General features: G+C 43.5%; 109 protein-coding genes (1 of these 109 running past the window's edge). 58 read left to right on the forward strand and 51 right to left on the reverse strand.

Annotated elements, in window-relative coordinates:
* Positions 1-156: 156 nt before the first annotated feature.
* Positions 157-1,383, reverse strand: coding sequence for an MFS transporter (locus IRQ95_RS07580; protein ID WP_194436369.1), 1,227 nt, complete (start codon positions 1,381-1,383; stop codon positions 157-159).
* A 109-nt stretch (positions 1,384-1,492) separates the two neighbouring features.
* Here IRQ95_RS07580 and soxR point away from each other — a divergent pair, with 109 nt between their 5' ends.
* Positions 1,493-1,936, forward strand: a complete 444-nt coding sequence (gene soxR / locus IRQ95_RS07585; protein WP_194436370.1) for a redox-sensitive transcriptional activator SoxR — start codon at positions 1,493-1,495, stop codon at positions 1,934-1,936.
* On the opposite strand, the gene IRQ95_RS07590 is transcribed toward soxR, so the two are convergent.
* Entirely contained in the window at positions 1,933-2,808 is an 876-nt protein-coding gene (locus tag IRQ95_RS07590; protein ID WP_194436371.1) for an AEC family transporter, read from the reverse strand. The two genes, soxR and IRQ95_RS07590, sit on opposite strands and share 4 nt — an antisense overlap.
* A 155-nt stretch (positions 2,809-2,963) precedes the next feature.
* On the opposite strand from IRQ95_RS07590, the gene IRQ95_RS07595 reads away from it, so the two are divergent.
* The gene (locus IRQ95_RS07595; RefSeq protein WP_228481334.1) at positions 2,964-3,821 is read left to right on the forward strand and encodes a patatin-like phospholipase family protein; all 858 of its coding nucleotides are present in this window, start codon (positions 2,964-2,966) and stop codon (positions 3,819-3,821) included.
* On the opposite strand, the gene IRQ95_RS07600 is transcribed toward IRQ95_RS07595, so the two are convergent.
* Complete coding sequence (locus tag IRQ95_RS07600) at positions 3,818-4,333, reverse strand: P-loop nucleotide/nucleoside kinase family protein (protein WP_194436372.1); 516 nt, start codon at positions 4,331-4,333, stop codon at positions 3,818-3,820. The two genes, IRQ95_RS07595 and IRQ95_RS07600, sit on opposite strands and share 4 nt — an antisense overlap.
* A 444-nt stretch (positions 4,334-4,777) precedes the next feature.
* Between IRQ95_RS07600 and IRQ95_RS07605 the strand changes: the two genes are divergently transcribed.
* Positions 4,778-5,257: a hypothetical protein gene (locus tag IRQ95_RS07605; protein ID WP_194436373.1), complete on the forward strand. Its 480-nt coding sequence runs from the start codon at positions 4,778-4,780 to the stop codon at positions 5,255-5,257.
* Between the two features lie 79 nt (positions 5,258-5,336).
* Here the strand turns inward: IRQ95_RS07605 and yqfB are convergent, their stop codons facing one another.
* The 4 genes from yqfB to IRQ95_RS07625 form a co-directional block, all read right to left on the reverse strand.
* Positions 5,337-5,654: a N(4)-acetylcytidine aminohydrolase gene (gene yqfB, locus IRQ95_RS07610; RefSeq protein WP_194436374.1), complete on the reverse strand. Its 318-nt coding sequence runs from the start codon at positions 5,652-5,654 to the stop codon at positions 5,337-5,339.
* 115 nt (positions 5,655-5,769) lie between these two features.
* Positions 5,770-6,984, reverse strand: a complete 1,215-nt coding sequence (locus IRQ95_RS07615) for an OmpP1/FadL family transporter (RefSeq protein ID WP_194436375.1) — start codon at positions 6,982-6,984, stop codon at positions 5,770-5,772.
* A 37-nt stretch (positions 6,985-7,021) separates the two neighbouring features.
* Positions 7,022-7,507, reverse strand: a complete 486-nt coding sequence (locus tag IRQ95_RS07620) for a hypothetical protein (protein ID WP_194436376.1) — start codon at positions 7,505-7,507, stop codon at positions 7,022-7,024.
* Between the two features lie 54 nt (positions 7,508-7,561).
* Positions 7,562-9,532 carry an alkyl sulfatase dimerization domain-containing protein gene (locus IRQ95_RS07625; protein ID WP_194436377.1) on the reverse strand — a complete coding sequence of 657 codons (1,971 nt, stop codon included), beginning with the start codon at positions 9,530-9,532 and terminating at the stop codon, positions 7,562-7,564.
* Between the two features lie 122 nt (positions 9,533-9,654).
* Between IRQ95_RS07625 and IRQ95_RS07630 the strand changes: the two genes are divergently transcribed.
* Complete coding sequence (locus IRQ95_RS07630; RefSeq protein WP_194436378.1) at positions 9,655-10,581, forward strand: LysR family transcriptional regulator; 927 nt, start codon at positions 9,655-9,657, stop codon at positions 10,579-10,581.
* A gap of 424 nt (positions 10,582-11,005) precedes the next feature.
* Here IRQ95_RS07630 and IRQ95_RS07635 read toward each other — a convergent pair whose 3' ends face one another.
* Positions 11,006-12,994 (reverse strand): U32 family peptidase, encoded by a 1,989-nt coding sequence (locus IRQ95_RS07635; protein ID WP_194436379.1) that lies wholly within the window; start codon positions 12,992-12,994, stop codon positions 11,006-11,008.
* 219 nt (positions 12,995-13,213) lie between these two features.
* Positions 13,214-14,146, reverse strand: a complete 933-nt coding sequence (locus IRQ95_RS07640) for a universal stress protein (RefSeq protein ID WP_194436380.1) — start codon at positions 14,144-14,146, stop codon at positions 13,214-13,216.
* A 269-nt stretch (positions 14,147-14,415) separates the two neighbouring features.
* Between IRQ95_RS07640 and IRQ95_RS07645 the strand changes: the two genes are divergently transcribed.
* Positions 14,416-14,976 carry a sugar O-acetyltransferase gene (locus tag IRQ95_RS07645; protein ID WP_194436381.1) on the forward strand — a complete coding sequence of 187 codons (561 nt, stop codon included), beginning with the start codon at positions 14,416-14,418 and terminating at the stop codon, positions 14,974-14,976.
* A gap of 61 nt (positions 14,977-15,037) precedes the next feature.
* Here IRQ95_RS07645 and IRQ95_RS07650 read toward each other — a convergent pair whose 3' ends face one another.
* From IRQ95_RS07650 to IRQ95_RS07670, 5 genes are all read right to left on the reverse strand, one after another.
* On the reverse strand, positions 15,038-17,197 hold the full coding sequence (locus IRQ95_RS07650) for a sensor domain-containing diguanylate cyclase (protein WP_194436382.1): 2,160 nt from the start codon (positions 17,195-17,197) through the stop codon (positions 15,038-15,040).
* Positions 17,198-17,330: 133 nt separating this feature from the next.
* Positions 17,331-19,010: an RluA family pseudouridine synthase gene (locus tag IRQ95_RS07655; protein WP_194436383.1), complete on the reverse strand. Its 1,680-nt coding sequence runs from the start codon at positions 19,008-19,010 to the stop codon at positions 17,331-17,333.
* Positions 19,011-19,113: 103 nt separating this feature from the next.
* Positions 19,114-19,515 (reverse strand): hypothetical protein, encoded by a 402-nt coding sequence (locus IRQ95_RS07660; protein ID WP_194436384.1) that lies wholly within the window; start codon positions 19,513-19,515, stop codon positions 19,114-19,116.
* A gap of 186 nt (positions 19,516-19,701) precedes the next feature.
* Positions 19,702-20,541, reverse strand: coding sequence for an S-formylglutathione hydrolase (gene fghA, locus IRQ95_RS07665; RefSeq protein ID WP_194436385.1), 840 nt, complete (start codon positions 20,539-20,541; stop codon positions 19,702-19,704).
* A gap of 104 nt (positions 20,542-20,645) precedes the next feature.
* On the reverse strand, positions 20,646-21,794 hold the full coding sequence (locus IRQ95_RS07670; RefSeq protein WP_075650601.1) for an S-(hydroxymethyl)glutathione dehydrogenase/class III alcohol dehydrogenase: 1,149 nt from the start codon (positions 21,792-21,794) through the stop codon (positions 20,646-20,648).
* 183 nt (positions 21,795-21,977) lie between these two features.
* On the opposite strand from IRQ95_RS07670, the gene IRQ95_RS07675 reads away from it, so the two are divergent.
* Positions 21,978-22,850, forward strand: a complete 873-nt coding sequence (locus IRQ95_RS07675; protein WP_075650599.1) for a LysR family transcriptional regulator — start codon at positions 21,978-21,980, stop codon at positions 22,848-22,850.
* Between the two features lie 127 nt (positions 22,851-22,977).
* On the opposite strand, the gene IRQ95_RS07680 is transcribed toward IRQ95_RS07675, so the two are convergent.
* Together IRQ95_RS07680 and IRQ95_RS07685 are read right to left on the reverse strand one after the other, a co-directional pair.
* Positions 22,978-23,745, reverse strand: a complete 768-nt coding sequence (locus IRQ95_RS07680) for a siderophore-interacting protein (protein WP_194436386.1) — start codon at positions 23,743-23,745, stop codon at positions 22,978-22,980.
* 121 nt (positions 23,746-23,866) lie between these two features.
* Positions 23,867-24,454 carry a LysE family translocator gene (locus IRQ95_RS07685; protein WP_194436387.1) on the reverse strand — a complete coding sequence of 196 codons (588 nt, stop codon included), beginning with the start codon at positions 24,452-24,454 and terminating at the stop codon, positions 23,867-23,869.
* A 120-nt stretch (positions 24,455-24,574) separates the two neighbouring features.
* Here IRQ95_RS07685 and IRQ95_RS07690 point away from each other — a divergent pair, with 120 nt between their 5' ends.
* From IRQ95_RS07690 to IRQ95_RS07745, 12 genes are all read left to right on the forward strand, one after another.
* Complete coding sequence (locus tag IRQ95_RS07690) at positions 24,575-25,015, forward strand: Lrp/AsnC family transcriptional regulator (RefSeq protein ID WP_194436388.1); 441 nt, start codon at positions 24,575-24,577, stop codon at positions 25,013-25,015.
* Between the two features lie 148 nt (positions 25,016-25,163).
* Positions 25,164-26,159 (forward strand): porin, encoded by a 996-nt coding sequence (locus IRQ95_RS07695; RefSeq protein ID WP_194436389.1) that lies wholly within the window; start codon positions 25,164-25,166, stop codon positions 26,157-26,159.
* Positions 26,160-26,409: 250 nt separating this feature from the next.
* Entirely contained in the window at positions 26,410-28,038 is a 1,629-nt protein-coding gene (locus IRQ95_RS07700; RefSeq protein WP_194436390.1) for a methyl-accepting chemotaxis protein, read from the forward strand.
* Positions 28,039-28,278: 240 nt separating this feature from the next.
* Positions 28,279-29,907: a methyl-accepting chemotaxis protein gene (locus IRQ95_RS07705; protein ID WP_194436391.1), complete on the forward strand. Its 1,629-nt coding sequence runs from the start codon at positions 28,279-28,281 to the stop codon at positions 29,905-29,907.
* A 317-nt stretch (positions 29,908-30,224) separates the two neighbouring features.
* The gene (gene thrS / locus IRQ95_RS07710; RefSeq protein WP_194436392.1) at positions 30,225-32,153 is read left to right on the forward strand and encodes a threonine--tRNA ligase; all 1,929 of its coding nucleotides are present in this window, start codon (positions 30,225-30,227) and stop codon (positions 32,151-32,153) included.
* Positions 32,154-32,156: 3 nt separating this feature from the next.
* Positions 32,157-32,708: a translation initiation factor IF-3 gene (infC, locus tag IRQ95_RS07715; protein WP_075650585.1), complete on the forward strand. Its 552-nt coding sequence runs from the start codon at positions 32,157-32,159 to the stop codon at positions 32,706-32,708.
* A gap of 118 nt (positions 32,709-32,826) precedes the next feature.
* Positions 32,827-33,021: a 50S ribosomal protein L35 gene (gene rpmI, locus IRQ95_RS07720; protein WP_194436393.1), complete on the forward strand. Its 195-nt coding sequence runs from the start codon at positions 32,827-32,829 to the stop codon at positions 33,019-33,021.
* A gap of 40 nt (positions 33,022-33,061) precedes the next feature.
* On the forward strand, positions 33,062-33,415 hold the full coding sequence (rplT, locus tag IRQ95_RS07725) for a 50S ribosomal protein L20 (protein WP_004401084.1): 354 nt from the start codon (positions 33,062-33,064) through the stop codon (positions 33,413-33,415).
* A 351-nt stretch (positions 33,416-33,766) separates the two neighbouring features.
* Entirely contained in the window at positions 33,767-35,671 is a 1,905-nt protein-coding gene (locus IRQ95_RS07730; protein ID WP_194436394.1) for a bifunctional metallophosphatase/5'-nucleotidase, read from the forward strand.
* A gap of 143 nt (positions 35,672-35,814) precedes the next feature.
* Positions 35,815-36,030, forward strand: coding sequence for a VF530 family protein (locus IRQ95_RS07735; RefSeq protein ID WP_194436395.1), 216 nt, complete (start codon positions 35,815-35,817; stop codon positions 36,028-36,030).
* Positions 36,031-36,149: 119 nt separating this feature from the next.
* Positions 36,150-36,731 carry an NAD(P)H-dependent oxidoreductase gene (locus IRQ95_RS07740; RefSeq protein WP_194436396.1) on the forward strand — a complete coding sequence of 194 codons (582 nt, stop codon included), beginning with the start codon at positions 36,150-36,152 and terminating at the stop codon, positions 36,729-36,731.
* Positions 36,732-37,060: 329 nt separating this feature from the next.
* Positions 37,061-38,050 carry an acyltransferase family protein gene (locus IRQ95_RS07745; protein ID WP_228481339.1) on the forward strand — a complete coding sequence of 330 codons (990 nt, stop codon included), beginning with the start codon at positions 37,061-37,063 and terminating at the stop codon, positions 38,048-38,050.
* A gap of 89 nt (positions 38,051-38,139) precedes the next feature.
* On the opposite strand, the gene IRQ95_RS07750 is transcribed toward IRQ95_RS07745, so the two are convergent.
* A complete protein-coding gene (locus IRQ95_RS07750; protein WP_194436398.1) occupies positions 38,140-38,751 on the reverse strand; it encodes a TetR/AcrR family transcriptional regulator in 612 nt (203 codons plus the stop codon).
* Positions 38,752-38,906: 155 nt separating this feature from the next.
* Between IRQ95_RS07750 and IRQ95_RS07755 the strand changes: the two genes are divergently transcribed.
* Both IRQ95_RS07755 and IRQ95_RS07760 read left to right on the forward strand, forming a co-directional pair.
* Positions 38,907-40,016 (forward strand): MBL fold metallo-hydrolase, encoded by a 1,110-nt coding sequence (locus tag IRQ95_RS07755; protein WP_228481340.1) that lies wholly within the window; start codon positions 38,907-38,909, stop codon positions 40,014-40,016.
* A gap of 129 nt (positions 40,017-40,145) precedes the next feature.
* Positions 40,146-41,408, forward strand: a complete 1,263-nt coding sequence (locus IRQ95_RS07760; RefSeq protein ID WP_194436400.1) for an MDR family MFS transporter — start codon at positions 40,146-40,148, stop codon at positions 41,406-41,408.
* 15 nt (positions 41,409-41,423) lie between these two features.
* On the opposite strand, the gene IRQ95_RS07765 is transcribed toward IRQ95_RS07760, so the two are convergent.
* The 3 genes from IRQ95_RS07765 to IRQ95_RS07775 form a co-directional block, all read right to left on the reverse strand.
* Positions 41,424-42,518, reverse strand: a complete 1,095-nt coding sequence (locus IRQ95_RS07765) for a mechanosensitive ion channel family protein (RefSeq protein WP_194436401.1) — start codon at positions 42,516-42,518, stop codon at positions 41,424-41,426.
* Between the two features lie 166 nt (positions 42,519-42,684).
* Positions 42,685-43,143 carry a DUF2850 domain-containing protein gene (locus tag IRQ95_RS07770; protein ID WP_348541588.1) on the reverse strand — a complete coding sequence of 153 codons (459 nt, stop codon included), beginning with the start codon at positions 43,141-43,143 and terminating at the stop codon, positions 42,685-42,687.
* 105 nt (positions 43,144-43,248) lie between these two features.
* Positions 43,249-44,562: an ABC1 kinase family protein gene (locus tag IRQ95_RS07775; RefSeq protein WP_194436402.1), complete on the reverse strand. Its 1,314-nt coding sequence runs from the start codon at positions 44,560-44,562 to the stop codon at positions 43,249-43,251.
* Between the two features lie 278 nt (positions 44,563-44,840).
* Here IRQ95_RS07775 and ppnP point away from each other — a divergent pair, with 278 nt between their 5' ends.
* Both ppnP and IRQ95_RS07785 read left to right on the forward strand, forming a co-directional pair.
* Positions 44,841-45,119: a pyrimidine/purine nucleoside phosphorylase gene (gene ppnP / locus IRQ95_RS07780; protein ID WP_194436403.1), complete on the forward strand. Its 279-nt coding sequence runs from the start codon at positions 44,841-44,843 to the stop codon at positions 45,117-45,119.
* Positions 45,120-45,424: 305 nt separating this feature from the next.
* The gene (locus IRQ95_RS07785; RefSeq protein ID WP_194436404.1) at positions 45,425-45,709 is read left to right on the forward strand and encodes a hypothetical protein; all 285 of its coding nucleotides are present in this window, start codon (positions 45,425-45,427) and stop codon (positions 45,707-45,709) included.
* Here the strand turns inward: IRQ95_RS07785 and IRQ95_RS07790 are convergent.
* Entirely contained in the window at positions 45,641-46,849 is a 1,209-nt protein-coding gene (locus IRQ95_RS07790; protein ID WP_194436405.1) for a GGDEF domain-containing protein, read from the reverse strand. The two genes, IRQ95_RS07785 and IRQ95_RS07790, sit on opposite strands and share 69 nt — an antisense overlap.
* Before the next feature lie 160 nt (positions 46,850-47,009).
* The gene (locus tag IRQ95_RS07795) at positions 47,010-47,903 is read right to left on the reverse strand and encodes a LysR substrate-binding domain-containing protein (RefSeq protein WP_194436406.1); all 894 of its coding nucleotides are present in this window, start codon (positions 47,901-47,903) and stop codon (positions 47,010-47,012) included.
* Between the two features lie 92 nt (positions 47,904-47,995).
* Here IRQ95_RS07795 and IRQ95_RS07800 point away from each other — a divergent pair, with 92 nt between their 5' ends.
* The gene (locus tag IRQ95_RS07800; protein ID WP_194436407.1) at positions 47,996-48,907 is read left to right on the forward strand and encodes a DMT family transporter; all 912 of its coding nucleotides are present in this window, start codon (positions 47,996-47,998) and stop codon (positions 48,905-48,907) included.
* Between the two features lie 56 nt (positions 48,908-48,963).
* Here IRQ95_RS07800 and IRQ95_RS07805 read toward each other — a convergent pair whose 3' ends face one another.
* Both IRQ95_RS07805 and IRQ95_RS07810 read right to left on the reverse strand, forming a co-directional pair.
* A complete protein-coding gene (locus tag IRQ95_RS07805; RefSeq protein WP_194436408.1) occupies positions 48,964-50,031 on the reverse strand; it encodes a DUF3541 domain-containing protein in 1,068 nt (355 codons plus the stop codon).
* A 139-nt stretch (positions 50,032-50,170) separates the two neighbouring features.
* Positions 50,171-50,755 (reverse strand): alpha-ketoglutarate-dependent dioxygenase AlkB family protein, encoded by a 585-nt coding sequence (locus tag IRQ95_RS07810; protein WP_194436409.1) that lies wholly within the window; start codon positions 50,753-50,755, stop codon positions 50,171-50,173.
* Positions 50,756-50,958: 203 nt separating this feature from the next.
* On the opposite strand from IRQ95_RS07810, the gene IRQ95_RS07815 reads away from it, so the two are divergent.
* The gene (locus IRQ95_RS07815; protein ID WP_194436410.1) at positions 50,959-52,317 is read left to right on the forward strand and encodes a sensor domain-containing diguanylate cyclase; all 1,359 of its coding nucleotides are present in this window, start codon (positions 50,959-50,961) and stop codon (positions 52,315-52,317) included.
* 310 nt (positions 52,318-52,627) lie between these two features.
* Here the strand turns inward: IRQ95_RS07815 and IRQ95_RS07820 are convergent, their stop codons facing one another.
* Positions 52,628-54,136, reverse strand: a complete 1,509-nt coding sequence (locus tag IRQ95_RS07820) for a DUF3612 domain-containing protein (RefSeq protein WP_194436411.1) — start codon at positions 54,134-54,136, stop codon at positions 52,628-52,630.
* Positions 54,137-54,297: 161 nt separating this feature from the next.
* On the opposite strand from IRQ95_RS07820, the gene IRQ95_RS07825 reads away from it, so the two are divergent.
* Positions 54,298-54,864 carry an aldolase/citrate lyase/malate synthase family protein gene (locus IRQ95_RS07825; RefSeq protein WP_194436412.1) on the forward strand — a complete coding sequence of 189 codons (567 nt, stop codon included), beginning with the start codon at positions 54,298-54,300 and terminating at the stop codon, positions 54,862-54,864.
* A gap of 50 nt (positions 54,865-54,914) precedes the next feature.
* On the opposite strand, the gene IRQ95_RS07830 is transcribed toward IRQ95_RS07825, so the two are convergent.
* The 4 genes from IRQ95_RS07830 to IRQ95_RS07845 are packed head-to-tail and all read right to left on the reverse strand — an operon-like array spanning position 54,915 to position 56,730.
* Positions 54,915-55,163 (reverse strand): Rho-binding antiterminator, encoded by a 249-nt coding sequence (locus IRQ95_RS07830; protein ID WP_194436413.1) that lies wholly within the window; start codon positions 55,161-55,163, stop codon positions 54,915-54,917.
* Positions 55,160-55,570: a VOC family protein gene (locus tag IRQ95_RS07835; protein ID WP_194436414.1), complete on the reverse strand. Its 411-nt coding sequence runs from the start codon at positions 55,568-55,570 to the stop codon at positions 55,160-55,162. The genes IRQ95_RS07830 and IRQ95_RS07835 overlap by 4 nt, the downstream gene beginning before the upstream one ends.
* Before the next feature lie 27 nt (positions 55,571-55,597).
* Positions 55,598-56,194: a LysE/ArgO family amino acid transporter gene (locus tag IRQ95_RS07840; RefSeq protein ID WP_194436415.1), complete on the reverse strand. Its 597-nt coding sequence runs from the start codon at positions 56,192-56,194 to the stop codon at positions 55,598-55,600.
* Positions 56,194-56,730, reverse strand: coding sequence for a DUF924 family protein (locus IRQ95_RS07845; RefSeq protein WP_194436416.1), 537 nt, complete (start codon positions 56,728-56,730; stop codon positions 56,194-56,196). The genes IRQ95_RS07840 and IRQ95_RS07845 overlap by 1 nt, the downstream gene beginning before the upstream one ends.
* 183 nt (positions 56,731-56,913) lie before the next feature.
* Here IRQ95_RS07845 and IRQ95_RS07850 point away from each other — a divergent pair, with 183 nt between their 5' ends.
* Complete coding sequence (locus IRQ95_RS07850; protein WP_228481335.1) at positions 56,914-57,207, forward strand: hypothetical protein; 294 nt, start codon at positions 56,914-56,916, stop codon at positions 57,205-57,207.
* 71 nt (positions 57,208-57,278) lie between these two features.
* On the opposite strand, the gene IRQ95_RS07855 is transcribed toward IRQ95_RS07850, so the two are convergent.
* Complete coding sequence (locus IRQ95_RS07855; protein ID WP_194436417.1) at positions 57,279-57,827, reverse strand: MSHA operon transcriptional regulator; 549 nt, start codon at positions 57,825-57,827, stop codon at positions 57,279-57,281.
* A 201-nt stretch (positions 57,828-58,028) separates the two neighbouring features.
* Positions 58,029-58,154, reverse strand: a complete 126-nt coding sequence (locus IRQ95_RS07860) for a DUF3012 domain-containing protein (protein WP_431358049.1) — start codon at positions 58,152-58,154, stop codon at positions 58,029-58,031.
* A 504-nt stretch (positions 58,155-58,658) separates the two neighbouring features.
* Between IRQ95_RS07860 and rbsD the strand changes: the two genes are divergently transcribed.
* The 9 genes from rbsD to IRQ95_RS07905 all read left to right on the forward strand — a co-directional run bounded on the left by rbsD (position 58,659) and on the right by IRQ95_RS07905 (position 69,526).
* Complete coding sequence (gene rbsD / locus IRQ95_RS07865; protein WP_194436419.1) at positions 58,659-59,078, forward strand: D-ribose pyranase; 420 nt, start codon at positions 58,659-58,661, stop codon at positions 59,076-59,078.
* 24 nt (positions 59,079-59,102) lie between these two features.
* A complete protein-coding gene (gene rbsA / locus IRQ95_RS07870) occupies positions 59,103-60,608 on the forward strand; it encodes a ribose ABC transporter ATP-binding protein RbsA (RefSeq protein ID WP_194436420.1) in 1,506 nt (501 codons plus the stop codon).
* Positions 60,605-61,588, forward strand: a complete 984-nt coding sequence (gene rbsC, locus IRQ95_RS07875; protein ID WP_194436421.1) for a ribose ABC transporter permease — start codon at positions 60,605-60,607, stop codon at positions 61,586-61,588. Before rbsA ends, rbsC begins: the two co-directional genes overlap by 4 nt.
* Positions 61,589-61,670: 82 nt before the next feature.
* Complete coding sequence (rbsB, locus tag IRQ95_RS07880; protein ID WP_194436422.1) at positions 61,671-62,549, forward strand: ribose ABC transporter substrate-binding protein RbsB; 879 nt, start codon at positions 61,671-61,673, stop codon at positions 62,547-62,549.
* Positions 62,550-62,706: 157 nt separating this feature from the next.
* Positions 62,707-63,624 (forward strand): ribokinase, encoded by a 918-nt coding sequence (rbsK, locus tag IRQ95_RS07885; RefSeq protein WP_194436423.1) that lies wholly within the window; start codon positions 62,707-62,709, stop codon positions 63,622-63,624.
* A 15-nt stretch (positions 63,625-63,639) separates the two neighbouring features.
* Positions 63,640-64,641, forward strand: a complete 1,002-nt coding sequence (locus IRQ95_RS07890; protein ID WP_194436424.1) for a substrate-binding domain-containing protein — start codon at positions 63,640-63,642, stop codon at positions 64,639-64,641.
* 257 nt (positions 64,642-64,898) lie between these two features.
* The gene (locus tag IRQ95_RS07895; RefSeq protein WP_194436425.1) at positions 64,899-66,068 is read left to right on the forward strand and encodes a conjugal transfer protein TraF; all 1,170 of its coding nucleotides are present in this window, start codon (positions 64,899-64,901) and stop codon (positions 66,066-66,068) included.
* A gap of 236 nt (positions 66,069-66,304) precedes the next feature.
* Positions 66,305-67,309 carry a TAXI family TRAP transporter solute-binding subunit gene (locus IRQ95_RS07900; protein ID WP_123780169.1) on the forward strand — a complete coding sequence of 335 codons (1,005 nt, stop codon included), beginning with the start codon at positions 66,305-66,307 and terminating at the stop codon, positions 67,307-67,309.
* A 102-nt stretch (positions 67,310-67,411) separates the two neighbouring features.
* Complete coding sequence (locus tag IRQ95_RS07905; protein ID WP_194436426.1) at positions 67,412-69,526, forward strand: TRAP transporter permease; 2,115 nt, start codon at positions 67,412-67,414, stop codon at positions 69,524-69,526.
* 40 nt (positions 69,527-69,566) lie between these two features.
* On the opposite strand, the gene IRQ95_RS22190 is transcribed toward IRQ95_RS07905, so the two are convergent.
* Both IRQ95_RS22190 and IRQ95_RS22195 read right to left on the reverse strand, forming a co-directional pair.
* The gene (locus IRQ95_RS22190; protein ID WP_228481336.1) at positions 69,567-70,724 is read right to left on the reverse strand and encodes an amidohydrolase; all 1,158 of its coding nucleotides are present in this window, start codon (positions 70,722-70,724) and stop codon (positions 69,567-69,569) included.
* A 26-nt stretch (positions 70,725-70,750) separates the two neighbouring features.
* The gene (locus IRQ95_RS22195; protein WP_228481337.1) at positions 70,751-71,485 is read right to left on the reverse strand and encodes an amidohydrolase family protein; all 735 of its coding nucleotides are present in this window, start codon (positions 71,483-71,485) and stop codon (positions 70,751-70,753) included.
* A 186-nt stretch (positions 71,486-71,671) separates the two neighbouring features.
* On the opposite strand from IRQ95_RS22195, the gene IRQ95_RS07915 reads away from it, so the two are divergent.
* Positions 71,672-72,556 (forward strand): LysR family transcriptional regulator, encoded by an 885-nt coding sequence (locus IRQ95_RS07915; protein ID WP_194436427.1) that lies wholly within the window; start codon positions 71,672-71,674, stop codon positions 72,554-72,556.
* Between the two features lie 45 nt (positions 72,557-72,601).
* Here IRQ95_RS07915 and IRQ95_RS07920 read toward each other — a convergent pair whose 3' ends face one another.
* The gene (locus IRQ95_RS07920; RefSeq protein ID WP_194436428.1) at positions 72,602-74,662 is read right to left on the reverse strand and encodes a DEAD/DEAH box helicase; all 2,061 of its coding nucleotides are present in this window, start codon (positions 74,660-74,662) and stop codon (positions 72,602-72,604) included.
* Between the two features lie 362 nt (positions 74,663-75,024).
* On the opposite strand from IRQ95_RS07920, the gene rnb reads away from it, so the two are divergent.
* Positions 75,025-77,040: an exoribonuclease II gene (rnb, locus tag IRQ95_RS07925; protein ID WP_194436429.1), complete on the forward strand. Its 2,016-nt coding sequence runs from the start codon at positions 75,025-75,027 to the stop codon at positions 77,038-77,040.
* 975 nt (positions 77,041-78,015) lie between these two features.
* On the opposite strand, the gene IRQ95_RS07930 is transcribed toward rnb, so the two are convergent.
* The 7 genes from IRQ95_RS07930 to codB all read right to left on the reverse strand — a co-directional run bounded on the left by IRQ95_RS07930 (position 78,016) and on the right by codB (position 85,069).
* The gene (locus tag IRQ95_RS07930) at positions 78,016-78,261 is read right to left on the reverse strand and encodes a hypothetical protein (RefSeq protein WP_194436430.1); all 246 of its coding nucleotides are present in this window, start codon (positions 78,259-78,261) and stop codon (positions 78,016-78,018) included.
* A 142-nt stretch (positions 78,262-78,403) separates the two neighbouring features.
* Positions 78,404-78,889, reverse strand: a complete 486-nt coding sequence (locus IRQ95_RS07935; RefSeq protein WP_194436431.1) for an acyl-CoA thioesterase — start codon at positions 78,887-78,889, stop codon at positions 78,404-78,406.
* Positions 78,890-79,039: 150 nt separating this feature from the next.
* Positions 79,040-79,252 carry a hypothetical protein gene (locus IRQ95_RS07940; RefSeq protein WP_194436432.1) on the reverse strand — a complete coding sequence of 71 codons (213 nt, stop codon included), beginning with the start codon at positions 79,250-79,252 and terminating at the stop codon, positions 79,040-79,042.
* Positions 79,253-79,487: 235 nt separating this feature from the next.
* Positions 79,488-80,918 carry a glyceraldehyde-3-phosphate dehydrogenase gene (locus IRQ95_RS07945; protein ID WP_194436433.1) on the reverse strand — a complete coding sequence of 477 codons (1,431 nt, stop codon included), beginning with the start codon at positions 80,916-80,918 and terminating at the stop codon, positions 79,488-79,490.
* A 530-nt stretch (positions 80,919-81,448) separates the two neighbouring features.
* Positions 81,449-81,904, reverse strand: a complete 456-nt coding sequence (locus IRQ95_RS07950; RefSeq protein WP_194436434.1) for a dCMP deaminase family protein — start codon at positions 81,902-81,904, stop codon at positions 81,449-81,451.
* A gap of 639 nt (positions 81,905-82,543) precedes the next feature.
* Positions 82,544-83,821: a cytosine deaminase gene (locus tag IRQ95_RS07955; RefSeq protein WP_194436435.1), complete on the reverse strand. Its 1,278-nt coding sequence runs from the start codon at positions 83,819-83,821 to the stop codon at positions 82,544-82,546.
* A gap of 9 nt (positions 83,822-83,830) precedes the next feature.
* On the reverse strand, positions 83,831-85,069 hold the full coding sequence (gene codB / locus IRQ95_RS07960) for a cytosine permease (RefSeq protein WP_194436436.1): 1,239 nt from the start codon (positions 85,067-85,069) through the stop codon (positions 83,831-83,833).
* A 741-nt stretch (positions 85,070-85,810) separates the two neighbouring features.
* Here codB and azu point away from each other — a divergent pair.
* Positions 85,811-86,263 carry an azurin gene (azu, locus tag IRQ95_RS07965; RefSeq protein ID WP_075650910.1) on the forward strand — a complete coding sequence of 151 codons (453 nt, stop codon included), beginning with the start codon at positions 85,811-85,813 and terminating at the stop codon, positions 86,261-86,263.
* A 44-nt stretch (positions 86,264-86,307) separates the two neighbouring features.
* Here the strand turns inward: azu and IRQ95_RS07970 are convergent, their stop codons facing one another.
* From IRQ95_RS07970 to IRQ95_RS07980, 3 genes are all read right to left on the reverse strand, one after another.
* Positions 86,308-86,844, reverse strand: coding sequence for a hypothetical protein (locus IRQ95_RS07970; RefSeq protein WP_194436437.1), 537 nt, complete (start codon positions 86,842-86,844; stop codon positions 86,308-86,310).
* On the reverse strand, positions 86,837-87,376 hold the full coding sequence (locus IRQ95_RS07975) for a YaeQ family protein (protein ID WP_194436438.1): 540 nt from the start codon (positions 87,374-87,376) through the stop codon (positions 86,837-86,839). Before IRQ95_RS07975 ends, IRQ95_RS07970 begins: the two co-directional genes overlap by 8 nt.
* Before the next feature lie 147 nt (positions 87,377-87,523).
* The gene (locus tag IRQ95_RS07980; protein ID WP_075650916.1) at positions 87,524-87,733 is read right to left on the reverse strand and encodes a cold-shock protein; all 210 of its coding nucleotides are present in this window, start codon (positions 87,731-87,733) and stop codon (positions 87,524-87,526) included.
* Between the two features lie 737 nt (positions 87,734-88,470).
* On the opposite strand from IRQ95_RS07980, the gene IRQ95_RS07985 reads away from it, so the two are divergent.
* The 3 genes from IRQ95_RS07985 to IRQ95_RS07995 all read left to right on the forward strand — a co-directional run bounded on the left by IRQ95_RS07985 (position 88,471) and on the right by IRQ95_RS07995 (position 90,792).
* Positions 88,471-88,821: an NADH:ubiquinone oxidoreductase gene (locus IRQ95_RS07985; RefSeq protein ID WP_194436439.1), complete on the forward strand. Its 351-nt coding sequence runs from the start codon at positions 88,471-88,473 to the stop codon at positions 88,819-88,821.
* 195 nt (positions 88,822-89,016) lie between these two features.
* Positions 89,017-90,183: a D-alanyl-D-alanine carboxypeptidase family protein gene (locus IRQ95_RS07990; RefSeq protein WP_194436440.1), complete on the forward strand. Its 1,167-nt coding sequence runs from the start codon at positions 89,017-89,019 to the stop codon at positions 90,181-90,183.
* 264 nt (positions 90,184-90,447) lie between these two features.
* On the forward strand, positions 90,448-90,792 hold the full coding sequence (locus tag IRQ95_RS07995; protein ID WP_194436480.1) for a helix-turn-helix domain-containing protein: 345 nt from the start codon (positions 90,448-90,450) through the stop codon (positions 90,790-90,792).
* Positions 90,793-91,006: 214 nt separating this feature from the next.
* On the opposite strand, the gene IRQ95_RS08000 is transcribed toward IRQ95_RS07995, so the two are convergent.
* Positions 91,007-92,782: a choice-of-anchor I family protein gene (locus tag IRQ95_RS08000; protein ID WP_194436441.1), complete on the reverse strand. Its 1,776-nt coding sequence runs from the start codon at positions 92,780-92,782 to the stop codon at positions 91,007-91,009.
* A 203-nt stretch (positions 92,783-92,985) separates the two neighbouring features.
* On the opposite strand from IRQ95_RS08000, the gene IRQ95_RS08005 reads away from it, so the two are divergent.
* Both IRQ95_RS08005 and IRQ95_RS08010 read left to right on the forward strand, forming a co-directional pair.
* The gene (locus tag IRQ95_RS08005) at positions 92,986-93,201 is read left to right on the forward strand and encodes a DUF3820 family protein (RefSeq protein ID WP_194436442.1); all 216 of its coding nucleotides are present in this window, start codon (positions 92,986-92,988) and stop codon (positions 93,199-93,201) included.
* A gap of 42 nt (positions 93,202-93,243) precedes the next feature.
* The gene (locus tag IRQ95_RS08010) at positions 93,244-93,489 is read left to right on the forward strand and encodes a hypothetical protein (RefSeq protein WP_194436443.1); all 246 of its coding nucleotides are present in this window, start codon (positions 93,244-93,246) and stop codon (positions 93,487-93,489) included.
* Between the two features lie 256 nt (positions 93,490-93,745).
* Here the strand turns inward: IRQ95_RS08010 and IRQ95_RS08015 are convergent, their stop codons facing one another.
* Positions 93,746-94,471, reverse strand: coding sequence for a tRNA (adenine(22)-N(1))-methyltransferase (locus IRQ95_RS08015; RefSeq protein WP_228481343.1), 726 nt, complete (start codon positions 94,469-94,471; stop codon positions 93,746-93,748).
* 696 nt (positions 94,472-95,167) lie between these two features.
* On the opposite strand from IRQ95_RS08015, the gene IRQ95_RS08020 reads away from it, so the two are divergent.
* The gene (locus IRQ95_RS08020) at positions 95,168-96,370 is read left to right on the forward strand and encodes an aromatic amino acid transport family protein (RefSeq protein WP_194436444.1); all 1,203 of its coding nucleotides are present in this window, start codon (positions 95,168-95,170) and stop codon (positions 96,368-96,370) included.
* Positions 96,371-96,477: 107 nt separating this feature from the next.
* On the opposite strand, the gene IRQ95_RS08025 is transcribed toward IRQ95_RS08020, so the two are convergent.
* The 3 genes from IRQ95_RS08025 to IRQ95_RS08035 all read right to left on the reverse strand — a co-directional run bounded on the left by IRQ95_RS08025 (position 96,478) and on the right by IRQ95_RS08035 (position 98,359).
* Positions 96,478-97,209, reverse strand: coding sequence for a helix-turn-helix transcriptional regulator (locus tag IRQ95_RS08025; RefSeq protein WP_194436445.1), 732 nt, complete (start codon positions 97,207-97,209; stop codon positions 96,478-96,480).
* Positions 97,210-97,280: 71 nt separating this feature from the next.
* Complete coding sequence (locus IRQ95_RS08030) at positions 97,281-97,808, reverse strand: antibiotic biosynthesis monooxygenase (RefSeq protein WP_194436446.1); 528 nt, start codon at positions 97,806-97,808, stop codon at positions 97,281-97,283.
* Between the two features lie 5 nt (positions 97,809-97,813).
* Positions 97,814-98,359, reverse strand: a complete 546-nt coding sequence (locus tag IRQ95_RS08035; protein ID WP_194436447.1) for an NADPH-dependent FMN reductase — start codon at positions 98,357-98,359, stop codon at positions 97,814-97,816.
* Between the two features lie 178 nt (positions 98,360-98,537).
* Here IRQ95_RS08035 and IRQ95_RS08040 point away from each other — a divergent pair, with 178 nt between their 5' ends.
* Entirely contained in the window at positions 98,538-99,203 is a 666-nt protein-coding gene (locus IRQ95_RS08040; protein WP_194436448.1) for a pirin family protein, read from the forward strand.
* Between the two features lie 84 nt (positions 99,204-99,287).
* Here the strand turns inward: IRQ95_RS08040 and IRQ95_RS08045 are convergent, their stop codons facing one another.
* Positions 99,288-100,535 carry an Nramp family divalent metal transporter gene (locus tag IRQ95_RS08045; RefSeq protein WP_194436449.1) on the reverse strand — a complete coding sequence of 416 codons (1,248 nt, stop codon included), beginning with the start codon at positions 100,533-100,535 and terminating at the stop codon, positions 99,288-99,290.
* Between the two features lie 332 nt (positions 100,536-100,867).
* On the opposite strand from IRQ95_RS08045, the gene IRQ95_RS08050 reads away from it, so the two are divergent.
* From IRQ95_RS08050 to IRQ95_RS08100, 11 genes are all read left to right on the forward strand, one after another.
* Positions 100,868-101,782 (forward strand): ROK family protein, encoded by a 915-nt coding sequence (locus tag IRQ95_RS08050; RefSeq protein WP_194436450.1) that lies wholly within the window; start codon positions 100,868-100,870, stop codon positions 101,780-101,782.
* A 294-nt stretch (positions 101,783-102,076) separates the two neighbouring features.
* Positions 102,077-102,955: an N-acetylneuraminate lyase gene (locus IRQ95_RS08055; RefSeq protein ID WP_194436451.1), complete on the forward strand. Its 879-nt coding sequence runs from the start codon at positions 102,077-102,079 to the stop codon at positions 102,953-102,955.
* Positions 102,949-103,860: an ROK family protein gene (locus IRQ95_RS08060; protein WP_194436452.1), complete on the forward strand. Its 912-nt coding sequence runs from the start codon at positions 102,949-102,951 to the stop codon at positions 103,858-103,860. The genes IRQ95_RS08055 and IRQ95_RS08060 overlap by 7 nt, the downstream gene beginning before the upstream one ends.
* On the forward strand, positions 103,860-105,077 hold the full coding sequence (locus IRQ95_RS08065) for an enolase C-terminal domain-like protein (protein ID WP_194436453.1): 1,218 nt from the start codon (positions 103,860-103,862) through the stop codon (positions 105,075-105,077). The genes IRQ95_RS08060 and IRQ95_RS08065 overlap by 1 nt, the downstream gene beginning before the upstream one ends.
* Positions 105,077-105,997: an NAD(P)-dependent oxidoreductase gene (locus IRQ95_RS08070; protein WP_194436454.1), complete on the forward strand. Its 921-nt coding sequence runs from the start codon at positions 105,077-105,079 to the stop codon at positions 105,995-105,997. Before IRQ95_RS08065 ends, IRQ95_RS08070 begins: the two co-directional genes overlap by 1 nt.
* Positions 105,998-106,013: 16 nt before the next feature.
* The gene (locus IRQ95_RS08075) at positions 106,014-106,985 is read left to right on the forward strand and encodes a sialic acid TRAP transporter substrate-binding protein SiaP (RefSeq protein WP_194436455.1); all 972 of its coding nucleotides are present in this window, start codon (positions 106,014-106,016) and stop codon (positions 106,983-106,985) included.
* Between the two features lie 53 nt (positions 106,986-107,038).
* Entirely contained in the window at positions 107,039-107,551 is a 513-nt protein-coding gene (locus IRQ95_RS08080) for a TRAP transporter small permease (protein ID WP_194436456.1), read from the forward strand.
* A 10-nt stretch (positions 107,552-107,561) separates the two neighbouring features.
* The gene (locus IRQ95_RS08085; RefSeq protein WP_194436457.1) at positions 107,562-108,827 is read left to right on the forward strand and encodes a TRAP transporter large permease; all 1,266 of its coding nucleotides are present in this window, start codon (positions 107,562-107,564) and stop codon (positions 108,825-108,827) included.
* A 34-nt stretch (positions 108,828-108,861) separates the two neighbouring features.
* Complete coding sequence (locus IRQ95_RS08090) at positions 108,862-109,326, forward strand: NanQ anomerase/TabA/YiaL family protein (protein WP_194436458.1); 465 nt, start codon at positions 108,862-108,864, stop codon at positions 109,324-109,326.
* Complete coding sequence (locus IRQ95_RS08095; protein ID WP_194436459.1) at positions 109,323-110,222, forward strand: dihydrodipicolinate synthase family protein; 900 nt, start codon at positions 109,323-109,325, stop codon at positions 110,220-110,222. Before IRQ95_RS08090 ends, IRQ95_RS08095 begins: the two co-directional genes overlap by 4 nt.
* 91 nt (positions 110,223-110,313) lie before the next feature.
* Entirely contained in the window at positions 110,314-111,018 is a 705-nt protein-coding gene (locus IRQ95_RS08100) for an FCD domain-containing protein (RefSeq protein ID WP_194436460.1), read from the forward strand.
* An 88-nt stretch (positions 111,019-111,106) separates the two neighbouring features.
* Here IRQ95_RS08100 and IRQ95_RS08105 read toward each other — a convergent pair whose 3' ends face one another.
* Positions 111,107-112,339, reverse strand: coding sequence for a DEAD/DEAH box helicase (locus IRQ95_RS08105; RefSeq protein ID WP_194436461.1), 1,233 nt, complete (start codon positions 112,337-112,339; stop codon positions 111,107-111,109).
* Positions 112,340-113,022: 683 nt separating this feature from the next.
* Here IRQ95_RS08105 and IRQ95_RS08110 point away from each other — a divergent pair.
* Together IRQ95_RS08110 and IRQ95_RS08115 are read left to right on the forward strand one after the other, a co-directional pair.
* Positions 113,023-114,084 (forward strand): anaerobic sulfatase maturase, encoded by a 1,062-nt coding sequence (locus IRQ95_RS08110; RefSeq protein ID WP_228481344.1) that lies wholly within the window; start codon positions 113,023-113,025, stop codon positions 114,082-114,084.
* Positions 114,085-114,206: 122 nt separating this feature from the next.
* Positions 114,207-115,343: the 5' portion of a sulfatase family protein gene (locus IRQ95_RS08115; RefSeq protein WP_194436463.1), read on the forward strand. The gene runs 363 nt beyond the window's last position; the window shows 1,137 of its 1,500 coding nt (coding positions 1-1,137); it begins with the start codon at positions 114,207-114,209; its stop codon lies beyond the right edge, outside the window.

A 115,343-nucleotide genomic window follows, 5' to 3' on the forward strand; every position in this document is an offset into this window, starting at 1 on the left:
TCCATCGTTACCATTTCCAGTTCGTATTGTTGCGGAGTCGGTTCTTGAAGCATATCGGAGTATCCATATTTCGATACCCCTATTAGATCAAAGGTCTAGCTCGAAAGCTAGACCTTTGTCAGCAGTCTGAGCCAACCTTTATTGGTTGGCTTTTTTTTAACTACTGTGGGCAATTGGAGTGACATTCTTAACGCCTTTTTGATAATGCTTTTGCAATATGGTGACCCCAATCGTAGCGCTTAATCCTACTGTCGCAGCGATGTAAAAGCCCATTTCCGTAGTTTGGTAGTGACTCAGGATCGCAACCATCATGTAGAATAAACTTTGCGCCACAGTGGTAAACATAGCAATCCCCCCATCTACTCGACCACGTTGTTCGATTAGAATTCTACGATGCATCCAGTTTGTTCTTGCAATGCGATTGAGCGCATTAAAAAAGCCAAATACTAAGGTAAACACTAATATCCATATCGGTTGGTTAAATAAACTAATTCCCAATAAGGCTAAACTCACCAGCAGCAAAGAAATACGAATGATATTTAGGTAACTCGCCAACTTAAGTAATTTGGTAAGCGCAATACCGGTTAGCAATGATCCCAAACCAAAGGCCATGTTATAGCCAGCATACCATTGTCCATCGATACCTCTTTCGCTGAATACTATGGGAATTAAATTTCCCAATAGAGTCAGTAGCGGATAGCTTAGACTCGAGAGCATGAGCATGGCGAAGAGTATTATATTGCTGCTAAATATAGATCTTATCTCTTTGACTTGCTTAGTAAAAGGTTCGTTTTTACGTGGTTTTCTTAACTGGCGTCGATAGGGGGTGTAGAGGTAGCAGAGTGCTGAAAGCGTCGATGCAAAGCCTGCAAAGAGCGCGAATTGGCTAACACTCCATATTTCTAGCAGAATGACACCTAAAGCGCCTGCTCCTAAGGTCGTTACCTGCATAATGATTTCTTGGTAACCAGATATTTTCGGGTACTCGTGCGGTTCGAAATGTTCTTGGGTGAAGGCATTATTGGTTAACCATGCAAGGTTAGAGGAAATCCAAAAGATAAACTTTGCTGCCGCTAGTAACCAAATTGACCCAACGCCCACTGCAAATAACAGCGCGACCAGTAGTGCGGTCGAGGCTTGTATTATTTGTACAACAAGCAAGATCTGTTTGCGTGAGTGTCGATCAATAAGCGTGGATATAAAAGGAGTTAATGAAAACGAAGTCGCGGTACTGGTGAGTGCAATAAGCGCGACAAAGCTACCCATGTTTTCGTTTTGTAAAATTAGCCATGGCAGCGCCATCATAAATAGACCAGAAGAAATCCCATCGAAAAAACGGGCACTGAGATAGGGAGCGTATTGGTATGGAAAAATTTTGAACATACTCGAACATCCTTGTGAGCAGTAATTAAGTCATGCCCTCATCCTAAAACCTCAAGTTAGGTTGAGGTAAAGTGCTTTAATAAAAATAATTTGTTGCTGGGAGGATGGTATGGAGATGTCGGTAGGGCAAGTTGCAGAACGGGCTGGTGTTAAGGTTTCGGCCTTGCACTTCTACGAACAGAAAGGTTTGATTAGCAGTTGGCGCAATCAAGGGAATCAGCGCCGTTATGACCGCAGTGTGATTCGTCGTGTCGCGGTGATCAAAGCAGCACAACAAGTTGGGATGAGCTTAGAAGAAATCGCTCAAGCATTTGCCGTTTTACCCAAGCATAAAGCGCCAACCAAAGCTCAGTGGGAAGCGATGGCGACGCAATGGCACGCTGATCTTGAGCATCGGATTTTGCAACTTAAAGCGCTACAGCGAGATCTTAATGGCTGCATTGGCTGTGGCTGTTTGTCTCTCGACAGCTGTAATTTGCGTAACCCAGAAGATACTCGCGCGGCTGAGCACACTGGAGAGTCACTGCTGACTGAACCAGAAGACAACTTCTAAAGCGACAAGGCAAATGAGAGCAGTAATGGCAACGTTAGTATACTAAAGAAGTTGCCGTAGAGTACCATTGATGCCACTTGCTCTGGCTGAATATCAAATCGCTCCGCAAACAAATAATTCATTACCGCTGGTGGCAGCATAGCGAACAGCACCATCATCTGTAATTGCATGGTTGGTAGCGGAATAAAGTAGTAAATTAAAGCAAACGCCACTGCACCGGTAAACAAAGACTGCGCTGTACACAATAATCCCACTTTGAGCCCTGATAGGCGCATATTACACATTTGTGCACCAAGAGAGAGCAGCATCACTGGCACAGCCGCTTGCCCTAACAAAGCGGTCGCTTCATAAAGTGGTATCCAAATTGAGAATCCGCCAAGGTTAATCGCTAGTGCGGCGGCGGCGGCAAGGAACACCGGCATACGAATCACTTGCTTGAATGGGTTACCATTGCTTAACACAGCTAAACCAAGGCTAATATGGGTACAGGCAGAGACAACAAATAATAATACCGCGGCCGCGAGTGCAGATTCACCGAACGTGTAAGTAAACAGTGGAATCGCAAGATTGCCACTATTGCGGAACATATGCGGCGGAGCCCAGGCACGAAATTCAAGTTTCATTAATTTACAGATTGGCACCATCACCAACCCAGGTACTAATACGGCAATTAACGCTGCACTAAGCAGCGGGATCTGCTCAGTATCGAGCGGCATGGCGACCAGCGATGAAAAGACCAGTGCAGGAGTAAAGGTGTCCATGTTAATGCGGTTGATGGCTTTAAAGTCGGGACGAATCCAACGCCCAACCGAATAACCAACGAGCACTAACGCAAAAACCGGAAACAGTATTCCTATGACTTGTTCGAACATTCCATTGCCGCAAAAAATCCAAGTAAGAGACAAACCTTAACAGCCTTGCAGGCTTAGGTCACTACCACCTATTTCGGATTGGACAATTTTTCCTGTTTAACAGCATAGCGTTTCTGGTAATGTGGAGTCGATCAGGAATAAGAATTGAAGGGTGTATGGATACGATAATGCAAGTGGGTGAGTCAGCATTAATTGTTGAAGGTGGCGCAATGCGCGGTGTGTTTTCTTGTGGCGTACTAGACCACTTTTTAGCGCAAGAATTTTCTCCTTTTGATAGTTTTTGGGGCGTATCAGCTGGCGCCAGCAACCTTGCTGCCTATTTGGCAAAAATGCCGGGTCGAAACCTTAAGATTTACCTCGATTATAGCCGTCGTAAAGAGTTCATTAACTTACGTCAGTATCTCGGTGGTGGCGATTTAATGGATTTGGATTGGATGTGGCGAATTACCCTCGAAGAGCTCGGTATTGATAAACGCGTATTGCGCGAAGATCCGAGGCCATTCTTCTTGGTCGTAGCACGTCAAGATTCAGGATACGCCGAGTACCATACGCCAGATGTCGACAGTCTGGCCGAAACCATGAAAGCGTCGAGTGCATTACCCATTATGTATCGGCATGGTGTTGAGTTAGGTGAGCATCGTTATGTGGATGGTGGTGTTGCCGATGCGATTCCCGTCGCAGAAGCTATTGCACGTGGGGCGCGCAAAATTATGGTGTTACGCAGTCGTCCTGCCAGTTATCGTAAGGGTGGTGAGAAATTTAAGCCTTTGCTTAAACGTTTGTTGCGCGATACGCCAGAGTTGATTGAACCCATGCTTACTCGCAGTGAGCGCTACAATCAAACGTTAGCGCTTATCGAGAATCCTCCGCCAGGCGTGCAAATCATGCAGGTGTGTCCGCCGGAAAGTTTCAAACTCAAGCGCCTAAGCCGCGATGCAAGTTCGTTACAAAGCGCGTATCAGTTAGGGCTTGAGTTAGGTCATTCAGCAATCAATGAGTGGCAAAAGCTTTAACGGGGTAACTGAGCGATCTGTGCAAACAATTCGTTTGCGCAGTCTTGAATCGATTTACCCGCAGTGTCGATACGAATCACCTGTGTTGACCATGGGGGATATTCTCGCTCAACCACTTGTTGCCAAGAAGGTTGTTTCAGTGAGGGGATAGTAGAGATACGCTCCTCAACACGCTTTTTATGCTCAAGTTGATCGCTGCAGAAGATTTCGATATTAATGTAGCGAGCATTGGCATCGAGGGCAACCTGCTGCCATTCTTTACGCGTTAGGGGAATCGGATTGCAGCTATCGGCAATGGCGCTGATACCCAGCTTAAGATTATCACTAATAATGCGATAACTTAGGCGATATCCTTCACCTTCTACTTTAAAGTTGCAGAGATCCCGCAGTCCTTGCTCGACAGTATCAATACGCAGAAACAGTGCACCTGTGTGTTTGGCTAACTCTTGAGCGAGGGTGGTTTTACCGCTGCCTGGAAGCCCGGAGAATATATAAAGAGTAGGTTGGGTCATTGTGATTCCTGCGAGATTTTTTCCAATAGAAAGTCAATCAAGACTCTGACTCGTTTAGCCTTTTGACTATTGCGCGACAGAGTCCCAAGCCTTTTTGAGTAGCATCGAGTTAGAGAACGGTATTGTTAATGGTTTTTTGCTTTAGAGCCACTAGATCTTTAAAGCATTGCTTTACGCGTAAGCCAAGTCATTCTCGCTGAACCAAGCACCTTGAGGTTACTTGAGTATGGGATAGCGATATGGCTTATGAACTTTTCTATTAAATTTCCGTAGCTTATCCGACAAGTTAGTATGAATTATTAGGAAAAACTGAGGTGTTGGTTAAGTTTTTCGTCAGAGTACTTGGGAAGGCCATCTTTATTATGTTATTCATCTGCTTGCGTATATAGGAGAAGATGACATTTGGGCGCTGTTTGGTTCGGCAAGTAAACTCTAGAGGAAAGCATGTATAAATTTCTGTGTGGTATTGGTGCCTTGATTTTAGGGTTAGTCACCATTAGCGGTTATGATTTTGTTTTCTCGAGTCATTGGTACAGCACCGTATCAGAACGAACCGTGTTGCTGGTGCTTGATGGTTTGTCACTCGTTTTCAAATGGGATAGTGGTATCAGTTCTTGGGCGTTAACCATGGCTCAAGCTTTGTTACTGAGTTTAATTTTTGCGTTACTCTTTAGCATGGTTCTTGATGTATTCAATGGCATTACTAAAGCCGCCCAGTACGCGATATTCGGAATTTGCGTAGGCATCTTATATATCGCCCTTCCTGTAATTATCTTGTTTGTTGAGCAACGTTATATCAATAATCAGCTTGTTGATTCATTGAAGGTAGTTGATCAATTACTGAATGTGTTAGTTGCTTACTTGCCCTTACTACTGTTGGTATTGTATGTGGCGCTTAGGCGTAAGAGCCAAAGTAAGTGGTGACGATCTGATATACCCAAGTAACCTCAAGGTACTTGGGTATAGAGGTAAAAAAAGAGGCAAGAGCCTCTTTTTTGTTTAGTTATATTAGCTCATAGCTAATGACATACAACTCATTCAAGTTTGGATAAATTTCCGCAATTAAACGTTTTAATTCATCGAGTGGCAAAGCTTCTTGCTGCGCGTGAAATTCATTGATTTCATCAAACTGCAAAGGCTCCACGGATAAAATTTTAATTTCACAAACTTTCTTATCGGCTTCCAAGGTAAACACTTCCACTTGCGTACCTGGGACATAATGGCTTTCAGCTTCATCACGAATGGTGATGGTTTTCATTCCAGAGGTGATAAGCGGGGTTAAAAATTCAAAAAAGGTAATTTTGGTTGGTGCTTGCGTCATGATTACTTTGCCTAATTGATACTAACCTCAATTGTAAACTATCTGTTTGATGCTGTATCTGTCTTTATGGCTCGAATTTCGACTGGTCTTGCAGACTTTATTTTAAGTTAGCAAGTTAGAACGAATAGTTCATTAGTACGCCAAAGAAATGAATATCTGCGTCATACTCACCATGTAATGTGCCGAGATTGTCGGTTGAGTATTCAATTTCCGGAGTGCCACCATAATAGTATTCATAGTAAAGCTGCATTCGCCACTGTGATGATAAGTTGTAGCTGGCGCCCATACCCAGTTTCCATATCTCACCAGTTGGCACATCTGGGTATTGAAACTGAGGATCATCTTGAGGTGATGTTTCGTAGTATAGTCCACTCTCTAAACGCCAATCTGAGGTAACTTGGTAATGCATACCAAGGCTTGCGGAGAAAGTATCTTGCCAATCACGAGCAATGTTTATCCCGCCTTGACGATCGGTAAGAGAAATAGCGGTATTTTCAATCTCACTAAAGTCGGTCCAGCCTAAGCTCCAAAGTAGGGCTGTTTTTTCATTCATCGTATGATAACCGCTAACAAAAGCAGTTGCTGGCATAACAATATTGACCGAAGAATTGATCTTATTACTGCGTACGGAAATATTACCCTCCATGTCATGGCTAATTTCAGAACGATACGCAAAGCCAATGCGATGACCTTCGGTCAGCTGATAAAGGGCGCTTAGTGTGTAACCGAGCTCAAAACTGTCTCCGTCAGCTTGAACGTTAGGCAAGCCTGATTGACTGCTGCCTGCGAGGTTTTGCTCTAGCATGCCATACTCTGCCACTAGCCCAACACCGATAGATAGATCTTGGTTGACCTTATAAGCCACGCTAGGGTTAAGTTGTGCGGTTAACAACTGCGCATCTTTAAGTAAAAGCACACCTTTGAAGTTGTCCCCGTAGTCGATAAGTGAGCCACCAGTTGAGGCAAAGGCCAAACCAGCCGACCATTTATCATTGAGCGGAGTGACCATATAAAAAGAGGCAACTGGCATTGCTGTCCCTGCTTGAGTGGTGTTCTCGCCTTGGGAAAATGCACCAGTAGAGCCGAAGTCGGTGTATTCAATGTCTGAAACCATGCGTTGAAGGTTGAATGCGATTTGGGTGCTGTCGAACTCTGTCATGGCGGCAGGGTTGGCAAACGAGGTTTCTGCGCCTTCAGCAACGGCTTGTGCTCCTGCGCCAGCTGTGCTGATGCTCATCATACCCAGTTCAGGAAACATATAGCCGCCAGCAAAACTGTGTGTGGCAAACATAATGGAAGAGAGTGTTAAAAGCTTAATTTTGTAAGTCATAGAGTGAGTTTTTAATCGCTTAATTATGTTGAAAGAGTTAGTAGAATAAGCTTGTCATCCAAGCATCTAATTGAACTACTTGATCTGGCGAACCATTGATGCGAACCAATTTTGACTCTTTGGCGATTTGCCAACTTAGCCCACCTGTAGCAAGTGCATCTAATACATCCAGTTCTGTAACTAACACTAAATCCTCATCATTAGGTAATGTATTGCGTCCCGTGATTTGATATGAGTTACTTGTTGTGACTTGGCTATAGTGGCCTTTTATCGCTTCAAAAATAGTGAAGTTTGGCGCGGTGATGGCTGCTTGGCTAAAGGCTTTCTTTATAGAAAATAGTTTAAATTGGTCAGGTTTGGCGGTGTTGGTTAAGTCGCCGGCTTTGCGGGCCGCGATGATCTCAGTAAAGACGTCTAGGGAGCCGGGCTTACTGGTGATGTGTAAGCCAAATGATTGGTGAAGCCCACAGCCCAACGCTAAACTTGGCAGTAAAAGGAAGAGAGTGAGGGCATACTTGAGCATAGCTGACTCCTAAAAGAGGAAGAAACCTGAGGCTCCCTCCTCCGTGACGTTGAATTAACGTAAGATAAGTTTTAGATCTTGCGGTGACGTTGGTTTATCAAAGTAGCTCATAAACTGCCCGAAGTTTGGTATATCACCCTTGGCAAAGTTGAGTTCCCCTGACTGTATTTTCTCCGCCAGAACTTGTTGCCCATTCGCACCGGCAAGCAAAATATCGTTCAATACCGCACGAGTCGTGTCGATCTCGATGTCACTGTTTGGGTAAGGCGTATCATGCAGTTGGACGATGCCATGACGAATCTCTAGCGTGAACGTTTCATTGGTATCAGCGAAGTTGTAAGTCAACGCCATTTCCGTATCTAATGTATTTTCCGCGATGAGAGTAGCGGTCATCATGTCGAAAATCTGCTTGCTTGGTAGAGCTGTCATCACATCAACAGAAGCAAAACTGATCAAGTTAGAGAAATCTTGCTTGTTTTCCAGTTCTGCGGCTGCATTCAATGCCCAATTTCGCCAGTTAATATTGACTTGGTCGGCTGCCCATTTTTTATACGCTGAAGCTTTTAGCTGACGCGCTTCCATATCGTCTTGATTGACGGTAATTGGGTAGGACAATATTTCAGCAGCAAAGGTGTAGTTTTCTGATTCGATCGCCGCCTTCGCTGTGTTGATAATGTTGTCTCGACCACCCATGAGTTCGACAAATGCGCGAGCACGTTGTTGATAAGCCATCGGCTCTAATTGCCAAGGATCCGCTTCATAAAAACCGACATAGCCAACATAAATCTGACGCACTGCGTGAGCAACGGTGCCATAGTGCTCGCCTAGCCATGGATGTGAGGCAAGGTGAGTAGGTAGTTTAACAACTTCCACTAACTCATCTGGCGTCAGCCCTTTGTTCATATGGCGGATAGTTTGATCATGGGTGTATTGAATCGCATCACGATAAGCAGTCAGCACGTTATCTACGGCGGCTTTGCCTTCAACAGGACGACCGTGCGAGTTGATCATCACTTCTGTGTCGAACTGACGCATTACATCGATGCCTTTAAACCACATCGTAGGATCACGGAACTTAGTGCCACGAATGGTGTGTAAGTTAGGGAAGTTCTCGCCTTGAAGCACTTCCGCCGCATGAAGGATTTTTTGCTTAGGTAGGTAAACCACTACCTCATCTTTGGTTTCAGATGGAACATTCACAATCTCCATCTCAACGCCAGCAATTGTGATATCCAAGCGATCTTTTAGTGTCACATTAGGCTCGATAAATGAGATATCCCCTTGCATGAAGCGTGGACCTAATCCGTCATTTACCGTTCCGTGCTCACCTTCTTCAACATGCTTTGCGCCAGTATAAGAGGTTCGTTGACCTAACAATGGACCAAGGTTTGAAGACCAGTTAGCCACTGCCTGAGTTAAGCCTTCTTGAGCGATGATCATTACTTCATCAGTTGCGATTTGCTCATCGTCTACCCATGCGCGCACACCGGAAATATGGTCGATATGATTGTGTGAGTAAATGATAGCTTTTACCGGTTTGCTGGTAATTTTGCGAAACTCTTGTTTAACGCTTTCTGCCATTTGTACCGACTCACCGGGATCGACGATGATAACGCCGTCATCGCCCTCTATCATTACTGGAGTGTCTAGCCCAAAACCGTATCCCAAATAAACGTTATCATCTACCTGAATAATTGCTTGATCCATTTTGCGGCTATGCTTAGTCAAGGAGTCATGCACGTGATCAGATTCTGCTGTGTATGCAAGTGTGCGGTCAAACGTGGTGTGTACCTTGATGCGTTCGCCAGGCCCCCAAAATAGATTGGAAGAGTGTTCGACCAAAACTCCATCGTCATAACGTTGATCTAAAACGATATTTTTATAATGAGGAGCTGAACTGGTTTGCAAGTTTTGTCCGTTAGTGGACGTTGCTTCGAGTGTCGGTGTTGATGCAGATAGTTGCGGGGTAATAAATGCGCTACTGATCGCCAAAGGTAGTAAAAGTGCTCTAAATTTTTTTGCCATTCTAGTCACCAATTTTTCATTATGTGCTGTGGTTACTAGCTAGGTTAATCGACAGTGGTTAATCTATCGACAGGCTAATACGATTTATAATTATCGAAATTACGATGGGTTGGTAAAGTGAGATGAACAACGATATCGCGAACTTGAATTTACTGGTGGCGCTAGTTGCTGTGATTGAACATGGCAGTTTAAGTAAAGCGGCTAAATCTTTGGATACGAACCAGTCCACGATCAGCACCATGTTGGGACGCTTAAAGCAGGAAGTAGGACAAGAGTTGTTCATTCGTAAAGGTCGAGGTGTGGTGCCGACCAGTTATGCGCTTGATTTATACAATCAAGTGCAAGGCTCGGTGCATCAATTGATTAGCGTATTCCAATCCTTCTCCCGATTTGACCCTAAGCAAAGTTCACGACGATTTATCACCACTGCACCAGAGCATTTGCAGTGGTTCTTACTTGATAAGTTTTCCGGTCTAGCTGGTGGTAATAGCTTGGAGGTGTACGATCAGCCGGATGATGATAGCCACCTTTACGACATGCTAATTCAACAGCAATATGACGTCATGATAGATATTGTGCCGCCTTCTAAACCAAGTATTGCAAGCCAGTTATTGCTGGAAACAGAGTTTGTTGTGATTTGTCGACAAGGTCACCCGAGATTGACGCAAGAGACTTTGTCATTAGAGCAATTCTTAAGTGAAGAACACGCGGTGCTAGAGCGTAAACGGAATGATCTTTACAGCTTAGAGCAGTTCACTCAAATTGATTTGTCTAAACGTAAAATTGCGTTTCATAGCCGCTCTTTGTTTAGTAATTTGATGATTACCAGTCAGATGGATTGCATCGCGACAGTGCCTTTGTCGATGGCAATGCATTTCAAAGATAAGTTGAACCTCAAGGTTTTTAGGCCGCCTTTTGAATACAACAAAGTTCAAAACTACCTGATTTGGCATAAGAACCTAACCAATGATCCTGCCAATATGTGGCTGCGCAGTATCTTAATCGAAATTGCTAATCGTGTGCGAATAGAGAAATCAGTTGTTGCCTAACCTTAGCTTTCAACACTCAATGACCCGCCATAAGACCTCAAAGACCGGCTGATCATTGGGTATGAGATTGGCTATGCAGATGCGGAGCGTTTTACCCAGCAATTAGCGTTGACTTGAGAGCCGACGGCGGCAATAAGCATAAGTGGACCGAGAACGCAGGACATGAAAGCGCATAACATGCGTTTGGTAGTGAAAGCTTGAGATGGCGAGAAAAATTGAATAGCTAAAAAGATAATTAAACCAGTAAGTGACCAAACTAACATACAACTTCCTTAATAATATGAGGCCAATCGCCCCGTTATTAAGATAGAGAGTTCCGCAAAAAGGTGATACGCCTAATTGCGGAAATTGTGACCTTGGTAGGTTTAATTCGACTATGCGAAAAAGGGAGTTAAAGGATAACCCCTTAAAAGGAATGGTAGCGTTACAACCCTTTGCGATACTGTGCATTGGTAGTTGGTTGAATAGCCTGTTTTAATTGTTCGATATGTTCATCGCTGGTTGAAGCAAGCAGCGCCAAGAATTGCTTAATGATCTGAATTTTGTCTGCGTTCACTTGCGTCTCGGTTTGGATATCGCGTAAATCAATCATGATGTCGGTGAACAGGTGCGGGAGATCGTGCAGTACATCAAGGTTCATCACATTGTGTTCACTGTAAATCGCATTGTGGCTACCACGCTGTTTTTGAATCACATATGGATTGTCTTTTAGGTTAATAATCGATGTGCGTTTGTTACAACGCTTCAAGCAGCCTTTATTCACCTTAATCTTTTTGCAGCCTTCTGTTTGTTGGAACAGACACTGACGGCTGGTTAGCAGCGTGTTTGGATGATAAATGCTATAGAAGCTGCGCATGTCTTGAGGGCGTTTGATATGACGCATCTGCTTCATATTTAGCTCATTAGAAATAAAGGCCCCACTAGCGTTAAACTCTTCATGTAAACATTTTAGTGCGTATGAGTTGGTGGTATTCATTTGCGGACCTGCAACCCAATTTAGCCCAAGTTGCTTGGCAAGCATACCAACGCCAGCATTATTAGTGATAAGTAGCTGTGGTTCTACTTGCGCTAAAAATTGCTGTGCGGCCAGATAATCATCACCAATTAGAATTGCGGGAAACCATGGTTTTAGGCGTGGGTTAGCGTCAAACAAAGCGATGAGGTTTTGCCACTCATCTGCAAGGCCCATTGGCATTTGGTAATAGACATCAATATTGTCTTGCTGAGCAAGTTGGCAATCTTCGTTGGAAGAAATCAGCACGGCAAGTTGCGCTGCGCCTTCACGATTCGGAGGCGTGGGAATAGATGGCAGGCTTGGTACATCAATCGCGCCTTTTAGACTGCTTTTGTTTGCAAAACCACTGATATCAAAGTCTTGAGTCTTTTTCGCGACGTTTTCAATGATGGCGGTTTTGTCATCATAAAGCTTCTTTTTTACTTGCTGAACATCATCAACACTTTGGCATTGATAGATGGTTGAGAAATGCTTTACGGCGTGGTCACGCGGGTTATCGATATACATCGACTTGCCATATTCGCCTTGTAAAAAGGCATTAGAAAAATCACGGTTGAAGACAGTGTAGAGTTCCGTGGTGTCCTGAGAGAGCTCTTTACCACCAACTAGACGATCGATTTGTTTACGCCAGTTATCGACCACGGTGTAGACATAGTGTGATTTTTTGATCCGCCCTTCCACTTTTAGTGAGTATACGCCCGCTTCCGCTAAGGCTTCTAAATCACCAAAAGCAGAATTATCTTTCATATTGAGCGGGTAACTGTTCCCGGTTTTGGTCGTTTCGTATTGCTCGCGGCAAGGTTGACTACAGCGACCGCGGTTACCTGATGCACCATTACGCGCAGAGCTGATGTAGCAAATACCGGAAAAGCCGATGCAGTATGAGCCATGAACGAACACTTCCATCTGCACATTGTGTTGCTTGCCAAATTGCGCGAGGTGCTTGATCTCATTGATATTCAATTCACGTGACAAATTCACTCGACTTGCCGTGAGTTGGTTTAAGAATTGAATCTGCCCTTCATTGTGAGTGTTGAGCTGAGTCGAAGCGTGCACGTCCAGTTGTGGAAAGTGGTGCTTAAGGATATATGCTAGACCTAAATCTTGAACGATCACCCCATCAATGGTTGTGGTATTCAATTGGCTAAGCAAACGAACTATCGCGGGAATCTCACTCTCTAAGATCAATACATTGAGTGTGAGGAATATTTTGCAGTTGTGCTGATGAGCAAGTTCTAACACACCATTTAAGTTATCAAGCGTTAGGTTGGCAGCACGGTTACGGGCATTAAAACGATCTAAGCCACAGTAGATGGCATCCGCACCTGCAGCAATTGCCGATTTGATTGATTCTAAGTCTCCGCCTGGAGCTAACAACTCAAATTGATCGCGTGTCACTGTTAATCTTCTTACTCAACAAAAATAGGCGCGCATTTTACGGTTTTCACTCCGAGGAAGCGAATTTAATTTAGAAAACAGCACAACTATGGCGTTGTGGGTGGACATCAAACCGCTTGGTCACCACCTGTTTCTTTTAAGAAAAAAACCTCATCATGCGAGGGGAATAGCGATGATGAGGTTTTGGTTAATTCTGTTTATAGACAATGGCTCTAGCGTTTATGTGATGGGTGATACGAACCCCTGAGGTTTTAATGCGACGAGAGAGCAGGTGAGCGATTGAAGGATATTCTCAGCCGTATTACCCATGACTAAACCTTTGATACCTGAGCGAGCAATGGTGCCCATCACGAGAATATCGATTTCAAGAATCGCCACACATTGTGGTATTTCATCATCGGCGCGCCCATTAATATGATGAACTGTAAATTCCTCAGAGATACCTGATTCGTCAATCAGGTGATCGAGTTGCTGGCGATGGTTATCCCGTAATGTATCTATTTCAGCGTTAAGGTGTTCGTCATCGATTTGAATCCAAGAGTGGTGTCTTAGATAACTTTCAAGTTCATATTGCCAGCATGAAATGATATGCAAACGACTATCACAGGTATCGGCGATAGCTCGGGCTACAGTAAGTAGTTTTAGCACGAGCTGTTTATCTTCTTTACTGTGCACGATGGGGTCAATCGCAACCGCGACTCGTTTGTGGCTATGTGGTTTTACACTTGTGCGGTGAAGCCATATCGGGCATGGGCATTTGCGCAGTAACTTCATATCTAACGCTTTAAACCCTTCAGCCCCGTCATTGATAGGCTCCGCTTGTTTAATCAGTAAATCTCTATGGTGGCTTCGCACGCACTGAATGATTTTTAAAGCCGGTTTATCGCCGCAAGCAATTTCGACCGCTAATGGTAAGTCAGAGTTGTCTTCAATGGTTTGTTGAACCTGCGTAATTTCTTTATCTAGAGTATCGCGTAGGGATTGCTGATACGCATCCCGGTAGTTAGCCATGTTTTGTGGTAAAGCAGGTGAAACGATCAAGCCCATTAATGAGGCATTGTTGCGCTTTGATAGCGTAAGAGCTTGCTCGATTGAGTCTCGGTTCTCAGGTAGCCCTTGGCTAACGAAAAGAATGTTCTTGAACTCTTTCATAATCACCTCTCTTTGCTGCTATAAGTGTTGTCCTGCTTAGAGAAAAAATCCACCTTAATTATAAGGTTATCAATAATAAAAATAGAAAGTCCCAAACATTCATGAAGTTGAGGGCGAAGTGTTTGAGTTATGGATCAATTGAATTCAATCATTGCTCAGCGAGAATAGGTGAATAATTTGTTGATATGCTTTGTTGTGATTAACGATAGAATGAATGCCGACTCGCTTATATATGCGAAAAAACGTGTAACCCTACCAAGACAATGAATATGAAGACAGAAAAACAAAAAATGTTGGCTGGAGAGCCTTACAATGCTTGGGATGAAGAGCTTTATAGTGCGCGGATTGCTTGTCGTAAGACGTTGCAAAAGCTGAATAACAGTATTCCCGATACTCAAGGTTGGCGTGATGCTATCAATGAATTAATCCCCAATGGTTGTGAAGCCTTTTTAGAGCCACCATTTCGTTGTGACTATGGCAGTAACATTAAGATCGGAAAGAACTTTTATGCCAATTTTAATTGTGTGGTGTTAGATGTAGCCGAAGTGACTATTGGTGATAACGTGCTGCTGGCACCGAATGTGCAACTTTACACGGCCGGTCATCCGTTGGATGTTAAAGGGCGTGTTGAAGACGGCATTGAATTTGGTCTACCGATCACCATTGGCGACAATGTTTGGCTTGGTGGTGGGGTGATTGTTTGCCCAGGAGTGACAATTGGCAACAATAGCGTGATTGGTGCCGGGAGCGTCGTTACCAAAAATATTCCGGATAATGTGGTGGCTGTCGGCAACCCATGTCGAGTGATTCGCCCAATTGAACAAAAATAACCCTGCTTAGTGACGCATCAGTCCCCCCAATACAACGAGTTTTGTGGGGACTGAGGATTAATTAGCACTCGAGCAAAGCTTCTCGTCCCAATTGATGCACCGCAGTACTGACTGCATTGCGTCCCGCCTTCTTCACTTTATACAGCTCTTGATCCGCCAGATTAAATAAAGTTTCAAAGCCATGGTTAGCGTGTTCTAGTTTAGTCAAACTCGCAGCCCCAATAGATAGGGTAAGTAACTCACTGCAAATCGAGAGGGGGTTTGTCAGCGCTAAACCGCGGATTGCCTGTTGTAAGTTGAGTAAACGTTGATGCAATTCCTCTTCAGAAGAGTCAATGCTCAACAACAGGAACTCATCACCACCGTAGCGGAACAAATAGTCGGTACCTCGGTCGAACACTTTTTGCATTTCGCCTGCGATACGCTCAAGGGCGATATCACCTTGGTGATGACCATGATAGTCGTTATACCCTTTGTAGTAATCGACATCGATGACCGCTGCTGCTAAATAGGTATTTGACTCTATTGCTTTATCGATTAACTTCGGTGCGATGTCATCCAGTTGGTAACGGTTATATAGACCGGTTAATGGATCGGTCTTCGATAGCGTTTCTAGCTTTTGGTAGGCAATCTCCAGTCTGTTTCGCTGCATATGGTTTTCCAGTGCCACGGCAATGAAGCTTGCCAGTTGTTCAAATAGGTTGCAGTGGTACTGTAAGTATTGGTCGGCTAAAGAGTGTTGAATAGAAAGGACGCCGAGTACTTTATTTTGCATCATAATTGGCGTCAGAATGATTGACTGAACAGGCGAGTCATTTCTAAAATGAGCACACTCCTTGTGGTCGCGTTCTTGTATTGGCACAAAGACGCTAAGAGCTTCGTCATTGATTCGATTTAGATGGACTGTACGGCGTTGTTTTACAACATAACTTCCGACGGAATACTGCGTTGCACAATTAACGATAAAGTTATCTACAGGGCCGTTGTTGTCGTAAAAATAACAATATTCAAGCGTATCATCTTTCTCATGGTAGAGCGCGATACCGAACTCTTGCGTTGGGAAAATTGAGCCGATCTTCTCGTATATCATTGGGAGCGTATTGGCGATATCTTCTGATGTCGCAATGGACTGTCCCACCTCTGTCACTGTACCAATGTGTTGTTGCATCTTATCCAAGACTAAACGTTCGTGGTCTTGAGTTGCCTTTTCGATTTGGTTGCGTAAGCTATCAAACTCTTTGCGCTGTAATTTGTCGATTTGTTTGCATGAAGCCTGTATATACTGCGACTGAATTTCGTTCAAACGTTCTATATCACCAACCGTTTTTAATAAACTGCAGAGGCTTTCGCACAGTAAGGCGAAAAAGCCATAATTCTCTTCGGCTCGAATAGAGTCGTATAAATCGAAAGCAAGTGGTAAAGCTGATTGATGATCACCGGTTTTTGTCATGTAGGCGATTTGATGTACACGGCACTCAGTTTGGTTGTGTACATCATAGATATCTTTGAATAACTCGTCAGCTTGAGCAAAATGATAGTGAATCTCTTCGGCATTGTAATGGGTGTAATGGCGAGCCATAATTTGAGCAATGTAACCATGCGCGATCGCTTCACTGCGAGTTGCTCCGTTTGCAGCGCCTAATTCTTGTGCTTGTTTGCAGTGTAAAATGGCTTGCTTGAAATGACCTTCTTGATTCCCTAAGGCATATCCCATGTTAAGTAGGCAGATCGCCTGATTGGAATGATGGCCAATTTTTTCCCCATATTGAGCACCGTATGAGGCAATTTGATAGGCCTGCTCATATTGTTCTAAGCAGAGGTAAAAATCGCTAATGTTGGTGTAGGCCAGCGATAAGTAATTGGCATCGAGATAGTGAGCATTCTCGAGAACTTCACGATAGAGCTCGTAAGCTTTATGAAAATCTTCATAGTCGGCGTAAATCGACCCGAGTAACGTTTTTATCTGTAGTCGCTGTACGATGTCTTCTTCACGACAAAGCGTCAGTGCTTCTTCAAAGACGATGATTGAATATTGACGGTTATCATTGCGATTACCTTTTACACCTTCAAGTAATAGTTTGAATAGCTTAGGTAATTGATAATGGTGATCTTGGCAAACTTGATTAATTTTGTTTTTTGTTTGCTCTACACCCTCAACGCCTTGTGTAAGTGGCAGTTGTGAGATGATCGCTTTTATTTGTTCTAATGCGGCGTGACTCATGCACTTTCCTCCTGAGCACGCACATTATAAGTTTAAGCTTGCTGAATATGAATCAGAATGAAAAGCGCCAAATCACTCTTTACTCAATGAGTTAGAGTGACTTAGCGTGTGCATGTAAGATTAATCCTACAAGCTAAAATTCACAGTTTGCAGTAAAGATCACGCGCTGATGGTTGTAGGGATGATCGAAGGACAATTGTTCAGCATGCAGATGCAAGCGTGAGTCTTTTTCACCGTATAAACCGTCACCAACCATCGCCATATTGAGACCTTGATGATGAGCACAATGTACGCGCAGCTGGTGGGTGCGTCCGGTTTTAGGGTACATGATCAGCTTACTGCGTCCATCTTTCACTTCGACTAATTCCCAATAAGTCGTGGCAGGTTTACCGTGTTCAAAGCAAACTAGCTGACGCGGACGGTCATCTGGGTCGCCACGCATAGGCAAGTTTATTTCGCCACTGGTTTGCTCAACTACGCCTTCAACCATTGCCAGGTAGCGTTTCTCAACGCCTCGAGTTATGAATTGTTTTTGCAAGCTTTTGTTGGCACGGCGGGTGAGGGCGAAAACCAATAAGCCAGAAGTTGCCATATCTAACCGATGCAGAACAAAAGGTCCTTCTACATCAGGGAACAGGGCTTGGACGCGAGTATAGGCTGAATCCTTGATTGTTTTGCCTGGCACTGAAAGCAGACCAGAAGGCTTGTTGACCACAACAATCGCTTCATCTTGGTAAATGATTTCTAGCTCTTTGTCTTTACCCCAGTTATCTTCCAGTGGGTTTGGATCGACGTCTAATCCTTGCAACATGTGACCAAGGATCGGGTTACATTTGCCGTGGCAAGACGGGTAGAATTTTTTATGCTGCCTAACTTCAGATTTTGGTGATACGCCCCACCAAAACTCAGCCATTGCCAACGGCGTAAAGCCATGTTTATACGCGTAGTGAAGCAGTTTAGGCGCCGCACACTCACCAGCACCAGCTGGAGGTGTTGGGTTTGTCGTCTCGGCAAAAATGGCTTTTAGGGATTTTTGTTCACCATTGGCGTTTAGAAAACGGTACTGCTCAAACAACTTATTCTGTAGCGCGTTAGACAGATGTTTACGTTGCTGTTTGGCGTGATTAATTTCACTGTTTAGTTGCTCGAGCTCGCTTTGCAGTAGTGAAATCTTGGCTTCCCACTCTAGTTTGAGATATTTCAGTACGTTTTTCTCAGCCACACTTTGCTTGGCGAGAGCATCGAGAATGGTTTTTAGTTCTTCACCATGCAATGTTTCTTCAGCTTGCTGACGCTGATTTTTGCGAGCAGCGCGTCCATCAATCATGGCTTGGCGTTGCTGCTGCTCTTGTTGCTGATAGTCGTTTTTATGCTGAGTCAATGATGCATTTAACTCGGCTAATTTCGGGTTCGCGGAAAGCTGTTTTACTTGGCTGTTTAGTTCGGTAATTTCGGCTAATTCTGTGCGGAAAAAGCACTCTTCCGCCAACATGTCAAAAACAGGTGGGACGAAATGTGGAAGCAGGTTTTCCTCGGCGACTTTGCCAGAAAATGCACTTAAATAACCGAGTTCGCCTTGTGGAGAGCGTACCAAAAGTACACCAAACATTTTCCCAGTGCCGGTTGGATCGTTTTCACTGCCAAAGTTGTGCTGCCAATTTGATTGCTCAACAAGGTGCTGTTGTAGTTCTTGGGCGGCAAGGACACAAAGCGGGTGAGGCTGATAGTAAAATGGGAAAGTAAACGCGTTTGGTAATTCAATACCTTCAATATCGGCGTTAAAACGAGTAAACAATTGCTCTGGTTGGTGCATGGTAAAACTTCTATCAGCGTAATGAGAGCCGAGATTTTACCTGTTTAGGTGAGGAATACCACCTTGTCTAAGCAAGGTGGTGTTTTTACTTGGCGAGGGACGTTTAGCGCACGTAGCTTGAATCTAAGCTAATCAGCCAGTGGTGAACTGTACCATCTGATTTTTCTACCCAAATATCATTACGATATTGTTCAATGCGACCTTTAACGCTGAGTGTGAACGTGTTGTCTTTGACAGACTCGACGCGTAGGAATTGATCTGAAGTAGTTAGCACAGGCTCTTGATCGCCAATTTCAGCGCCATTAGCAATCAAGAAGTATTGGTTAAGTTTATTGAGTTTCTTTTCAGTCGACGCAATTTTATGACCGACTAACGTTAGATCATTGCCAATAGGGATTGAAGCGATCTGTGGACCTAAACTGGTATGCGTTGGGATAAATACCCATGCAGCTACCGCAGCAGCGATCACCACAAGAGATAAGAAAACGATTTTTAATTTAGACATGTTGAGTTGTTCTAACAAGCAAACGAAAGTTGCTGCTAGTGTAGCGCAGCCAAGGGGATGCGCAAAGCTATGCGGGTAAATGCCATGGCATTTACGATGGGGTGATTAAGACAAAAAGCCCTTTTCGGCAGTGAAAAGGGCTTGCTCTTAAGAAATTTGAAAGTGCTTTATTGAGTGTTGTAGCGATTAAGCGAATAAGTATTTAGCGTGGAAGCGCAAATGCTCCTCAATAAAGGTCGAGATGAAGTAATAGCTATGGTCGTAGCCTGCTTGCATTCTCAAATTCAGCTCACTGTCATGCATATTCGCTGCATGGATAAGTGATTCTGGTTTTAGTTGCTCGTGAAGAAAGCTGTCTGCATCGCCTTGGTCTACTAACATCGGTAACTTTGCTCGCCCAAGTTTTAGTAGCTCAGTGGCGTCATATTCTTTCCAGCTTTCTACCGATTTACCTAAGTAAGCGGTGAATGCTTTTTGCCCCCAAGGACATTGCATTGGGTTAGTGATCGGGCTAAATGCTGAAATAGAGCGATAGTTGGCGCTATTTTTTAGACCAATCGTGAGTGCCCCATGACCGCCCATGCTGTGACCAAAAATACTTTTCACGCTTGAGACAGGGAAGTTGGCTTCAATCAGTTTAGGCAGCTCATCTACGATGTAGTCGTACATATGGTAGTGTTTTGACCACGGCGCTTGTGTCGCATTAAGGTAAAAACCAGCGCCCTTGCCTAAATCGTAGTTTTCATCATCGGCGACGTCGTCACCGCGTGGGCTTGTATCTGGCGCGATGATAGCTATACCCAGTTCAGCGGCTGCGCGAAATGCGCCAGCTTTCTGCATAAAGTTTTCATCGGTACAGGTTAAACCTGACAACCAGTAAACGGCAGGAACCGGGTTGCTTGGTGTTGCATTCGGTGGCAAGAAAATCGCAAAGCGCATTGCGCAATTTAGACTAGTTGCTTGGTGTGAGTACTGCTTATGCCAGCCACCAAATACTTTTGCTTGGCTGAGGTTTTCGATGGTCATGGATAATCTCTCGGTCAGTTTCTAGGCTTTTAAATGAGCATTAGTATCGTGAGTTCGCTCTCTAGGCAAAACCTAGAGAGCGAGTTTGTTTGAACTGGGTAGGATTATTTATCCATATGTAGAACAGTACGGATTGATTCACCTTTGTGCATTAGTTCGAATGCTTCGTTTACGTCTTGTAGACCCATGGTGTGAGTGATGAACTCTTGCAAACCAAATTCACCCGCCATGTAACGCTCAACGATCTCTGGTAGCTCAGAACGACCTTTAACACCGCCGAATGCGCTACCACGCCATACGCGGCCAGTAACAAGTTGGAATGGACGAGTAGAGATCTCTTGACCTGCACCAGCAACACCGATGATCACTGATTCGCCCCAACCTTTGTGACAGCACTCTAGTGCTTGACGCATCACGTTAACGTTACCGATACATTCAAATGAGTATTCCACACCACCGTCAGTCATCTCAACGATCACGTCTTGGATTGGTTTGTCGAATTTCATTGGGTTGATGCAGTCAGTTGCGCCAAGTTGTTTTGCTAGCTCAAATTTGCTTTCGTTGATGTCAACACCGATGATGCGGTTTGCACCAGCCATGCGAGCACCGATGATTGCAGATAGACCGATACCGCCTAAGCCGAATACCGCAACGTTGTCGCCTTTTTCTACTTTAGCTGTGTTTAGTACCGCACCCATACCTGTGGTTACGCCACAACCTAGTAGACAAACTTCTTCAAGTGGCGCTTCTTTGTTTACTTTCGCCAATGAAATTTCTGGCAGTACTGTGTACTCAGAGAACGTTGAACAACCCATGTAGTGGAAGATAGTTTCACCGTTGATTGAGAAGCGGCTAGTACCGTCAGGCATTAGACCTTTACCTTGCGTTTCACGAACGGCTTGGCATAGGTTAGTTTTACCCGATTTACAGAACTTACATTCGCCACATTCAGCGGTGTAAAGAGGGATAACGTGGTCGCCAACTTCAACGCTGGTTACGCCTTCACCAACCATTTCAACGATACCGCCACCTTCGTGACCAAGAATTGAAGGGAAGATACCTTCTGGATCGTCACCTGAAAGCGTAAATGCGTCAGTGTGACATACACCAGTTGCTACGATGCGAACTAATACTTCGCCTGCTTTTGGCAGTTGAACATCCACTTCTTCCATTTTTAATGGTTCGCCAGCTGCCCAAGCAACCATAGCTTTTGATTTGATGTGAGTTTGACCTGGTTTGATTTCAAGCGCCATTGCGTTTTCCTTCTAGTGTTGCCCGTGTTTAACACCGGCATCGAATAATCTATTAAAGGTAGTTGAGGTTAAGCTGTATTGCTGCCTCATCAAGATGGTGCTTATTTTATGTATTTCATTTCAAATGATAATCGGGTTATTATGTAAATGATTTTTACGCATTTGTAATAATGAGAGTTTGATATGGCGAGTTGGGAAGGGGTGAGTGAGTTTGTCGCGGTGGCAGAAACGTTTAGTTTTACCGGAGCGGCGAAAAAACTGAATACCTCAGTGGCGCAAATCAGTCGCCGAGTCTCTGCATTGGAAGAGCGTTTAGCGGTTAAGCTACTTAATCGCACCACGCGTAAAGTCACCTTAACGGAAGCGGGTATGGTGTACTTTGAACAATGTAAGCTTTTAGTGGAAGGATTGGAGCTCGCAGAGCTTGCGGTAACAGACTTACAAGCAGTACCGAAAGGTAAGATTAAAATTACTGCCCCAGTCACGTATGGCGAAATGCATGTTGCCCCTTTACTGAATGAATTCTTACTGAGTTATCCGCAAATTGATTTGGAATTGGATCTATCCAACCAAACCGTGGACTTAATTGAAGCTGGGTTTGATGTGGCAATCCGTCTTGGTCGTCTGCGTGATTCGACGCTAGTGGCGAAAAGACTGGCTTCACGCCAACTGTATGTTTGTGCCAGTCCTGAATACATTGAAAAATACGGCGCGCCTCATAGCTTGTCGGAATTGGTACATCACCAATGCTTAGTCAGCAATATGGCACATTGGCGTTTTAGACAAAACAACAGTGAAAAATCGGTTCGAGTGAGTGGTCGAATTCAGTGTAACTCTGGTTTTGCTCTTATGGATGCATCGAAGCGCGGGCTCGGTTTGATTCAGCTGCCGGACTACTACGTGCAAAGTGCCTTAGATAGTGGTGAGTTGGTTGAAGTGCTTAAGGAGTATCGCGATGAGAGGGAGGGGATTTGGGCTCTGTATCCGCAAAACCGTAATCTATCACCGAAAGTGCGTTTGTTGATTGATTTCCTTGCTGAGCGTATGGCGGAATAGCATCTCGAAATGAAGAGATATGTGTTGGATTTAAAAGCCCCAAAAAAGTGAGGCTTTTGCTATTCATTGCCGACCTGTCACGCCGGCAATGAAGGGCTAATGCAAACAAAACATCGTTTGTTAGAGATTACTGGTCGTTCTCTTGAGCATCTTGCTGCTTGATAACTTTATGACCATCTTCAGCCACGCCTTGCTTCCAGTAACTGCTGATGTAGATATAGTCGCGCTTAAGCTCTTTCTCGTTACGAAGGTACTGGCGCAGTCCACGCATTGAATCGAATTCACATGCGACCCAAGCTGAAGCTTGACCTTCAAGCCAAGGTAGAGCGCGAACCGCTTGTGACAGTTCTTCTGTCACCCAATGCACTTCAATACCTGCTGGTACTTCTAAAGGCTGGATATCTTCTTGGCTTACCACCTGGATTACGGCATAGCCTTTGGCATCGCTAGGCAGTTGTTTTACCTTGACCGATAGCGCCGGAAGTGCGGTCATGTCGGCTGCAAGCACAAACCAATCTGCATCATGATTTAGGTTAGAAATCGAACCAGGACCGCGAATCTCAATGGTATCACCAAGTTGTGCGTTCATTGCCCAACGAGAGGCAAAGCCACATTGGTTATCTTCAGTAATATGGCGAACAAAATCCACTTCAATTGCATTTTCATCGCTTAAAAAGCGACGAATTGTGTAGGTGCGCATCATTGGGCGTTGACCTTCAGGAACACTGGATAGATCAGTGCCCCCTAGCGCATTAAATAGCAGCTTGATGTAGCCGCCTTCACAATCAGCGGGGAAGTTTGCTAGAACGTCGCCTTGTAGCAGAAGGCGCTGCATGTTTGGTGTAATGATTTGGTTACTACGAACCGTAACAGCTTGAGATGGCGTTGTTTGCATTGTGGCACTCGATAAGTATTCTTCTTCTCATTTAGATTACCACCTATTTCGGCTACTACGCAGCATCTTTTAACTAATTTACATTTGTTACGTCGTTTCGATGCAGTTTACTAATAGTGAACTACATCATCGGCAAGGTTGAAATCACTAACAGGGCTGCCATCGAATAGTTAAACAGACGAATGCGTTTTGCATTAGTGAGGAAGTATTGCAACTGCTTGCCAGCAACGATCCAAAACGTGCCTGATGGAAGGTTTGCCAAGGCGTAGATAAACGCGATCAGTCCAAGACCGAGCAAGCTATTGTCTGGGTTGTAAACGGTAACTGCGGTGAGCGCCATCGACCAACCTTTGGGATTGACCCATTGAAAGCTAGCGGCTTGTAAGAAGCTGAGCGGTGTGTACGTTTCATTTCCTGTTTGGGGTGGCTGACTACGTGCGATTTTATACGCTAAGTAAAACAGATAGCTCAAGCTCATGACTTTCAATACTTGGTGAATGACAGGATAGCGAGCAAAGACTTCGACTAAGCCAAATCCAACCAAAATCACCATGACTGGGAAACCAATCGTGATACCCAGCATATGTGGCAAGGTGCGATTGAAGCCGACATTCGCGCCAGAGGTCATTAGCATGAGGTTGTTCGGACCGGGGGTAAAGGTTGAGACAAAGGCAAATAAAGCCAAAGCCGTTAAATGTTCCCATTGCATAATCTTGCTGATCTCCTTGGAATAAGTTTTTAGTGGCTAAGAAATAGTCTACGTAGAACTTGGCTCAATTTTGTGCTTTTATTGTGTGGCTGAGCATTAAATTCACAATAAGAGGTCGAAATGGATCGGTTTGACGAGAGAATATTGCAAGAGTTAAAAAAGGATGGTCGGATTGCCAATGTCGAACTGGCAGAAAGAATAGGGCTTTCTCCCTCAGCGACTTTACGTCGCGTGCAAGATTTAGAGAAGCGTGGCGTCATTGCAGGATATAAAGCTAAGCTGAATACGAGCGAGCTAGGAATCGGTTTTATTGCGTATGTTTCGATTGGCTTGTCCAATCACAGTAAGCAAGCTCAACTTGCCTTTGAAGAGCATGTTCGCTTTGTTGATGAAGTGGTGGAATGCCATAGCATTACGGGGGCAACGGAATACTTACTGCGTGTAGAGACTCAGGATCTCATAAGCTACAAGAAATTCCACGCGGATGTTTTGGGTGAATGTGAGTTTGTAAACTCGATTGCCACCATGGTGGTGATGGCTTCGCCAAAAGATGAACGCTAACCGATTCATGTATCCGTCATGTAAATCAATAATTTATTAAACATAACCATAATAAATGTGCCACTTGAGCTTCATTTTTCTTGTTTAGGTTAATGGGTATTCAAACACAGAGCGATAAGCTCACCATTAATCGATTAGGGAAAGAAAGATGAAACACGCAGCAGTGGCGTTAGCCGTTTTCGCCGGTCTAACTTCAGGTTCGGCATTGGCGGCAAAAGTGTATAGTTCAGAAGGTACTGAGCTAAAAGTAGGCGGTCGAGTAGAGTTTCGTGGTGACTTTATTGGTACCTCTAAAGGTGCAGAAATTGAAGGAACAATGGATGACAGCACTCGTGCCCGCTTAAATCTAAAAGGTAAGTCGCAGATCAACGATTCGTTAACTGCTTTTGCAGTCTATGAAGCAGAGCAAGATACAGGGTCTAGCGAATTTGAAAATCGTTATATGTATGCTGGCGTTGAATTTGGTAGCCAAGCGGTTTCCTTTGGGCGTCAAGATATGGCGTCTGTGATCATTTCTGACTTTACTGATATCACTGAATTCTCGGGCATTCAGCAGGTTGTTGATGCATCAAGTGATAAGCAAGATAGCGTTTTTGCTTATGCGTTTGAATCCGATGCACTGCTCGTGCAAGCCACTTATCAAGCTGAAAAAGAAGAAGATAGTGATGCTTATGGTATCGCTGGTGTTTACTCGTTGCCTCTGGGATTAGATCTAGGTTTAGCCTTGTCAGGTGGTGATTTAGGCAAAGGTGCCGGCAGTGAATCTCAAGCGCTATTCGGTATTGGTTACACATTAGAGAACCTTTACCTAGCAGCCACCTATTCGCAAGGCGATATTGACGATAAGGCCACCGGTACCGACGATAAAGAGTTTGAAGCAATGGAGTTTGTTGCGGAGTATCAATTCACCACAGAATTCTCTGCAGCTGCGTTATACACCTATCAAGAAAATGAGCTAGGCAATGGCACCAAGTATGATGATACAGATGGCATCGAGTTGGTGGGTTACTATAAATTCAATAGTAATTTCCGTACATACTTGTCTTACTACATCAACAATGTAGATGAAGTGAAAGACCCTGCGACAGATTTAGTCATAGCCGGAGAAGACACCTTACGTTTAGGTGTACGTTACGATTTTTAGAGTTATTTGCTTGTTTTATAGCTGAAGCCAGAGCCTGCTCTGGCTTCTGTTTATTAGCTGGTTTTTTTGGTGTTTATTGGTTTTTTAAACTGATAATTGACCTAGATTTAATTATTTAATTCTATAGGTTGGTGGTTTGTTTGAACTATATGACTGCGATCTCGGTTTTTGAATTTTGTATGCAATAGCATGCATCGCCATTTCATGACTCAATGTAATTGGCAAAATTTAGATAAACTTAGGGATAGATATGCAAATTTCAATGAAAAACCTCTCCATTCGGGCGCAAGTTTTGCTACCAGTAGTTTTTACGGTCGTCGCTTTGATCGCCGCTCTTTGGATAGCAAAGGAAAAACTGCAAGCTGAGCAGGCCATGATGGCAGACCATACGCAATCATTGATGTTTTACAAAGATTCTCTTGCTCATATTGATGACAGTGTTTACCCGCTACGTATTAGTGCTGTGTACGCCATTTATGATTCAAAGCGAAGAGAGACGTTTCTAACTGAATTAAATACCGGTTTGCGTGAAGTTACATCGGTATTGCAAAGTTTTGAAAAGAGAGGAACATTTGCTGCTGAAGCTCAAGTGGTTAATTCAAAAATAAGTCAGTATGTTGTTATTGCAAAAGAAGCGGCTGATTTCTTTGCCTTGCGTGACCAAGGGCTCGTCGGTGTTCAAGAATACGATGATTTTATTCAAAAATATCGAGCAGCAGGGAATGAGATGGCTGAAGCTATCAATCTGTTATCGTCTCGGGTGAATACTGTTAATAATCAAGTTATGGCCGAAACAGATGCCAATATGCTTAAAGTACAGAATATTGCGTCTTGGACTGTTCTGGGTGTTTTGGTTCTATCTGTCATTGTCGCATGGCTGCTTTCGGGTAAGATCGTCGCTCCAATTCAAAAATTACAGGTGGTGATGCACCGTGTTTCCGAAGGGGATTTAACGATTCGTTGCGATGCTGATGGTAACAACGAAATAGCAAGGCTCAATAGAGATGTCAATCAAACGGTTGAGCGATTGGCGGCAACAACTGATCATTTGATTCGGATTAGTGAGGATGTAGCGTCGGCATCCACCGAACTGGCAGCAGTAATGCATCAAGCTGAACAGAACTCGCATCAAGAACAAGCGGAAATTGAGCAAGTTGCCTCTGCAGTTAACGAATTGGCGAGTACTGCGAATAATGTGAGTGATAATGCGCAAGTAGCGGATAGCACAGCAAGAGAAGCTGAGCAACTCGCGCAATCTGCGCTATCCACCTTCAATGAAAGCAATATGGCAAGCGAGCAAATGAGTGCCTCCCTCAATGACGCCGCTTTAGTTGTTACTCGCTTGAAAGATCAGTCTGAACAAATCAACAACGTTATAGAAGTAATTAGTGGTATTTCAGAACAAACGAACTTACTTGCGCTGAATGCGGCGATAGAGGCGGCGCGAGCGGGTGAGTCTGGACGAGGTTTTGCAGTAGTTGCAGATGAAGTTCGGATGCTTGCCGCTCGCACACAAGAGTCTACCGGCGAAATTCAAGCCATTATTGAAGAGCTACAAAAGCAATCGGGACTAGCGAACGAGAGTATGACACTCAGCTTGCAGATGCTTGAGAAAAACAATGAACTGTCTCGTTATGCCAATGATGCATTGGTAGGTATTACTGAGGCTGTGACTCGTATTAATGATGCAAATACGCAAGTCGCGACGGCAGCAGAAGAGCAGTCGCAAGTGACACAAGATATCAACCGTAACGTGGTTAACATGTCTGAATTAGTCAGTCAAAATGTGTCAGGTATTAGTCAAAGTGCTTCGGCGAGCAACGAGTTGTCTCAATTGGCTGAAAAACAGAAAGCTCAGCTGTCTTTCTTTAAGCTCTAATTTGTAGGGTTTTCCTTACCCTTAGCAAGTCGCTCAGATACATTTGGGTCGACTTGCTCATCGCTCTGATATCAATTCCTTAACTTTCTTTCGTTCTCCAATATAAGTCCATAAAAATTAGCAACTTAATCGCTAGACTTAGTGACATAATCTGTAATAAACTCCGCGCCCCCGGAATGAAGGGTGGGATAGTTCCCACGGCATGGATGCAGACTGATTGTTATTTTACTGAGGCTATGCATGCTTTTCTCTTTGAACAACCTTTCTATCCGTAAACAGATCCTCGTCCCTGTTCTGTTTACGACTGTTGCGTTATTTATCGCTTTATGGGCAACACAAGACGCTCTACAACAAGAACAAGCTGAAATTGCAGCAAATGCAGATTCGCAGGTTTTTTATACTGATAAACTGTCGCATATCGATGACATTATTTACCCATTGCGTATAAGTGCAGTGTACGCCATTTACGATTCGTCACGCCGCGACAGTTTCGTAGCCGAGTTAAAGCGCGGTATGGATCTTATCGAAAAGGATTTCGAAGTAATGAAACAGCGCGGCACATTTAACAGTGAGCTAAGCAAAGTAGAGACGGCAGTGGGTCAGTATGTTGATTACTCATACCAAGCAGTGAGTTTCTTTGACCGCCGTGACCAAGGTTTGGTGGCTAAGCATGAATACAATGCATTTATCGCTAAATACCGCAAGTCGGGTGACGTGATGGTAAAAGCGATTAATGATTTGGCACAGCGCGTCAATGCCTCCGCAAATCTGGCGATGCTTGAAAGCGAAAAAGATAATCAAAAAGTACAAAATATCGCAATGTGGGTAGTGATTGGCGTATTCGTTATTTCGCTTATGGTTGCTTGGTATTTATCAGGACTTATCGTAACGCCAGTACAAAAATTACAAGGCGTCATGCGTAGAGTGGCGCAAGGTGATTTATCGGTACGTGCAGCGGAAGAGGGTGACAACGAGATTGTTGCTTTAAGCAAAGATGTAAACTCGACAGTAGAGCAGCTTTCACACACCGTCGATCAATTGATTCGCATTAGTGAAGAAGTGGCTTCAGCATCGACCGAACTTGCCGCGGTGATGACCCAAGCGGAGCAAAATGCACACCAAGAGATGGCGGAGATTGAGCAAGTGGCCTCAGCGGTTAATGAACTCTCGTGCACTGCAGATAATGTGAGTGACAACGCTCAAGTTGCCGACAGTACTGCACGTGATACTGACCAACTGGCACAAACAGCATTGGCAACTTTTGCAGAAAGCAGCGCAGCAAGTGAAAAAATGAGTTTTGCGCTTAATGATGCCGCTGAAGTGGTGACTAAGCTGAAAGAGCAGTCTGAGCAAATCAACAATGTGATTGAAGTGATCAGTGGTATCTCAGAACAAACTAACTTGTTGGCGCTGAATGCCGCGATTGAAGCGGCCCGCGCTGGCGAATCAGGACGTGGTTTTGCTGTTGTAGCGGATGAAGTTCGTATGCTTGCGGCTCGTACTCAAGCATCAACGGTTGAGATTCAAGGCATTATTGAAGAGCTACAAAAACAATCGGGTGTGGCGAATGAAAGTATGCAGCTAAGTCTTGATATGTTGGATAAGAATAATGAACTGGCGCGCCATGCTAACGATATGCTGTTAGGTATTACAGATGCGGTTTCTCGTATCAATGACACCAATACACAAGTAGCAACAGCGGCAGAGCAGCAGTCTCAAGTAACGCAAGACATTAGTCGTAACGTCGTTAATATGTCTGAGTTGGTTAGCCAGAATGTCTCTGGTATTACTCAAAGTGCGGCAGCTAGTGGTGAACTCTCACAACTTGCTGAAAAGCAAAAAGCACAACTGTCGTTCTTTAAACTATAACTGCATGTGAAGGCGATGATCTTAACCGCCGGTGAGAGTGAATCTTGCCGGCTTTTTTGTTTTTGCTAGAGCTGAGATGCCTTGATAGTCAGAGTAGAAGCTGTTCAGTGTCTTACCTTAACATTCACTAAATTTTGTGACTTTGATTGTTATTTTGTCAACTTCGGTTACAATGTGCGCTTGGTCGTAGAAAGGGGCATCCGTATTTGTCTCTGGCCACGAATCAAACAACCAAATTTACTAATCATTTCAATATTTTGAGATGGTTAAAACCAGCAAGTGTTGCTTGGTGTGCAACACCACTGTAAGGATAAAAAATGCCTATTATTACACTTCCTGACGGCAGTCAGCGTCAATTTGACAACCCAGTTTCTACTCTTGAAGTCGCTCAATCTATCGGTCCAGGTCTTGCGAAAGCAACCATCGCGGGTCGCGTGAATGGCCAACGCGTAGATGCATGTGATCTAATTGAAGAAGATGCAAGCCTTGAAATCATCACAGTTAAAGATGAAGTAGACGGTCTAGAAATCGTTCGTCACTCTTGTGCTCACCTTCTTGGTCACGCAATTAAGCAGCTTTACCCAAATGCGAAAATGGCGATCGGTCCAACCATCGACAACGGCTTCTACTACGATATCGATTTAGAAGAGTCGCTAACGCAAGAAGATCTTGAGAAGATCGAAAAGCGTATGAAAGAGCTGGCGAAAACCAAATACGAAGTTGTTAAGAAGAAAGTAAGCTGGCAGGAAGCGCGAGACGCATTTGAAGCGCGTGGCGAAACCTACAAGATGGAAATCTTGGATGAGAACGTCTCTCGCGACGATCGTCCAGGTCTTTACCATCATGAAGAATACATCGACATGTGTCGTGGTCCTCACGTACCTAATATGGGCTTCTGCCAACATTTCACTCTGCTGAATGTTGCGGGCGCATACTGGCGTGGTAATAGCGACAATAAAATGCTTCAACGTATTTACGGTACCGCTTTCCATGATAAGAAAGCATTAAAAGCGCACCTTACTCGTCTAGAAGAAGCGGCTAAGCGTGACCACCGTAAAATCGGTAAGCAACTAGACCTATTCCACATGCAGCAAGAAGCACCTGGTATGGTGTTCTGGCACCACAATGGTTGGTCTATCTTCCGTGATCTAGAAGTATTTGTTCGCGATAAGCTAAACGAATACGGTTACCAAGAAGTAAAAGGCCCACTAATGATGGACCGCGTTCTTTGGGAACGTTCAGGTCACTGGGACAAATACGCAGATGCGATGTTCACAACTTCTTCTGAGAACCGTGAATACGCGATCAAGCCAATGAACTGCCCAGGTCACGTACAAATCTTCAACCAAGGTTTGAAATCTTACCGTGATCTACCACTACGTATGGCAGAGTTTGGTTCTTGTCACCGTAATGAACCATCAGGCGCACTACACGGCATCATGCGTGTACGCGGCTTTACTCAGGATGACGCTCACATCTTCTGTACTGAGAGCCAAATCCAAGAGGAAGTAACCAGCTGTATTAAGATGGTTTACGATACTTACCAAACATTTGGTTTCGACAACATCGTTGTGAAACTGTCTACTCGCCCAGAGAAGCGTGTAGGTTCAGATGAAATCTGGGATCAATCTGAAGAAGCATTGAAACAGTCTCTAGAATCAATGGAAATTCCATACGAGATTCAAGAAGGCGAGGGTGCATTCTACGGTCCTAAGATCGAATTCACACTATACGACTGTCTAGACCGTGCATGGCAATGTGGTACAGTTCAGCTAGACTTCAACCTACCTGGTCGCCTTGGTGCAACTTACGTGGGTGAAAACAATGAGCGCCTAGTGCCAGTGATGATTCACCGTGCAATTCTAGGTTCTCTAGAGCGTTTCATCGGTATTCTTATCGAAGACTACGCGGGCTTCTTCCCAACTTGGTTGGCGCCAGAACAAGCAGTAATCATGAATATTACTGACAAACAGGCTGACTACGCACAAGAAGTTGCTCAAAAACTACAAAAAAGTGGAATTAGAGCTAAAGCGGACTTGAGAAATGAGAAGATTGGCTTTAAAATCCGCGAACACACTTTAAAGCGTGTGCCGTACTTACTAGTTTGTGGCGACCAAGAAATGGAAGCTGGCGAAATTGCAGTACGTACTCGTAAAGGTAAGGATCTCGGAAAGTTCAAAGTGGATGACTTTATCGCATACATCCAAGACGAGATCGCTAGCCGTAAGCTCAATCTGGAGGAATAAGCTATTAAAGGCGGAAGACGCGGCCAACAGCCGGTAAAAACAAACCCACACCGTTTAAACGGTGAAATTCGTGGCGTTCGTGAAGTTCGTTTAACTGGCGCTGACGGTGAATCAGTTGGCGTTGTATCGATTCAAGAAGCGATCGCAGCTGCTGAAGAAGCAGGCATGGATCTGGTTGAGATCAGTCCTAACGCTGAGCCACCAGTCTGTCGAGTGATGGACTACGGCAAATTCCTCTTTGAAAAGAGCAAATCTGCGAAAGAGCAGAAGAAAAAGCAAAAGCAGGTTCAGATTAAGGAAGTTAAATTCCGTCCTGGAACTGACATTGGAGACTATCAGGTAAAACTACGCAACCTGACTGGTTTCCTAGAAGACGGCAACAAAGTGAAGGTAACAATTCGCTTCCGTGGCCGTGAGATGGCTCACCAAGACATCGGTGTTGACGTACTAAATCGCTTGAAAGCCGACACAGAAGAATTTGCTGTTGTCGAATCTTTCCCTAAGAAGATTGAAGGCCGTCAGATGATCATGGTGCTGGCCCCTAAAAAGAAGTAATTAACGGCTTTTACAAGTAAGAAAACCTAGCCGTAGTCCTTTAAAGGTCTGGCGGTTGGGTTTTGTTCGCCCTAATTACTATTGTTATAAACAACTCAACAATGCGGAGTTATTCATCATGCCTAAGATGAAAACCAACAAAGGTGCTGCTAAGCGTTTTAAGAAAACTGCTGGTGGTATTAAGTTTAAGCACGCTACTAAACGTCACATCCTGACTAAGCGTACTACTAAGAACAAGCGTCAGCTACGTCCAAATGCAATCCTTCCACGTTGTGAAGTGGCTGCAGTACTTCGTATGCTACCATACGCTTAATTCTTTTTAGTTATCAATCGTTTAGTTTAGGAGAAGCATAATGCCTCGCGTAAAACGTGGTGTACAAGCTCGTGCACGTCATAAGAAAGTTCTAAAACAAGCTAAAGGTTACTACGGTGCACGTTCACGTGTTTACCGCGTAGCTTTCCAAGCAGTTACTAAAGCTGGTCAATACGCTTACCGTGACCGTCGCAACAAGAAACGTCAATTCCGTCAACTATGGATTGCACGTATCAACGCTGCATCTCGTCAAAATGGTCTATCTTACAGCCGTTTCATCAACGGTCTTAAGAAAGCATCTATCGAGATCGACCGTAAGATTCTTGCTGACATCGCAGTATTCGACAAAGCAGCATTTGCTGTACTAGTTGAAAAAGCGAAAGCTGCTCTTTAATTAGCAGTTTAGGTTTAAGGAAAGGAGAGCTTCGGCTCTCCTTTTTTATTGGTTGTAATTCGTATCCTTTAGGGCCCTAATCTTTCCCACATCGAACGCTAACGCAGTTTGATCTGAATAAACCTCCAAGTTGCCCCTCCAGCTAAAGTGCAAATGTCGCGTTATATCAATGCTTTGTCTGAATTAACGGGCAAGTAATAGTTACATATTCTGTTTTAAATAAGAATTAGTTCACGTAATAATGAAAACCTAATCATTAACTTTTGGTAATAGTCGATGATGATCACATTAGATTGAGTTTGTGTTCACTAGTATGCGCATGATTTGTTTACAACCAGATGAATACAAAGAATGAAAAAACACATCTTATCGAGCGCTATTTTGCTCTCTCTTACCTTTCCTACCTTGGCCGCTGACGGTGATATCCATCAAGTAACGATTTTAGGCACCTCTGATCTACATGGTCATTTTATGGCTTGGGATTATGCGGCAGATAAACTCAATATGCGTGGTAGTTTGAGTCAGATCGCGACCAAAGTAGCGGAGATCCGTGAAGAACAGTCGAACACTATTCTTGTTGATGCGGGTGATACCATTCAGGGTAACTTTGTTGAAACCTTTAAAGATGAGCCTGTCGATCCGATGGTGTTGGGTTTTAACCACATGAATTACGACGTCTGGGTATTAGGCAATCACGAGTTTGATTTTGGTCTAAACGTATTAGATCGTTCGCTAAGACAATTCAAAGGTCAATCATTGGGCGGCAACATTAAACGTCCTGACGGCAACCCATTCCTGCCGGGTTACACCATTATTGAACGTGATGGGATCAAAATCGGTGTGATTGGTATGGATACGCCAATGACACAAGTGTTTGCTGAAGGTACTAACCGCCTAGAAGGGGTGACATTTACCAACCCAACGTTAGAAGTTAAGAAAGTTATTGAGCAAATTGATGACAAGGTAGATGCGATTGTATTGGTTGCGCATATGGGCTTGGATAACGAGAACTATATCGCCAATACGGGCGTGACTGATATTGCGAATGCCAACCCAGAGCTTGATGCAATTGTGGCGGGTCATATGCATACTCGCATTGATAAAGCCGTCGTCAATGGTGTGATTATCACTGAGCCTGATAAATATGGTCGTGCTCTTTCTCGAATTGATCTGCAATTTGAAGAGCGTGATGGTAAATTCAATTTAGTTAATAAAGACAGCTACACCTATAAAATTAACGGTATCGCTTCTGATAAGCAGATGGATGCGTTATATCAACCGTATCACAAGCGTTTACGTGAGATGGCTAACCGAGCCGTTGCAGAGCTGAAAGGGGTTGATTTAGTTCCAGAGAATGAAATTCGCGGTATTCCACAAGTTCATATCCAAGATACGGGGATCAGCGCGCTATTCCAAGAGGCGAGTTTTTTCTACGCGCCGAAAGCAAATGTGATCGCGCTACAAATCGACAACGACAATGCAGAGTTGGATGTTGGACCGATTAAAGCGAAGGATATTGCTTACAACTACCAGTATGCGGGTGGCGAAATTACAGTCTATCAGATGACGGGTAAAGAGCTGAAAACGTATATGGAGTGGTCAGCAGGCTACTTTAACTCGGTGGTACCGGGTGATGTGACCTACAGCTTTGACCCAATCCGTCGTGCATCTAAGTACTCGACCAACGATTTCTTTGCCGGTGTTATTTACACTATCGATTTGACTCAACCTAAAGGTCAACGTATTACAGACCTTAAGTTTGCTGATGGTGAAGTAATTACCAATGATACAGAAATCCGCCTTGGGATGAATAGCTACCGTATGGGGCATTTGACTAAGAAAGGTGGTGTCTTAGAAAACCGTCAATTCCCGGTTCTATTTGATACCGAAGCAGAGTATGGTGAAGAAGCGGGTACTATTCGCAACCTAACCATTAAGTACCTGAGCGAAGAAAAAGATGGTGTTTACCAAGGTAAACCTATGCAGCGTTGGCACCTGAGCGGGTTAGATAATCAATATGCCGAGCAACGTGAAGTGGTGAAAGCATTGATCAACTCGGGCGAAATAGATGTACCAATGAGTGAAGATGGTCGCTACACCAATATTGCTTCTATCAACGTTAAAGCATTGATGTTTGATAATGACCAAGCCGCACAACAAGCGATTGCTGAGCGAAAAGCCAACTTGAAGCAAGCGTTAAACGCAGACAAAATTAATCTGCAGCGCGAGATTAAGCTGATTGAAGCATTGAACTAATCAACAGTCGAAATCCTCTCCAGACCAAGCCTAGCTATACGCTAGGCTTTTTCGTTCTAGCTTTATTTTAAATAGGTAACTGGCGTAGCACTTGGTATGATAGCGGGAAATTTATATATCAATCACGAAGGAAGCTTAGCTTCATGAATAATCAACCAAACAACCCGCTGCACGGTCTTTCACTAGAAAAGATCCTCACTCGTCTTGTTGAACATTATGGCTGGGCAGGGCTTTATGAGGAAGTGAGAGTTAACTGCTTCAGTAAAGATCCATCGATTAAGTCATCGCTGAAGTTTTTGCGTAAGACTCAATGGGCTCGTGATAAAGTTGAAGCACTTTACGTTCAAACCTTTAGCTAACCACTTCAATAATTAGCGTTTGGCAGAATATTCTAAATCGCACTTCACTTGTTGAGTTGATACAAATCTTTCGGCACTATGTTGAAAAATTGAACAGTTCACGAAATTAAGGAAGATTTATGAAGTGCTTAGTTGTCATCGCCCATCCACTCAAAAATAGTCTTTGTCATCATTTAAGCACTGAAGCCATTGGACACCTTTCATCGAAGGGGTATGACGTTGAAGTCCTTGATTTATATAATCAAGGGTTTGAAGCTAGCTTGAATCAGGCTGAACGAGAAAGTTACTACACTTCAGCTTTTGATGCGAAAGGAATTGAGCAGCAGATTGCTCAGCTCAAACAAGCGGAGTCTTTGGTGTTGGTTTTCCCTACTTGGTGGTTTGGCTTTCCTGCGATTTTAAAAGGTTGGTTTGACCGTGTTTGGGCACCAGGTCATGCTTATGATCACGCATCAGATCTTGGTGCGATTCAACCTCGACTGGATAACCTCAAAGAAGTTAAAGTGATCACTACTCTAGGTTCCCCTTGGTGGGTAGACACATTTGTACTTTGGCAACCAGTAAAACGGATACTGAAAATTGCTCTGCTGGGTGCTTGTACGAAAGGTTGTCAGTTTAAAATGCTGTCTCTGTATAAAAGTGAAAGCTTAACTCAGTCTAAAGTTGATGATTTTATTGGCAAGATCAAAGTAAATTTCTGAACTAAACGTTATCGCTGGCAAGGTATTAATAGAAAATGACAACGAGTATGTTGGTTTTATTCTAAAAATCAATTAGATGTCTATGATGCTACTAGGCTTGTCTATTAGTAGAGTTTGACCTTGAGTTATTATTACGGGAGCGCATTGGTCTAATCTTGCAGTGCATCGCTATATCTAAGCAATTGGTTTCATTGATTATCAAATTTGATACACTTAGTGTTTAGCGGGAAATAACTTATCTATTGCTTTAGGATAGTAGTTGTTTAATAAGGAAATTAAACGACTGCTATTTACGGAGAGTTATTTTGCGTTGTTTTTATATAGATGTATTGAGATTTATTGGCTTGGCAATGATCGTGTTAGCTCATGTAAATCCGCCAGATATTATCTTTCAAATTAGAAATTTTGATGTTCCTTTAATGGTTGTAGTTGCAGGAATGTCTTTCTTCCTGAGCTATCAAAAGTCATCTTCATATAGCGATTATTTAGTTAAGCGAGTCGCAAGATTGGTATTACCGGTATGGCTTTTTCTCTGCGGGTATTTTCTTTCATTATGGCTACTGATGCCAAGTAGTGAAGAGCTAAATCTACGAACAATCGCGACTTCGTTTTTGCTGATTGACGGTATTGGCTATGTTTGGATCATCAAGGTGTTTTTATTGGTGGCCTTAGTGGCGCCAATAATGTACGAATTTAGTATTAAAACGGTTTCCGATCAGCGGTTTTTTTTAGTCGTTGGTTTAGGTATGTTGGGGTATGAAGTTGTTAGGTTTATCTCAATGCCATTCATGGATAACGCTTTGGTCGCTATTGTTTCGCAAGTAACCCATTATTTAGTACCCTACTCATTACTATTTGCCGTCGGACTAAGACTCGGCGTGTTATCGAGGCCATCCAAACTGTACTTACTCATGGCGAGTGGCGGGGTATGTTTGTTATTTGCGATTCTACTTTATTTACGTAAAGGGGAGTGGATTTCGACTCAGGAGATGAAATACCCACCATCCTTGTACTATACCTCTTATGCGTTGTTTATCACTATGATTTTATTTGTTGTAAAAGATAAACTGCAGACAGTTGTTGTATTGCTTAAATTGGATAGATTTGTTTCTTTCTGCGCGAAAAATTCCATTTGGATATACCTTTGGCATATACCGATGATTAAGTTCTATCAAGATGAGTTTTTAGCGAAATATATACTGGTATTTTCTTGCTCTATATTGTTGGCATATTGCCAAGTAAGTTTGGTTAATCTTGCTGTTAGTCAAATGCAAAGTGAGTCAGCGAGAAGGCGATTGAAATCGCTTCTAACTGGTTAGCAACCAATGGGTGGATCCGCAGGGAGATATTATTGGGGTATAGCGCATCAAAGATGCGCTAAACAGAATATTGAATTAACTAGTGAGGACTACTTGTTAACTTTGTAAGCAGCGGCAAAACTTTTTACTGCATTTTCGACCGCTAGTTTCAGCTCACTACAACTAGGTGGTGTTTGGTGCGCCAGTAATTGTGGCCAAAACACGACGGCCTTAATACTACCAATATACTGCTCTACGGCTAATGATATGTTGGTTACTTCTAGGTAGTTCGCCTCAATACCTTGACGTACCCATTCGTGTAGTCCGTAACAATCTTCAATTGTCTCAAATTTACTCATCAGCATACTCGATGCTTTTGGACAGCGAATGCACTCTGCCATTACCATGCGCGCAGTTATCTGAAAGTCTTCAGTATTGATATAGCACAGCTGCTTTAAGGTTAATTCTGTCAGCTGCTGTTCAATTGACACTGAAGGTTCAAATTTTGCCGTCGTTTGGTCATCAAATCGACATATCATCTTATCTACAATGACTTCAAATAGGGCATCTTTGTTTGGGTAGTACTTGTAAAGCGTGCGTTTAGATACACCAGCTTGCTTTGAGATACCTTCCATACTCGCTTGCTCAAAGCCTTTTTGAGAAAAAACTTGAATGGCGGAAGTGATGATATCTTCTTGTTTTAAATCGCTAATTTTAACCATGACTCAGCTTCACTATGCATAAAAGTAAACGATAGTGTTTACTTTTAATTAATTAGTTTCTAAAGTATACACTATCGTTTACTTTTTAAGATAGTGAATAGGTCATAAAAATGGGCAAGCTTACTAACTCGGTAGTTTTTAATTTGGTCGAGAAAATGAATCCGTTTAGTCGTTCGACAGCGATGTTGAATAGTGAAAGGGTACGTCAGCAGCGTATTGCACAATCTCCTCAATTTCAAAACGGCAAAGTTGTAAGCCATTTACCTAAGGTCGCTAGCAATGAAAGTATGTCGAGTGTGATGAAGAAGTTCTTCTTTGAGCGTGCATTACTAAAGCCGAATGTGCCACTACCATACCAGTCGATTGACCCGGATTTGTTTGACACAATACCGGCGTCACCGCGAGTAACATGGTTGGGACATTCAAGCTTGTTTATTGAAATTGATGGCAAAAAGCTATTAGTTGATCCGGTCTTTGACTACGCTTCTCCGTGGTTTGCCAAACGTTTGTTTTCACGTAATGTGAGCGCACCAATTGATCGTGAATCATTGCCGACACCAGATGCGATAATCATTTCACATGATCACTACGATCACTTAGAAGAAGCCACGATTCGCTTTTATGCCGACAAGGCAGTGACATTTATTGTGCCGTTGGCTGTGGGGCGTCATCTTGAAAAATGGGGCGTCGCACCTGAGAAAATTGAAGAGTTAGATTGGTGGCAATCCGTGGAGATTGATAGTGTTGAGTTAACCGCAACACCCGCTAACCATAACTCTGGTCGTACTGGATTCGATTCCAATGCAACACTTTGGGCATCGTGGGTGATTAAGGGGATGAGTGGCTCGTTGTTCTACAGTGGCGATACTGCTTATGATAACCACTTCAAGCAAATAGGAGAGCGTTTCGGGCCTTTTGATATCGCTTTTATTGAAGTTGCGGCTAACGTTAAGCAGGGTCGAGGCTTTCCTGTAGAAAACTGGGGGCATATGCAAGCGAAGCATACTGCGCGTGCCTATCAAGACTTACAAGCCAAAATGTTAATGCCAGTCCATTGGTCGACCTATGAGTTGTTTGCTCATTATTGGGATGAGCCGATTGATGACTTGCTGCAAGAGACTAAAACAATCGACGCAAAACTTGTTACCCCAATGGTAGGGGAGAGTTTCGAGTTAGACTCAGATGTTAAAACTGAGAATTGGTGGAGTAAGCCAGATTTTTCGCTATCCGAAGGCAAGCTATATTACCAAGGTCAGTCAATCTAACTATCTGTACTTAAATAACTAATATAAACAGGTCTTAATTTATGGCCCGTTTTTCTTTGTGTTGAATATCAGCCATTTCCAATCATATACAAGATCATGTAGTGTGATTAGGCGCACAAGGAGGTGAGTATGGATACAGAGCAGAGCCTATTTCAATGGCAACGAGTGAGACGGTTTAATTTACCCATTTGGATTGTGTTGGTTGGTGTATTAGTCACTCGCACGAGTTATTTCATGGCGTGGCCTTTTTTGATCGTTTTTCTTTATCAAGACTATGGCGTGTCCGCTATTGATGTTGGCAGTATGTTGGCGATATCCGCGCTGATAGCCTCATTAACGGGTCTCTATTCTGGTTATCTTTCTGATAAGTTTGGTCGCAGATTGGTGATGGCGATAGGAAGCTGTATTGCGGCTGTTGCGTTTGGCGGGATTGGATTTGCCAGTGAAGTTTGGCAATTCTACTTGTTAGTGGTCTTGTCCGGATTGATGCGGCCTATGATTGAAGCGCCCTCTAAAGCGGTAATCAGTGATAATTTAGCTGATGTGAAAGATCGTGAACTCGCGTTGAACATACGTTATTTTGTCATCAATGTTGGCGGGGCTGTTGGTCCTTTGCTTGGAGTTACATTAGCGCTTGATAACCCGCAAATTCTCTTCTTTTTCACCGGTATTGCATTCATTATTTATCTATTTTTGATCCTTTTTGGGATCGAAAGAAAGGGCGGTTATTGTCGACTGGATACCTCTTCTTTGCCTAACTTTCGGGCTGCGATGAAAGTTATTGCACAGGACCGCATCTTTCTGCTGTTGTTAATCGCTAATTTTTTAATGATGTTTATTTATGCCCAAATAGAGTCATCACTTCCTCAAGTCATCGTGCGAGAAAACCCTGAAGTCGCAGCTAAAATTATTGCAAGTCTGGTGCTGGTCAATACGTTGACCATAGTCATCTTTCAATTCCCAATGCTTAAATGGCTAGAGAGAGTGCCACTCTTCTCTCGTACTCGAATCGGCATGGCGTTAATGGCTGTGGCGCAAATAGGTTTTATGCTGACTCCTGCGGACTATCCTATTGGCTGGGCAATTGCTTGTTTTGTCATTAGCTTAGGAGAGGTAATTGCGTTTCCAACATTAAATGTACAGATAGATCGTTTGGCCCCTCCGCATTTACGAGGTTCTTATTTTGGTGCTGCGGCACTTTATTCTTTGGGGTTTGCTGCTGGGCCGTGGATTGGCGGCATAATGATTGAAAAATTTAACTCTAATTGGTTGTTCTTACTTTGCTTAGCTATGAGTTTGTTGATGATCTGGCTTTATTGGCGAGCAGAGCATCGACAAAAAGGCCTCAAAAGAGAAGAGAGGCGCGAGGTGGAAAGTAAAGCCTTCCAATAGGAAGGCTATAGCGTTTTATGAGTCTAGAAGAGGTAATTCACCCGCATTAATAGGATCAATTTTCAAAGTTTGTGTAGGGAAGGCGATGTCAGCGCCATTGTTTGCCACGATCTCGATTATCTTCAGTAACACGTCTTGTTTTACTTCCTGGTAACGCATCCAATTGATGGTTTTGGTAAAGGTGTACACCATCACGTTTAGCGAAGAGGCTCCAAACCCATTGAGGTTTACTATCAGCGTTTGATTGGCATCGATATCAGGGTGGTTTGCTAACATAGCTTTGATATCTTGAGTAATTTTTTCCACTTTTGCGCCATCATCATAACGTAAGCCCACGGTTTCATAGATTCGACGATTAAGCATACGAGAGGGGTTTTCAACCACAATGTTACTGAAGACTGAATTGGGTACGTATAAAGGGCGCTTATCAAATGTGCGAATGATAGTCATGCGCCAGCCAATACGTTCTACTGTTCCCTCAATTTGACGATCCGGCGAGCGCACCCAATCACCGACTTTAAATGGGCGATCAAAATAGATCATCATGCCGCCAAAGAAATTGGAAAGTAAATCTTTTGCGGCTAGACCGACGATCAAGCCACCAACACCACCAAAAGTAAGCAGACCAGATAAGCTCAGACCAAATGCCTGCATAATGGTTAATGCACCAATGGTCAAAAAGAACAGGCGCGCAACTTTTGCGGCTGCTTGGACAGTGGTCTCATCACGCTTTTTCTGAGCAAGTACGTACTCTTCAGCGTTGTTGATAAGACGCATGACAAACCAGACAAAAATGGCAATAACAAGGATGAGTTTGACAGTACTGAGCCAATCGAGTTTGCTGCCCATTTGCTTTTGCAATACAAACCCTAGAGAAATAGTCGCAGGCCAGCACCAAATTAAGACACTAATTGGCGTTTTAAGAGCGTGTAAGGTTAAGTTGTCCCAATGAATTTGCGTGCGCTCTACAAGAGCTTCTAGGCGTCCATAGATAATGCGCCATATTAACCAGATAACCAAACTGGCGATGGTTAGAAGTAGTACATTGGTATCAAGTTGTTGAGAGAATGCGTCCCAACTATTAGGAAGCAATGATTTGATATCGTTCATTTATTCGAGTTCTATTCTTTGATTATCTTATGCGAGAGTATATAGAATTGCTTGAAGCTCCGAAATGGTTGAGCGATTTTGACGTTGACGATTCTCAGATATTTGAAGATGTTGCGAGTGGAACCATGTCAGTTAGTACTCACTCATTAGGCGGAACTTGTGCGGACTAGTTAAAGTGATCTGAGATGGCTGAGCGTCGCTTATTGGCCATTCCGCCACCTTCTAAATTGATTAGGTGTTCATACCCTTGTTTTACAAAGTGTTGAGTCGGGCTATTAGGCTGAAGCCTGCGTAGTCGAGGAATATCTTTGATGTTACTTAGTTGATAGATATATTCGCCGGAGCCTGTAGCAATGAAAATTTTATTGCCGTTAAACTCAAATTTAGTGGTTACGAGACGGTTATTGCGAAATACGCCAGTTTCATTGAATTCAATAGTATAGCGAGTGTTGGCAGAGGTACCCACTTCGAGCCAGCGGCCATAGACACGCTTTGGATCGATGGATTCTTGATAGCTCTGGTAGATGAGGACCAACAAGCCGCCGATAGCGGCAATCGATATACTGACTATTAAATAGCGTATAATACTGAAAGTTAGTTTTGTTGATTCATCCCATGCTTTCACGAATGCTAATCCTCATTTACATCATTAGCGGACACTAGATTGTAAAAATAGATAGCCAAAGGCAACTTTGATGTAAGGAAGTTTGAACCTATGCGCAAAGATAAACTATAGACTTAGATATGGTGTAACTAAAGTGTGAATGTTGACTCTGGCTTTCAGTCGGGCAGCGAGTAAATAAAGTCCACCGATTTTTCTGTGTAAAAAAATCGCGTCGATTGGAGGGGTATGCCAGTAGTTTTCTTGAAAGCTCAGCGCTGAACCTTGCTGGCGCACTTTATTCGCTAGGTCGGATTGTCCGAAATCATAGATTCCGTCGTAACGCATTGGTTCGCAGGCAAGCTTCACTAAATCTATGATGGCCTGTTTTTGCATTTCAATAATAGTCTGGCTGAAAAAGCCGATTTGTTTTAACGCATTTTCTAGCGCCTCATCGTCAGCCTGTATGACTGCTTTGAAGGCAGAACGATAGCCTTGACTAATATTATGGTTGTATTCTCTTGTCGCCCCAAAATCGAGCAAGACTATCTTTTGAGATTCATGATTGTATTGATAATTCGCAAAATTCGGATCGGTTTGCACCAGTTGAAACTCGAAGATTTCTGCAAAAAATAGTGCTAACAAATCACTCATTACACGATCGCGCAATTCTTGTGATGAATTAACTAAGGTTTCTATATCCACACCGTCAACGTATTCCATAGTAAGAACTGTATTACTGCTCAATTCAGGGTAGGCGCGTGGAACGATGAAGTTATCTTGGTGTTTTAGAAGGGAGCGGTAACGTTCCAAGTATTGGCACTCTAGTCGATAGTTTGCTTCCGCATGAAGTTGTTTCTTAGCTTCTTCAAGGAGGCTCTTATAGTCTATGTCTTTGGGAATAATACCAATAATATTAAGTAGGGTAGCCACATTATCTACATCGCTATCAATACTATTGCTAATCCCCGGATACTGAACTTTTACTGCGACCTTATCCCCATCGTCAGTGTATGCTTGGTGAACTTGCCCAATGGAGGCACTCGCAATTGGCTTGAAATTGAATGATAGAAAAGCGTGCTTCCAGTCTTCACCAAGTCCTGATACCAAAACTTGATTGAGTTGTTTCGATAACATTGGGTTTGCATCAGATCTTAAGCGAGAAAGGATGTCCGCGAGTTCTGGCGTGAGCATGTCTCCACTATCCATTGATAGCATTTGGCCGACTTTCATTGCGGCACCTCTAAGGTGAGCGAGTTGATCAGTAACGCGCTTAATGTTACCAGGCGTTAAAACCAAATCTTTAGCTTGTGGCTTCTCTCCTCTAAGTAACTGTTTTGTCCCCTCAGCGACAACATTGCTGCCAATGCGAGTTGCAAGTGAAGCGAATTGCCCAATTCTAGCCAGTCGGTGAGTTGGGATTTTTGATTCGTGATCTGTCATATAAGGAGCTGGTTACCATTGTGCTGAGTGAGAAAACTAAAGTATAAACCGTAAGTTATTGCTTGTTGTCGTGCAAGTTTTGGGTTACAAAACAATCACTGTAAGTTTGATACTGTACTAATCAAACGAGTTTCTCTGTTAGGCCAAGTCGTAGATGAGTGGGCTGGAAATAGGCTTCTTAATCCGTTCGCTATTTTTTGGTCAACAGGTTTAGACGTTGAATTGTTTAGATATACGTAGTTCGAATAGCAGTTGTTCAAATTAGTAAGGAATAAAAAATGAAGCACAATGTATATTTTGAAGGAAGTGTCCAGTCACTAGCTTTTACTCAACAAAGTGACGAATCGAGTGTTGGCGTAATGGCGCCTGGTGAATACACCTTTGGTACAGCAGCGCCAGAGAGAATGATGGTTATTAAGGGTGCTCTGACGATTAAGCGTGATGGTGAAGAAGAGTGGATCACTTTCCGTGATGGTGAAGCTTTCAACGTAGCGGGCGATTCTTCGTTTCAAATTAAAGTCGAGTTAGCGACGGCTTATCTATGTGAATATTTATAGTATTCGTTGGCGCTAGCCAAAACAAAAGCCGCGCGTAAAGCGCGGCGATAACCAAGTCTATTGATTTTATGACAATAGAGGACGGCAGTGGATTGTGTCCTTTTCCGGTTATAAACTTGTACTCCCTATCAAATAGTCTAGCCACAATTTCAACATTTTCCCTTACAGAACCAAGATAAATCCGGCGATTTAGTGAGTCGGGTTTTGTTGCTATTACTCTGCAATCTTCCACTTGGGGCTATCTGTTCGGTAAACTAACAACCTTTTGACTATACTCAAATTAAAGGAAATTTGAGGAGGTTGAAATGGCAGTAGGACCCAGACAAACGAACTCCAATAATCGCTACGACCCAGCGAAGGACTTTACGCAAGATCAATTGCGTCGATTTGGTCATATTGCGAATCAAGCTCAGAGTCATCGAGACTTTGAGAAAAAGCTTATGTCGATAAAAGCAACGGGCGAATCTGAACCTGAATTGAAAACAAAGCAATCAAAACCGAATCGTAAAGACACTCAATCTTTACGTTACGCGTTGTGGGTGTTTTTTGTATTGATTGCTCTGCTCAGTTTTATGTATCTGACTGGCTGAGCCGATATCGCGAACATTATGCTCTAGGGGCATTTCCTCTAAAGAGTTTAGAATTGAACCGCTGTAGTATCGGTATTGATTTTTTCCTGAGTGCTTAGCCGCATACATTGCTTTGTCAGCACATCGTGTCAACTCGTGCAAGTTATCAGCATCTTGTGGGTACAGGGCAACACCAACACTGACGGTTAAGTTACTCACCTTATTATTACCAGCATAACTATCATGGAAGAGCTGGCTAATTCGCCCCAAAATACCATCGAGATCTTTTTTACTCCTAACATCATAAAGTAAGATCACAAACTCATCGCCAGCGAAACGTGCGATTGAGTAATCGTGATGATTGTTTTTACGATCTCGAGTGCGGATGTTGTTTTTCAGTCTTCTAGAGAAATTTTGCAGTACGCGATCGCCGACATCATGTCCATAGGTATCATTGATCTCTTTGAAATCGTCAATATCCAGAAACACTAATGCAGTTGTCGTTGATAAGTTACGAACCTCTACCAGTTTGGTGTGTGCCCAATTTTCAAAACTCCAACGATTCGCTAAGCCAGTTAATTGGTCTAGATAGGCAAGATCTTCGATTCCTTCTTTATACAAAGACTGAATATAGCTCAATAGTTTGGAGTGATAATACGATGCCGTATTACAGATAATACAGCTGACCATTAAACCGAGTAGAAAGCTATTTTGTGAGTTTGCAGCGGCTTCAGGTGATGTTTTAAAAAGAGTACTCGCGATAGCAAGCAGACAAAAGATAGTGCTGCATATCAAACCAATCTTGAACTCGTTGATAATGATCACCGCAACCATTAAAGGAAACAACCAAATGAGCTTCTCAGCAAATTGAGCCTCATATAATAACAACGAGAGTCCTTGAAACATCAAGACACCAGTTAGTGTCACATCGGTATAGGAAAGTCCATCATTACGTTTTAATTGCCAAAGGTTGAAACTGACAATCAGACTGCAGATTATATTGATGGTGGTGTTGGTATATTCTCGATGGTAGAAATATTCAGCTGAGAATCCAAGCAAGACAATAAGGGTTATAATTGAACATAAGCGCACCAATTTACACTTTCGTGTAGCGCGTATATCTGCCATTTCCTCTAGATGACTGCCAACGAAATTACTCATGCCCTAATGTGCCCCTGCGTTCATATTGCAGAAGTAAGTCTAGGAGAAGAATCTCCACTATGAAGGCGTGATAAGCTTAAATTGTGTGATAAACATCAAGTAAATATATGAATTATTTTCTTGTGCCAAACAAAAAGGCCTCATTCATCGCGTTTATTTCCTAGTTTAAGGATTCAAATTGCTTTCGGATCCAATTTCTAATTGTCAGGACATTTTCATTTGTGAGGCTCTCTCGCCGGCAAGCAAAATAGAACTCTTGATAAGGATTTAAAGTAGTACTTCCAACTTCAACTAATAATCCTTGTTCTACATCATCTTTGATAAATAGACGATGCGTGACAAAGACACCTAATTTACGAATACATGCTTGAACCGCTTGCACAGAAGCGACGAAACTTAGATTCTGGCTGACTTCAGGCATAGCTAAGTCATTTTCGTTGCACCAAACCTGCCAATCGTACTTTCGTCTATCATTAGCAGCGAGGATCGCTGGGTACTTTTCTAGCAACGCTTTGGGCGTAGTCGCGTGGTTAAGCAAATCTGGGTGGCAGACCATCACGAGCTCATCATCTGCAAGTTTTTCACAATAGTAATCAAGCCAATCGTCGGTTTTACCGTGAATAATAGCGATATCGACCCCTTCTTCTTCCAAAGCAAAGCTGCCAATTAACGTAGATATACGGACATCCACCTTTGGGGCATAACTACTGAAGCTAGGCATATTGGGAATCCACCAATGCATTGCCAGTGAGTTAACCATATTAAGTGTTATTCGGGGTGAATGAGTCACTGAACGGACTGCATTGGTTGCCGTGACAATGGTCTCTAATGCTGGAGCGATTTGATAATAATATTTTTGCCCAGTAGCATTAAGGATGACTTGTCTTCCCTGACGTTTAAATAGCGGGCGTCCCAATTGAGTCTCAAGACTCTTGATGGCTTGGCTGATTGCAGAGTGGCTAACGTGCAATTGTTTGGCGGCTTCAGTCATGCTGCCCGTCTGTGCCACCACGACAAATGAGTAAAGTGACTTTAAAGGTGGAAGAGCCTTCATCTGTAAGTATTCCTTACAATTTGCGTTAATTTTATTCGTTATTCAATAGGGTATAGGCAGGCTACAATGTGCGCAACTATAGGGAGGTGATTATGTTGCGCCAGTGGTACCCAGTATTATTTATGTTGTCCTCAACGTTCAGTTTGTCATTAACCGGCCTATTGACTAAATATCTGACTACTCAGTTAGACTCTAATTTACTTAGTTTTCTACGCTTCTTTCTACCAAGCATTATTTTGATGGTGTTTTTTATTGGTCTCAAGTTACGTGTTCCTTCGAGTCAATTACTCAAACCAATTTGGGTTAGGGCTTTCTGTATCGGTGCTTGCCAAGTCTGTTTTATCTATTCACTTTCCCACTTAACTTTGGTGGAAAGTGTGGTTTTGTTTGGTACTGGTCCTCTCTTCTTACCTTTGTTAGAAAAATTAATCTATGGTGTGCCAATTTCAGTGCTCACCATAGCGGCACTAGTCGGAACTTTCTCCGGTGTTGTTTTGCTGGCAGGTGACGTCAGTGGGATCGAGTTTCGTGTTGAACTACTAGTTGGCTTGGCGGCAGGCGTGTTTAATGCGGGTTCTCAATTGAGCTTGTATCGTGCGAGTAAGAGTGAACTTAATCCTTATGAAATTAACTTTTGGACGTTTATTTTTGCCGCGCTGTTTATTGTGCCAATGTTGCTTGTAAGTGCGAGATTTGAACAGGTGTTTTGGTATCCTCAGGAGACGAGTTCGCTGTTGGTTGTGGTGGTGCTGATGGTTCTCGCTGTATTGATTATTAATACCCAAGTATTTCGTGCGAGAGCATACAAATTAGCTGATTCAGGCTCGCAACTGGCACCACTGATTTTTACCAACTTACTGTTTACGGCCATTTGGCAATTGATATTCTTCGATGTTGAATTTAATCGATATCAGTTGATGGGATTGAGCTTAATTGTTGTATCTACGGTAGCGAATGTTGTTCTACCAAAGTGGTGGGCATTTCGACAATCAAAGTTAGCGTAGTTGCCATCTCAAAGTAGAGCCCTAAGCTGCTAGGGCTCTACTTTAAATCAGGTAGTCTATTTGGGCTCTAGACCGTAAGGCATCCGAGAAAATATTTCTGGCTGGTTCAAGAAAGTGGGCGCTTTGTTCACTTGCTGCCAATCTAACAACATAATCGCCAATACATTACGATGCTCACCTTGAGAGAAATTAAAGTCCCCGGTGACAGACGGAACCATCCCTTTTTGTTTATCGATCGCTTTATTGATCGCTTTACGGGTTTTTTCAACTACAGGATCATCCTCTAGACCCGCGAGTAAGAACGAAATGCCGACTTCCGCAATCACATCTTCTTTTGCTCGAAGTATGATTTGGTCAATATTCTTACGGAAGTAGTCATAAATCCACTGGTGTTGCTTGGCGTCTACTTGCTTTTGGTAATATTGAGAGTCTGCAAATATGATGTGAGTCATACCATAAAGCTTATTGCCATATTGCTGTGGTGATAGCTTCTTATCGATATTATCTGGATAAGTTGCACGGAAACTATTGATAAACTCATCTACCACGTCTTGTTCGCCGAGTTGGCGGAGCCAATATACTTGATTTGCTAATTGTGCCGCCCATGCGCGGATCATATCAGGCTCGGTTGCGTAGCGCGCAAAATCGTAGTGGCGAATGACTTGACGTAGTTTTTCATCTTGTTGGTGTTTTAATCCGTATTCGTTTGCTCTCGCCATTGAGCCAAGAAGATCGACGCCAAGGTAGAGATACTCAGGCATATGTTTGGTCGCGTTAAAGCGACGGATACTGCGCTCATCGTCATCACCAATATAACCAGATAAGCGACCTTCTGAATATACATAGATACTTTCTGGCGTGTTTACTTCGGCGGCAAAATAGTTCAAGCGGCTTGCAACCCGGGCTAGGTCACTCCAAATTGCTGCAGCATACTTAGGGTCAAGAGTTTGGCGATACATTCTCAAACCGTAGTGACCTTCTTTAAAAGCTGGCAGCGTGTAGAGCTGCTGTTCGTAGGTTTGTTTGATCAGATTGGCTGACTCTTGGTATGTCGAAGGCGTATTAGCATACGCGTTGTGCGATAGAGCAAACCCAAGCAGCAGAGAAAGTAAGGTGTGACGCATTAGCATATCCTAGCTTATAAGTGATGAGAGCGCAGATTAGCAAACATCACACATATCAATGTAAGCCGCATGTCAGATTGAGGGTATTTTAGTGCAAGAAGCTCAATCTTCTCATTGAGTTTAGGCGCAAATTGTCGCTTTAGATGATATTGCGAAATGTGAGGTTGATGCGAGGTTGAGACACTTTCCGACTCTTAGGTAGAGCATGTCGCCAGTGATGTTGTAATTCTCCAGCCATTACGAGCAAACTGCCGTGGGTGAGTTCGAAATCAATCTTCTTATCGCCGTACTTTTGTTTGAGAGAAAATTTCCGAGACGCCCCGAGGCTGATAGAGGCAATGGTAGGATGTTCCCCTAACTCTTTTTCATTGTCTTGATGCCAACCCATGTAGTCATGACCATCGCGGTAGAGATTAAGAAGGACGCTATTAAAAGGTTGCTGGCAAATGTGTTCGCATTGCTGTTTCAGCTTTTCTAGAGCTGGTGGCATAGGATGCGGTTCTAGTTTTAAGCCGGAATATTGGTAGCTTTTGTCGCCAAACCATGCTTGAAGTCTTGGTTGTAGTATTGAACGTCCAAACATAGTAATGGACTCTTGTTGCCATGAAATATTGTGCGTTAAGTTGTGTAGAAGAGTATTGGCTGTGCCGATGGTTAAGAATTGTTCAATATGAATCAGTTTTCCTTTTTCGACTTGAAACCAGCGTGGTGATTCAGGCACCATATCCCCCTCCCTTTGTCGTCATTTTTGTCATTAAAAGCAAGATTATCGGTGTTTTTTCATCAGTTTTACTATATTTTGTAATAATTGATAAAGATATCACCAATTGTCATTACTTATCGCTTGTACGTAGTTTGGTTAACGATGGCGTAAGATCATCAGTCATTCAAGAGATAAATGTTTAGCTCATTTTACTGGGAGACTTTATGAGGTTTGAACGTAGCTGGCACCGTTCGTTAACGTTGTGTTTTGCTATCCTCATTGTTTTAGCGATCGCGTGCATAGAATACATAAATAATGTTCAGCACCAATACATCCAACAGACAGAGCGCGATAGGGCAAGGGAAGAGCTTTCTATTATACGCTCTCGCTTAGAAGCCCTCATCATCTCTGACATCTATCTCGTCAACAGTTTACCTGTTGTGGTTGCGGCAAACAGTGAGTTCTCGCGAGTGAGTTGGCGAGAGGTGGCTCAGATTGTGATTGAGCGCAGTTCGCATATTAAGGGAATCATTCTCGCTCCTGATGATGTGATTAAATTGGTCTACCCCTACAAGTATGAACGTTACATCGGAAGACGTATTGGCCACCCGCGACGTAATCAGGGCGCTAAACTTGACTACCAGTTAAACCAAGAGCCTTTAGTTGCAGATGCTGTTGAACTCGATAATGGTGATCTTGGCTTGGTCGCTAGGGTTCCTATCTATATCGACCCACCGTTCAATCAACTCTATTGGGGGAACGTAAGCGTGATTATCAATCTTGAGCACCTTTTGGATAACGCTGGTGTTCGGGAGTTCGCTAAGAATTATAATTTGGCGATTGCCTCAGTAGATGAACAGCTTAAGCCACAATCCTATTTACTTGGCGATGCTTCAACATTGAAAAACGCGTTTGCTAGCGAGTTAGTACTATTTCCCAATGGTACATGGATGATTGCGGCTTCAGCGAATCAGAGTTTTTTATCTGACGTTAATTGGTATCAGTTGAACAGTGCTCGCTTGATTGGTTATAGCTCGTTGCTGTTGCTTTGCGGCGCTTATTTTGCAGTATCGCGACTCTATCGCAACGCCAATCAGCGCTCTCTACATGATGAACTAACAGGCCTACCCAACCGACGTTACTTTATGTTCACGTTCAAACGTCAGTTTGCGCTTGCGAAACGTTCTGGAGTAAAAGAAAAATTTGCACTGTTAAACATAGATTTAGATAAATTCAAAGAGATAAATGATCTTTACGGGCATGATGCGGGTGATAGAGTTTTGGAATTAGCAGGGCAGAGGATACAAACTGCTTTACGGTCGTCAGATGTCGTTGCGCGAGTTGGTGGTGATGAGTTTTTAATCCTTTTACCCCGTATCATGGATCCGGCACATTTAGAATCGATTATAGAGAGCGTTCGTAGCCATCTGACTCATGACCCAGTTGAATATGATTCGCTACCTATCGAGCTGCAAGCAAGCATTGGCTTTGCGATTTATCAGCCAGATATGGAGTCGGTTGAAGACATGTTTAAAATTGCTGATGCCGCGATGTATAGAAACAAATTGCGTATTCAAGATTAATAATCGCATTTTGCAAATGTATTTTTTTGCAATTTAGAAACTAATTTGCATTTTGCAATCGTGCTATGCACATCGTTGGGCTGCAATTGGTGTTTATTTGTGCTAATTAACTGAATTTTGGTAATTTGAAAAGTTGGCACGATAGATGCTTTAGTTAAAGTGACCCTTATTAAGCCGAGGGTCACCTAGCCAACTGACGTTGTTAGTGAACCTACTAATTTGTTCACATTCATATATAGCCAATCACCTATTTGTGATTGGCTTTTTTTATTTTTGCTCTTGCGATTACCTTAATGATTACAGACCCTTTTTAGTCATTGTAACAACTTGGTTGCCTTGGGCAGACCGCACCTCTAGAGCAAATTACTCGAGCATCAAAGTTAAGGCCTCTCTCAACCCAGTTGATGTTTAGGATCTTAGCAATAGTGGTAAATTCGCGTTTGATGTGATGAGGAATCGGTGCGCTGCCGCCGTTCGCCACACACAGAGATTTTAACTCTTCTGCGATAGAGAGCGCATGTCCACCTTGAGCATTGATTGCTGGGTTGAGGTCGATTCCTGCGCAAAGTACGCGGTTATTTCCCGCCGGATCAGTCATGTTCATCGACTCGCAGCAGTAAATCCGAGGCTCATCGCCAACGTGCAGAATAGATATTTGCGCAGAGCTGCCATTTTGCGGCTCAGATAAACGTCTAAATACAGCCCAGTGCTGACAAGGGTCGTTAACCTTGCGCATATTCCCCCAAGGCAGTGGGATACCATTGCCACGATACACCGCTTTTAGCTTGTTTTGCCCATAAGCATCGAAATAGTGCCAATGTGGGTAAGGTGAGACTACCGTCATACGTCGCATCGCCACTGAAGGGGATACGCCCGCTTTCTTGTGCACATCAATCTCGTAGCCATTACGGTCGAGTAATTGCCTGAAGGGGACCTTTGGACATAGCAATGCTCCAGCGAAAAAGCTGGATTCGAAATCCCGCCACGCTTGCAATATGTGCTGTGAGTTAAGTTCGGTATTGTTGTTTTGCTCAGGCTGTTCTTCCCAAGTGTTGGCATGGCCAACGGATAAAACGCTTTTAAGGCCTTCTTTGCTATGGAGCACACAGTGGCCAATATAGACCGCTAAATCATATTTTAAACGGGTAGGGTAGTCGCGCAGAATCTCATTGAGGTAAATACTGCCCGGAGGCTCAAAAAATGAGGTTACCACCTGCTTGGCACTCATACCAAGTTCATCAACCACATCTTGCGGTGCGCGTTGAATCCATCGGATGGTCAACCCCATGCTGCGTGCAATATCCATTAAGTCTTGAGTGGATAGATTCAGTCGCTTTAGACCAATTTCTTCTGCAGCACGTTCAAGATCGGGAAAGTGGTTTTGATGGCTCTCTTGATGTGCTCGAATCAGGAGATGGGCAAATTGGCGACCGGTAATTCCCGTTTGCGACAACATTTCAGGAATGGCAATTTGCAGGATTTCTTTGGAAAACAAGAAACTGGGTTCTAGTGCCATACCACTGATGCCACCACGGTTACCTTTATCAGGGGTTATATCTTCGTGACTGGGTTCGTCATCTAAAAACCACGCGGGATCTTTTTGGAAAACTTCGGCGATGACCTCAAGCATATCGATACTCGGCACACGCTTGCCGCGCTCTATCATAGAGAGATAGGAAACCGAAGGAGCATACTCAGGATTGACACGAATACAACGCGCAGAAAGATCCTCCATGGTTAAGTGGTTACGTTTTCTAAGATTTCTTATCTTGGTCCCTAAAAAATGGGACTGACGGATTAAACTTTTTGACAGCAGCATTTTGTAAAATTCACAGTGTAAAATTTTTGTTGTGAAATTGTAGTAAAAAATTCGCTAATCTTCCTAGTAAGCAGTTCACAGATTTGTCATCAAATTGAAATTCAAATTACATGAGCTGCCAGGGATAAGAAATTTGTGCGTTATAACGCGAGGGAAAGACTATGAATATGCAAACGTTCGAAAACAATGAAATCCAAACAAATTCGACTTCTTTTATTGCGAATGCAGTCTTTGCCGTGGAAGCAATCAAAGCGGACCAAGCACAAGAGAAGCAGATGAAAACTAAGCAGCTGTTAGATCGACTGTTCCCACTAGAGAATGGATCTCACTGCGATGTAACTGAGTATGTAATCGACCTACGCCATGTAATGGCTTTCTTCAAAGATGGTTCTCATAGCGGTCTGAAGCATCCTAAACACTTTGTAGCCTTTACAGGCGAAAAAGAGCATCCACACTCAATACTTTTCCGCGATGGCACAGGTAGCCACATGGAAGTGATCTTTGGCCGTCAGAGAGGTACGGGTAGCGTTGAATTCATTACTATTGATGATATTCAAATGGAAACATGCACGACTTTCCCACAAATGGAATCAAGTTCAGCAATGCGCCACTGGATAAGCCTTGTAAAAGGTGATCATAAAGGTAAACCAATGGCTTGCAGCGAAGATAAAGAGTACACAGCAAAAAATGGTGATGATTACCGTTTAGACTGCTGCTACAAGCTGTAGTTTTGGATGAAAGAGCAATGAAGTGGAAAATCCAGCGTTAGCTGGATTTTTTATTGTTGAAATTCCACTGATGAAAAATGTGGGTTGTCGATGGTGACATGCAAGCTCTTGAGTTGTTCTGTTGGGATAAAGTGTGATTTGCCGTTACTTTCGAGAATGAGGCATTCCTGCTTGTCATCGTTGTAACCCGTATCAGTCGCGACACCGTGTATCTTTGTTCCATTAAGTAGAATAAGCGTTAAAGGGAAGTGATACATACAGACGATTTCAAGATAATCATATTGGCTACATGAGATCATGGCATGTCCTTAATTGGCTTGAGTTCAACGACGTTACCTTCGGGATCGGTTAGGTAGATAGAACGACCGAATCCTTGGGCGCCATAACGTTCAACGAACTCTTGGTTACTAGGGTTATATTTTTCTACCAGTTTCAGTGCTTCGGCTTCAGGAAGTGCGGTAATTTGCAGGCAGAAATGATCAACGTTTCGCCCATCTTGTTGAGGCGCTTTACCGCCCAACATGCCAAGTTGGCTATCAACAGTAACAATATCAATCAGTGCGCTACCTGCTCGCAGTTGAGTCAAACCAAGCTCAGGTAGGGTGCGCTCAACAGGACAATTCAATGTATCGCGATAAAAGTGCAGCATGCTCTCGAGTTGAGTCGTACGCAAGACAATATGATCCAGTCCCTTAATCTCAATCATGATTTTCCCTATGTTGATAGCGATCGTTTAAGTTATTAGTTTAAGCGCTAAAGCTAACATGATCATGCCGATGATGCTCTCTAGTATTTTCCAAGCACGAGCGTGTCGAAACAAAGGAGCTAATACTCTTGCCCCATAACCTAGACTAAAGAAAAATAGAAATGATCCTGTTATAGCCCCCATCGCAAACTGCAGTTTATACGGTTCATATTGAGTTGAGATCGAGCCGAGTAGTACAACAGTATCAAGATAGACGTGTGGATTAAGCCAAGTAAATGCGAGGCACAGGAGTATTGTACGCCAAGCAGAGGCCTGTGCATCTCCTTGCGGAGTTAGTACGTGATTGGTTTTATAGGCTGAGTAAAGGCTACGCACCCCATACCAAGTTAAGAATAGTGCTCCGCCATAGCGAGCAATAATCTCAAGATTAGGGAACTGTTTTACTAATGCGCCAAACCCTGCCACACCAGCAGAAATAAGAATGGCATCAGAAAGCGCGCAGATAAAACATACGAGAAATACGTGATGACGTTGAATACCTTGCTTAAGGACGAAGGCATTTTGTGCACCGATGGCGATGATCAAAGACAAGCCGAGTGCTAAGCCTGACAAATATGTGCTCATTAAAAACTCGAGTTTGGTTGCGCAAGAAACTCAATCTCTTCTGGATTGCTTGTGCGGTTTAAAATGGCGTTGCGATGTGGGTAGCGACCAAAGCGGTCAATGATCACTTTATGTTTGAGCTCAAAGTCGTAATTATTTTCCATGCCTGGTTGAGCAAACAGTGCTACCGCCTGTTCATGGATTAATGCGGATTCACTATGCATATAGGGCATGTAAAGAAAGGATTTTTCGATGGTGCTAAGCTCTTTGTCTATTCCTAGTCGAACCGCTTCTTGTGCCAGTGCTAACGCCAATGGATCTTGGCTAAAAGCCTGCGGAGTATTGCGATATACATTGCGTGAAAATTGATCTAAGACGATGATTTCCGCTAAGCGGCCTTGAGGAGTGTCGCGCCAAGCGAACAATTCGGCTTGTGCCGCTCGCTCAAGCAGCGAACCAAATTGAGTTTGAATTTGTTGATCAACTTCTGGATTGTATACAAACCAATCTTTGGGTTCGAGTTGTTTAAACCAAAAATCGAGCACTTGTTGTTGCATAGTGTTTCCTTACTAGTATGGCGTTTTATTCTCTAATACGGTGACCCATCGCAATATAGCTGTCTACATAGACTTAACCGTTTGCGTTGATAAGCACCTCAATATAGCGCATGGTAACAGAACTTGAAATCTTGCTCGTGGCACATATAATCCGCCTCACATAAAACCTCGAGCCGATTTCAAATGATTATTGCCAAGAAGCCTGATCGCGCAACCGCGATGCACAATCTTATCGAACAAGTTTTGGCTGAACTCCCTCTCTATGAGCCAGAAACGTTTATTTGTGGTACGAAAGGGAACTGTGTGGGTTGCCCGAAAAAGCTGTTAGAGATGGTGGATGGTGAACTGACCTATTGGCAAAGTGCGTTATCACGAGGAGTGGTGCCACAATTTGATGAAATACGTCGTTTCGGCAAGATGTGCAACAGCGTTCGACGCGGTTTAGAGCGGAACAATTTACTGCTTAAACCAGCTTAAGCTGTCTGAGAGCAAAAAAGGGAGCATTGGCTCCCTTTTTTACAGTTGATCAGTACGGTATCGGATTGGTTCTAGAAACACGCTTTTTTAACGAAGTAAGGGTTATCAAACTTTTTCTCAGGACCGACCTCTGAAATAACCAGTTTATTCCATAGTGCTTTATCAAATGTTCCTTTAGGAATCGAAGGGTAGAGGGTTTCTACTTCTTCATAAGCAAAACGCATAAACTGTTTTTTCTTGATCTGGTTATATTTGTTTGCGACCCGGTTGTGCTTTTTGATCCATTCAAGTTTGTAATCATGCAGAGCAGGTTCTGCCTGTTCAAATGGCACTCGTGACAAATAGACGCGCTTGTATGATACCTTGCGATCAAGCATGGTGCGCATTGCTGTCTGAATATATTTACCATGATGAGTAATGGAAATATCGTCGAGCTTAAATGGCTTAACATGCCAGCCTGTCGGTAAAAATTCTGGGCGTTTAAACTGCTTGTTTCGCACTTCAATCGCATTATGCAATACGATATCTGATGTGCCGTTAAACGTTTGCTGCCAGCGTCCAATACGGATCTGCAATGCAGTAGGTAAACGATAGATATTGGTAAACTTATCTTGGTCCATAAGCGTAAACACTAATAATTTGCCGAGATGCAATCGCATCGTGGCGGGTGTGTAATAGTTACAAGGATTAAAGAGTCTATTCCAACTACCGATGCCCGGCCAGCAAATGAATGTATGCAGATATAACGGCGGCTTAACTAGGCATTGGTACGTTATTGGCTAGAGAATAATGCCATCACAATGTTAAGGCAAGTCTCATTATTAGAAAATACAGTGCTTCGCAAAGTCTGTCGCTTCGTTCGCTGTCCAGTCTCCTTTGGCTTTCTGTTTCATATCTTCACACCATTCTTCACTGCCCACTTCGGTGCACCCAACGACAAATAACATCAAGCCCAAGGCGATTAGTAGTTTTTTCAAAATGAATCCTTATTTTTCGATGTTTGATGATTTAAGTATATACCGACGAGCGTTCAAGAGCTTGAGCGCTAAGAGAGTATTTTAGCCGAAGCCTCTGTCTTGTATAAAGAATCCAATAACGACTGAAAAAATCATCTTGAAAGATAAATACGCACTAATTGATTGATTTTCTGTGTGAAACAAAAATATAACCGTATTTGCGTTGTTTTAGCGTTAGTTTAGTCATTCAACTATCACCTATATTGTTGGTTTAAGTGATTGGCATCAACTTATTTGTCCATAAATGGCTAATCTTATCGATCGAAATCACATTAATGTCTAAGGGGTAGTGACCACAAAAAATTCTGTTCTATAGTCTCATCGAAACGTTTCGATGAGTGTTTTATCAGCAAATGAATCAGGTTTGATAACAAATTAGATGCCGAAACTGATTCACCACTGACAACAGAAGACGTGTGATTGAAGGTCGATGAGATGAAAAAAAGTACCCTACTAAATTCAGAAATTGCTTACTTGGTGTCAACGCTTGGACACACCGATGAAATAACTATCTGCGATGCCGGATTGCCGATAGCAGACCATGTGACTCGAATTGATCTCGCCCTGACACATGGCGTACCGAGTTTTATCGATACAGTTAGAGTGATTTTGACTGAATCGCAAATCGAGGGTGTGGTTATTGCCCAAGAGTTTGCTGATGTTAGCCCTGAACTTCACCAAGCTCTACTTACTGAGCTTGAGCTAGAACAAGCTCGTTGTAACAAGGTATTCAATGTTGAATACGTTTCGCATCAAGAATTCAAGCAGCGTACTCACCAAAGTAAGGCAGTGGTTCGTACTGGTGAATGCACGCCTTATGCCAATGTCATTTTCCAAGCGGGTGTCGTGTTTTAGGCCTAACCGAACTGAGGACGAGCTATGACTCAAGCAATTTTACAACTCAGCGAGATTGAGAAAGCTTTCCCAGGAGTGAAAGCGCTCGACTGCGCAAGCTTAAATGTCTATTCAGGTCGAGTAATGGCACTGCTCGGTGAGAATGGTGCAGGCAAGTCGACTTTGATGAAGGTATTAACGGGTATCCATGCTCCAGATGCAGGAACGATTCGTTACCAAGGTGAGCATGTGGCGTTTAAAGGCCCACGTGACTCACAACATGCTGGTATCAGCATTATTCACCAAGAGCTTAACCTGATCCCTGAACTGACTATTGCGGAAAACATCTTTCTCGGCCGCGAAATTACCGGCGCATTTGGCAAAATCCAATGGACGAAGATGTATCAAGAAGCCGACAAATTACTGAAGCGTCTTAACGTGAAACATAGTTCTAAGACACTGCTTGGCGATTTAAGTCTGGGTGAACAACAGATGGTTGAAATCGCTAAGGCGCTTTCTTTTGAATCAAAAGTTATCATCATGGATGAGCCAACCGATGCGCTTACTGACACCGAAACCGAGTCACTATTTAAAGTGATTAATGAGTTACGAGATCAAGGCTGTGGCATCGTTTACATCTCTCACCGATTAAAAGAGATCTTTGAAATCTGTGATGATATTACCGTGCTGCGAGATGGAAAATTTATCGGTGAATGTTTGGTTTCAGATACCGATGAAGATGGCTTAATTGAAATGATGGTGGGGCGTAAATTAGAAGAGCAGTACCCACGCATTGAGGTTAAACATGGCGAAATCTGCCTTGAAGTGCTTGGATTAACGGGCTCAGGTGTACATGACGTGAGCTTTACCTTGAACAAAGGTGAGATCTTAGGTGTGTCCGGGCTAATGGGCGCTGGCCGCACGGAATTGATGAAAGTAATTTTCGGTGCATTGCCAAGTGAACGCGGTGTAATTAATTTAGACAACAAAACCATTAATCCAGTGAGTCCGCAAGATGGACTCGCAAACGGCATTGCCTATATATCAGAGGACCGTAAAGGCGACGGTTTAGTATTAGGTCTATCGGTAAAAGAGAATATGTCTCTCTGCGCGCTGGATAAGCTATCGAAAGGTGGGCGCATTCAACATGGTGATGAAGTGACGGCAGTTGATGACTTTATCAAACTATTCAATATCAAAACGCCAACGCGAGAGCAGATCATTGGCAACTTATCTGGCGGTAACCAACAGAAGGTGGCAATAGCGAAAGGGCTAATGACAAAACCTAAAGTGTTGATCCTTGATGAACCGACTCGCGGCGTTGACGTTGGCGCTAAAAAAGAAATCTACCAACTGATCAATAAATTTAAAGCGGAAGGCATGAGCATCATTTTAGTCTCGTCAGAAATGCCGGAAGTACTCGGAATGAGTGACCGCATCATGGTTATGCATGAAGGACGCGTAAGCGGCATGTTTGCAGCCCAGGATGCCGACCAAGAGAAATTACTCGCCTGCGCAGTAGGTAAGCAGATCAATGAGGAAGCAGCATGAGTACTGAAACCATGAGCAAAACAACCCAAACTAGCGGTAAAAAGCTATTAAGCAAAGAGTGGCTAATCGAGCAAAAATCGTTAATTGCGTTACTGCTATTGATTGTTGTTGTCTCTTTCTTAAACCCGAACTTTTTTACTGTTGATAATATCTTAAATATCCTGCGCCAAACCTCGGTCAACGCGATCATCGCAGTCGGTATGACGATGGTTATCCTTACTGCAGGTATTGACCTAAGCGTCGGCTCCGTGCTGGCTTTATGTGGCGCCTTCGCTGCAACCATGATTGGTTTAGAAGTGCCAGTGATGGTCGCTGTACCAACTGCGTTAGTTGCGGGTGCTGCGCTAGGTGCAATTAGTGGCGTCATTATCGCCAAAGGTAAGGTCCAAGCGTTTATCGCAACGTTGGTGACGATGACCTTGTTACGCGGTGTGACGATGGTGTACACCGACGGTCGACCTATCTCTACGGGTTTTACTGATACTGCTGATGCCTTTGCTTGGTTTGGTACAGGTTATACGCTGGGTATTCCAGTACCAGTATGGATGATGGTGATTGTGTTTGCTGCTGCATGGTACTTACTGAATCACACTCGCTTCGGCCGTTATATTTATGCTGTGGGTGGTAACGAATCAGCAGCTCGCCTATCTGGTATTAATGTTGACCGCGTGAAAATCGGTGTATACGCCATTTGCGGTCTACTGGCTGCACTAGCAGGCATCATCATTACCTCGCGCCTATCTTCAGCTCAGCCAACAGCAGGTATGGGCTATGAACTTGATGCTATCGCTGCTGTAGTACTAGGTGGCACCAGCTTAATGGGTGGTAAAGGCCGTATCATGGGCACCTTGATCGGTGCATTGATTATTGGCTTCTTAAATAACGCTCTTAACCTACTCGACGTATCTTCTTACTACCAGATGATTGCTAAAGCAGTGGTTATTCTTCTGGCGGTAATTGTTGATAACAAAAACAAATAACACGCTCCCAACCATTTATTTTTTACACCAATAACTCACGAGCCAAGCTTGCTTGGCTCGCACGATACAAAGGACGATTACGATGAAAAAACTGGCAACTCTTATTTCAGCTGCGTTATTGACTTCAACCGTTTCAGTTGCTGCTCAAGCACAAGATACGATGGCGATTGTTGTATCAACGCTAAACAACCCATTCTTTGTCACGATGAAAGATGGCGCGGAAGCGAAAGCGAAAGAGCTCGGTTACGATTTGATTGTTTTGGATTCACAAAATGATCCAAGTAAAGAGCTTTCAAACGTCGAAGACTTAACCATTCGTGGTGTTAAGGCTATCTTGATTAACCCAACAGATTCGGATGCGGTATCAAATGCGATTCGTATAGCAAACCGTTCAGATATTCCTGTTCTGACTTTGGACCGTGGCGCCTCTCGTGGCGAAGTTGTGAGTCATATAGCATCAGATAATGTGGCTGGTGGTGAGATGGCCGGTAAATACATCATGGAGAAAGTGGGCGAGAAAGCGAAAGTGATTCAGCTAGAAGGTATTGCAGGTACATCGGCTGCTCGTGAGCGTGGTGAAGGTTTTATGAAAGCAGTGAAAGGCAGTGAAATGGATCTGCTTGCTAGTCAACCAGCAGATTTTGACCGTACTAAAGGTCTTAACGTGATGGAAAACCTATTGGCTGCGAACCCGAATGTTCAAGCGGTATTTGCTCAAAACGATGAGATGGCATTGGGTGCGCTACGTGCGGTTCAAGCTTCAGGTAAAGATGTACTCATTGTTGGCTTTGATGGCACCGATGATGGTATTGCAGCGGTGAATCGCGGCAAGTTAGGTGCAACTATCGCTCAACAGCCTGACTTAATTGGTGCGCTAGGTGTAGAAACTGCAGCAAAAGTTTTAAAAGGTGAGCAAGTAGAAAGCAGTATTCCAGTGCCGCTAAAAGTCGTTACTAAGTAATTTAGTCATTATGTGAGGCTTCCTGTTGGCGATGGGTTGGCAGGAAACCTCTCTTCAGTGAGTGGAGATAAGTTTTAATTCAGCATTGTGAGTATGTGCTTACTTAAACCTTTTTTCCTGAAACACAAAGGGTTGTGCAACAACCGAGGATAAGCGTATGAATAAGTTAGTGGTATTAGGTAGTGTTAACGCTGACCATGTTCTTCAAGTGCCTTCTTTTCCGCGTCCAGGTGAGACGCTTCATGGTCACAATTATCAAGTTATTCCTGGCGGCAAAGGCGCAAACCAAGCTGTTGCTGCTGCGCGCTTAAATGCAGATGTCGGCTTTATTGCCTGCGTGGGTGATGATTCTTTTGGTATCAATATTCGTGAGAGCTTTAAATTGGATGGCATCAATACCCAAGGGGTAAAAATGCAGCCCAATACTCCAACAGGTATCGCGATGATTCAAGTTGCGGCAAGTGGTGAAAACAGTATTTGTATTTCAGCAGAAGCGAATGACTGCCTGACAGCTCAAGCTATTGAAGCGGATCTACCTGCAATTCGTCAAGCTAAGTACTTACTTACCCAGCTAGAAACGCCATTAGAGGGCATTGAACGTGCGGTGCAAGTAGCAAAAGAGGCAGGGACCAGTGTAATTCTCAATCCTGCGCCGGCTAAGCAACTTCCTGAGAGTTTGTTGAGTAATATTGATGTGATTACGCCGAACGAAACCGAAGCGGAAGTGCTGACAGGTATTACTGTCGTCGATAGTGAAACGGCTCATCAGGCCGCCAATGCATTGCACTTGAAAGGTATTGAAATCGTAATGATTACCATGGGGGCACAAGGTGTTTGGTTAAGTCAAAATGGTCGTGGAGAACTCATTCCAGGCTTTAGAGTGGATGCAATTGATACCACTGCAGCGGGTGACACATTCAACGGCGCATTTGTCACTGGCTTGTTGGAAGATATGCCGATAGAATCGGCGATCAAATTTGCCCATGGCGCTGCCGCGATTAGCGTTACTCGCCTTGGTGCGCAGACTTCTATACCTCGTAGAGAAGAAGTCGAAGAGTTTATCGCCAAGCAATAGAAGGAGCTCGATAGCATGGCAACGATGAAAGATATTGCTAAGTTGGCGGGGGTATCAACCTCAACAGTAAGCCATGTTATCAACCAATCCCGATATGTGAGCGAAGAAATATCTCTTAAGGTAAATCAAGCCGCACAGCAGCTCAATTATACCCCTTCAGCTCTGGCTCGAAGCCTAAAGATGAATAGAACTCAAACCCTTGGTATGTTAATGACGACTTCGACCAATCCGTTCTTTGGTGAAGTAGTTAAAGGGGTTGAACGTTGCTGTTATCAAAAAGGCTATAACCTTATCTTGTGTAACACCGAAGGTGATCAGCAACGAATGAAAACGTCCATCAATACACTTTTACAAAAGCGTGTTGATGGGATGATCTTAATGTGTTCATCCTTAGAAGGTGAGCGTATTGATATCTTTGAAAAATATCCCGACGTTCCCGTTGTTGTGATGGACTGGGGACCGATGCTATTCGCGAGTGACAAGATCCAAGATAATTCATTACAAGGCGGTTATATGGCCGCCAAGTATCTCATTGATCAAGGTCATCGTGATATCGGTTGTATCACCGGTCCTTTGCATCGTCATCAAGCTCAAATGCGTTATGAAGGTTATAAGCGTGCATTAAAAGAGGTTGATTTAAAATTCAACCCTAATTGGATTGTAGAATCAAACTTTGAGAGCGAAGGTGGCTACGAAGCATTTAATCGTATCTACAGTAAAGGGCCATTACCTAGCGCGATATTTGTCAGCAACGATATGATGGCAATGGGTGTAATTAATGCTGCGCATGAGAAAGGGCTGTCAGTTCCGCAAGATTTTTCGATCATCGGCTACGATGACATTCAGATTGCGAAGTTTATGACCCCACCGTTGACGACAATCCATCAGCCTAAGTACCGTTTAGGGCAAGCGGCAGTCGAAACATTGCTAAGTAAACTCGAAGACTTATCTCGTGATGTTCAGGTGGTGCAGTTAGAGCCAACGCTTATCGAGCGGGGATCAGTACTCAAGATTTAAATGTGTTTTTGTCAAGCAAGGCGCCGTATTCACGGCGCTTTTTTTGTATAAAGCAGAATGGATAAGTTAAGTGAGCCATAGATATTATTATCTTTAACAAAATTAGAACTATTGAACTAGGACTCATTATTATAAAAAAGTTGCATTATTTTATGGTGTTTGATTTTTATAACTAATCATAAAGTTTAGTATTGTTGCCGCTCAGTTAATAGAAATTATAAATATATGGGCTGTAACAAACAATAAATGGATTAATTATGAAAAAAACAGTACTCGCAGTGGCATGTGGATTAAGTGCCATCTCAACCTCTTCACTGGCAGCATCCATTGTTGCCGACGCACGTAGTAACGCAATGGGTAATACCGGAGTGGTTTCTGCTGATTATCTATTAGCCCCATTCCATAACCCTGCGTTAGGCGCTCTGCATCGTGAAAATGATGATGTGGGCATTCTTATTCCAGCGATTGGCGTTAATGTGCATGACAAAGATGAGTCAATTCAGACGATTGATGATGCGCAGGATTTATATGATGAACGCTTCGCCAATACCGGGAGTGCAGCGCCTTCAGATGCCCTTGAGCTAGACAAGTTTATGGATGAATTAGAAGGTAATGCTCCAGTTGCTGCTACTGCTGGCGTTAACTTTGCTGTGGCAATTCCATCACGTGTTGTCTCGGTTAACTTATTTGCGGGAGGCTTTGCTGAAATTGTTGCTGCTCCTGAGATAGCGTCTGAATCCTCGGTACCGGGGTATAACCCAAATGATCCAACACACGTTGAGCAACGTTATAATAACTCGACTTACAATATTGTAGGGTTTGGTCTCACTGAAGTTGGTTTGTCATTTGCCAAGAGTTTTGAATTAGCGGGACAACAAGTTGCATTTGGTGTTTCACCTAAGTACCAAGAGCTTATCACTTACTCTGCTGATGGGCTGTTAGATGATTTTGACCTAGACAACTATGATGAAAGCGAAATGACAGACACTGCTTTCAATATGGACATGGGGGTCGCATGGCATGCTGATGCTTGGCGTGCGGGTTTAGCGCTTAAAAACTTATTCTCTCAAGAAATGAACACGAAAAATGATACGCTGACATACGAATTAAACCCTCAGGCGACACTTGGCTTAGGCTATGCAGGTGAGCTTTTCTCAGCAAGCGTTGATTTTGATCTAACGACACAAGAACGCTTTAAAGAACTGGACGATGATACACGCTTCTTACGTTTTGGTGTTGAGGCGAACGCATGGGGTTGGGCTCAACTCCGTGCTGGTTATGAAATGGATATGGAAGATACGCTGGATGATTCAATCACTGCAGGTATCGGCATCAGCCCATTCGATGTTGTTAGTCTAGATATTGCAGGCTCATACGCCGGTGAAAACCAGTTTGGTGCATCTGCTAATCTCGCATTTACTTTCTAATCTAACACGGACGGTGAGTGAAGAGCGCCTTGACTGGCGCTCTTTTTGTATACAAATGGCTCCTGTTAATATTTTGTTATCAATAAGTGGGAGCTAGATCCTTCCTTCACTAATTTTTATCGCTTACTTTATAAGCAATCCATTCATTATCTCTTTGTTTCATTGAGTTAATGAATAGGCGTGCAACGTTATGGCAAGCAGTAGTGATTGCCGATAGTTAACATGGAGAGTCACAGATGAAAATTAAGAAGTTGGCGCAAAGCCTTGCACTCACCGCAGCGTGTTTAGGCTTTACCAGCCAAGCACTAGCCCAAGATCGCAGTTACATTCTTGCTACTGCTTCAACAGGTGGTACTTACTACCCAGTGGGTGTGGCATTGGCAACACTGAGTAAAGTGAAGCTGACGCCAAAGTATAAGTTCTCTCTTTCTGCGATTAGCTCTGCTGGATCGGGTGAGAACGTTAAACTGCTTAATGAAAACGAAGCGCAGTTTGCAATCTTGCAAGGTCTGTATGGTGCATGGGCATGGAATGGTGAAGGACCGTACAAGCAGCGTCAGGAAGATCTACGTTCAGTTTCAATGCTATGGCAAAACGTTGAGCACTTTATTGTGCGCAGTGAGTTAGCAAGCTCTGGCACGGTAGAAGATCTGAATAACCTTAAAGATAAGAAGTTCTCCATCGGTAAGAAAAACTCCGGTACGGAAAACTCGGGTCGACAGATTATGAAAGGGCTTGGTGTTGATGCGGACAGCTTTAATCTCGCGCACATGGGTTATGGTGGCAGTGCGAGCGCGCTGCAAAATGGCACAATTGATGGTATGAATACTCCGGCAGGTGTGCCTGTTGGTGCGGTCACCCAAGCGTTTGCCGCTTTGGGCGAAGAGATTCAGATCCTTTCTTTTACCGATGAGCAGATCAAGCAAGCAAACGGCTCGTACAATCTTTGGACTAAGTATGAGATCCCTGCGGGCACTTACCCTGGCGTCGATAAAGTGGTCAATACCATTGCTCAGCCAAACTTCCTTGCGGTGCGCCATGACGTATCGGACCAAGATGTGTATGAGCTAACTAAAGCGATCTATGAAAACCTACCATTCTTACAAGGCATTCATAAAGCCACTAAAGCGATGGCACTAGAAAAAGCGATTGCGGGTTTGCCTGTTCCGCTTCACCCAGGTGCAGCAAAATACTACCAAGAGATGGGAATAGAAGTACCGGCTTCACTGATACTTCAATAAGTCCCGTTTCGTTAGCCAATTAACGCTTGGCTAACGCCAGTAATGCCTCAGTTGCAAGTTGTGCATTGAGGCATTTTGTCTCTCATTGTTAATGGAGTAGTTATGAGTGACGCCCAAGAAGTAGAGCTTAGTCAATTTGAGCTTGCAACGAGAAAAGATGTTAAATGGGTGACGGCCACCATTACAGTATTTGCTGTTGCGCTGTCACTGTTACATATCTGGTTTAATACCTTCGCTACCATTTCGGAATTATGGATATCAGCCACGCACTTTGCCGGTTTTGCGGTGATGTGTGCTTTACTCTATCCCGCCCATAGAAGCTTAATCCACAGTAAGACGGCACTAGCATTTGATGTTGTATTGGCACTAGGTGCAGTCGCATGTCTGATTTATCTGCCTTTGGCTGAAGATGCGCTCTATGAGCGCGGAGTTAAGTTTGTCACGAGCGATTGGGTATTTGCCATTATGGCAATTGTTATCGTGACGGAATTGATTCGTCGAACCATGGGGTGGTTTATCCCTGTTCTTATTGTTATCTGTTTAACCTATGTTGTCTGGTGGGGGAAATGGGCGACGGGTATTTTCCATTTTCCTGGTCTTAGTCTGGAAACTTTACTCTACCGCAGTTTTTACTCCTCCGAGGGGATGTTTGGGCCCATCGCGCGTATCAGTTGGAGCTTCGTGTTTATGTTTATCCTCTTTGGTGCGTTTTTAGTGCGCTCTGGTGTTGGGGATTACATTATTAACGTTGCGCGAGCGGCCGCAGGTAAAATTATCGGTGGGCCGGGTTTTATCGCAGTTATTGGTAGCGGATTGATGGGATCGGTATCTGGCTCAAGCGTTGCCAATACAGTGTCGACCGGCGTGATCAGTATTCCTTTGATGCGTAAGGCAGGTTTCCCGGCTAAATTTGCGGCAGGGGTAGAAGCGGCGGCGTCGACTGGTGGGCAACTTATGCCACCTGTGATGGGGGCAGGGGCGTTCATTATGGCGTCTTATACTCAGATTCCTTATGTTGACATTATTGCCGTGTCGTTTATGCCTGCTTTGATCTATTTTCTTTCAGTTGGCTTCTTTGTGCGTATTGAAGCCAAACGCAGTGGCGTACAGAAAATTACCGTATCAGAGCAGTCTCTGACTAAGGTGCTGATTTCAGGTTGGCACAACCTTATCCCTTTGGTCGTACTAGTTTGCCTTTTGGTACAAGGTTTTACGCCTACTTATGCGGCGGGTTTGTCGATCATCTCGGTTGTGGTCGCAAGTTGGTTTTCAAAAGAGCATAAAATGGGACCTAAAGCGATTGTTGAGGCAATGGCTCAGGGGGCGCGAAATATGGCGACCACGGCTGTTTTGCTGGTGGGGATTGGTTTGGTGATCAATGTGATCAGTACGACTGGTATCGGCAATACCTTCTCATTGATGATCGATAGTTGGGCTGGTGGTGATTTGCTGATCATGTTGGCTTTGATTGCGTTGGCTTCTCTCGTACTAGGGATGGGGCTTCCGGTAACGGCAGCTTATATCGTATTAGGCACACTCTCTGCGCCGGCTTTGTATAAGCTTTTAGCAGAGCATCAGTTGGAGGCGATGCTGGTTGCGGGTGAATTGCCAGAACAAGCGAAGGCGATCTTTATGTTAGCTGCGCCGGATAAGCTCGGGTTATTGGAAGCGCCAATGCTAGAAGTGACCGCTAATGAGTTAATCGCATTAGTGCCTGTTGACTTTATGAGCGTGCTACTTGAGCAAGCGTTAGGAGTTGAAACGGTCGCTCTAGCTTTACTTTCAGCTCACCTAATCATCTTCTGGTTATCGCAAGACAGTAACGTGACACCTCCGGTTTGTCTCACCGCTTTTGCTGCCGCGACGATAGCGAAAACCCCACCTATGCGCACGGGGTTAATGGCGTGGAAGATTGCGAAGGGGCTTTATCTAGTACCATTGCTCATCGCGTATACCGGACTGGTATCGTGGGATATCGGACACGTATTACAAGTTGGTCTACTGGCGATTATTGGTACCTATGCATTAATTGCGGCAATCGAAGGCTATCTAGAAGGACCACTCAACTGGGCAATGCGCGCAGTAATGCTGGCTACAGGGGGATGCTTAGTTTGGCCAGGTATTGATTTGATAATCAAACTGGTTGCGGTGATGGTGTTTGTGGCGGGTTTTGTTTATAGCTCGAGAAGTTATTCGCAATTACAGGCGACAAGCTAACAAGGTGAAGGGAGCGATTTTCGCTCCCTTTGTTTAGCGTTTACATTGCGCTGATTACTTTTTGGAATAGTAGGCTTGTCTCACATACGTCGTGGTCATGATCGTGATGGTGCCCATGCTCTCCTTGGTGTTGATTTAGTGCATTTAATGCGGTTTGAGTGGTTTGTGTCATTTGCATACCTGCATTACTTTGGCTGATAGGGTGCACTTTACCTTGATAAATGGTTGCCTGAATATTGATCTGATTGATCTCTTTTGGTTGGACTTGGTAAGGGCTTTGCTCTAGCACGGTAAAATTCGCTTGTTTACCGATATCAATACTGCCTACTTGATCTTCAAGACGTGCCGTATAAGCGGCGTCGATGGTGATAGCTCGCATCGCTTCATCGACGGAAATACGCTCTTGCGGCCCCATTACTGTTTCTCCCGATAGACCGATACGGTTGACGGCTGCCCAGACCAAACTCAGTGGCTGAGCTGGAGCCATAGGTGCATCGGAATGGAGAGATAACAAGCCGCCTGCATCGATAAATGAGCGCCCGCGTGCCATCACTTCAGCACGCTCAGCTCCGACACCATTTGCACTGTAGTTCTCTGCCAAAATATGAGTGTAATAAGGGTTAACGCTGAAATTAGACCCTTGTTTCACTGCTCTCGGAATATCATCGACGTCCGTGATGCCTAAGTGATGAAAACCTGTGCGGTGATCGCTGCGTGGATATTCAGCATTAAGTTTATCGACGATATCGATAGCCGCTTCAAAGCCTAAGTCACCGTTTGCGTGCACCATTATGGTGTAATCATCATGCCAGTAGGGGCGCATGCTATCTTCAAGCTCTGCGGGTGTTTGTAACCACTCACCATGATGACCATCGATATAACCATCTTTTAGCTGCATTAATTGGCTATACATCGCACCATCGGAAAACAGTTTGATGTACTTCGGTAACCATTGAATTTGTTCAATTGATGCGAATTGCACAGTTTGCTGCTCAGCAAGTTGCTTGCCTTTTTCTGCATCGTAACCTGCCATGGAGTATGTAAAATTACCTGCAGGGATCAACCAGTAATCCATCGGTAAGCTTTCATCCAATAGGATATTAGTCATCTGTTGATACATATCAGGTGTGATGATGACGCCTGGATCGACCGCTGTCGTTATACCGCCTGAGTGAATATAGTCTTTGGTACGCTCCATTCCCGTAGCGAAAGTTCCGCTCTCTATTAAGAATTTAAGCACGTCGGCGAGGATGATCTTAGCCCCGTTTCATACGCGTGCCCTTTATCCCAATGCAGGTGAGCATACGCTGCGCTATCACCTTGCCAATCCGCTTCTTGCCAGCCGAACATCGCTAGGGCGGCAGAATTAAAATAGATCTCATGAAAACTGCGGTGCCAAACGATAATCGGACGTTCAGTCGAAATGGAATCGAGCAGTTCACGGCTCATATTTTCGCCGTGGAAATATTGATGATAACCCCAAGTGATCAGTGGCTGTCCCTTTGGCGTGTTGGCATTCAGTTCGTTTAGACGTTGCATATATTGTTTTTCTGTTTGCACGCCTTTGGCTTCGCCATGAGGTAATTTCCAATCTGCTGGAGTGATAAACTCCGTGCCCATTAGAATGCCGCTGAGCCAGATATGAAGATGAGGTTCAACAAAACCTGGGGTCAGTACGCTGTTTTGATATATGTCGTTAATTAGGAGATTGGTGTGCTTGGCATATTTTGATGTGAGCTGCTCTTGCTGACCCACATCAATGATGATGCCATTTTGTACCGCGACAGTATCAACGTTATCGCTGTATTGATCGCTCATGGTAATTAACTGATCGGCAACGAATAGAGTAATGGGTGCATCTTGACTGGGTGTCTGAGCATCTTCGTTATCAACCATTTGACTGCAGCCTACAGAGACTAAGATCCCCAAAGTTAAAGTAGATAGAGCGAGTTTTTTCATAGGTCACCTTTTCATGTCGTTATCTCAATGATTAGCATGTGTGACCCAAATCCTTAGGAATACTGCGTTGCTTCAAGCATTCACCTAGCCAATCTATGCAACTACTTTATCAGGATATAAACTAACCAAATAATACAAGATGATGGGCTAAATCCATCATTTGTCCAATTGTCTATGGGAGGTTAAGTGTTTTCTTTTGAACATTTGGCGGCATTTTGCGCAACGGTAGAAACGGGTAGTTACAGTCAGGCAGCACGTAGGCTAGGTAAGGACCGAACCACGTTACGTGAGCAAGTTAAAGCGTTGGAAGATAGTTATGCGCTGACTTTGTTTACAATTGAAGGCAAAAAGGCGCTGCTCACTCCAGCAGCCCAAGAGTTATATAAACAAGCCAAATTGTTGGTCATTAACAGTCAGCAGCTCAATAATCGTATGCTGAATAGTTACAAGCAGGAGCTGAGTTATTTCGATATTTACCATGATGTCATGCTTTCTCCTCAACGGATTGCTCGCCTCGATCGAATGATCGTGGAAAGATTGCCAAATTTGAGAGTTAACTGGTTACATCGAAAAAGAGAAGATGTACTGCAAACCATTACAGATAATCACCACCATCTCGCTTTGTTGCAGTATCGTCTGGTTAATCTTCCTCAGCACTCGGTGCGTTTTATTAATTTAGCGAGTGATGAGTTTGCTTGCTATTGTAATCCCCACTTTCACCTAGCATTGACTGATACGGTGGAGCTAGGGGAGTTACAACTGGCTAAGCAATTTATCAGTGAGGACCACTTTAACAATATGCCGGAGCTGCTTGCTGTTTCGAGTAACATTCGCGTAATCAGCCAGTCCGACGTGCTGCTTGAGTTGTTAAAAAGAGATGGTTGGGCGATTTTAAGTCAAGAAGCGGCGGCGCCCTTATTAAAGCGCGGAGAGCTTGTGAGGCTTAATGTGCACGAATTGATTAAAGCATTAACTTTGGGTTTTGCGTTTTACTATTCTACTGCTATTGCGGACTCACAAGAAATAGCGATATTAGTCAACATATTGCGCGATGAAATGGTTCTATCGTAATTAAGGTATAAAAAAACCGGCGCAAGCGCCGGTTTTTTTATTTGATTAGTCTTCGTTACGACGACCATGACCACGTTCACCACGGTGGTTACCACGATGATCGCCACCACGGTTACGGTCGAAACGACGCTCGCCACCTTCGCGGTTGCCACCTTCACGGTTACCGCGGTAGCCACCTTCGCGGTTGCCGCCTTCACGGTTACCACGGTAGCCGCCTTCGCGGTTGCCACCTTCACGGTTACCACGGTAGCCGCCTTCACGGTTGCCATCGCGGTTACCACGGTAGCCACCTTCACGGTTGCCATCACGGTTTCCACCTTCGCGGTTACCACGGAAGCCACCTTCGCGGTTGCCACCTTCACGGTTGCCACGGAAGCCACCATCACGACGACCGCCGTCACGACGACCACCTTCACGGCGACCACGAGGTTCGCGGAAATCATCAAAGTCACAGACTACTGCGCCTACGTCTTTTTGACGGATACGTAGTTTGCTTAGTTTACCAGCAGTTTCTGAGTCCATCGCTTTAGGAAGCTGAACGTAAGTTTGACCTTGGTCTAGTTTGATAGCACCGATAGAACCTTTAACTAGGCCTAGTTCGTTTGCTAGTGCACCAACGATGTCTTTAACTTGAACGCCTTGCTCACGACCAACTTGCAATTGGTAAGTATCCCAATCTTGCGTGTTGAAGCTACGGCCACCTTCACGACGAGCGCCATCACGGCCACCTTCGCGACGGTCTTGACGACGTTGCTTATCACGAGCAATTGCTTCAACCATTGGGTCTTCGCCAATGTAGAACAATGGACGCTTGCCTTGTTGACGTTTAAGAAGAATCGCAGCAAGAGTTGAAGAGTCAATCTCTAGAGTCTCTTGTAGCTTTTCAACTAGCTCAACAAATTTTTCTAGTGCTTTGTGTTCTTTTTCTGCTTCTAGCTCAGCACCTAGTTTAACTAGACGTGCTTCAGCTACTGCGTCACGTAGAGGCAGTTGGATTTCTTCCATAGAAGACTTAGTTACGCGCTCGATAGTGCGTAGCATACGAATTTGGTTAGTGCGAACGAGAAGAATCGCTTTACCTTGACGTCCAGCACGGCCAGTACGACCGATACGGTGGATGTAAGATTCCACATCGAATGGGATATCGTAGTTGAATACGTGAGTGATACGTGGAACATCAAGACCACGTGCCACAACGTCAGTTGCAACTAGGATGTCGATAACGCCATTTTTAATGTGATCAACAGTGCGCTCACGTAGAGACTGAGGAATATCGCCGTGTAGTGCTGCTGCTTTGAAGCCGCGAGCAGATAGCCAATCAGCTAGGCGCTCAGTATCTTGACGAGTACGTACGAATACGATTGAAGCGTCAGTTTCTTCAGTTTCTAGTAGGCGAGACATTGCCTCGTCTTTCTCTACACCTTTAACAACCCAGAATTGCTGCTCTACTTTGTCTACAGTGTGGTTCTTACCTGCAACGTCAACCATTACAGGTTCACGTAGGAAGCGCTCAACAATGTTTTTCAGCATTGGAGGCATAGTTGCAGAGAAAAGAACGCGTTGTGCAGATGCAGGAGCGTGCTCCATAATTGCAGTTACGTCATCAACGAAGCCCATGTTAAGCATTTCATCAGCTTCATCTAGGATGAAGGTGTTTACTTCGTCAAGGTGTAGACGGTCACGGTTGATTAGGTCTTGAACACGGCCAGGAGTACCTACGATCACGTGAGCACCGTTTTTAAGAGCGCGCATTTGATCAACGATAGAAGTACCACCGTAGATTTCTAGAACTTTAAGGCCAGAGATATTTTGACCTAGGTTCTTCATTTCTGCTGCAACCTGAATCGCTAGCTCACGAGTTGGAGCAAGTACGATCGCTTGAGGTTTACGTTGAGAAAGATCGAGTTTGTTCAATAGCGGAAGAGAAAAAGCCGCTGTTTTACCTGTACCTGTTTGCGCTTTACCTAGAGCATCAGCACCGTCAAGAAGGTGCGGAATTGCCGCTGCTTGGATAGGAGTTGGAGAAACAAAACCCATGCTATCAAGAGCTGAAAGGATTGCGTCATTTAGTGCTAAATCACTAAATTGAATTACAGTATCTGTCATTGGGATCCCATTAACAAAAAAAAACAAAAGGTCCCACGAGCTCTACCAATTCCAATACCGATCCAGATTGAGCTGATTCCATTCAGATGCGGATAAGTGTTAAATCGCATCAAGCCGCTAGGGACATAAGGGATGCGGATTATTCACCAAAAGCACAAAAAAAGCCAGAAAAAATTGAATTTCATCACAAAAATTTCTTCCAAATGGCAATTTTGACTCTTTTATCATCACAGAAGCGACGATTTGCGTTGAAAGTGCTCAATTTTGCCAACGCGATCGGTTAACAAACGCGTGCTTTTTATAGATTGGCAGTATTGCGAATGCTATAGTGTGCGCAATTTTACAAGTGATATAGAGTTAAGATGTTTCAAGACAACCCGCTACTGGCTCAGCTAAAGCAGCAAATCCAAGAAAACCTACCGAAGAAGGAAGGCACGATCAAAGCAACAGAAAAAGGCTTTGGTTTCTTAGAAGTGGATAGCAAAACCAGCTTCTTTATTCCGCCACCGTACATGAAAAAATGTCTGCATGGCGATAAAGTTAAAGCGATCATCCGTACTGAAAATGAACGTGAAGTTGCAGAGCCGGAAGAGCTACTTGAACAAGGTTTAACTCGTTTCATTGGTCGTGTGAAAATGTTCAAAGGCAAACTGAATGTTGTTCCAGATCATCCGCAGTTGAAAAAACAATCACTAAAAGCAAAAGTGAAAAAAGGTCTGAATCCAAATGACTTTGCTGAAGGTGACTGGGTTGTTGCGCATCTTGTTTCTCACCCTTTAAAAGGCGATAACGGTTTCTTTGCGGAGATTGCTGAAAAGATCACGGATGCTGCTGATAAAATTGCACCTTGGTGGGTGACGTTGGCACAAAACGATTTGCCAAACAGCGAGCCTGCTGGTATCGACAATTGGGAAATCAAAGACGACGTTGATCTTGAACGTGTCGATATGACGCATGTTCCGTTTGTCACTATCGATGGTGAATCAACCAAAGATATGGATGATGCGCTATTCGCTAAGAAGTTAGACAATGGCGATTTTGCTCTGACAATAGCCATTGCTGATCCGACTGCTTATATCACTCCTGATAGCGAGATGGACAAAGTAGCGCGAGAGCGCGGCTTTACTATTTACTTACCGGGTCGCAATATCCCAATGCTACCGCGAGATCTTGCCGATGAACTTTGTTCTTTGATGCAAGATCAAGTACGCCCAGCTTTATGTTGCACCGTGACTGTAAGTAAAGATGGCGTCATTGGCGATGATATTAAGTTCTTCGCGGCTAATATTAAGTCTCACGCTCGTTTGGCTTACGACCACGTATCGGATTGGCTTGAGAATGGTGAGTCACCAGTGTGGCAACCAAGTGAAGAGATTGCGCAGATTGTTCGCGACCTTTACGAATTTTCATTGGCTCGTGCCGACTGGCGTGAAAACAACGCAGTTGTATTCCCAGACCGACCAGATTACCGTTTCGAATTGAGTGAAGATAATGATGTTATCGCCATTCATGCCGATATGCGTCGTAGCGCAAACCGCTTGGTTGAAGAATCCATGATCACTGCCAATATTTGTGCGGGTAAAACATTGCGAGCAAGTTTTGGCTCAGGCGTGTTCAACCATCATGCGGGTATTAAACCCGAGAAGATTGCTGAAGTTATCGAAATGGTGAACCCTGAAGGTGAATTACCATTTACTACTGAATCAATCGCAACGCTTGAAGGCTTTGCTGCATTGCGTCGTTGGTTAGGCGAGCAAGATAGCAGTTACTTCGATAATCGTATTCGTAAAATGCAGACCTATAGTGAGATTGGCAATCAGCCTCTACCTCATTTTGCAATGGGGTTAGATATCTACGCTACGTGGACATCACCGATCCGTAAATACGGGGATATGATCAACCACCGAATGCTAAAAGCGCACATCTTAGGTAAAGAACCGGTGCAACTGGCAGACGAAACTGTTGGTGAAGAGCTAGCGCTGCACCGTAGATATCACAATATGGCAGAGCGCAATGTTTCGGATTGGTTATATGCGCGCACTCTAGCCGATGAACCCGCGAAAGGTACGAAGTTCAATGCTGAGATCTTCGATATTAATCGTGCAGGTATGCGTGTCCGTCTACTGGAGAATGGTGCAGCCGCGTTTATTCCTAGTTCATTGATTATGGACAATAAAGAGCGAATCGAATGTAACGCCGACAATGGTAGCGTTTCAATCGACAAGCAAATCGAGTTCCGTTTAGGTGATACTTTGGAAATTGTATTGGCTGAGGTGAATCAAGAAACCCGTAGCTTAGTTGCTAAACCAACCGCAGTATTCGCACCACTTGAGGTTGCATCGAATACTGATCAAGTAGCGGAAACACCAGCAGAGTAAGCTTAATCAGCAGTACTGTAAAGATTGAGATCCCCTAAATTGTGCAAACGATTTAGGGGATTTTTTTATGATTTAGCTCAACAACGGGCAACGTCAATTGATGTGAACGCGAGCCAAGAAATCGTCTTTTCTTGAAACTATCCATAGCACAACGTAAGGCACTTCCGCTATTTTTACTCAGTGGCGTCAGGCTAGATAATTAAACTATCGTGCGGTTTGAGTATTCTGATTTTAAGATTAAAGCTCAAAACGTTTAGATAGAGATGAAAATATCTCAATATAAAAGATGATTCTGAATGGATTTATTGGCAATTTTAATAAAAACAATGACTTGAAATTAATTTATGGTTGTTAATAGGATTTATCAAGTTAATTAACTTGGTGATAAAAAATGCGATTCTTGTCGCAATGTGGTTGCTTTCTGTAAAGTATTGATACACACTACGATTGTTGGTTGAGGTTCTAAGGCATTACAGAATTATCGTCGAGTGTACGAGGTTTGATTAGCAATTAGTTCCAAACCTAAAAGATTGTCCAAGCCTTATTTATTCTTGATTGTCGGAGGAGACTAAATCTTGAATAGATGAGGTTATAACAATGATAAAGGCGACCTTACGGCCGCCACTTGTATTGCTTGCTTAACGTTCTTGGTTTGGCCGCCGATCAGTTAAGTAACATACAAATTTGGTGTTACGCATAGCTGGCTGTTAGCTAGATTCCTTACTTTCACAACTAACAGTTTTTGTAACCTGCCTGAGTTTAAGCTCAGGCTTTTTTATTTTTGATGTCTACACACTTCACCTTAATTCGAGGTGAACGTTTGCGTGCAGGTTCATAATAAAGATACAGCCTCTTCAGATGTAGGTTCGACAGTATGGAATGCGATGAAGTACGCATAAACGATTGATATCTGTGTAGTTGAGTGAAAACTAGGGGGAAATAATTGCGATTTAATCGGTTTTTGGACGCTAGGCTTTAAAGCTCTCGGCTAGAGGGTGCACAACCAAGATATTGTAATAGAACATAAAGACTTTCTTGAGAAAGTGCTACGCGTCGAAATAGATCGGCAAACACAGCGTCCCCGCCAAAACATGCTTGAATGTAATGATTGATTTGTTGGTCATCATATCCTTCAACGTACATGGTTCTTACCCATTGATACTCAACCGATTTGGTGTTGACTAGGGTGTTTTCATCCAGTGTTGTATCTTTGACAGCCAAGCTTCGATCCTTTTAGAACATTAAGAAGTTTGGATTTAATCAAATATTGATGAAAGAAAAATGACAATACGTAAACTTTGACTCAGTTTTAGCAGGCTGCCATGATTCGCAGCCATTCATTTGGTCGAGTAATAACGTTCTGTTATTTGAGGTATTTGACGTGTGCTTGCATCTCTTCGCCAATTTGCTTGCGCATATTCATTAGGCGTATTGCGGACTCGCGTAACTCAATATCTTCCGGCTGAGTTGGCACCCATTCAGGAACTTGAGTTGGCTTCCCTTGTTCATCTACTGCTACCATGATAACGATACAGTGAGTCGTTAGGCGATTGGCCAATTCTTTGGGATCGCTAGCTTGCACATCAATGGCAATATGCATAGAGCTGCTTCCGGTATAAATAACTTTGGCACTAACCTCGACAAGGTTGCCAACGTGGATTGGAGAGACAAAGCGGATACCGCCGGCATACGCTGTGATACAGTACTTACCACTCCAACCCGCAGCACACGCGTAAGCTGCTAGGTCAATCCATTTCATGGCTGCGCCACCATGAACTTTACCACCAAAGTTGACATCACTTGGTTCAGCTAAGAAGCGTAAGGTTACTTCTCGTTGTTGCTTGCTCATCGCTTCACTCCTTTGATTCTTAAGTATTGTTATTACCCATACAATATCGCACCTAGAACAGAGTCTGGGATATTGTTTTGGTTTACATAAATATAACAATACTTTAGCTAAAGGATCTATTGCTAGTGTCGCAAACCCGTTGGTTGGTTTCTACTTTCGTACTTCTTCGAATTCACCCTCAATAACGTGAGCGTTATTTGTTGCTGGTTGAGCTTGGGAAAATTGCGCTTTTTCTGCTGCTTTTACCAGTCTTCTACCCGTGATAGCACCTAGGATAGTCAATGGTATTGCAATTAAAAGGCTACCGATTAGAACGAAGAAGCCAGTGATTAAAGCGATAAATGTTGTTAATACACGAGTCATACTTGTTTCCTCATTGATTGTTCAGTCGTTGTAAAGTGCTTAAAAAAGAATTGACGACGAATGAGTGTAACTAGAATAAGTCAGAGTAGATGAATCGAAGATGAATGTGAAGTTCAGTAACAGTAAGTTTGTGTAAAAAAGCCGCCTCAATCGAGGCGGCAAAGTCAGAGCGTTTACCCCTTCCGATATAAGTCGGTTAGGGCAATTTATAATCGTTATGTTGTGGAGTCATTTATTAAGGCAGTGTTCTATAACGCACGCCCATCATTTGTTCCATGCAGTGTACAACCTGGCAGCTATAACCAAACTCGTTGTCATACCAGATGTACAATACACAACGTTTGTCTTGTGCAATGGTTGCCGCGCCGTCAACCACACCAGCGAAACGAGATCCAACTAGGTCAGTCGAGACGACTTCAGTTGAATCAGTGTAATCGATTTGACCAGCAAGCTCTGAATTAAGCGCCATTTCACGTAGGTAAGTGTTTAGTTCATCACGCTCTACGGTATTGTTGAGATTAAGGTTTGCTACTGCCATAGACACATTAGGTGTCGGAACGCGAATGGCATTGCCTGTTAGCTTTCCGGCAAGTTCAGGTAGAGCTTTAGAGACCGCTTTGGCTGCGCCTGTTGATGTCAGTACCATATTCAACGATGCGCTACGACCACGACGCTCCCCACTGTGGAAGTTATCGATCAGATTTTGATCGTTAGTGAATGAGTGGACCGTCTCAATATGGCCAGAATCAATACCATAACGGTCGTTGAGTGCCTTGAGCACCGGCGTGATAGCGTTAGTTGTGCAACTCGCAGCGGAGATAATCGTATCTTCCGGCTGGATTACTTGTTCATTAACACCAAAGACTACATTCTTGATATCGCCTTTGCCTGGCGCCGTTAGAAGAACTTTTTGTGCACCCTTAGAGCTTAAGTGTTTGCTTAGTCCTTCTGTATCGCGCCAAACGCCTGTGTTGTCAACGATTAGCGCATCATTAATACCGAACTGAGTGTAATCCACATCTTCTGGTTGATTCGCGTAGATGACTTGAATGTAGTTGCCGTTAGCAATGATGGCTTTGCGTTCTTCATCAACAACAATGCTACCGTTGAATTGTCCGTGCACCGAATCGCGGCGCAGTAGACTAGCGCGTTTTTGTAGGTCGCCGTTCTTACCACCTCGAACCACAATTGCTCGAAGACGCAATGGGTAGCCCGGACCACTCTTTTCAACCAGTAAGCGAGTCAATAGACGGCCAATACGACCAAAGCCGTAAAGCACTACATCTTTAGGTGTACCGACACCTTCGCCATTCATAGCAGGAACGAGTGCCGAATGAAGAAAGTCTTTTAGTGCGTGTGCATCGTCATGAGCTTGCCAGTATTTATCGGCTAACTGGCCAATATCTATCTTACATGGCGACAAAGGCATATCAGCTAGCGCTTGAATAAGAGGTAAGGTCTGAGTTGGGGTGAGTGCGATACCACTGTAGTGGCGAGATAGTCGGTGAGTTTTAATGATATCGATAGTGGCTGCGTTAACGAGGGTTTTGCCGAACAGTAGAACTTCTACGCCTTTTTGACGGTAAAGTTGACCGAGGATAGGAGAAATAGTTTCAGCAATTGTTTGGTTCGTTTGCCAGTCAAGAAGATGTTTTTCAGGACTCATTGAACTTAGGACCTTTTCACGTTTGGGTTGAGCTTCCACTCCAACGAAATAGATATTTGGAGTAGTGAATTTGTTGTAATTTTTATGTGGCGGAAGTGTAAAGGTCGAATGCTTATTCTGCTAGGAAAATTAAATCTTGTTTTATCTTAGTTTTTTCAACTAATTATGGCCGATTACCGATTGGTTTTTGCGCTAAAAAGAGGATTGACTTTTAGAATTTGACGAGCTTATTTTTTTATTAAAAATACTGATTCGACCTTTTTAGTGTAATGAAGGAAATAATTGCTCAATTAAGTGTGATTTAATTTAAGTTTTCAACATGTTTGGTAATAGCTGGGGTATGAAAAAATAGATAAGAAGGAATTTTTGTCACCAGAGAGCGTTTATGGAAGATGGTTTGGTTCGTGATGGTCTATATATGCGATCGACATCACTATGTAATGCGCAATAAACCTTACTAGTGATGAACACGAGTGAATGAATAGGTTAAAAGAAGAGATTGCGCTGCGGGCAACACAGCGCATTAACTACTAGCGAGCAGATTGACCAAGGTCATCAAGAGGCAGCCAGTTAACTTTTACGCCTGCTTGTAAGAACATTTCTTGGCTGACTTTAATTTTATCACCCCAACGAGAGAGAAAATCAGCGGTTTGTTCAGGGCAATGGACCGCTGAAATGCCAGTTTGAATGATCTTCGCGGCGCAGTTTGGACAAGGGAAATGGGTTACCCAAATTTCGCAACCATCTAAGTCACGTTTAGCAAATAGAATCGCATTCTCTTCAGCGTGCAATGTTTTGAGGTATTTCATTTCGCGTTCGTCGGTCGTCGCGCTGTCTGAAATGCCATGTGGATAGCCGTTGAATCCAACCGATACGATTCGATTTTGTTTTGTAATCACAGCGCCAACTTGCGTTGATGGATCTTTACTCCAAGAGCCAACAAGTTCTGCCATTTGGTAAAAGCGTTGAGCCCATTTTGAGATCATTTTGTTTCCTCAACCAGATATTTACTATAAAGATGAAATTAGCGGCAAAATTTTTGATTCGCCAAGAGCATATTATGCCAATTTTCTTGCCGTTAGTACCCTGTTTGCGGCTTTGTTGATAATAAATAGAGGCTTTTGATGAAAGTACTCGGATATATACTTTGGCAACTTGTCTGTTTCAGCTGTGAGAGATCTCTTACATGGACGTGAGAAATGATGGGATTCTCTGTGCAGATAAATGAGTAAAGTAAGCATAAGTTATTGTATTTTATGCGTTTAGTGTGCGATTGAAAAAATTCACTTAAGAAATAGTGCTTAAACTAGATGGTTCTAGAGGCCTAAATGACGTAATTTATAGGTGTCGGCAGGATGCAGACACGGAACAGGAAAGACCCAAGGATTGGTCATCTTCAGGACGAAGATATAGTCATCTAGGATAGATGGTTAGCAAGGATTGCAAAGGACACCGCTAGGACAGCGATGTTAAGGAAGTGCTGAAGGATACAGCGTACTATCAAGGAATAGATGCAGGGAGCACCTATTAGTAGCCGGATGCTGCGAGTAAGAATAGACCCCGTTAGGTTATGCCTAGCGGGGTTTTCTTTTATATCGGCTTAATTTCGTCTTACCAGAATCGTACTAACGCTTAAAGCTTACCGGCTCACTTTCATCCAAGTGAATTTGTGTCTGTGCTGGTTGAGTTTCAGCAATCACTTTGCCGTGACGCACTGAGTAGCGAACAGGTACTTGACGACGTACTGCATCAAAGCCATTTTCCGCAGGAAGGATCAGTAGGCTACCTGGTTTACCCGCTTCAATACCGTGCTTGTCTTGAATGTTCAGTGTGCGAGCAGAATTGGTGCTAATCAAATCCAGTGAGTTGTTGATTTGATCATAGCCCATGACCTGACACACATGCAGACCCATATGTAGCACTTGTAGCATGTTGGCGGTTCCCAGTGGGTACCAAGGGTCAAAGACATCATCGTGACCAAAGCAGATATTGATGTTGGCGTTAAGCATTTCTTTTACGCGCGTTACACCACGACGTTTCGGGTAATCATCAAAACGACCTTGTAGGTGAATGTTGACTAGTGGGTTCGCAACAAAGTTGATGCCAGACATCTTCAATAGACGGAATAGTCGCGAAGCATACGCACCGTTGTATGAGCCCATTGCCGTTGTGTGGCTTGCGGTTACCTTATGACCCATGTTGTATTTGTGTGCCAGTGCAGCCAACGTCTCAACAAAGCGTGATTGTTCATCGTCAATTTCGTCACAATGAACGTCGATTAGGCGGTCGTATTTTTGCGCGAGTTCGAAAACGTAGTGTAGTGATTCAATACCATATTCTCGAGTAAACTCGAAATGAGGGATAGCACCAATGACATCTGCGCCTATTTGTACTGCTTCTTCGAGTAATTCTTTACCATTTGGGTAAGAAAGAATGCCTTCTTGCGGAAATGCCACGATTTGAATGTCTACCCATTCTTTCATCTCTTCACGCACTTCGACCATTGCTTTGAGTGCGATAAGTGTTGGGTCAGAAACATCAACATGGGTACGTACGTGTTGTACACCGTTAGCGATTTGCCATTTTAAGGTTTGCTTGGCGCGTGATTTTACATCTTCGATTGATAGCAGCTCTTTACGTTCTGCCCATCGTTCAATGCCCTCAAACAAAGTACCAGAGATATTCCAGCTTGGTTCACCTGCCGTTTGTGTAGTGTCTAGGTGAATGTGCGGTTCACAGAACGGCGCGACAGCCATGCCACCTTCAGCGTCTAATACATCACCTTGGAAGCTAAGTTCTAGCTGATTGTCTTCGATACGCTTGAATTGACCATCCTCAATCAAAATTTGCTTCAGACCTTCCTGTCCTTGCAGTGTTACGTTCTTGATCAACATAGTTGTCATGATGGTTCCTTACGCCAGCTTAGCTGCTAACGTTCTTTTATTAATAATAGGGTTTAAAACAAGGTAGCTTAGAGCACCGCCCAATACTGCATTGACTGGAACGACTCCCGGTAGGAAGTGACCTGCTGCTACACCAAGTGCGACTGCAATAATGCCTGCCCAATTGACAGTTTGGAACTGGGTTGCTTCGAAGTTAGCGTAGCGTTTACGGTTTGCCAAGAAATCTGCAATGATCACGCCACCAATTGGTGGAATAGCCAGCGATAGGAACGTTAACCAACCAACGAAGTGATTGTATAGCCAAAGAGCGCAAAGTGTGCCGATAACGCCGTTTACCATTGAAATATACTTGCTTGGTAGTCCAGTGATGTTTGAGAATCCCAGACCTGAAGCATATAGCGCGTTGTCGTTAGTGGTCCAAATATTCAAGCCTAGTACGATGATGGCAGGAATAAGTAACCCCTGAGCAATCATCACCTCAGAGATATCAGACTGACCAGTCACGGAAGCACCCGCCGCACCAAAGATGAACATCAGAGAGTTGCCGATAAAGAACGCGACCATGGTTACTAGCACCGCCCCTTTGGGTTTTTTACCGAAGCGGACAAAGTCAGCGGTTAAAGTACCCGCGCTAATAAATGAACCAACCACCATTGCCAGTGCGATTGAGAAATCGATGGGTTGTGCTGGTTCTACTTTTTGTAGTTCGCTTACACCACCAATGCTGTTGATTGCCTCTATGACCGAGTAACCACCAAGGAGAGCAATTGCAGGTACAGCGATTGCCGACAAAATCATAAGTGCCGCGATACCAAAATATACCGTCGCGGTCATCAGTAGACCCGAAACAAGGATTAGAGTGTTGGTGTCAATGCCTGTGGCTTTATGCACTGGGATAGCAAACATAGCAACACCAACACCAAACCAACCAACTTGAGTGCCGCCAAGAAGAGCTGAAGGAAGCCAAGAGCCTTTAGAACCAAAAGAGAAACGAGCAAGAAGGTGAGTTGAGAGACCAGTAGAGGCGCCGATGTAACCGAGGAAAGAAGTGTAAATACCGAGAATTAGGTTACCGATGAGAACAGCGAGGAAGAAATCATTAAAGGAAAGACCAGTGCCGAGTGAACCGCCGGTCCACATACTGGCTGAAAAGAAGGTCAATCCCAACATCACCATTGTTAGTGAAGCCACTCCTTTGCGTGCCGAATTAGGAACAGGACCTAGGCTATAGTTGTTGTCACCAGCCATTTTAACCTCCGCGCTTAAAAAATAGATTTATTGCCAAACTCTAGTTAAACGGCGCGTATTATGATGATATAAAATCGCATGTCAATTATAAATTTATCAATAGTGGCTTATTTTGTGTTGTATTAAATCTTATCTATTGATTTTTAATAAGTTAATTTTTGATGATCTTGTTTTACTCATGTGTGTAACCGTTTGCTTTTGGTGGATTTTATGGTTGTTATATCTGTTTGGGTTGCATTTTTTTTCATGACAGAGAAATGTAAGCCATTGCTTGGGGTGCGGATTGATTACGGAATGATTTATTTCAATCTCATGGTGTTTTGCTCGTTGTGTGCGCTTTTTTTGAGCGCTAACTTGTGTTTATGGTGATTTGTTATCAATATTCTTTCTTGGTCTTTAAATGTATTGGTTTATGTTTGTTTTTAGTAGGGGTTGTTAGGCTTTAATGCTTATGATTATTTTAAATTTTTGTCTTAAAAAATAATGTGATGGGTTTTGACTTGGGTTGATGAGTGTTTTGTTTACTCGTTGGCTGTAGTCTTCGTGTTTTTGTTTTTGATCTCCTCATTTTAGATTGCGTATAAACGTCATGATGTCATACCAAGCTTTATAGCAAATGTTGATAAAGTGATCTTGATTAAGTAATGTAATTGATATGCAACTGTTAATTGAGAGCTTTGCACCAGTAAATATTGTGTTTTTTAGTATAATTGGTCTGGCTTTCACATAAGGAGATAAATAATGAAACTTCGTTACCTGCTTTCTATCACGACTTTATTTGCAGCAGCTTTCTCGGCCCAAGCGAGTGCAAGCTGTGAAGTGACAGTTGAAGCAAACGATATGATGAAATTCTCAACGGATGTAATCAGTGTTCCAGCAACGTGTGAAGAAGTGTCAATTACACTTAAACACACAGGTAAATTGCCTGCCGCATCGATGGGTCACAATATTGTGATTACCGATACTGCAAACGTGCAAGGTGTGGGTACAGATGGTATGAGTGCAGGTATTGATAATAGCTACATCAAGCCTGGTGATGATCGCGTATATGCATTCTCTAAAGTTATCGGTGGTGGTGAAGAGACCGTTTTGACTTTTGATACATCAGCGTTGAAGGCTGGTGGTGATTACTCATTCTTTTGTTCATTCCCTGGTCACTGGGCGATTATGAAAGGTAAATTTGAGTTTAAGTAAGCCATATTTGGATTTAAGAAAAACGCCTCTTTAGAGGCGTTTTTTTATTTAAATAGACTCTTAACCCATGCCATTAAAGGGTTGTCTGGTTTGGTTGAATTTGTGTGGCTTTTTCCTTGGTAGAAACTGGCCATAAATGCACTACGTATTTGCTGAATATCCCCACCCATTGCGCTAACGATAGCTGAAGCTGTTTTCTCAGCATGATCATTGGCAAGGCTAAAATCCATCGCTAAATAACCTTGTAAATATAGCCATAAGTGGGTGATGAAAATTAACTGTTCGCCATCGTGATAATGAAAGTTGTCCGCGAGATCTTTTCCCAGCTCTTGGTTAAGTGCTTGGTGCATGGCTTTCGCCGAGCTCTGGTGTTGCTCAACTTGATTGAGAGCTTCGATATGTGATTTTGTCAATAACCCGAGTAAGTGGTGGTTTACTGGTGTAGTTGGCTTAACCTTTAGCACTGTGGCAAACAATGGTGAGTTGTGTTCGACAAATATTTGCCACTGTCTTGCTTCAAAATCAACCGATGCAAGATCATTAGCTTTGATATCACAAATGGCTTGCTGTAAATCAGTCATGGCTCTGTAGTGTTTCCCAAACAACTTCAGCAGAGCCGTCACTGCTGTCAACAAATAGGCTGTTACCTGTAATCATGACAGATAAGTCCATTCCGCGTTGGACGTTCGCTGCTAATGCTTCAATTGAATCAGCATCAAACTGGTGGATATTGGCGTTAAATGCAGCAAGTTTACTTTTTGATTGATTCCACCAAACGTCAGATTTGCTATTGAAGGTATAGATATCCACTTTGTTTGCTAGACGTGAGGCTTTTTTTACTCGGTCTACTGATGGTTCACCAACTTCGATCCAATGTTCAATTGTACCATCTAACGATTTTTGCCATAGATCGGGTTCTTCAATGGTCGATAACCCCTTGGTAAAAACAAGCTCAGGAGCCGCATTTAAGCAGTAAGCCATCATTCGAGCCATCATGCGTGATACTGTTTCTGATGGGTGAAGGGCGATAGTGCATGCGAGAGAATCATAGTAGTCGCGATTGGTGTCAGAAAGTGCGATACGGAATTTATATATTGTTGGTTTAAGAGCCATGTTTATATCCAAAGTAACCAGAAAGATTCATTTAGCGTAGTGAAATGGAGCAATTAGATATTTAATGGCGTGATAAAAAATGTTTGCCACCAAAATAAAAATAGCCAGCTAAATGAGCTGGCTATTAAAATCGATTTTGTCGACAAATTAAAGAACTTTAATGTTCTCTGCTTGTGGACCTTTCTGACCTTGAGTAATGCTGAATTCAACAGCTTGGCCTTCAGTTAGAGTGCGGAAACCGTCACCTGTGATTGCACTGAAGTGTGCAAAAACGTCTGGACCGTTTTCTTGTTTGATGAAGCCAAAGCCTTTAGTTTCGTTGAACCATTTTACTGTACCAGTCACTGTATCTGACATCTGTCTTTCCTTTGTGTTTCACTGTTTCGCCTAAAGTGGCACGGATAGCGTGGAAAAGGAGATTGCTATTGCGCACGACGTTACGGCAGACACACATAGGCTCCAACGAAACGGCGTTCTAGACAAGAACCGTTTTCTAGCTAACAAACAGTCTAAGGTTTAACCAATCTAAGTCAATAAAATTCCAGTGAATTTAAATGAATAATTTGAACTAAATATCGCCTCGAGAAAATTTGACTGGAATTTAATACTGACTCACGCGCTCTTGTCACAATTCTATGTTTATTGGAATGAGAACTGCATAACAAAGCTTGATTTAAAGTGTGATGTACATAACTCATTATAAAGTCAGCTTTAAGAGATCAGATGAGATTGCAAGTTTATGTTTATCGACAGGTTGTTTTATTGATGCGGATAGTAAGTCGGTATTTCGCCGGTCTAAATGACAAAATGAGTTTAAAGTTCACATATTTTCTAATTGATAGAAGAAAGATGGCTGTTAATTTAATGTTAACTTTGTTGGGTGTTGCTTTCCCCAAAATCTAATTTACAGATTAGAAAGGACATTTTACATGTCTTATGTTAATGAAATGTACAAGCGGCTTGTTGGTGACATTTTTCACACATATAGGCATAGAAATAGCACTTGTATTTTAAAAAATTGATGAGAAAATGACCGCAAAATGAGTTTTCATTATTGAAAGGATGCTTCTAACAATCTCTAGAGGTTAAGCGTTATGAAACTAGTTCTAATCTTGATGGCATCTATCTCTGCTGGAGCGGCTTCAGCCGATCATTTTCATTCATTTATGCTCGGATTGTCTGTGGCAGCTTTAGCTGTGGGTAGTTGCTATTGGTTTGCTTTTCGAACCACTCGCTTCCCACACTTAGCGATGTTCCTATTGATTTGTGGGCTATTGGCTAAAGTCACTGTGACGGTTGTCGGTGTTGCATTGGGTATTTCTCAAGCATTGATTACGTCACCACTGGTATTTGCGCTGTCGTACCTATTTTTCTCTTTGGTGGTTACCTACCTTTGGTTTAGCTACCGCGACTCGATTACCAAAGCACCTCAGCGATTAGCGTAATCAGCCAACAAATAAGTTGCATAAATAAGAGCTAGCTGTTTCAGCTGGCTTTTTTTATGTTTTAAATCCGCATTTTGCAAGATGTCACATTTCTTTGCCTCAATTCTTGTATAACCGTAACTAAGCGTAACAGACTTGCTGAAACAACCTACGCTTTCAATATACTGAGATCAGTCTTTTAATTGGTAGAGTGCCATGAAAACAAAACGTCTAATACAATCAGCTTTAGTCATCAGCGCATTTAGTGCTTCTGCGACAATAGCTGCGCCTTCTATTACTCCTGATCCTCCGGTGATTGGTGCGAAAGGCTATATCTTAATGGACTACAATACAGGTCAAGTATTAGTAGAGAAGAATGCTCACGATCCACTAAACCCGGCAAGCTTAACGAAGCTAATGACCGCTTATGTTGCTGGTCAGGAGGTGAATTCTGGCAATGTCACATTGGATGACCAAGTGACAATCAGTCAAAATGCCTGGGCTAAGAACTTTCCCGATTCTTCAAAAATGTTTATTGAAGTGGGAACCTCTGTTTCATTGATGGATCTCTATCGTGGGTTGGTGGTTCAGTCAGGGAATGACGCGAGTGTTGCGATAGCTGAGCATGTTGCTGGTAGTGAAGGGGCATTTGTCGGGTTAATGAATAGCTGGGCGAAAAAGCTTGGTTTAAATAATACTGCTTATACTAACCCACATGGTTTAGACAGTGATGGCCTTTATTCAACGCCTTACGATATTGCGCTGCTTAGCCAAGCGATTATCCGTGATTTGCCAACTATTTATCCGCTATACAGTGAAACCTCATTCGCCTACAACGGCATTACTCAATACAACCGTAATGGTTTGCTTAGGGATAGAAGTTTAAATGTTGATGGTATGAAAACAGGCTATACCAGCGGAGCAGGGTACAGCTTAGCGACATCAGCTACTAGTGGGGATATGCGCTTGATTTCGGTTATTATGGGGTCGAGTAGCACTAAGAGTCGTGAATCTGAAAGCAAACAGCTACTTAGTTATGGTTTCCGTTTCTTTGATACGGTATTAGCCAGTGAAGTGGGTAAATCGATCAGTCAACCTCGTGTATGGATGGGAGAGCAAGATTCACTCAACGTTGGTACCGCCGAAAACATCTATTTGACGTTACCAAAATCGGATGTCAAAAAAGTTGAAGCAGAGTTGGTCTACAATGGCGAACTTGTTGCTCCAATTGCCGCAGGGCAAGTTATCGGTAAGGTAATTTACAGTGTCGGTGGCGATGAAGTTGCTCAAGCTGATTTGACGGCATTAGACGCGGTAGAAGAAGGCGGCATTTTTAAGCGTGTTTTAGATTGGTTAAAAATGCTCGTTGCTAGCTGGTTCTAAATCGCGGCTTTATTTCTTAGAAAGTCAGATGAGCCTTTATGCTCATCTGACGATAAACACACCTTAAATATCACCTAGTTTCATTCTTTTTTGAAGCGAACACGCAACGCGGGCAATTTTGCCGTAAATCTTAACTTCCCTTTACGTCTCACTGACAATGGTTGGCTCTTTTTCGCCACAATTCGCGCAAAGATTTTAAGCGGGCACCTCGATAAGAATGTGCCTGGCAATAATTGCGCAGCAGTGTAGAAATAGGAAATAATGATGGAATTTACCGCAAAAGATAGCGAAGCTTTGTATCAGGTTTGGATGTCACAAAAGTCTAAAATGCGTCTTACACAAATGGAATTTGCTAAAAAATTGGGCATGAGCCAGCTTGAGTTTTCAAGCATATTACGCGGCGAGCGACCATTATCGATGGCTTTTGTGTCGCGATTCTGCAACCTGCTCAACTTGGAGTCTGCACGAGTTATTCCATCGTTACGTTCTCAACCTGATGTGAAAGAGGTTTACCTCGAAAGTCGCATGACCGTGGATGGTGAAATTAAACGTGCTTACATTGAAGGCAATCAAGTCGTTGTTGAGTACTTACATCGTGTTACGCACTAATAGTGCTTACGATGGATGGCAGGCTGCTGAATTCGAATGTATACCCGTCTGAGTTAAACTTACAGCAGTGTTGACTGGCACTCACACAAACCTCATCAAATAGACATCTATGCTCATAGGCTTTGTTCCTTTGTCGCCTACCTGCATCTACTCGCTGTTTGGGTATACAAAAAAAACGCTCAACTCGTTACGTTGAGCGCTTTTTTGCTAAGGGTTAAAGTTTGATCTTGAAGATGGAGGTCGTTCCACTCACTTCATTACCAACGGCGATAAAGTGATCCCCATTACGTGTAAAGTAGTTAATAGACTCCGGTCCGAGATCGCCCGCTGCTGCGTTATACGTATCGTTAGCGCACTCTTCGTCTTTCATCTGCGTGCAAACGTTCTGAGAAAAGTCACGTCGATTGGTAAAACTTAACACTTGTGCTTTCTGGGGATCTGTAATGTCATAGACTAAGATTCCCCCTTGACGCTCAAGCCCAATAAACGCGTAGTGTCGATTGTTTATAGTAGCGACTTCGATTGCTTCAGGCTCGCCACCTTTATCATCACTGCGGCCATCAGCGCTGTCATTACTGTCGTTTGAGCTGTTGAAGTTTTCTTTATTCTTGGTTCGAATGACGCGAGCGAACTGATCTCCGCTATCGTAAACCAGTTCACCTTCGGCATCCCAGATTGAAAATGAGCGCGAACCGAAGGCTTCAACATTACTGTCTGCGGATAAAACTCCGTTAGGTTTAATGACTTTTAATCGAGCGAGCTGATCGTTATCTTTTAATGCTAGGAATAGTGGATGGTTAGCCGCCACTTGCAAGTCTTTGCCGCGAACTTCATCGATATGACTGATACAGAAATCTTCTTTCTTTGAATAGTTACGCGTGCGCTTATAGTTATCGCCATCCCACGTGAAACCTAATTCATCGCAGACCTTTTGTGTCGTTTCAATGCCATACTCTCTGCCATCCCCTTCGTTGGCGGAAATAATGTAGGTTTTACCATTCACAGAGTAGCTGTCGATACTATCTGGCATATAGAGACCAACAAGATTCGTGTAGTTGGCCAAATTGCCTAAAATACCATCTTTATTCGATGCATCCAGTTTTGAATCAGACCATGACTTGCTTCCCAAGCCTACGATTTTTTCGAGTTTACTTTTTTTCGGGTCAATGATTGCAAATGCGTTGTTTTCCTGCAGTGCAACATAGAGCTTACCATTGTCAGCAAAGGTCAAATACTCCGGTTCAAGATCTTGTGCGATGGAAGCATTCTTGCCAGAAATTCGAACGTCTTCATCGACGGCTAGAACATCAGTGAATGTAATTTGAGAGACGGTTGCCTTGAGTGGACCTTTCTTTAGGTCAACAAGCGTAACGGAACCTTCAGGGTCATTGGTGTAGTTATCATTTGGTTCGCCTTCGTTTGCTGAGGCGATATAACGACCATCTTTGGAGAAGCTAACCATATCAGGCAAAGCACCTGCTGGATAGGTTGTCACAAGCGTCAGGTCATCTGAGCGGTATAAAGCAATAATACCGTTTTCTTGTTTGTTTTCATTCTCAATTGCGACAGCGACTAGGCCATTATGAACAGCAACACTGTTTGCCGCGCCAATGTTGATTTCAGCGCTTACTCCAGCGGTAAATAGGTCGATAGTAGAGGTTTGTGTTGGCTTGCTATCCGCATCTAAGCTAAGAACGTCGATGCGCTTTTCTTTTGCATTGACGACATAAAGTTTATCTGTACAGCTATCATAGTTGACAATTTCGGCTGCCGAAGAGTCGAAAGGTGCATCAGCGATAGAAGTGCCAACATAGGTTAGCCCTTTCACTTTAGTGTTATTGCTCGCGCCTATCGTTGTACTTGTTTTGGCGTTAGTACTAGAGTTTAAGCATTGGATAGCTAGATTATTTGGTGTGCTTTTGGTGTTTGCACAGGCTGTTGCCAGTGCCGATAGCGTTAGTACGCCAATCGCTTTAAATGGGGTGGTCATCGAAACTCCTTTTTTACCACAAAGTCAGGTTAACTTTTCTTAAGGTTATGAATAGACGAATAAATTACTTGTTGCGTATTGTTTTTTTATGAAGCTAATATTGCAGTCGAAAGGAAGCAAATATTGTTTTCTAACTCTCGAGCTTTCTAACAACCATTAATCGATGTTACTCTCCGATTACATAAATAAGTCGGATCGCTTGGATGTTAGAGAAAGAGAACTTGATTAAATTGGCGAGAGTGCAAATGCCATTTGGTAAGTATGCTGGCCGAGTGTTAATCGACTTACCGGAAGAGTATTTGTTTTGGTTCGATAAGAAAGGTTGGCCAAGTGGTGAGTTGGGTGAGCTACTCAAATTATGTTTGGCTCTAAAAATTGAAGGTTTAGACAGTGTGGTTAAGCCGCTTAAACACATGTAACCTGCTATAGAAACCTCCTACTTTTAATTAAAAAGATTTACTATGAATTTTGATATCAATGCTTTGAAACACCACCAACTGGTTGAAGATGGTCAGCTAGAGGGGTGTTATATTCATCAGCCAGCCCAAGGTAGTCAACCGGATGACAAAGCGGTTTTGGCAGAACGCCAAGCGTTGGAAAAAATGGGGTATAAGGTAGTACAAGTCCAAGCTAAAGGCGGGGTAACAACGTTTGCTGAAGCAATGCAAATGCTAGTAAAAAAGACCGACAACCAGTCCAAAGAGTAAGTGAATAGAACTCACGATAGTCCCTAATTTCTTTCAACGGATAATTTTTCTTTAATTAAAAGAGTCAGACCGTTAGGCTAACTCTTTTTTGGTCAATTGTGAGTTACGGCAGTACATTGATTAGAAAGGTTGATCGCAAGGCGAACTAGGTGTTTTGCTCAAGCTATGCTTAGCATTGTTGTTTGAGGGGCTTGATTCGAATGTCAATCCACCTAAATACGAATGCAACCATAAAGTAATCTAAACGTATTCTCTTCTATATAGTTATTGCTTGATAAGCGTCGACAATGTGGTCGACGTTTTTCTTTTGGCCTTGTTGAATCTTTTGGTAATGCACTAGTGTTTTTTTCAGATATTCCTTCGCACTCTCAATCCCTTCAGTGCTCGTTGCCTGCCAAAACTTTTCCCCAACCAAGTTAATTGGTTTTTGCTGAGCTTGTCTATTGTCGACGTGAATAATCTCATAGAATCGACCGTTCTCTTTAATTAACGCTTCATCAACTAATCCTTGTTGTAAACAACGGAACGTTTCTCTTAAAGCGAACTGATGATGCACAGGGCAAACAATAAACTCAATGTTTAAGTTAGGGTGCTGTTTTAGGATCGCGTTGACAAACATACTGATAAGATCGCCCCCAACACCAGCTATGATGACTAGATGTTTGCCGTGGTAATGATCAAAAGGGATCGCAGCGGTATCTAAGCAGTGAACTTGCCAATGGGATTGTGTCTTAGAATCAAACTTTTGCAGTTTTGCTTCCACGTTGGAGATAAGTTCAGGGACAATATCAACAAAATGAATATGAGGTGCAGCTTGTCGCTCAAGCAAAGCAATGCCAAGTAAGCCATGGTCACAGCAGCAATCCCAAATATGGTCATACCCATTACCTACCATTTGTTCGATTTGTTTCAGTCTTTTACTTAGTTTCAATTGTTGTCTGCCAGAGGGAAAAAACGGCGCATTGTATACCTTCACTTGCATTTCCCCAAGCATCGAGTATGTCCTTGAAGAAGCGATGTTCAGTGTGCGGTTGTGGTGGCATTTTTTGTGGTAAAAGTGGGTATATTTTTTAGGCTCAAGGTATGAGTTCTTTTTCCAATCTCTGAATTAAAATCACAAAATGTGCGCTATCTCAAATTAAGGACCGAATAAGAGTAATGATAATTTTATAAAACATCATTTAAGATTAGAGATTCTCGTTTTTATGATGTTTAAAAACAAAAATTAAATCGACATGACAAAAATTCATTAGTATTTATTACTTAATATTGTTGTTTTTTTGTAAATAACAATCTGGTTTTTGTTTGTTTAAATAATATTTTGATTAATAAAATATTTACCTGTTTCTCTGCTTTATCCGCTAAATAAACAAAAAAGACATATCTTACTGCTCTGTAAATAGTTTTGTACACGGCATGCGCAAAGAGTGTACATGCCAAAAGTGTTTGCAACGTCCCATTTACTTGCTTTGATGCAAATTTCATCACCGATTTCTAGGTATTTACCTCTTACTTTTCTAATTAAAAGAGATGTGATCTCTCAAATTTTAATTATTGTTTCTGTTGTTTATTATATACAAGCAATCCAATTTCGTTTATTCGCCTGACTCTTTCCTAGTTCTTAAATGCTCTATTTAATAAGTGCCAGTCCCTACTGTTAATAATAAAAAGGCAACATATGGAAATAACCACAACAACATCGACAAACAGCACGTCGAAGGTGATTGGCGGCGGTTTAATTATCGCTGGTACATCTATCGGTGCTGGTATGCTTTCTATCCCGCTGATGTCAGCTGGGTTAGGTTTTGGCGTGTCTGTTCTACTACTTTTGGGTTTCTGGGCATTAATGACATACACCTCTATGTTGATGCTAGAAGTTCACCAACACGCTGATAGTTCAGCTACGCTACACACTCTTTCTTCTAAATTTTTAGGCAACCCAGGCAAAGTAGCGGCAACCATCGCGACATTTATGCTTCTATATGCATTGTGTGCAGCGTACGTTGCTGGTGGCGGTAGCAACATGGCTACTCGTCTAGACCAGTTAACGGGTATTCAGATCCCAGCATGGATGAGCTCTCTAATCTTCGTTACTATCGTAGCGGCGCTTGTTGCAGCTGGTACAGCAGTGGTTGATAAAGTAAACCGTGTTCTGTTTGGCGCTATGATGTTAGCAATGGCAGGTGTACTGGTTTTCTTGAGCCCTAATATTTCAGGTACGTTGCTAGCAGCTTCTCCAAAAGGTTGGGGTCTGTTCTTTGCTGCTCTACCTGTAATCTTCACGTCGTTTGGTTTCCACGGTTCGATCCCATCAATCGTGACTTACTTCGATGGCGAGACTAAGAGCCTGCGTACAGCGATGCTTATCGGTTCTTGTATCCCTCTAGTGGTTTACCTATTCTGGTTAGCGTGTACTCTTGGTGTTGTTCAGCAAGACATCCTAATGGAGAACGGTGAACTAGGCGCGATGATTGCAATTCTAGGTGAAACTCTAGGTAGCTCGAACATTGCAGTGATGATCGGTCTATTTGCTGACTTGGCACTTGTGACGTCTTTCTTGGGTGTTTCCCTAGGTCTATTCGACTACCTACGTGATACAACGAAAGATAAGTTGAAAGGCAACCGTGTTTCTGTCGCTCTAATTACGTTCCTGCCACCACTAGCGTTTGCTTTGTTCTACCCACAAGGCTTCATCATGGCTCTAGGTTACGCAGCAATCGCTCTAGTTGTTATTGCTATCTTCCTACCAGTTGCTATGACTATCGCTTCGCGTAAAGTACACAAAGAAGCTCACCTATACCGTGTTAAAGGTGGTCCAATCGCAATGGGTCTAGCAACTCTTTGTGGTGTGGTAATCATCCTAGCTCAGTTCATCGCTTAACTTGGTACTGCTCTCAATAGCAAATACCTAAAAGGCTATGAAGCTAAGTTATTAATTTGAATGCCGTTCACTTAGGTGAGCGGCATTTTTCGTTGTCTAGAACTGACTCATAAGTCGATCAACTTGGCGTGTACGGCGCGAGCTACAGCTTGCGAGCGATTCACCACATTTAGCTTTTGGAAAATATTGGTAAAGTGGAATTTGATGGTGCGCTCAGATAAGTTGAGGATCTTGGCGATCTCCCAGTTGCTTTTACCTTCTTTTGCCCACTTTAGTACTTCTAACTCGCGCGTTTTTAGTTGTGGGAACCCTAATGCTAGTCGGTTGTATTCCCCTTTGCGCATAAATACTTCATGGATATGTGGTGCAATGTAATCTAAGTTAGGTTGATAGTCAGCTTGTAGTGGGCGATTCTCGGTGCTGAGTGAGATAATGGTACTGCCTGTATCGTTTTTCACTTGTATCGACAAGCCTTCTCGGCCGAGGTTTTGTTGATAGTCTTCCGCAAAGTCGGGGCAGATGATAAAAGGTTCACTTTCTCGCCAAGAGATTGAACAATCATTAACTTGAATGCGCGCCATTATGTGGTCAACCTTCCAATACTCTTGTTTCAAGTAGTGATCAATCCAGCCTTGGGGCTGATCTTTTACAACCATTTGTCGCTCGGTTTGAAAGGAAAAGTCAGAGCAGTGATCGAGGGCCAGTAACGCTGATGTATAAGGGATCAACTCTTGCAACTGAGTCAAAATTGTTTGCCCATCAGTTTGAGTGCTTGTTGCTTGCACGCATTGATTGGCTAAATCCAATAGGCGTTGCAAGGTTTGTGTGTCGGTTACCATTTTTTTGGATGTAATAAATATGTTACTTAAAAGTAAAGTAACATATTTATCAATTTACAGGATCTTTTTAACTAACGATTCAGCCAAGGTCTCAAAAATCGCGTTAGCATTGGCATCACAGGGTAAGTCATGAATACCGAAACTAACGAGACAAGAACCAATGTGCTGAGATTCTTATCTAATCCTTCTAGATGAGGGCTGACAAAGAAACCAAGGCTCGTCACTAAGGGATACACCGCGAGAACACCCAATAGCACTTGTTTGTAGAACGCAGGTCGTGACGGCAGGTTTGATACGCCAAACCAAAGTTCCGGGGCGATTTTTTCCTGTGTATTTTCACTGCGATTGAGCCACTTTTTCGAAAGTTTAAGCATCGATCGTGTCGATTCTTCAGATTCCCAATTCACTAAACTTTGTTCACTATCAAATCGAACTAGAATTAGAAATTCTAGTTGCTGTTGGTTGCGAGGCTCAATGATATTAAGAGAAATGAAGCCGGGATAAGCTCGAACACTTTGATTCATCGATTTGAGCCAAGTTTGGTATTCGCTTAAGTAGCTTGGATTAACAATTTCTGAAATCAGTTTGACTTGCTGCATTGGAGTTAACCTACGTTGACAGCAGTGGTCAAATTATTGATTGCGGTTGAAAACGCAGCGTGCTCTTGCTCAGAAATCTTATCTTGTTCGAAGGTTTGATAAAAATTCCCTAGGCTATAGCTGGCGACAATGTTTGCTCCTTGCCAAGGCAGCAAACGCGCCAGTGTAGCTAAATTGGTTGCACCGCCATTCTCTCCCGGAGAGGTGCTAATTAGCAGCATAGGCTTACCGCCAAACGCGGGTTTTTCTCGGGTATAAACTCGCGATAACCAATCAAGGAAGTTCTTAAACTCGGCAGGCATCAGACCATTATGTTCTGGACAGGCAAGAATGTAACCGTCAGCAGAATCGAGTAGAGGCCTAATCGACTCAAATAGCGAAGGAATGCCATCGCTCGCTTCAAGATCTTGATTGTAAAACGGCAGTTTCACGTCCTGCATGTTCAATGCAGAGACTTCTACATTGCTGATATGCTTAACTGCATAGTTGAGCAGTTCGGCATTGATTGATTCAGCACGGTTACTGGCTGAGATGGTTAAAATGGTTTTCATGGTTCACTCTCCCTGATGATGTTCTAATCTGAAATGTCCCAAGTTGGCTACTCACCTTGTGGGTAGGACTCATACTAAATTGCTGCAAAAAGGATGCTAGTGTCCGAACGTACAGGTGATTTTGTAAACTAGATGTGAAAACTAGTCCTTGTGTTTGTAGCAAAAATAGGAAAACAAAATGAGAGAGTTACATAGGGATAGACTTCATCGAGGTGGCTTTGCCGGAATTGAAGAAACTCGGATGGTGCATGACAAGCGCATTGGTGGCGATGGGATGACGTGGGATGGATTGGGAAAATTTGTCTACTTGGCTGATGCGCGTTATCTACCGTTTGGTGAGAGCAGAATGCACAGTCACCAACATATCAATGTGATTACAGTTATGCTTGAAGGTAATCTACATCACGAGGGATCACTTGAACATGGGCAGCCGCTCACAGCAAATCAAGTGCAAGTTCAGCGTTCGGGTGGCGAAGGTTTTAGCCATAACGAAGTTAATCCGGATGAGTTCCGTTGCCGATTATTGCAAGTCTGGACTCTCCCTGAACACAGTCGAGGCCCAGCTGATTATCAAGTCTACGACATTGAGCTAGGAAAGATTACGCAAATCTATGGTGACTCGACGGAGGGCAACACCGCCAGTTCAGCGACCAAGATTTATGTAGCGCGTCTGACAAAAGAGCAGACATGGCAGTTACCATATGAGTTTCTCTGCTATGTGGTTAACGGTACGATTGAGTATCAGGGAAAGACTTATCCAGATGGCAGTTTGATTCGGGGTTCAGGAAGTGAACTGTTAGTAACGTCTGAAGATGTGCATCTAACGGTGATTACGGATTCGTAATCGCTGTAATTTTGGCAATGGAGGCATCCCGTTTAACAGCATGGATGCCTCTAATGAAGACGAGTGTATCAACGCGCTTCAGCACTAAGCGACCAAACTCCAGAGCAAATATGCATTAAGGGTAAGTACTAGGCTAATAATTACGATGCCTAGAACTAATATGAGGCGATGGTTATTATAATTCCCCATGATGCTGCGTCGACTGGTGAAAACAAGCAGTGGGATAATCGCTAGAGCTACACCAAAGCTCAGTACAACTTGGCTCGCGACTAAGATATCTGTGGTACTTACGCCCATCGCGATGAAGCCAAACGCTGGTAGCATAGTGATCGTTCTACGTAACCAAAGTGGAATGGAAAAATGCACAAAGCCCTGCATGACCACTTGACCTGCGAGTGTGCCTACTACCGTTGACGACAGCCCTGAGGCTATCAATGATAAGCCAAATAGTAGTGCTGCGCCTTTGCCTAGCAATGGTGTCAGTGTTTGGTAAGCGGTTTCGATGCTGGCAATGTCACTGCGTCCTGTATGATGAAAGACCGCCGCCGCCATGGCAATGATTGCGATATTGACGAAACCCGCGATAGTCATTGCAATCAATACATCAACACGCGTCATTTTTAGCCGTTGTTTCGTGCTGTGCTCGTTTTTTCCGCTGAATAGCGCTGAGTGCAAGTACACGACATGAGGCATTACGGTTGCACCTAAGATCGCTGCCGCCAAATAGACTTGCTTTGGCTCAGTAAGAGTAGGCACAAATAAGCCTGTTGCCATTGGGGCAAGCTCAGGTTTGGCTAACATCAATTCGACGATATAAATACCCGCGACGATAATCAGCAAAGCACCAATAAACATCTCAAGTGGTTTTTGGCTACGACGACCGAGAGTAAGAATCGCGAGGCTAAACAGTGCTGTGATTGCAGCCCCTTCAAATAAGCTCACTCCAAGCAGCAATTGAAAGCCAACTGCTGCGCCAATGAACTCAGCAAGGTCGGTTGCCATCGCGATGATTTCAGCTTGGATCCAGTAGGGTACCACCGCCCATTTCGGTAAGTTGTCGCGTAAGTGCTCGGCAAGGTTTTTGCCAGTCACAATACCTAATTTAGCCGAAAGGTATTGGATAAGCATTGCCATGAGGTTAGCCCAGAGCACAACCCAAAGCAGTTGATAGCCGTAAGCCGAGCCAGATTCAATATTAGTCGCAAAGTTACCAGGGTCGATATAGCCAATGGCAGCGATGAATGCAGGACCAATAAGACGTTTGCTACTGCTCTTAAGTTTGTTTGAATTGCCAAAGGCAATACTAGAAGGTGTGGATGTCAGCGCAGTCATTCTTTTGCTCTCATAATTTCGATGGAGCGAATTTACGCCTGTTAGTTGCAAGGGGCTAATTTGTCCTAACTATTATTTTGATAAGTAATAGCGATGAAAGAAGCGAAGCTCCTATCAAAAGTTTTCTCGCGTGACTTTCTTATGTGACTGGTATGACACCGTCAATATAGAAACCATGTTTGTCGCTCGGTAAACGAAGAAATTAGTGCTCAGAGTCATGAGATTGAGTCGTAATAGGTGACGTTATTTGTAATAGCGGACAGACTATTTTCAATATTGGTTTGAAACGTTGACTTGTTTAGGCGAAAAGAGCAGATCGTGAGGGCAGTGCAATGCTGATTGGGTTAGATATTGGCGGAACTAAAATTGAAGGTGTGATTGTATCGCCTGACAGTGGAGACGTCGTTAAGCGTATTCGTATTGATACTCCCAAGTCGAGTTATCAAGCATTTTTGGCTGCAGTAAAGTCAGTGATTGATAGTTTGATGGAGACAACCGAAGTGCAGTCTATCGGTGTGGGTTGCTGCGGTTCAATCAATCGTGCTACAGGCAAGATACAAGGCGCCAATATACTTTATCTCAATGGAGAAGACTTTCTTGGTGATTTGCGTGCGCATTATAGCCTTCCGGTCGCGTTAACCAATGATGCCAACTGTTTGGCGATATCTGAGTTTGAAACCGGTGCAGCAAAAGAGGCTCTTAATTCATGTTTGGCAGTGATCATTGGCACTGGCTGTGGTGGCGGGATCGTTATTCATGGCAACATCGTTGATGGTCAACATGGCTTGGGCGGTGAGATAGGGCACAACCCTTTACCGAGCTATCATCCTGAAAAGGATGGCCCAGCTACTCAGTGTTACTGCGGTTCTTACAACTGCAATGAGCTGTTTGTTTCCGGTACTGGGTTTGAGCGTACGTGGGTACAAAAACATGACAAGTTGTCAGCAAAAGCGATCTTTAATCGATACGCTAATGGCGACAAAGATGCCGTTGAACACGTTGAATATTACGCAGATTGCCTCGCAAGGGTTTTAGGTTCGATCGTCAACGTAATTGATCCTGAAGTGATCGTATTAGGGGGCGGCGTTTCTAACCAATCTGCAATCTACCCATTGGTGGAGCAAAAGCTGAAACACTATTCCTTTAGTAAAAATGTCACAACTCCAGTTAAACAAGCACTGCATGGCGATTCAAGCGGCGTGTTAGGTGCGGCTTATCTGCCTATTATGAAGGGAATGCTGGTGTAACCACGTAGCGTTCTTTGTCGTCAAAATCACGATCATTTATCACTCCCTTCTTGAAACCATACGTTCACAAGAAGGGATTTGTATAACTCGCGCTTCCAGCAACGTCTTCCCACGTTCTTCTATCTCTCTTGATAAAGCCGATTTAGTCACAGTAAACGGATCGGCAAAGTGTTGCGTTGATCAAATAATGCGCTATGAAGGTTAATTCTTGCACAATAACTGTGATCGGTGTCTGATACTATACTGGTATAACAGGTATAGTGTAACCATCAAGTCAACAGGTAGGACACCCTAATGGATTTTTCTGGTTTTTATGCAGCGACACTGACTCCGTTTAATCAAGATGAGAGTATTAATTATGCCGATTTACAGCAGTTGGTTGAGTTTAACTGCCAATCGGGTTTGAAAGGTTTATATGTTGGCGGCTCGACGGCTGAAGCGTTTCTTTGCTCGACGGAAGAGCGTATTGATCTACTCAAAGCAACGGCAGAAGTTGCAAGCCAAACCGAAGCGACTTTAATTGCTCACGTAGGCGATATCTCGACCAAAAAGAGTGAAAAGATAGCTCGAGCTGCGGCGGACCTTCCTTATCATGCAATTTCTGCGGTTACGCCATTTTATTATCCAGTCGGCTTTGAACAGTTGAAGAGACATTATTCCGACATCGTGCAAGCGGCTGGCAAACCGATGATTGTTTATAACTTCCCAGCGTTTTCAGGCATGAGCCTTAATCGAGACCAGATCAGTGAACTGCTAAATATTGATGGCGTGGTTGCGCTTAAGCAGACGTCGGCTGATTTGTATCAGATGGAACAACTGACACGCGGCAATCCAGACAAGACAGTATTTAACGGTTTTGATGAAATTTTAGCATCTGGTTTAGTTGCAGGAGCAAAAGGTGGTATCGGTTCGACATACAATATTCAAGCGCAGCGCATTCTTGCTATCAATGAGGCGATTCAAGCTGGTGATGTTGTTAAAGCGACTGGTTTACAACGTGAAGCTAACCAAGTGATTGACGCGTTAGTTTCGGCAGGTGTTATCCCTGGTTTGAAATATGTACTTAAACTGAAAGGCATTCTAAGCACTGATGCGTGTCGTCGCCCGATGAATCAAGTTAGCGCAGAAAACCGAGCCAAGTTAGAGCAATTGGTTGAGGCTGGCTTATGCTAATTGGTCTCGACATCGGTGGGACCAAAGTGGAGGGGGTGATTGTCTCCCCCCACAATGCTCAAGCGGTTGAGCGCTTGCGCATGGAGACCCCTAAAACAAACTATGCAGACTTTTTACTAGTAGTGAAAGGCGTCATCGACACTTTGTCTGAAAAAGCAGAGATTGATTCTATCGGCATAGGTTGCTGTGGGTCGGTTAATCGTGTGACTGGCAAGATGCAAGGCGCAAACATTCTCTATCTTAACGGTGAAGACTTTATCGGAGATTTGCGCGCCAGTTATTCTGTGCCTGTTGCGATAACCAATGATGCTAACTGCTTAGCGATTTCAGAGTTCAAATCGGGCGCAGCGAAAGAAGCGCAAGATTCTTGTCTCGCGGTCATTATCGGTACGGGTTGTGGTGGTGGTGTTGTTATTCATGGTGATATCGTCGATGGTCAACATGGCTTAGGTGGCGAAATTGGTCACAACCCATTACCTCATTTTGATTCCGAGAAAGATGGACCCGCCGTTCAATGTTACTGCGGAAGCTATAATTGCAACGAGTCTTTTGTTTCTGGAACAGGTTTCGAGCGTACGTGGGCACTTAAACATGCTCCACTTTCCGCTAAAGAAATTTTTGCAGCCTATGCACAAGGAGATCAAAGCGCTGTTGCACACGTTGAGTACTACTCAGATTGTTTAGCGAGAGTGCTTGGCAACATTGTTAACATTATCGACCCAGAAGTGATCGTGCTAGGTGGTGGAGTGTCGAATCAAGACGCCATCTATCCGCTGGTGGCAGAAAGACTGAATCACTACACCTTCAGTAAAAATGTCAATACACCGATTCGCAAAGCAGAGCACGGCGATTCGAGTGGTGTACTTGGCGCGGCTTACTTGCCCGTTATGAAGGAACTTATCTAATGGTCACTATTAAGCATATACGTCCGGTGATTCTGACTGCGCCTTATGGTTTTGAGGGATGTGCAGAGAACGAGTTACATCTCCCACATGGACTTCGTTGCTGCTCAATGCTTGAGGTGACCTTAAGTAATGGCCTAAAAGGGATTGGTGAAGGGTATTTGGGCGTATTTGCCCCCGATGTATTTCGTTCCATTGTGGAGTTAATTACGCCTCATCTGATTGGTGATGATTTATCTCACGGTTATCAACATAGCTTACTCAAAGCGAAAAACCTTACCGCCTACTGGTCGCTTCAAGGCGCGGCGCAGCATGTACTTTCCGCTTTGGAAATTGCGTTAGTTGATGTCTATGCCAAGTATCAAGATCGTGCGGCTATCGAACTTTTTGGTGGCGCAAGAACATCAAGTATTGCCATGTATGGATCTGGTGGCGATTCGCTTCATCCAATGTTTATGGAGCAGGAATTACAGCAACTGCACCAACGTGGAATAGGCATCATTAAGATCAGAGCTCGTCACAATCAAATCGATAAAACAGTGTGGACCATCAATGCAGCCAAGAAATACGGTATTCGTGTGGCTGTCGATATGACGCAAAATTTGGCAGTCAACGGACAAACTGCTGAGCAAGTTCGCGAGTTCGCCAAGGAAGTAACTCAGCGCACGGGTGAGGAGTTAGTGTTCATTGAAGAGAGTTTGGGATTAGACAAGCTTACTCAACTGCCCCTGCTTAGTGACGACTCAACGTTGTCTATTGCCGGTGGCGAGATTGTTACCACCAAAGAAGAGCTGTTTGAGCGTATTGATCGCGGTTACTACAACATCGTTCAACCTGATGCCTCAGTTCTGGGGGGAATCGAGAACACCATTAACGTTTGTCATTATGCACAGCAGCGAGGGGTTGACGCAGTGGTGCACTCATGGGGTGGACCGGTTGCAATGATGGCAAACTATATCGCAGCTTTTGCCTCTGGCAGCGAGCTCATTGAATACCCTATGCCTGACTTTTTAATTCGTTCAGCCATGTTCAATTTCGACAACTATATCCAAAATGGACACCTTTGCTTGCCTGACTTACCGGGTATCGGAATGGAACTTACGGCTGACATAGAGAGTGAGTTTAGCTACCGACCTGAAGCCGTATATCACTGTTTTCCACTTCAGGCGGGGTTAGATATTTTAGAAAACAGCCACGCCAATTGGCACAAGGAACAATGATGAATATCTATGTGCACCCAATACTCAATGATGCTGAAAAAGACTACTTTCTTACTCAGCTATCTAGTGACATCACCATAACGTTCAACGACGGTCGTAACGAGCTTACTGCGGGGCGAGAGGCTGAAGTGGCTATCGGCAATTTTGATACGGCATGGATTGAGCAAATGCCAAACCTAAAGGTGATTTTGCTCGATTCGGTGGGAATCGATAACTTCAATGGCTATGTATGGAAACAAGACACTCCTGTGTCGGTGCATAACTTAAATGATTTTTTCTCGGTCGCCGTCGCAGAAGAAGTGCTGGCGAGTTTGTTATCGGTCTATCGTCAATTACCTGCATTAAAACAGGCACAACAACAGAGCATCTGGGTTAAAGATGAGCTGAGACCGACAAAGCGTTTACTTGCTGATGCCAAAGTACTACTCGTTGGTTACGGCAATATCGGCAAACGCATCGAGCAGTTGTTGCTCCCGTTTGGCTGTGAGATATCAAGCTTTGATCAACAAGAGATGGCGGCAGGTGGTAAACCACTGCTTGCTGAAAAAGTTGCCCTCAATGACGTGATTATTTCCACGATACCCGCTAATACCGAAACCTTTGCAATCTTTGATTCTGTGCTGTTTTCAGCTATGAAACCAAGTGCGACATTCATTAATGTCGGGCGCGGACAAGTGGTTGATGAAGCGGCACTCAGTGAGCAAGCCAATCAAGACAAGTGCTTTAACGCTTGTTTGGATGTGACCATTCAAGAGCCCCTCAATTCCGATTCAACATTGTGGCAGTTACACAATGTTCATCTAACTCAACACACCGGTGGTGGGTCGAGTGATGAAAACTATAAGAAAATTGACATCTATATAAGTCAAATCAACCGTTTGCTAAGTGAACAACCACTTATCAATAAGATCCAATTCTAATAAGGATAATTAGACCATGACGATGAAAACAACCCTCAAACTAACCGTAATTGCTTCTGCTTTGCTTGCTGCTAACGTCTATGCAAACACAGAACTTAAAGTGGGTTTTAATGAAGCGTACAACAGCCCAATTTACCACGGTATGCTAAAAGCTGCTGAAGAGCTAGAAAAGCAGTCAGGTGGCGAGCTTACCATGCGTCTGTACGAGGGCGGTCAGTTAGGCAGTGTGCACGAAATGCTTGAGCAAGTTTCACTAGGTGAAATTGATATGTCGATGCAAGTATTTGGTGGTTACGCACAATATGTTCCAGAACTGGGCGCGCTAGAAACCGCTTACATCGTAAAAGATTTTGATCACCTAAAGCGTATTTTAGATAGTGAGTGGGGGATGAAAGTGCGCGGCGAATTGGAAGAGAACTTCCAACTTAAGCCAATTGATAGCTGGTACTTTGGCGTGCGCCAAACGACATCAAACCGTGCAATAAATTCATATGAAGATATGAAGGGACTGAAACTTCGCACGCCAAATGCTAAGGCACTGATTGACTACGCCAAAGCAACGGGTGCGATTCCTTCACCAATTGCCTACGCAGAAGTGTACCTAGCACTGCAAACTAATGCGGTAGATGGTCAAGAAAACCCAATCCCGTCTATTGAAGCGATGAAGTTCTACGAAGTACAGAAATACTTGGCGATGACGAACCATGTGGTGCAAGACCAAACCATCTCAATTAACTCGGATCGTTGGAATGACCTTTCAGAGCAAGAGCAGGGCTGGCTGGTTGCCGCACTTAAAGCGGGTGGTGATGAAGCCGAGCGCCGTATTAATGAAAATACTGAAAAACATCTAGCGCTGTTTAAAGAAGCTGGCGTGACGGTGACATATCCAGATCTTGAACCGTTCCGCGCGTCAATGAAGCCTTTCTATGCGGCTTTGGATAAGCAGTATGGCGAAGGCTTTACTCAAACTCTAATTGATGCCAAGTAATCTTGATTGAAGCGGGGCGCTTGGAGTGCTCCGCTCTTCAATAGGAACTCACTATGTATAAGATAATTGCTAAAATGGAGTTGGTTGAAAAATACCTAGCCATATTCCTATTTTTACTCATGTTGACAGTGATCTCGGTACAGATCTTAAGCCGCTATTTCTTTAGTTTTGCCATCCCTTGGACCGAAGAGCTTTCTCGCTGGCTTTACATCTACATTGTGTTCATTGGTGCAAGTGAAGCGATTTCCAGAAGGGATCATATTGCAATCGACATGTTGCCAAACCGCTTAGGTGATAAAGCGAACCTGGTACTGGATATTTTCATTCATGGTCTATTTGCTGTGATTTCGGTTGTGATCATTCACTACGGTTACCTTTTTGCAGAGCGTATGGATCGATTAGGCTCGGTCACCATGGATGTGCCAATGTCAGCACTCTATGGCGCAGTGCCGCTGGGCTTCGTTCTTGTCTTCATCAAATGCTTTTTAAACGCGGCCATCTCTTTCTCAAAATTGGTTCAACCGCAAAGAGGTGACAGCACAGTGACCTCCCATCTATGTAAGTAGGGCAATAGTTATGTTTAGTATTTTTGGTGGTTGGGGAGCATTGTTGGCAATCGGCATGCCAGTTGCTTTTACCCTATACGTAGTGTCGATTATTTATTTATTGATGAATGGTGGTATTGCTCTTGCTGCACAGAAAATTATCGCCGGTTTGAACTCTTTCCCTTTGCTAGCAGTGCCGTTTTTTATCTTCAGTGGCTTGCTGATGAACTCAGCGGGTATCACCGACAAAATGTTTAAATTTGCTCGCGACTTAACCGGGCATTTAACTGGGTCTCTTGGGCATGTAAATGTGTTAGCGAGCCTTTTGTTCTCAGGGATGTCTGGCTCTGCACACGCAGATGCGGGCGGCTTAGGACAACTTGAAATCAAAGCGATGCGTGATGAAGGCTACGACGACGGATTTGCTGGCGCAATCACCGCGGCATCGAGTGTTATTGGTCCTTTGATGCCACCCAGTATTCCCATCGTTATCTATGGGGTAATGTCAGGCGCTTCGATTGGTGCGCTGTTCCTCGCTGGCGTGGTTCCTGCGCTGTTGTGTGCCGTGTCATTGATGGTGATGGTGTACTTTATAGCGAAGAAAAAAGGCTATCCAGTTTACCCACGAGCATCATTTAAAACGATTTGTTATTCATTTAAAGACGCTTCGCTTGCTCTAATGACGCCAGTATTAATTATCGGCGGTATTTTCTCTGGCATAGTGACACCGACTGAAGCCGCAGTTGTTGCCTCTCTTTACGCGATGTTTTTAGGTTTCGTTGTTTATCGAGAGCTAACGGTTTCGCGTCTACTTGAGGTTGTGCATGAATCAGTCAATACATCGGCAGTAATTGGCTTTTTGATTGGCGGTGTGGGTCTGTTTGGCTTTGTTATCGTCAAAGAAGACATCCCTTTAAAAGCTGCGGAGCTCTTTTTACAAGTCACGGACTCACCGCTGGTATTCCTCATCCTGGTTTCAGTGATGCTGTTCATCCTAGGTGCCTTTATTGAAACCTTGGCTTTGCTACTGATCCTTATTCCGATTTTGCTACCAGTGACCATTCAACTTGGTATTGATCCAGTTCACTTTGGCATTGTGGTTGTCATGAACATGATGTTAGGGATATTAACGCCACCGATGGGGGTCTCGTTATTTGTCGTGGCTAAGGTGGGTAAGATCCCATATGAAGTCCTAGCACGTTCTGTTTTGATCTTCTTAGTTCCTCTCATTGTTGTGTTGGGCATTATTATTTTGTTCCCACAACTTGTGATGTTCTTACCGAATTATTTCCTTTGATTGATTAGTAGGCAGCAGCGAGTAATCGCTGCTGATGACCATGGTATTTGCAAGCGTAAGTTGTTTGTCACAAGACAAAGTGTTTGGCGAGATTATCGCCTCAGTGTTAGCGCAAGATCTGGAGCAGATGCCTGATGGCATCAATAAGATCAAAGGGGACGATGTATTCGTTAATCGTATTAGAGGTAAGGCAAGATATCTCGAAGGATCTCAAGCGGAGATCCACAAAGAGTACATTGATATTCACCTTACTTTAACGGGGAGCGAGACGCTGGGATTTGTGGTGGAACCAGAAGCACTCAGTTTTATGCAAGATCAGCCGTTTAACAATGATTGTGAACTTAAAGATACTGTAATGAATGAGCAATTCATTACCTTAGAGCAAGGTCACTATTGCGTTTTTTATCCTCAGGAATGGCATCGACCAATGGTACAACTCTCAGGTGAGTTGGAGTCGGTCGATAAAGTCGTGATCAAAGTGAGGGCTGCCTTATTATGATAAGCGGTAATTGGGCAACGCTTTTGTTGCCGATTAATAATGAAGAAATCGACTTTGTTCGACTAGAACAGCAAATAGAGAGTTATATCGACGCTGGCGTTGATGGCATTTATTCAAACGGTACGGCAGGTGAGTTTTATACCCAATCTGAAGATGAATATCAGCAGATCAGCAAGTTGTTAGCACAAAAATGTACGCTTGCCAAAATGCCGTTTCAAATTGGCGCGAGTCATTGTCACCCGCAAGCTGCGTTGGCACGAATCGAATTTGCAGCAAGTTTAAACCCGACAGCAATTCAAGTGATTTTACCTGATTGGTTTCCCTGTTCGTTATCGGTCGCTAAAGTGTTTATGAATAAAGCTCAACAAGTTGCACAAGGTGTGCCACTAGTGTTGTACAATCCACCTCATGCAAAGGTAAACCTAACCGCCGAAGAACTCGATGAGCTGTTTGACTCAATTCCAAGCTTAGTTGGTTTTAAGTTACCAAGGATAACGCCAGAAATTGAAGCGACAGGTTTAGCTAAGAAAGCATCAATTTTCGTAGCCGGACATTTTTTGGCAACTGATGCCTATAAGGGGGCGCTTGGTGCTTATTCCAATGTGTGTTGTCTTAATCCGAGGGCGACGCAACTATGGACGAGAGATTGCTTGGCACTTGAGTCTTCAGCTTTGGAGCTAGAGAACCGTATTCAGCAATTTATGGCAGAAGAGATCGCGCCATACATTACTGAGCAAGGCTATTGCAATGCAGCCGTCGATAAATTCATGGCAGCCATGGGCGGATGGTCGCAGATAGAATCGACAATGAGATTCCCTTTTGCATCAATCCCTATGGGTGACATAGAGTATAAAGTAGAACGTAGAAATACTTTACTGCCCGAGTTTAGGATTTAAACTAGTTGGAATTGACGTCTTGGCAAAATCGAATAGTGCTTGTATTTGATGAAATAACAATAAATTTAGTATTTTTTAAGAGGGAACTCTTATGGAGTTAACTTCGTTTCCTTTGAAACCAATGAAAAAGACCAAACTGTCTGACAGTGTGGCCGAAGAGCTGGAAAAACTCATTATTAATAACACGTTAAAGGAAGGGGATACTCTGCCTTCTGAGCGTGAGTTAATGGCCGCGTTTGACGTGGGTAGACCTTCTGTACGTGAAGCGTTGATGAAGCTTTCACAAAAAGGTCTAGTTGAGATAAAGAGCGGTGAGAAAACCCGTGTTACTAAGCCTTGCACCGAGACACTGATGAACAACGTATCGGGCTTAGCGATTGGTTTACTCTCGCAAAAAGATGAAAAGCGCCAATTTGAGCACCTAAGACAATTATTTGAAATTGCGATCGTCCGTGAGGCGGCGCTGGTTCGTACTGATGAGGATCTCGCTAAGCTTGAAGTGATCCTTGAGCAAAACAAAGTCCACTGTGAAGATTATGATGCCTTTGTGAGTTCAGACATCGCATTCCATCGCTGCATCATCGATATCATCAAAAACCCGATGGTGTCATCACTGTATGAATCATTAATTTCTTGGCTGATTATGACGCGTAACCCTTCAGAATATACGCCTTATCATAAGCAGAACTATCAAGAGCACTTGATGATTTTCAATGCCATCAAATCAAAAGACGCGAATCAAGCTGAAAACTGCATGCGTGAACATCTTGATAATGTAATGCGAATAGAAAAGTAACCGTGTTGAAAGTGATAAAAAGAGCCGATGATGATCGGCTCTTTTCATAATGGTCGGAGAAGTTATTTACCGCGATTGTTATTTGAACCTATATTCTCTTCGGTTTCTTCGCTTGGAACTGTTTAATACTCTTCTTACTATTGGTGCGACGGTTGGCTTTTTTATCGCGAGGTGCGCGTTTGCTTTCGCCACTTGGCGGTTTATCGGTCACCGGAAATTCTGCCATCTCCACCAGTGGTAAAGCTCGCTGGGTTAACTCTCTTATCGCATTGAGCGCCGCGGTTTCCCCGTGACACACTAAAGAAATTGCCACGCCTTGTTTACCAGCACGAGCAGTACGACCGACACGGTGAACATACACTTCGGCATAGCTTGGTATCTCAAAGTTGATCACCGCTGGCAATTCATCAATATGAATACCACGCGCAAGTAAATCGGTAGCAATCAGTACGCGCGCTTTGCCAGATTTGAACTGCTCCAATGCTTCTTCGCGCTCTTGTTGCGTTTTGTTGCCATGCAAACACGTTGTTTGAATGCCCGCCTTAGTCAACTTTTTACTAAGACTATCAGCATTTTCTTTCGCGCCGATGAAAACCAGTACCTGTGACCAATGGTTTTGTTCAAGAAGGTGAATTAGAGCCTTAGTCTTGCTGCCTTTGTTAACCAGATAAAGGGTTTTTGCGATGTCTTGGTTAGTGCTGTTTGCTTGGTGCGCGGCAACTTCGATAGGTTGGAACATCAATTGCGAGGCTTTCTGTTTTAGCTCGGTTGAGAAAGTGGCAGAAAACATAGCGGTTTGACGTTTGGCAGCAATTTGACCAACAATATTTTGTACGTCATGCCAAAAGCCCATATCAAGTAGGCGGTCTGCTTCATCCAGAATTAAACGAGCAATGCGTGTTGCGTCTAATGCTTCGTCTGCCAATAAATCAATCATGCGCCCAGTTGTGGCAACTATAATCTGCGGATTACCAGCGAGCGCTTGTTTCTGTTGTTCTTTATCAACGCCACCCGTTAGACATGCAGTGTTTAGCTGAAGTTTACTCGCAATAACGTCAATAGCACTGGCTACTTGGGTGGCGAGTTCTCGAGTTGGCACTAGGACAAGAGATTGCTGTTGCAGGTTATCTTCTAAAAGTTGTTGAATCAGCGGTAAACCATAAGCCAGTGTTTTGCCGCTGCCTGTATTGGCTAAGGCGAGCAAATCTTTACCCGCAACAAGTTGAGGGATGGCGAGTGTTTGAATCTCGGTTGGACTCTTAATGTCATTAGGCAGTGCAGCAATAATATCAGCACTAAGAGTAAGAGATGAAAATGACATAATGGGTTTACCTTTAGGTTATCAGCAGTCGTGCAGTATTGAGCAGTCGCGCACTTTAGCATAGAGGGTATATCTATCAGAACAAGTATTTATTCGTTGTTGTGTAACTTACTGAACAACGCCTTACTCAGTGAATGATTTGGTGTTGTTGAGCGGCAGTTATGGAGGGGCATGAATTGATATGAGTAAACAAATTGTTAGTAACCAAAAATAGTGTCAGTGGTTTTTTGAATAGTAATTGAAATGAGGGTTTGGTTTCTGTTTGTGGTTATATTCTGACAAACGAACAAATATTGTGACATCTTGCTCATTAATTGACTATTTAAACGTTTGCATAAGTTGTAATTGCGACAAAGATCGCTTTTAGACACTAGCAATGTGTGTACTATCCGCGCCGCGTCGGATTGGGCGAATGGATGCCCGGCTCAATTTGGCAAAGTGAATAAAATGTAACTAAATCGGATGGTTACTCTTACTTTGCTATTCCAGACCACTTTCTACACAGTAAAACCCAACAGAAATCGAGCTACGAAGACTGCCTTGGGTGTTTTTTGCTACCCAAAATTCGCTGCTGTGTTATGCATTATTACGCCGCCGTGCATTGAGTTAAGGCGGTATGCATCGAGATAAGCGCTGGATGCATTTTTGTGGTTTTAAAGATGGTTAATAATACATTTACGGTTATGGCAAAGCCGGTTAGTGATAGATGCAATTTGAAGTGTGAATATTGCTTCTATTTGGGCACCAAAGATTCTTTGAGTGATAAACCGTTGGATACAATGAGCGATGAAACGCTCGAGCTATTCGTTGAAAAATACATTCAAGAATCGCCAACCCCGCAAGTCAATTTCGTTTGGCAAGGTGGCGAGCCCACTTTGGCTGGACTGGAGTTTTTCCAAAAAGCCGTCGCGTTACAAAAAAAATACGCCAATGGCAAAACCATCACTAGTGCGCTGCAAACTAACGGCATGACCCTCAATAAATCGTGGGCTGAATTCTTAAAGCAACATCAATTCTTGGTCGGTATATCTTTAGATGGTACCCAAGCTGCGCACGACCATTATCGTATTACTACCTCGGGCAAAGGCACTTACCAAACGGTTAAAGAGAGCATCAAACTGCTCAATCAATATGGTGTTGAGTACAACGTATTGTGCACAGTGAACAGTGCCAACTGGAATAAGGGAAAATCGGTCTACAACAACTTAAAAGAGATCGGCGTTCGCTACATTCAGTTTATTCCGATTGTCACATACAAGAAAAACACGCCAGTGAACTTCACTGTGCCAGAGAAAGGTTTTGGTAAGTTCTTACTTGATGTATTCAAAGAATGGGTCGAGCAAGACATCGGCTTTATGTTTGTGATGAATTTTGAAAGCTCACTTTCTTATTATGCCAATGGGCACCCACTGATCTGTTTTAACCAAAAGCAGTGCGGCGCACCGTTAGTGATTGAGTCAAATGGTGATCTTTATTCCTGCGACCACTTTGTTGAAGACAAGTATCGAGTAGGCAATATCGCGACAGACTCGTTTGCAGAGTCGATTCAAACCCCCGCTCACACCAAGTTCCTCACATTACGTAATACTATGAAATGCCAGAAATGTGAATTTTTGCCGATGTGTAATGGTGGCTGTCCAAATCATGCCAAGCCAAATGGTGAAAACCACCTTTGCCAGTCTTATAAGATGTTCTTCAAAAATACCCAAGGTGCGATGAATTACATCGTGCGCAATATCCTCTGAGTTAGAGGACATCAAAAAGAAAGAATAAACAGAATTCTCTACAGCTTGCTTTCACTGCGGTGGGAGCGAGGTGTGGTGGGTAACGGATCCAAGTATTGGATTTTCTATTCGAAGGAAAAATAATGAAAAAGACATTACTAGCAAGCACCATTGCAATGACTGTGGTGGCCACATCAGCTTGTGCAAGCAATGCAACAACGGAAACAAAATCGGCAGACAAGCCAAACGTGGTACTTTTCTACGTCGATGACCTTGGCTACGGAGATTTGGCATCTTACGGTCACCAAATCGTTAAGACGCCAAACATTGATGCGCTTGCCGCACAAGGCATTAAATTTACTCAGTACTACGCGCCAGCGCCACTGTGTTCACCTTCACGTGCGGGTATGCTGACAGGTCGTACTCCATACCGTACAGGTATTCGTTCTTGGATCCCAGATAGCCAAAACGTACACATTGGTTGGGGTGAGCGTACGCTTGCTCACATGTTGCAAGACGAAGGCTACAACACGGCGCTGATGGGTAAAGTGCACCTAAATGGTGGCGCGCACATGGATGATCACCCACAAGCGAAAGACCTAGGTTTTGACTACTCATTTGCGATGTACGCGGGTTGGCAAAAGAATGCTAAAGTAGAAAAGCCTCGTGAAGATGGTAGCCTACGTCATGGTAAAATTTACCCTGATAACTTTATCCGCAATGGTAAACCTGTCGGTGAAACCAATGACTTCGCTGGCGGTGTGGTTGCCGATGAATCTATTCAATGGCTAAACAGCATCAACAAAGAAGAGCCGTTCTTCTTGTATGTACCATTCCCTGAAGTTCACACGCCAATCGCGTCACCAAAAGAATATTTGGACATGTACAGCGATTACATCACGGATTTCGCCAAACAGAATCCAGATCTTTACCACTGGGACTGGAAAGGTCAGCCATATCGTGGTCAGGGTGAGTACTACGCCAACATTACTTACATGGATGCACAACTTGGTCGTATCGTTGACGAGTTGAAAAAGCTGGGTGAATACGACAACACGATTTTCCTATTCTCATCAGATAATGGTCCGGTAACCCGTGAAGCGCGTAAGCCATGGGAACTGAACATGGCAGGTGAAACAGGTGGTTTACGTGGTCGTAAAGATAACTTGTTTGAAGGTGGTATTCGCGTACCGCTAATTATGGCAGGTGCTGGCATCAAACAGGGCAGTGCATCACATGAGCCAGTTTATGGTCTAGATATTGTGCCAACACTGTCAGAA

It is taken from the genome of Vibrio fluminensis (genome assembly GCF_015278125.1).
Classification (GTDB): Bacteria; Pseudomonadota; Gammaproteobacteria; order Enterobacterales; family Vibrionaceae; genus Vibrio; species Vibrio fluminensis.

Bases quoted from the DNA above. Each gene is read 5' to 3' on its own strand.
- IRQ95_RS07580 (WP_194436369.1), bottom strand. From the start codon at position 1,383: ATGTTCAAAATTTTTCCATACCAATACGCTCCCTATCTCAGTGCCCGT.
- soxR (WP_194436370.1), top strand. From the start codon at position 1,493: ATGGAGATGTCGGTAGGGCAAGTTGCAGAACGGGCTGGTGTTAAGGTT.
- IRQ95_RS07590 (WP_194436371.1), bottom strand. From the start codon at position 2,808: ATGTTCGAACAAGTCATAGGAATACTGTTTCCGGTTTTTGCGTTAGTG.
- IRQ95_RS07595 (WP_228481334.1), top strand. From the start codon at position 2,964: ATGGATACGATAATGCAAGTGGGTGAGTCAGCATTAATTGTTGAAGGT.
- IRQ95_RS07600 (WP_194436372.1), bottom strand. From the start codon at position 4,333: ATGACCCAACCTACTCTTTATATATTCTCCGGGCTTCCAGGCAGCGGT.
- IRQ95_RS07605 (WP_194436373.1), top strand. From the start codon at position 4,778: ATGTATAAATTTCTGTGTGGTATTGGTGCCTTGATTTTAGGGTTAGTC.
- yqfB (WP_194436374.1), bottom strand. From the start codon at position 5,654: ATGACGCAAGCACCAACCAAAATTACCTTTTTTGAATTTTTAACCCCG.
- IRQ95_RS07615 (WP_194436375.1), bottom strand. From the start codon at position 6,984: ATGACTTACAAAATTAAGCTTTTAACACTCTCTTCCATTATGTTTGCC.
- IRQ95_RS07620 (WP_194436376.1), bottom strand. From the start codon at position 7,507: ATGCTCAAGTATGCCCTCACTCTCTTCCTTTTACTGCCAAGTTTAGCG.
- IRQ95_RS07625 (WP_194436377.1), bottom strand. From the start codon at position 9,532: ATGGCAAAAAAATTTAGAGCACTTTTACTACCTTTGGCGATCAGTAGC.
- IRQ95_RS07630 (WP_194436378.1), top strand. From the start codon at position 9,655: ATGAACAACGATATCGCGAACTTGAATTTACTGGTGGCGCTAGTTGCT.
- IRQ95_RS07640 (WP_194436380.1), bottom strand. From the start codon at position 14,146: ATGAAAGAGTTCAAGAACATTCTTTTCGTTAGCCAAGGGCTACCTGAG.
- IRQ95_RS07645 (WP_194436381.1), top strand. From the start codon at position 14,416: ATGAAGACAGAAAAACAAAAAATGTTGGCTGGAGAGCCTTACAATGCT.
- IRQ95_RS07650 (WP_194436382.1), bottom strand. From the start codon at position 17,197: ATGAGTCACGCCGCATTAGAACAAATAAAAGCGATCATCTCACAACTG.
- IRQ95_RS07655 (WP_194436383.1), bottom strand. From the start codon at position 19,010: ATGCACCAACCAGAGCAATTGTTTACTCGTTTTAACGCCGATATTGAA.
- IRQ95_RS07660 (WP_194436384.1), bottom strand. From the start codon at position 19,515: ATGTCTAAATTAAAAATCGTTTTCTTATCTCTTGTGGTGATCGCTGCT.
- fghA (WP_194436385.1), bottom strand. From the start codon at position 20,541: ATGACCATCGAAAACCTCAGCCAAGCAAAAGTATTTGGTGGCTGGCAT.
- IRQ95_RS07670 (WP_075650601.1), bottom strand. From the start codon at position 21,794: ATGGCGCTTGAAATCAAACCAGGTCAAACTCACATCAAATCAAAAGCT.
- IRQ95_RS07675 (WP_075650599.1), top strand. From the start codon at position 21,978: ATGGCGAGTTGGGAAGGGGTGAGTGAGTTTGTCGCGGTGGCAGAAACG.
- IRQ95_RS07680 (WP_194436386.1), bottom strand. From the start codon at position 23,745: ATGCAAACAACGCCATCTCAAGCTGTTACGGTTCGTAGTAACCAAATC.
- IRQ95_RS07685 (WP_194436387.1), bottom strand. From the start codon at position 24,454: ATGCAATGGGAACATTTAACGGCTTTGGCTTTATTTGCCTTTGTCTCA.
- IRQ95_RS07690 (WP_194436388.1), top strand. From the start codon at position 24,575: ATGGATCGGTTTGACGAGAGAATATTGCAAGAGTTAAAAAAGGATGGT.
- IRQ95_RS07695 (WP_194436389.1), top strand. From the start codon at position 25,164: ATGAAACACGCAGCAGTGGCGTTAGCCGTTTTCGCCGGTCTAACTTCA.
- IRQ95_RS07700 (WP_194436390.1), top strand. From the start codon at position 26,410: ATGCAAATTTCAATGAAAAACCTCTCCATTCGGGCGCAAGTTTTGCTA.
- IRQ95_RS07705 (WP_194436391.1), top strand. From the start codon at position 28,279: ATGCTTTTCTCTTTGAACAACCTTTCTATCCGTAAACAGATCCTCGTC.
- thrS (WP_194436392.1), top strand. From the start codon at position 30,225: ATGCCTATTATTACACTTCCTGACGGCAGTCAGCGTCAATTTGACAAC.
- rpmI (WP_194436393.1), top strand. From the start codon at position 32,827: ATGCCTAAGATGAAAACCAACAAAGGTGCTGCTAAGCGTTTTAAGAAA.
- rplT (WP_004401084.1), top strand. From the start codon at position 33,062: ATGCCTCGCGTAAAACGTGGTGTACAAGCTCGTGCACGTCATAAGAAA.
- IRQ95_RS07730 (WP_194436394.1), top strand. From the start codon at position 33,767: ATGAAAAAACACATCTTATCGAGCGCTATTTTGCTCTCTCTTACCTTT.
- IRQ95_RS07735 (WP_194436395.1), top strand. From the start codon at position 35,815: ATGAATAATCAACCAAACAACCCGCTGCACGGTCTTTCACTAGAAAAG.
- IRQ95_RS07740 (WP_194436396.1), top strand. From the start codon at position 36,150: ATGAAGTGCTTAGTTGTCATCGCCCATCCACTCAAAAATAGTCTTTGT.
- IRQ95_RS07750 (WP_194436398.1), bottom strand. From the start codon at position 38,751: ATGGTTAAAATTAGCGATTTAAAACAAGAAGATATCATCACTTCCGCC.
- IRQ95_RS07755 (WP_228481340.1), top strand. From the start codon at position 38,907: ATGAATCCGTTTAGTCGTTCGACAGCGATGTTGAATAGTGAAAGGGTA.
- IRQ95_RS07760 (WP_194436400.1), top strand. From the start codon at position 40,146: ATGGATACAGAGCAGAGCCTATTTCAATGGCAACGAGTGAGACGGTTT.
- IRQ95_RS07765 (WP_194436401.1), bottom strand. From the start codon at position 42,518: ATGAACGATATCAAATCATTGCTTCCTAATAGTTGGGACGCATTCTCT.
- IRQ95_RS07775 (WP_194436402.1), bottom strand. From the start codon at position 44,562: ATGACAGATCACGAATCAAAAATCCCAACTCACCGACTGGCTAGAATT.
- ppnP (WP_194436403.1), top strand. From the start codon at position 44,841: ATGAAGCACAATGTATATTTTGAAGGAAGTGTCCAGTCACTAGCTTTT.
- IRQ95_RS07785 (WP_194436404.1), top strand. From the start codon at position 45,425: ATGGCAGTAGGACCCAGACAAACGAACTCCAATAATCGCTACGACCCA.
- IRQ95_RS07790 (WP_194436405.1), bottom strand. From the start codon at position 46,849: ATGAGTAATTTCGTTGGCAGTCATCTAGAGGAAATGGCAGATATACGC.
- IRQ95_RS07795 (WP_194436406.1), bottom strand. From the start codon at position 47,903: ATGAAGGCTCTTCCACCTTTAAAGTCACTTTACTCATTTGTCGTGGTG.
- IRQ95_RS07800 (WP_194436407.1), top strand. From the start codon at position 47,996: ATGTTGCGCCAGTGGTACCCAGTATTATTTATGTTGTCCTCAACGTTC.
- IRQ95_RS07805 (WP_194436408.1), bottom strand. From the start codon at position 50,031: ATGCGTCACACCTTACTTTCTCTGCTGCTTGGGTTTGCTCTATCGCAC.
- IRQ95_RS07810 (WP_194436409.1), bottom strand. From the start codon at position 50,755: ATGGTGCCTGAATCACCACGCTGGTTTCAAGTCGAAAAAGGAAAACTG.
- IRQ95_RS07815 (WP_194436410.1), top strand. From the start codon at position 50,959: ATGAGGTTTGAACGTAGCTGGCACCGTTCGTTAACGTTGTGTTTTGCT.
- IRQ95_RS07820 (WP_194436411.1), bottom strand. From the start codon at position 54,136: ATGCTGCTGTCAAAAAGTTTAATCCGTCAGTCCCATTTTTTAGGGACC.
- IRQ95_RS07825 (WP_194436412.1), top strand. From the start codon at position 54,298: ATGAATATGCAAACGTTCGAAAACAATGAAATCCAAACAAATTCGACT.
- IRQ95_RS07830 (WP_194436413.1), bottom strand. From the start codon at position 55,163: ATGATCTCATGTAGCCAATATGATTATCTTGAAATCGTCTGTATGTAT.
- IRQ95_RS07835 (WP_194436414.1), bottom strand. From the start codon at position 55,570: ATGATTGAGATTAAGGGACTGGATCATATTGTCTTGCGTACGACTCAA.
- IRQ95_RS07840 (WP_194436415.1), bottom strand. From the start codon at position 56,194: ATGAGCACATATTTGTCAGGCTTAGCACTCGGCTTGTCTTTGATCATC.
- IRQ95_RS07845 (WP_194436416.1), bottom strand. From the start codon at position 56,730: ATGCAACAACAAGTGCTCGATTTTTGGTTTAAACAACTCGAACCCAAA.
- IRQ95_RS07850 (WP_228481335.1), top strand. From the start codon at position 56,914: ATGATTATTGCCAAGAAGCCTGATCGCGCAACCGCGATGCACAATCTT.
- IRQ95_RS07855 (WP_194436417.1), bottom strand. From the start codon at position 57,827: ATGGACCAAGATAAGTTTACCAATATCTATCGTTTACCTACTGCATTG.
- IRQ95_RS07860 (WP_431358049.1), bottom strand. From the start codon at position 58,154: ATGTTATTTGTCGTTGGGTGCACCGAAGTGGGCAGTGAAGAATGGTGT.
- rbsD (WP_194436419.1), top strand. From the start codon at position 58,659: ATGAAAAAAAGTACCCTACTAAATTCAGAAATTGCTTACTTGGTGTCA.
- rbsA (WP_194436420.1), top strand. From the start codon at position 59,103: ATGACTCAAGCAATTTTACAACTCAGCGAGATTGAGAAAGCTTTCCCA.
- rbsC (WP_194436421.1), top strand. From the start codon at position 60,605: ATGAGTACTGAAACCATGAGCAAAACAACCCAAACTAGCGGTAAAAAG.
- rbsB (WP_194436422.1), top strand. From the start codon at position 61,671: ATGAAAAAACTGGCAACTCTTATTTCAGCTGCGTTATTGACTTCAACC.
- rbsK (WP_194436423.1), top strand. From the start codon at position 62,707: ATGAATAAGTTAGTGGTATTAGGTAGTGTTAACGCTGACCATGTTCTT.
- IRQ95_RS07890 (WP_194436424.1), top strand. From the start codon at position 63,640: ATGGCAACGATGAAAGATATTGCTAAGTTGGCGGGGGTATCAACCTCA.
- IRQ95_RS07895 (WP_194436425.1), top strand. From the start codon at position 64,899: ATGAAAAAAACAGTACTCGCAGTGGCATGTGGATTAAGTGCCATCTCA.
- IRQ95_RS07900 (WP_123780169.1), top strand. From the start codon at position 66,305: ATGAAAATTAAGAAGTTGGCGCAAAGCCTTGCACTCACCGCAGCGTGT.
- IRQ95_RS07905 (WP_194436426.1), top strand. From the start codon at position 67,412: ATGAGTGACGCCCAAGAAGTAGAGCTTAGTCAATTTGAGCTTGCAACG.
- IRQ95_RS22190 (WP_228481336.1), bottom strand. From the start codon at position 70,724: ATGGAGCGTACCAAAGACTATATTCACTCAGGCGGTATAACGACAGCG.
- IRQ95_RS22195 (WP_228481337.1), bottom strand. From the start codon at position 71,485: ATGAAAAAACTCGCTCTATCTACTTTAACTTTGGGGATCTTAGTCTCT.
- IRQ95_RS07920 (WP_194436428.1), bottom strand. From the start codon at position 74,662: ATGACAGATACTGTAATTCAATTTAGTGATTTAGCACTAAATGACGCA.
- rnb (WP_194436429.1), top strand. From the start codon at position 75,025: ATGTTTCAAGACAACCCGCTACTGGCTCAGCTAAAGCAGCAAATCCAA.
- IRQ95_RS07935 (WP_194436431.1), bottom strand. From the start codon at position 78,889: ATGAGCAAGCAACAACGAGAAGTAACCTTACGCTTCTTAGCTGAACCA.
- IRQ95_RS07940 (WP_194436432.1), bottom strand. From the start codon at position 79,252: ATGACTCGTGTATTAACAACATTTATCGCTTTAATCACTGGCTTCTTC.
- IRQ95_RS07945 (WP_194436433.1), bottom strand. From the start codon at position 80,918: ATGAGTCCTGAAAAACATCTTCTTGACTGGCAAACGAACCAAACAATT.
- IRQ95_RS07950 (WP_194436434.1), bottom strand. From the start codon at position 81,904: ATGATCTCAAAATGGGCTCAACGCTTTTACCAAATGGCAGAACTTGTT.
- IRQ95_RS07955 (WP_194436435.1), bottom strand. From the start codon at position 83,821: ATGACAACTATGTTGATCAAGAACGTAACACTGCAAGGACAGGAAGGT.
- codB (WP_194436436.1), bottom strand. From the start codon at position 85,069: ATGGCTGGTGACAACAACTATAGCCTAGGTCCTGTTCCTAATTCGGCA.
- azu (WP_075650910.1), top strand. From the start codon at position 85,811: ATGAAACTTCGTTACCTGCTTTCTATCACGACTTTATTTGCAGCAGCT.
- IRQ95_RS07970 (WP_194436437.1), bottom strand. From the start codon at position 86,844: ATGACTGATTTACAGCAAGCCATTTGTGATATCAAAGCTAATGATCTT.
- IRQ95_RS07975 (WP_194436438.1), bottom strand. From the start codon at position 87,376: ATGGCTCTTAAACCAACAATATATAAATTCCGTATCGCACTTTCTGAC.
- IRQ95_RS07980 (WP_075650916.1), bottom strand. From the start codon at position 87,733: ATGTCAGATACAGTGACTGGTACAGTAAAATGGTTCAACGAAACTAAA.
- IRQ95_RS07985 (WP_194436439.1), top strand. From the start codon at position 88,471: ATGAAACTAGTTCTAATCTTGATGGCATCTATCTCTGCTGGAGCGGCT.
- IRQ95_RS07990 (WP_194436440.1), top strand. From the start codon at position 89,017: ATGAAAACAAAACGTCTAATACAATCAGCTTTAGTCATCAGCGCATTT.
- IRQ95_RS07995 (WP_194436480.1), top strand. From the start codon at position 90,448: ATGGAATTTACCGCAAAAGATAGCGAAGCTTTGTATCAGGTTTGGATG.
- IRQ95_RS08000 (WP_194436441.1), bottom strand. From the start codon at position 92,782: ATGACCACCCCATTTAAAGCGATTGGCGTACTAACGCTATCGGCACTG.
- IRQ95_RS08005 (WP_194436442.1), top strand. From the start codon at position 92,986: ATGTTAGAGAAAGAGAACTTGATTAAATTGGCGAGAGTGCAAATGCCA.
- IRQ95_RS08010 (WP_194436443.1), top strand. From the start codon at position 93,244: ATGAATTTTGATATCAATGCTTTGAAACACCACCAACTGGTTGAAGAT.
- IRQ95_RS08015 (WP_228481343.1), bottom strand. From the start codon at position 94,471: ATGCAAGTGAAGGTATACAATGCGCCGTTTTTTCCCTCTGGCAGACAA.
- IRQ95_RS08020 (WP_194436444.1), top strand. From the start codon at position 95,168: ATGGAAATAACCACAACAACATCGACAAACAGCACGTCGAAGGTGATT.
- IRQ95_RS08025 (WP_194436445.1), bottom strand. From the start codon at position 97,209: ATGGTAACCGACACACAAACCTTGCAACGCCTATTGGATTTAGCCAAT.
- IRQ95_RS08030 (WP_194436446.1), bottom strand. From the start codon at position 97,808: ATGCAGCAAGTCAAACTGATTTCAGAAATTGTTAATCCAAGCTACTTA.
- IRQ95_RS08035 (WP_194436447.1), bottom strand. From the start codon at position 98,359: ATGAAAACCATTTTAACCATCTCAGCCAGTAACCGTGCTGAATCAATC.
- IRQ95_RS08040 (WP_194436448.1), top strand. From the start codon at position 98,538: ATGAGAGAGTTACATAGGGATAGACTTCATCGAGGTGGCTTTGCCGGA.
- IRQ95_RS08045 (WP_194436449.1), bottom strand. From the start codon at position 100,535: ATGACTGCGCTGACATCCACACCTTCTAGTATTGCCTTTGGCAATTCA.
- IRQ95_RS08050 (WP_194436450.1), top strand. From the start codon at position 100,868: ATGCTGATTGGGTTAGATATTGGCGGAACTAAAATTGAAGGTGTGATT.
- IRQ95_RS08055 (WP_194436451.1), top strand. From the start codon at position 102,077: ATGGATTTTTCTGGTTTTTATGCAGCGACACTGACTCCGTTTAATCAA.
- IRQ95_RS08060 (WP_194436452.1), top strand. From the start codon at position 102,949: ATGCTAATTGGTCTCGACATCGGTGGGACCAAAGTGGAGGGGGTGATT.
- IRQ95_RS08065 (WP_194436453.1), top strand. From the start codon at position 103,860: ATGGTCACTATTAAGCATATACGTCCGGTGATTCTGACTGCGCCTTAT.
- IRQ95_RS08070 (WP_194436454.1), top strand. From the start codon at position 105,077: ATGAATATCTATGTGCACCCAATACTCAATGATGCTGAAAAAGACTAC.
- IRQ95_RS08075 (WP_194436455.1), top strand. From the start codon at position 106,014: ATGACGATGAAAACAACCCTCAAACTAACCGTAATTGCTTCTGCTTTG.
- IRQ95_RS08080 (WP_194436456.1), top strand. From the start codon at position 107,039: ATGTATAAGATAATTGCTAAAATGGAGTTGGTTGAAAAATACCTAGCC.
- IRQ95_RS08085 (WP_194436457.1), top strand. From the start codon at position 107,562: ATGTTTAGTATTTTTGGTGGTTGGGGAGCATTGTTGGCAATCGGCATG.
- IRQ95_RS08090 (WP_194436458.1), top strand. From the start codon at position 108,862: ATGACCATGGTATTTGCAAGCGTAAGTTGTTTGTCACAAGACAAAGTG.
- IRQ95_RS08095 (WP_194436459.1), top strand. From the start codon at position 109,323: ATGATAAGCGGTAATTGGGCAACGCTTTTGTTGCCGATTAATAATGAA.
- IRQ95_RS08100 (WP_194436460.1), top strand. From the start codon at position 110,314: ATGGAGTTAACTTCGTTTCCTTTGAAACCAATGAAAAAGACCAAACTG.
- IRQ95_RS08105 (WP_194436461.1), bottom strand. From the start codon at position 112,339: ATGTCATTTTCATCTCTTACTCTTAGTGCTGATATTATTGCTGCACTG.
- IRQ95_RS08110 (WP_228481344.1), top strand. From the start codon at position 113,023: ATGGCAAAGCCGGTTAGTGATAGATGCAATTTGAAGTGTGAATATTGC.